The following is a 111,267-nucleotide window of genomic DNA, read 5'->3' as shown; positions in this document are numbered from 1 at the left end:
GGCGCAGCTCCGGGTGCGGCAGCATCGCCGCCGGCAGGAACCAGCCGAGCAGGAAGCCGCAGGCGAAGGGCACGGCGACGCCGGTGACCGAGACGCTGAGCGCGGCGCGCCGGACCTTGCGCACCAGGGCGAGGTCGGTCTCCATGCCGGTCATCAGCAGCAGGAGCAGGATGCCGAGCTGGGCGATGCCGTCGAGCAGCGCCCGCTGGTCGCGGCCCGGCGGGAACAGCCAGGCCTGCGCCTCCGGCCACGCCGCCCCGAGGAAAGAGGGGCCGAGCAGGATGCCGGCGAGGAGCTGGCCCATCACCGCCGGCTGGCCGACCCGCAGCATCGCCTCGCCGAGCAGGCGCCCGACGGTGAGGAGCAGCACGATCTGGACGACGAGCACGACCTCGGACGGTCCGCCGCCGGTGCCGATCCCGGCAGCCTCGGCGGTGCCCGCGGCGACGGCCAGGGCCGCGGCGAGGACGAGGGACCTCACGCGCCGGGTCCGCCGTGCCGGTTCCGGGGCGAGGGCGCGGAGACCGGGATCAACCCGCACGACACTCTCCGGCACGCTGGTTTCTCGCACGCTGATGTCTCGGGTCCTCGCTTCGCGCGGGCGTCAACCGGGGCGGCCTGGGCGGGTTCCTGGGAGTCGGAGCCCTGAGGTCGGATTTCCCAGGGATCAGCGGGCGGATGCGAGCCGCCCCGCCGCGCTGGCGCGGCGACGCAGAAGGCCGGGCGGGCAGGCGGCGACCGCACGCCGGCGCGGCAGGCGCGGCCGCTCGTCGGCGACGGTCTCGGATTCCGGTCCCGCTGCCGGCGCCCGGCGGTCGAGCTGCGCGACCAGGAAGGCCGCGACCGCCGCGCTCGCGATCCCGACCGCCAGGGCCGCGCAGGTCGCGGCCGCGGGACCGTCCTGGATCAGCCAGGCCGCCGCAGCCAGGCTGCCGGCGATCGCCGCCGTTAGAGTGAAGAACATTCGCTGGCTCCCCGCAGTCGGGGGTTAATGCCTTCGAGCTAGGCCGGTTCACGCCGCCGGGCCGCCATGGTGTGCAGATCCTGAACGGCACTGCGGAAAACCGGGCCAGCCTCTCTTAACGGGTCGGCGCCTAGGATCGCCGATGGTCAACCGTTCCCGAGTTCCGGCCGTGTCCCTGCGTACCAACCTCACCCTCGCGGCGATCGCGAGCCTCGGCTTCGCCACGGTCTGCGCCGTCTGCTCGGCGCAGCTCGACCGGGAGCCGGCGCAAGCCCCGCAACTCGTCGCGGCCGCGAAGCCCGCCCCCCTCGACGAGCCGGTCACCACCGGCTCGATCGTGCCGGCGCCGCCCGCCGCCAAGGTCGCGCGGCTGGCGAAGATCGAGCCGAAACCCGAGCCGAAGAAGGAAGCGAAGAAGCCGAAGGCGGAGCCGGCCCTCGATTCCGAGCGCCTGGCCGCGCTCCTCGCCGAGCCGACGGTGATGAAGCCGAAGCGCTGACGGCCGGCGGTCAGCGACCGCGCAGGGCCCGCAGCGCCGCATGGCCCGACAGGGCGGCGAGACCCAGCGCGATCAGGGCGTTGTAGCCGGCGAGCGAGATCCCGAGGAAGCGCCAGGCCGCCGCGGTGCAATCGACCGGGTGGGTGGCCTGAAGGGTCTTCAGGAAGTCGTCGACGCCGGCCGGCGCCGGGCCGGCACCGCCGCCGCAATCGCTCGGGCCGGGCCAGAAGCCCCATTCGGCCCCGGCATGGTAGGCGCCGAGCCCGGCTCCGACGAGGAGGATCACCGCGACCAGCGCCAGCAGCCCGCCCGCGAGGCGGCGCGGCAGCAGCAGGGCGGCGGCGAGCAGGGGCAGGGCGAGGTAGTAGGGCTGGCGCTCGGTCAGGCAGAGCTTGCACGGCACGTAGCCGAGCCCGTGCTGGAACAGCAGCGCGCCGCCCACCGTGGCGGCGGCGCCGAGGAGCACCAGCAGGGCCGCCGGACGGGGCGCGCCGATCCGCTCGGCGAGGGCGTGGGCCGGATGAGCCATGGCGACGCCTTCAGAACAGGTAGCGGAAGCCGACGAAGCCGAGCACGCCGACCGCGACGGTGACCGCCGCCACGGCGTTCAGGTGCCGGTCCAGGGCCGTGCGGATGCCGACCCCGTAACGGCCGACGAGCCCGGCCAGGATGAAGAACCGCAGGCCCCGGGTGATCAGCGACAGGACGATGAACCAGAACAGGTCGTAGCCGGCAAAGCCCGACGTGATGGTCACGAGCTTGTAGGGGATCGGGGTGAGGCCCTTGAGCAGGATCACCCAATGGCCGTAATGCGCGTAGGCCTCCCGGAAGGCGTCGGCGCCCTTGTCGAGCCCGTAGAGGTGGAAGAGCCAGGCCCCGAGCGAATCGTAGAGCAGCGCCCCGATGGCGTAGCCGGCGATCCCGCCCGCGACCGAACTCAGCGTCGCGATCAGCGCGTAGGTCCAGGCCTTCTCGGGCCGGATCACCACCATCGGCACCAGCATCACGTCGGGCGGGATCGGGAAGAACGAGCTCTCGGCGAAGGAGACCGCGCCGAGCGCGTACGGGGCCGAGGGGCGCGCGGCGAGCGCGAGGATCCACTCGTAGAGGCGGCGCAGCATGGGTCTGGGGGAGCCCGTCCAGGATGAGGTCCGGGCTCTTTGAGCACAGGATTGCGGCGCTGGCGAGAGCGCCGGCGGCCACACCGCCCGAGGGCCACACCACCGAAGGGATGAACCGCTCCGAAGATGGAGCACGCATGAAACAAAGACCGCGGTCGATCCGCAGGGTCCGGGACGGGGCGGGCAGTCCGGGTCGGCGGCACGACTCGGCCGAAAGGATTAGGCCCTCGCGCGAAGTCGGGTTTCTGCTTGACGAAACTGCGCGAATCCGTCCGATCCCTGCCACGATCGTCGATCGTCGATCATCGATCGTATCGAGTGTCAGCATCGAGCTTCACCGAGGCCCCGCGTGATGTCGCCCCTGCGCCCCTTCCTCCTCGTCGCGCTCCTCGCCGCGGGCGCCGCGCCCGCCGCGGCCGACGACCCCGTCGCGCGCTGGCAGCGTGCCGACGCCGCCTGCGCGCTGCCGGCCTCGCCGCTCGCCAACCAGGCCTGCGAGGACCGCGACCGCTCCGCCGCGGCGCTGCGTCGCCAGGGCTGGTGCGAGGCGCGCGCGACGGGCCCCTACGACCATTGGGGCTGGCAGCGTTGCACGCCTGCGGCCACGGCACGGGCGATGCCGCGGCGCCGGGCCCGCCCGCACGCCTGATTCGTCCCGCAAACGGAGGATGCGCCGGCCCCCGGGGTGGTCTTAACCTCCGGATCTCTGGACCTCGACTTCGAGCCCCGCCCGGCCCCCGCCGCGGCGGGGCTTTTCACGCCGCGCGCACGAACCCTCCCCCGCGGAGGGGGGAGGGTTTCCGGGCGGGCCCCGGATTCTCTACACCACCCGCAGCAGCACGTGCTTCTTGCGGCCGAAGGACAGCTTCACCACGCCTTCCGGCGTCACGTCGCCGGTGCCGATCACCGCGCGCTCGTCGGTGACGGGCGCGTCGTTGACCCTGAGCCCGCCGCTCTTCACCTGGCGTCGGGCCTCGCTGGTCGAGGGCACGAGGGCCGCGTGCTCCGGCCCGAAGGCGGAGAGCACGCCGAGGCCCGCCTCGATCGCCGCGCGGGAGACCTCGACGGTGGGCAGGCTCTGGGCGAGCGCGCCCTCCTCGAAGGTGCGCCGCGCCGTCTCGGCGGCGCTCTCCGCCGCCTCGCGGCCGTGGAGCAGGGCGGCCGCCTCGGTCGCGAGCACCTTCTTGGCCTCGTTGATCTCCTGGCCGCCGAGCGCCTCGAGCCGGGCGACCTCGTCGAGCGGCATCAGGGTGAACAGGCGCAGGAAGCGGCCGACATCGGCATCCTCGGTGTTGCGCCAGAACTGCCAGTACTCGTAGGGGCTCAGCATGTCCGGGTTGAGCCAGACCGCGCCGGAGGCCGTCTTGCCCATCTTGGCGCCGGACGCCGTCGTCACCAGCGGGCAGGTCAGGGCGTGGAGCTGCGGCGTGCCGAGGCGCCGGCCGAGATCGATGCCGGTGACGATGTTGCCCCACTGGTCCGAGCCGCCCATCTGCAGCGTCACGCCGTAGCGGCGGTTCAGCTCGGCGAAGTCGTAGGCCTGCAGGATCATGTAGTTGAATTCCAGGAAGGACAGCTCCTGGTCGCGCTCCAGCCGCAGCCGCACGCTGTCCATCGACAGCATCCGGTTGACCGAGAAGTGGCGGCCGATGTCGCGCAGCATCTCGATGTAGTTGAGCGTGGTCAGCCACTCGGCGTTGTCGGCCATCAGCGCGGCGTTCGCGCCGGCACCGAAATCGAGGAAGCGCGAGAAGGTCTTGCCGATCTCGGCCTTGTTGGCCTCGATCTGGTCGAGCGTCAGGATCTTGCGGGTCTCGTCGCGGCCCGACGGGTCGCCGACCCGGGTGGTGCCGCCGCCCATCAGCGCCACCGGCTTGCCGCCGGTCGCCTGGAGCCAGTGCAGCATCATGATCGAGAGCAGGTGGCCGATATGCAGCGACGGCGCCGTGCAATCGTAGCCGACATAGGCCGTCAGCCGGCCCTCGCGGGCGGCCTCGTCCACGCCCGCGAAATCGGAGCATTGGTGGACGTAGCCGCGCTCCAGGAGGACGCGGAGGAAGTCGGAACGCGGCGCGAAGTCGGTGGGCGCGGCCATGGAACTCTCGATCAGTCTCGCGGGTGGGCGACAGCGCGACAGAGCGGCGCCGCCATGCTAGCTCCGTCGGATTCGGAACGGGTCGGTCCATAGCAGCGCCGGCCCCGAAAGGCACGGGGGCTAATCGGCATGACGATGCGGCGGGCGATCGGGCTGATGAGCGGCACCTCCCTCGACGGCGTCGACGTCGCGCTCATCGAGACCGACGGCGAGACCATCCGGGTCGAGCGCAGCCACAACGGCTACCTCGAGCCCCTGGGCCCGACGGGCTACCGCGCCTATTCCGACGACGACCGGGCGCTCCTGCGCCAGGCGCTGATCGACGCGGAGGCCGTGACCGAGCGCAGCGAGCGACCGGGCTGCCTCGCCCAGGCCGAGGAGCTGGTGACGCGGCTCCACGCCGAGGCGGTCGAGAACTTCCTCGCCGAGAACGGCCTCTCCCCCGCCGACATCGACGTGGTCGGCTTCCACGGCCAGACCGTGGTGCACCGGCCCGACCAGAAGATGAGCGTGCAGATCGGCGACGGGGGCGCCTTGAGCCGCCGCCTCGGCATCAAGGTGGTGTCGGACCTGCGCCACGCCGACATCGAGGCGGGCGGGCAGGGGGCGCCGCTGGTGCCCGTCTTCCACCGGGCGCTGGCCCAGGCCTCGGGCTTCACCGAGAGCCTCGGCATCCTCAATATCGGGGGCGTCGCCAACGCGACCCTGATCGCCCGCGACGGCCGCATCCTCGCCTTCGATACCGGGCCGGGCAACGCGCTGATCGACGACTGGATGCGCGAGCGCACCGGCCACGCGCTCGACGACAACGGCCGCACCGCCGCCCGCGGCCGGCCGGACGAGCCGCTGCTCGCCTGGCTCCTGATCCACCCGTTCTTCTCGCGCCGGCCGCCGAAGTCGCTCGATCGCAACTGGTTCTCGCACAAGCTCGCCGGCCAGCTCTCGACCGAGGACGGCGCCGCGACGCTCACCGCCTTCACGGCGCGGGCCGTCGCCCGGGCCCTCGACCACGCTTCCGACCCGCCGGTCCGCTGGATCGTCGCCGGCGGCGGGGCGCGCAACGGCGAGTTGCTGCGCCAGCTCAACTACTTCTTGCGCGCCGAGATCACGACCGCCGACGCCATCGGCTGGTCCTCGGCCTTCCTGGAGGCCCAGGCCTTCGCCTACCTGGCGGTCCGCTCGATCGAGGGGCTGCCGATCACCTTCCCGTCGACGACGGGGGTGAGCGAGGCGATCAGCGGCGGGGTGCTGGCGCGGCCGGAGGCGTAGGGCCGGCCGGTGCGGCACCGCAGGACGTTGCGCGAGGCCCGGTCCCACCGCTAAGCGGGCGCGCATGAGCAGCACCTCCACCCTCGGCCTCGCCCCGCACGCGGCACCCGTCACGGCGGCCCCCCGGTCCCGCCGCGCCGTGCGGACCTGGCTCTTCGTCATGGCCGCCCTGGTGGTGGCGATGGTGGCGGTCGGCGGCGCGACGCGGCTGACCGGCTCCGGCCTGTCGATCACCGAGTGGAAGCCGGTCACCGGCGCGATCCCGCCGCTCTCCGGACACGCCTGGGCCGAGGAATTCGCCAAGTACCAGGCGACGCCGCAGTACCGGCTGCTCAACCAGGGCATGACCCTGTCGGAGTTCCAGTTCATCTACGGCTGGGAATGGGGCCACCGGCTGCTCGGCCGGCTGATCGGCTTCGCGTTCTTCCTGCCGCTGCTGTTCTTCTGGTGGCGCGGCCAGCTCGACCGGCGCCTGTCCCTGAGCCTCCTCGGCCTCGGCGTGCTCGGCGGCCTGCAGGGGGCGGTCGGCTGGATCATGGTCGCGTCGGGCCTGCAGCCGGGCATGACCGCGGTCGCGCCGGTCAAGCTCGCCCTGCACCTGACGCTGGCGAGCGCGATCTATGCCGGCCTCGTCTGGCTCGCCTCCGGCCTCGACCGGCGGCGCGACGAGGTCGTGCCGGCCCGGATCTCCGGCAGCGCGCTCGCCCTGATGGCCCTGGTGCTGGTGCAGATCGCGCTCGGCGGCCTCGTCGCCGGCGCAAAGGCGGGGCTGACCTACAACACCTGGCCGCTGATGGACGGCGCCCTCGTCCCGGCCGGCCTGTTCTCCGGCACGCCGTGGATCGAGAACTTCGTCGACAACGTCACCCTGGTGCAGTTCAACCACCGGCTGACCGCCTACGCGCTGCTGATCCTCAGCCTCCTCCACGCCGTCGACGTCCGGCGCACCGCACCGGGCACCGGCGCGGCGCGGCGGGCCACGGCGCTCGGCGGCCTCGTCGCCGCGCAGGCGACGCTCGGCATCGTCACGCTGCTGCTCGTCGTGCCGCTCTGGGCGGGCCTGATGCATCAGGTCGCCGCGATGCTGGTTCTCGGCATGGCGACGGCGCATGCCCGGCTCTGCCGCCCGCCGAGGCCGACCGCCCTGCGCGTCGTCTGAGCGCGGCCGGGAACGTTCGTCCTACGTTCATGCTTCCAGCTTAACTTGGATCGACCGGGAGGACCCTTCCGGCTCCCGAGAGCGGAGGCCCGATGTCCGTGCAGGAGCAATCCCTGACCGCGTCCCCAGCCTTGAATGCACGCTTCGCCCCCGACGGCCGGCCCCTGAGCCTCGCCTGGACCTACACGCCGCGCGAATTGCTGGCCGACGGCGTCGTCCACGTGGTCGGCGTGAGCCTCGGCGTGATCGGCGCCCTGGCGCTGACGATCAGCGCCGCCCTGTCGAACCTCGCCCCCTCCGAGAAGGTGGCGGTCGGCGTCTACGCCGCCGGGCTCGTGGCGATGCTCGGCACCTCGGCGGCCTACAACATGTGTCCCGTCGGCCGGCTGAAATGGCGCCTGCGCCGGGCCGACCACGCCACCATCTTCCTGATGATCGCTGGCACCTACACGCCGCTCGTCACGCTCGTCGGCACCGACACCTTCGCCTTCGGCCTGCTCGCCGGGATCTGGCTGGTGGCGGCGGCGGGCGCCGCCGTGAAGCTGACCCTGCCCGGGCGCTTCGACCGGCTGGCGATCGCCCTGTACCTGGCCCTCGGCTGGAGCGGCATCATGGCCTACGAGTCGGTCATCGCCGCTCTGTCGCCGCCGGCCCTGTGGCTGCTCGGCGCCGGCGGCCTGCTCTACTCGCTGGGCGTGATCTTCCACGTCTGGCGGCGCCTGCCGTTCCAGAACGCCATCTGGCACGGCTTCGTGCTGGCGGCGGCGGCCTGCCATTACGGCGCGGTTTTCCGCAGCGTGCTCGACGTCGGGGCGTGAGCCCGGGGGCGTATCGGTGATCCGCCCACGCGACGCCTACGCCGATCTTGAACGCCGCAGGTTCATCATGGCTGCCAGCATATCCGCGGGTTCCCACGGCTTCGGCATGTAGACCGCGTGATCCGGTAGGGCCGCATCGGAGTCTCGATGGGAGGTCACCAGCACGCATGTGTCCGGCCAGTTCCGCCTCACGATCTGGGCGAGCGCTTCACCGTCCATGCCGCTCGAAAGGTCCATATCGGCGAACAGCAGGGCGACGTTAGAACCATGGAGGCACATTTGCTCCAGGGCATCCTCGGCGTTGCCGCACGCAATCACTTTGAGGCCACTGTCCTCGATGATCGCGGCCGCGAGGCCGCGCGCGTCCTCGTCGTCTTCCACGACCACGGCGATCGAGGTAGGCGTGACGACAGTGCCGGTCAGGGCCGTTTCCGTCACCTCACGGGGAGGGGATGCTGTCTCCGTTCGCGTGTGGCGCTCCCTGCGCCGTTCGGCTCGGATTCCCCTCCCGTGCGAGGCGTCCTGGTGTAGCCAGGTCAGCGCCGGCTGAGCACGCTCCTCGTCGGAGAGGCGGTGCTCGGGCGGCAGCAACTCGTCGGCCGCATCGTGAGCACTTGCGGGCGCGCGCCCCGGAGAAGCCTCATAGACGATGACGGTGTCGGCCTGATCCTGTTTCGTCTTGCGCGGCATGGACTCACTCGTCGAAGCTGCGGGCCAGCCTCTCGCGATGGCGCGGGTTGGTCAGATCCAAGTGACCATACCAGCCCGATCCCGCAAGGAGGCGCTTACCGTGCGGCGTTCCATCGGCGCCGGTCAGGGAGGCCAGATTGTACATGAGGTCTTCGTCACTGCTGGCACAGGCTGCCCTCTGAGCGGCGCCTAACAGCGGTGAGGCCGGCTCGTCCGAGAACGCTGCCGCCAAGGCCGCGCGAACGTGACGCGCGTCGTTCACAACGAATCCAAGTCGCGCCCAGGCGTAGCCTCCGACGGTCAGATTTGCGTGAACGTCGATTCGGACGATGTCGAGGCGATCGTAGACTTCGAGGCTCGCCCGCAGCATTCGCCGGGCGCCACCGCCGCCCTGGTAGCGGCTGGAAATCGCGAAATAGGCATGTTCGACATCCCAAGCGCCATCTCCACGCTGCGAGAAGCGACGCTCGATCTCGACCGCGTCCTGCGTTTCGCGGCAGTTCGTGGCGACGATCACGATGGCGCCGTCATCCGCATCGTGGTTCCAGATAACGCGCAGAGGCTCTTCATCGGGCGCACCTGCGAGGAGCGCGGACGAGACACGTCGCGCGTGCTCCTCATCGGTGAGCAACCCCCGGCCGAAAACCAACGGGTCTATCTGGAGCGAGTCGAGTGACAGGTCGCGTGCCGCGGCTCGCCCCTGCCATGACGTCCGCTCGATCGGCACGAAAACAAACCTCACGTCGGAGTCGGGCAACGCGATCCTGCCCGTGTCTCGCATCTGACGCAACGGTACGCTTGGCATTCCGCCGTCGAGCAGAGTGCCGACCGCAGCTCAGAACGGCGTGTAGTCCCCGCCGTCGGTGATCGTGTCGAGCGCCCGCTCGATCGACGTCACGGCGTCCAGCACCATCTGCACCGTGCGCTCGGTCTCGCCCCGCGGGCGGCCGAGGAAGGCGGCGCGGGCGCCGATGTCGTGCAGCTGCTCGGCGATCGTCACCAGGTCGGAGACGACCGTCGCGGTGGCGCGGGCGGCGGCATCGGGCGCCGGACGCGGGCGCAGCAGGGGAACGACGTTGCTCATCGGCCCGGACTCTCGCGCAAAGCTCCCGACTCCGCCAGCCGGAGAATCGCGGCCCTCCACACATTCCGCCAGGAGCGGCGCGGGGGGCACAGGGGAGGGGTTTGCGGCGGCGGCGGGCGTCGCCGCCTTGACGGCCGGGCGGGAGGCGGGCACCCCGGCTGCTCCGTCGGCGCCGGAAGCCCGGCCCGGCCGCCCGAGAATCAGGACCGATCCATGCGTTTCCTCCAAGCCGCCGCGGCGCTCACCCTCGCCTGCCTCGCGGCCGCCTGCACCAGCGCCGGCGACCCGCGCGGCACCGGCCTCGCCGAGACCTTCGACACCAAGAACTACGTGCGCTCCAACGACACCAACGGGACGCAGCGCCGGCCCGACGTGAACCGCGCCTTCACCCAGCCGTCGATCCCGAGCATCTCGAACCGCGGCTTCTGACGAGGGATCCGGCGGCCTCGGCCGCCGGTTCGCTCAGCGCCCGCGGAACAGCGGGTGCTCGACCTTGTCGCCCGGGTGCAGCCCGAGGCGCGCGGCGGTGCCGGCGTTGAGCTCGAGCACGCCCAGCACCGGCTCGCCGGAGTCGATGGTGCGGGTCGAGAGCGGCTCGGTATCGGCCGCGATGCGCGCCACCGTGCCGTTCGGCCGGATGAACAGCATGTCGAGCGGCAGGTAGGTGTTCTTCATCCACATCGCCACCGGGGCGTTGCGCTCGAAGTCGAACAGCATGCCGCGGTCCGGCGCCATGGCGCGGCGGAACATCAGCCCCTGCGCCCGTCCGGCATCGTCGCGCATCACCTCGACCTGGAAGGTGTGGCGGCCGGAGCGCGAGACGATGGTCAGCGGCTCGAACGGACCGTCGGCGAAGGCCGGCGAGGCCAGGGCCGGGAGGAGCAGGAACAGGAGCGCGGCGAGGAGCCGGCGCGGCGAGGCGGCGAAAGCCGGAGCGGCCCGAGGCCGTGCGAAGCGGAGCGACATGAGGCGTGAGCTAGCGCATGACCCGGCGAAAGGGATGGGGGAGCCGCCGCCGGAAACAGAGGCGAATCGAAAATGTGATCGGTCGGGCGAGGCGGGTCAGTGCGACGACGGCGGTCCGCCCTCGGCCATGCGCACCTCGGCGGCCATCAGGCCCTTCGAGCCGTCGCCGTAGCGCACCATGACGTGCTCGCCGGGCTTCAGCTCGGCGATGCCGTAGCGCCGCAGGGTCTCCATGTGGACGAAGATGTCCGGGGTGCCGTCGCCGCGGCTCAGGAAGCCGAAGCCGCGCAGGCGGTTGAACCACTTCACCACCGCCATCTCGAGCCCGCTGGTCGGCACCACGGTGACGTGGGTGCGCGGCATCGGCAGCTCGGCCGGGTGGGTCGCGGTGGACTGGTCGAGGGAGACCACCCGGAAGGCCTGCCAGCCGCGGGGGCGCTGCACCGCCTCGACCACGATCCGCGCCCCCTCGCTGGCGCCCTGGTGGCCGTCGCGGCGCAGGCAGGTGACGTGGAGCAGCACGTCCGGCGCGCCGCTGTCCGGCACGATGAAGCCGAAGCCCTTGGCGACGTCGAACCACTTGATGCGGCCGCTGACCTCGACGAGTTCGGTCGGGCGATCCGCCGTCGCGTCGAGCCCGGACCGGGTGTCGCGCGCGCCCTCCTCGAAGGCGCCCACCAGCCGTTCCCCGGCCGGGGCTGAACCGAACTCGTCCGACATCGTAAGCAACCCACTCGAATCGCGTCGCGCGCTTCACCGCCAGATTAACAAAGTCATGACTTCGGGGAAGCCCAAATCCGCCGAGTTGAGACACCTTCGTCGGCATGTCCCTCGCCGAATTCGCCTCGCCGGCGCGCATTCTGCAATCCCGGCAGGCAGACGGCGGGGCGCGCCCCCTTGCGGTTGCGGCGCCCTCGCAGGCCCCGCCGCCGCCTCTGCGCGTTTTCGCCGCAGGCGCGGCACGGGCCGCCGGCTCGGCTATGACGGCGACCGTGACGCCGTCCCGGAGAACCGCGATTCAGACCCCCTCGATCCCCGTCCGCCGCCTCGCGATCGTCGACCTCGCCCGCGCCGTCGCGCTCCTGGCGATGGCCCTCTACCACCTGACCTGGGATCTCGGCTTCCTGCGGTTGACCCCCGAGAACGCCGCCCTGTCGCCCATCGGCCGCCTGGCGGCGCACGGCATCGCCGGCAGCTTCCTGGTGCTGGTCGGGATCAGCCTGGTCCTGGCGCGGGGCCGCGGCGGCTGGCGCTCCTATCTCCTGCGGCTCGGGCGCATCGCCGCGGCGGCCGGGGCGATCTCGCTCGCGACGCTGTGGCTGTTTCCCGAGTCGTGGATCTTCTTCGGCATCCTGCACTGCATCGCCCTGTCGAGCGTGCTGGCGCTGCCGGCGCTCGCGGCGCCGCTGCCGCTGGTCTGGGTCGGGGCCGCCCTCGTCCTCGCCGGGCCGGCGCTCGCCGCGGCGGCCGGGGCGCCGGCCATCCTCGACGCGCCGGGCCTGCTCTTTCTCGGCCTCGGCTCCGTGGTGCCGACCACGAACGACTACGTGCCGCTGTGTCCCTGGTTCGGTTGCGTGCTCGCCGGGATCGGGCTCGGCCGGGCGGCCGGCCCGCGTCTCGCGGCCTCGCGCCTCGGGGCGTGGGTGCCGCGCCGGCGGATCGGGCGGCTCGCGGCGGCGGCCGGGCGGCACAGCCTCGCGGTCTATCTCGTGCACCAGCCGGTGCTGCTCGGGCTGCTCTACGGGGTCGCGGCGCTCACCGGGCCGCATCCGCGGGCGGGGGAGGCGCAGTTCCTGCGCGATTACCGGGCGACTTGCGCCGAGGCCGGCGGCGGCGCGGCGGCCTGCCGGGTGGCGGCGCGCTGCGCCCTGGTACGCCTGCGCGAGGAGGGCCTGTGGCGGATGGGCGGCAGCTTCACGGCGGAGGAGCAGGCCCGCGCGATCGCGGCGTCGCGGACCTGCTTCCGGGCGGTGGGCGGGCGCTGATCCCGCCCTCGGGCATCAATCCTTGGCGCGCTCGACGTAGGCGCCGTCCGCCGTCATCACGACGATGCGGGTGCCGGTGCCGATATGCGGCGGCACCAGGGTGCGCACCCCGTTCGAGAGCGTGGCGGGCTTGTAGGACGACGACGCGGTCTGGCCCTTGGTCACCGGCTCGGTGTCGGTCACCTCGAGGGTGACGCGCTGCGGCAGCTCGAGCGCCAGCGGCACGCCGTTATGGGTCGAGAGCATCACCGCCATGCCCTCCTGCAGGTAGGGGGCCATGTCGCCGATCACGTCCTGCGGCACCGCGAGCTGCTCGTAGGATTCCGGGTTCATGAAGTGGAACCCCTCGCCGTCGCTGTACAGGAAGGTGTGCTCCCGGTCCTCGACGTAGGCGCGCTCGACCTGCTCGGTGGTGCGGTAGCGCTCCGAGACCTTCACGCCGTCGGTGATCCGGCGCATGTCGAGCTGGGTGACCGGGGTGCCCTTGCCGGGGTGGATGTTCTCGGCGGAGAGGATCACGTAGAGCCGGCCGTCCTTGTCGACGACGTTGCCTTTGCGGAGAGAGCTGGCGATGACCTTCGGCACGGGGCGAATCCTGGAGTGAAGCGTTGACAGAGAGCGGCGGCGTCCGCCAAGCCGCGGATTGCGAGCGCCGCGCCGGCAGAGGATGCCTTCCGGCCCGCCCTATCGCATCTCAGGCGCGACCGCCAGTCGCCCGCCACCCGATGATCCGGCCATGACCTCCGCCTCGCCCCCCGCCTCGCCCTGGTGGGCTCCCCACGTCCATGCCGACCGCCGGCCGCGGCTGCTGGCCCGCAACCGCATCGCCGCGTCGCTGCGGGCCTGGTTTTCGGAGCGCGACTTCGTCGAGGTCGAGGCCAGCGCCCTCCAGGTCTCGCCCGGCAACGAGACGCATCTCTCCGCCTTCGCCACCACGGCGCTCGGGCCGGACGGGCTGCCGCATCCGTTCTACCTGCACACCTCGCCGGAATTCGCCTGCAAGAAGCTCCTGGCGGCGGGTGAACCCCGGCTGTTCAGCCTCGGCCCGGTCTACCGCAACCGCGAGCGCGGGGCCCTGCACCACCCGGAATTCACCATGCTCGAATGGTACCGGGCGGGGGAGACCTATGACGGCCTGATGCGCGACTGCGCCGACCTCCTCGCCCTCGCGGCCGAGCGGGCGGGCGCCGCGACCTTCGCCTGGCGCGGGATCGAGGCGGACCCGTTCGCGGCTCCGGAGCGCCTCGCCGTGGCCGAGGCCTTCCGGCGCCATGCCGGCATCGACCTCCTGGCGACGGTGGCGCCGGATGCGAGCACCGACCGCGAGGCGCTCGCCGCCGCGCTCGCGGCGGCCGGCATCCGCACCGCCCCCGACGACACCTGGGCCGACCTGTTCAGCCGCGTGATGGTCGAGCGGGTCGAGCCGGCGCTCGGCCGCGGCCGGGCGACGATCCTGTGCGAGTACCCGATTCCGGAAGCGGCGCTCGCCCGGCCGAGCCCCGCCGATCCGCGGGTGGCGGAGCGCTTCGAGCTCTATTGCTGCGGCGTCGAGCTCGCCAACGCCTTCGGGGAATTGACCGACGCCGACGAGCAGCGCCGCCGCTTCGCCGCCGAGATGGACGAGAAGCAGCGCGTCTACGGCGAGCGCTACCCCCTCGACGAGGATTTCCTGGCCGCGCTCGCGCGGATGCCGGAGGCGAGCGGCATCGCGCTCGGCTTCGACCGGCTGGTGATGCTGGCCACCGGCGCGCGCCGGATCGAGGACGTGATCTGGACGCCCGTCGCCCAATACCCCCGCGCCGACTACCCCCGCGCCGAGGATCTCCGGTGAGCGGGCCGATCCGCGGCGCGGGCGGCCTCGTCGATCACGGCCTGGTCCGGGCGGAGCGGCTCCCGGCGCTCGAGCGGGTGGCGGCGCGCTACGCCGTGTCGATCACGCCGGAGATCGCCGACCTGATCGCCGAGGCGGATGACGGAATCGGCCGCCAGTTCGTGCCGCGGGACGAGGAACTCGTCACCGCCCCGGAGGAGCGGGCCGACCCGATCGGCGACGACACCCACTCGCCCCTGCCCGGCATCGTCCACCGCTATCCCGACCGCGTGCTCCTGAAGCCGCTCCACGTCTGCCCGGTCTATTGCCGGTTCTGCTTCCGGCGCGAGGTGGTCGGGCCGGCGGGGCAGGGCAGCCTCACCGACGCCGAGCTCGACGCGGCGCTCGCCTACATCGCCGACCGTCCGGAAATCTGGGAGGTGGTGGTCACCGGCGGCGACCCCCTGGTGCTCTCGCCCCGGCGGCTCGGCCGCATCGCCGCCGCGCTGAGGGACCTCCCGCATGTCCGGGTGCTGCGGCTCCATACCCGCGTGCCGGTCGTCGATCCGGGCCGGATCGACGCCGACCTGATCGCGGCCCTCAAGGAATTCGGGGGCGCGGTGTTCGTCGCGCTCCACGCCAACCATCCGCGGGAATTCACCGCCGGCGCGCGCGGGGCGATCGCCCGGCTGGTCGATGCCGGGATCCCGATGGTGAGCCAGTCGGTGCTGCTCGCCGGGGTCAACGACGACCCCGACACGCTCGCCGCCCTGATGCGGGCCTTCGTCGAGAACCGGATCAAGCCCTACTACCTGCACCACGGCGACCTCGCCCCGGGCACCGGCCACCTGCGCACCACCCTCGATCACGGCCAGGCGCTGATGCGATCCTTGCGCGGCCGGGTCTCGGGCCTGGCGCAGCCGGCCTACATCCTCGACATCCCCGGCGGATACGGCAAGGTGCCGGTGGGACCGGGCTACCTGACCGGCGGTCCCGCGGGCTGGACGGTCACCGATCCGACGGGCCGGGCGCATGCCTACCCGCCGAGACCTGAGGAGGAGACGCCATGCGCAGGCTCTGGGGACGACTGAGCTCGGTCAACGTGCAGAAGGCGGTATGGAGCCTGGAGGAGCTGGGCCTGCCCTACGAGCGGGTCGAGGCCGGCGGCGCCTTCGGGCGGGTCCGCGATCCGGACTACGTCGCGCTCAACCCGAACAGCCTCGTGCCGGTGATGGAGGAGGACGGCTTCGTCCTGTGGGAATCGAACGCGATCCTGCGCTACCTCGCCCGCGGCCACGGTGCGGGAAGCCTGTGGCCGGAGGATCCGCAGGAGGCGGGCCGCGTCGACCAATGGCTCGACTGGCAGGCGACCCGGTTCACGCCCTCGACCCGGGACGCATTCTGGCAGACCGTGCGCACCGCGCCCGAGCAGCGCGACCGGGCCGCCATCGACCGCTCGGTCGCGGCGTCCGAGGACTGCGCGGCGATCCTCGACGCGCACCTGATGGGACGTCCGTTCCTGGTCGGCGACCGCTTCTCCGCGGCCGACATCGCGGTCGGCGCCGCGGCGCATCGCTGGCTCCACCTCGACGTGCCGCGCACCGAGCGGCCGGCGCTGCGCTCATGGTACGAGCGGATCAGGGCGCGGCCGGCGGCCGACGTGGCGCTGCCGCCGTTGAGCTGAGCCGCAGCCGTGGCCATGCGTTGACGGCGTGGCCGTCCGGCCCCGGATCGGCTACGTCTGGTCCCGTTTCCCTCCCCACGCCCCCGAAGGCCCGATGCCGCTCGACAAGACGCTCCTCGACGCCCTGCAGGCCGTCACCACCGCCACCCTCACCACGGTGCTCCTGAAGAAGGGCATCCGCCGCTGCTGGATGCGCGGGCCGATGCCGCGCTTCGCCGCCGGGCAGCGGGTGGTCGGCCCGGCCTTCACCCTGCGCTTCGTCCCCGCCCGCGAGGATCTGGCGACCCCCGAATCCTGGTCGAGCCCGACCTCGACCCGCGCGGCGATCGAGGCGATGCCCGAGGGCTGCATCGCGGTGGTCGACGCGATGGGGGTGCAGGATGCCGGCATCTTCGGCGACATCCTGTGCGCCCGGATGAAGAAGCGCGGCGTCGCGGCGCTCGTCACCGACGGCGTCGTGCGCGACGGCGAGGGCGTGGACGGCACCGGCCTGCCGGTCTGGTGCTCCGGCGTCGCGGCCCCGGCCTCGGTGGCGGGCCTGACCTTCGTCGGCTGGGGCGAGCCGGTCGGCTGCGGCGGCGTCGCGGTCTATCCCGACGACATCGTGGTGGCGGACGGCGACGGCGCGGTGCTGATCCCGGCGGCGCTGGCCGAGGAGGTGGCGCTCGCCGCCGTCGAGCAGGAGCGCCTCGAGCTCTGGATCATGCGCGAGGTCGACAAGGGGCTGCCGCTGCCGGGCCTCTATCCGCCGAACGCCGAGACCCGCGCCCGCTACGAGGCCGAGACGAACAAGGCCTGATTCCCATCCGGGCCGGGATCCTCCCGGTGTTCTTCGTGCTCTCGAAGGTGCTGTGGTTCCTCGCGGCGCCGTCGAACCTGCTCCTGCTCCTGGTTCTCGCAGGGGCAGGGCTCGGCCTGCGCTGGCCGCATCTCGGCTTCGGGACCTGCGCCGCCGCCGGGCTCATGCTCCTCGTCGGCGGCGTCTCGCCGCTGGCCTCCCTGGTCTTCGGCCCGCTCGAGAACCGTTTCCCCGAGTTCCGCGACGACGGCGCCCCGGTCGCCGGCATCGTGGTGCTGGGCGGGGCGGTCGAGACCGGGCTGTCTTCCGCCCGCGACCAGCTCGTCGTCAACGACGCCGGCGAGCGCATGATCGCGCTCGGCGACCTCGCGCGGCGCCATCCGCAGGCGGTCGTGGTCTTCTCCGGCGGCTCCGGCCGGCTCACCGGCGACGGCGCCGTGTCCGAATCGGCGATCGTGCGCCGTCACGCCGCGTCCCTCGGCGTGTCGCCGGAGCGGATCACCTACGAGGACCGTTCCCGCAACACCCGCGAGAACGCCGCCTTCAGCGCCGAGCTGGTCAAGCCGAAGCCCGGCCAGCGCTGGCTCCTCGTCACCTCGGCCTGGCACATGCCGCGGGCGATGGGCTGCTTCCGGAAGGCCGGCTTCGCGGCGACCGCCTATCCGGTCGATTACCGCACCGGCCCCGGCGCCGTCGCGCTCCACTCGACGGCGGGAGACGGGTTGTTCGAACTGGACGTCGCGGTGCGCGAATGGCTCGGCCTCGTGGCGTACCGGGCGTCCGGGTACACGGAGACGGTGTTTCCGGGGCCGTGAGGCGCCGGAGCATCGCCCGATCGCGCTGCGACAGGGTCCGCGGCACGCCTGATCCGGCCGCGTTGCCGGCCCCTTCCACTCGCAAGCTCGTCCGCGTTTGCAACGACGAAGCGGAAACCTCTCCGCCGTAAACAACGACTCGGGATCCGGTCCATCGCCCTAGACGTCCAGCCCCCGCGCCGCAAGTTCCCGGCGGAGCCCGTCGGCCGACATAAAATGATGGGCCTGGAGCCCCGCCGCCCGCGCTCCTGCGACGTTCTCAGACAGATCGTCGACGAACAGTACAGCCGAGGGCTTCACAGCGAGGGCTGCGAGGCAGCGGCGATAGCAGACGATGTTGGGCTTCGCCGCGCGAAACGAGGCCGCTGCGTAGATCCTGTCCCCGAACAGGGGCCGGAGTTCCGGGCAGATGACGTTGATGTTCTCGGTCAGCAATTCCGAGTTGTTTGTCAGGATCGCGACAGCCTTCAAGGTCCGCAGCCGTTCTACCAGCGCGAGGACCTGATCATCGGGCGCGACCGCAGCGCGACGCGCCTCCAGCCACTCCTCCAGGCTGACCGGATAACCGATGCGGTCGCCGAAGGCCTGAAGATAGGCCTGCGGCCCGAGAGCCCCGCTATCCCCCAGATGTTCCAGACCACTGTCCCAGATCGCGGCGTAGATGTCGTCGGCTGGCAGCCCGGTGATCTCCGACAGGCGATCGACGCGCCGACGGCGGTCATAGTGGTAGAGAACGTTGTCGAGGTCGAACAGGATGAGTTCGATGTCGTCGACCATAACTCATCACCTCTGCGCTGAGGCACCCGAGAATTGCGGAAGCCCTGAACTGCCCGCCGATGACATCGGAAACGGCTCCGGACGCTCAGTCAAGCTCGCTGATCCGGGACCCGTCCTCGCGACAAAACCGAAATCGGCTGCGGTGGCACGGCCACGGCGCCGGTTGCGAGCCGCGCCTCGCACGGCCAGACCGATCGGGGTTAGCCTCGGAGCATGGCCCGGTTACGGTGCCATCGGACAAAGCTCTACCGCGGCAGCGACAGCCGGTAGATCCCGCGGAAATCGTCCGGATCGTCCACCACCTTACCCTTGCGCAGGATGGCGATGCGGCCCTCCTTCATCAGCCGTACCGCTTGGCGGCGGACCGGCTGCATCAGCGGGCCCCAGCCGTCCGGATGGGGCCCGCCGAGCGCCCGGGCGACCTCGGACGGGCAGACGGTCTTGTCGGCGCCGCGCTCGGTGACGAGGCGCATCAGGGTGAGCTCGAGCTCGAAATCGTCAGGGATCATCGTGGTCCTGCAGGGCCCGGCGGGCGTCGGAGGCGAACTGGCGCTGCCACATCACGGTCAGCACCATCGCGGTGGTGGCGAACAGCACGGCGGCGCTGACGAACCATCCGAGATACGCCAGGGCGAAGAAGAACGCACGCTGCCCGCGGTTGAAGTGGCCGCCCGCCACCACGTTCATCGCGGCGGCCCGCCGTGCCGCCCGCTCGATCGCCACCGGATCGCCGTCCCGCGGCGGCACCGCGCCGATCAGGATCGCGCCGTAATTGAACAGCCGGTAGGCCCAGGCGAACTTGAAGAAGGCGTAGACGAAGATCAGCGCGAGGCCCGCGACCTTGATCTCCCACACCGCCCGGGTCATCGGCGCGCCGAACGGCAGGGTGGAGAACAGCGTGAGCGCGTCGTCGGTGGAGCGCGACAGGGTGAGCGCGCTGCCGAGGGCGATCAGCGCCGTCGAGGCGAAGAAGGCGGTGCCGTTCTGCAGCGAGGCGTTGATGGTGGTGTCGACGACCCGGTTCTCGCGCACGATCTGCTGGTCGGCCCAGGCGTGGCGGTAGCGGTTCATCATGCCGTTGAGGCTGCGCTTGCCGCCCGACAGGTGCTCGACCGCGTAGGAATAGCCCCACCACGCCGAGAGGAAGCAGAGCAGGGCGGCGAGGTCGAGGAACGAGAAGCTGCTGAGGCCCAGATCCGGGTGCATGCCGGCCCCCGTCAGGCCGTCGGCAGGATCTGCACGCCGCGCGCGCCGGCGGGCGCCGGCACGGCGTCGTCGACCGTCAGATCCTCGACCCGGGCCCCGGGCGGCCCCTGCCGGCAGGCCTCGATCATCGCCGCGACGGCCTCGGCCGACCCGGCGAGACGGGCCTCGACGCTGCCGTCTCGGCGGTTGCGCACGGTGCCGGACAGGCCGCGCGCCTCGGCGACGCCCTTCGTCCAGGCCCGGTAGCCGACGCCCTGGACCCGGCCCCGGACGATGATTGCCACGCTGCGGTGCCCGCTCACGACCGCCCGCTCCCAGAATGAGTTCCGCTGGGGCGGCTCTAGAGCATTTCGCCGCGCGAGGGGAGGGCGTCGGGCGCGTGAGGCGTCAGGCGCTCGCCGCCACGAGCGGGCGGATCGCGGCCGGGCGGGGCGCCGGGGCGCGGGGGCGCACCAGGTCGGCGAGCGGCACGAAGGCGTCCGGCGCGGCGCCGCCGACCCGCGTGCCGAAGCCGAGGGCGAAAGAGAGGGTGAGCTTGCGGTCCGGCGCGATGCCGAAGGCTTCGAGCGCCGCCGAGAACGCCTCGCGGAAGCTGCGCACCCCGCACCAGCTCTTCTCCGAGAGGTGGAGCGGCCATTCCCAGTGGCCGTCCGGCCGCCGCGCGTTCAGGGCGTCGCGATCGATGAAGTAGCCGGTGTCCCGGTGCTCGAGACCGTCCGCGAGGAGGCGCCAGTCCCGGTTCTCGAACAGCGGGGCAGCCTCGGCCGCGACGTCGTCCAGGCGGGTGGTCTCCATGCGGGTCTCCCAGGGTTCCGCCGCGACGCCGCGCCGCCTCCCGGACCGGCCCATCGTGTGGAACATTTCCGGAACACTGGTCTGATTTGCACAGGTCGTCAACAGGTTTCGAAGATCTCTTCCGAAGACCCCCGCCCCGCGGCGGGCGGCGTTGCCAAAGCGGCGGCGCGGTGCCACCTGAGGCGGGACGAGCACGAGGAGCGATATGGAGCGCAGCCGCAAGGGTCAGGAGACGGGGCGGGATACCGGTTCGCGCGAGACCGGCTCCGACGTCGAGGCGCTGAAGCGGCTCGAGGCGTTGCAGCCGGCCTTCGAGCGCCTGCGCGCCGACCGCATCCGGGCCGAGAGCGACGTCGAGCGCCTGACCGCGGAACTCGCCGCCGCCCGGGCCCAGGCCCGCGAGGAGCTGGGCACCGACGACGAGGCCGAGATCCACCGGATGATCGAGGAGGCCCGGGCCGAGAATGCCCGCCGGGTCGAGGATTTCGCCCAGGCCCTGCGGGCGGTCCAGGACCGGCTGGCCGCCCTCGATGCGGGGCGCTGAGACGCCCGTGACCCCGCTCGACATCCAGGACGCGCTCGCCCGCGCCGGCCGCCTGCTCGCGCGGCTCGAGGCGACGCGCGACCGCGACCGCGACGCGCTGGCGGCGCGGACGAAGGCGGTGGCCGCCGCCAAGGGGCGGCTCGCCCAGCGCGACGCGATCGACACCTACCTGCGCGACCTGCAGCAGGACGCCAACCGGCGCAGCGTCGCGACCTTCGAGACCCTGCTCACCGCCCTCGTCCAGGAGGTGCTGCCCGGCGAAAAGCCGGTGCGGCTCGACCTCACCACCGAGCGCGGGCTTCCGGCCCTCGATATCGGGGTCGAGCGCCCGGACGGCGGCCGCGAGGACGTGCTGGAGGACAATGGCGGCGCCATGACCAACGTGGTCGGGATGGCGCTGCGCCTGATCGCCGTGGTCAAGTCCGGCCTCGGCCGCTTCCTCGCCCTCGACGAGGCCGATTGCTGGATCGCGCCCGAGCGGGTGCCGGCCTTCTACCGGGTGCTCGACGACGGCGCCGCGCGGCTCGGCGTGCAGTGCCTGGCGATCTCCCACCACGACGTCGCCGGCTTCGAGGCCGGGCTGACGGTGAGCCGGATCGCCGGGCGGCCCGAGACCGGCGTCGTCATCGACGGGCCGGCCGCGGCCTGCGCCGCCGCGTGGCGGCCCGGGATGCCGGGCTTCCGCTTCGTGCGCCTCGTCGACGTGCAGGGCTTCGCCGACGCGACCCTGCCGCTCTCGCCCGGCGTCAACGCCCTCGTCGGCCCGAACAACCACGGCAAGTCGACGGTGATCCGGGCGCTCCGGGCGGTGTTCTACGGCGAGGTGCGCGACAGCCTGGTGCGGGCCGGCGCGAGCGCCGCCCGGGTCGAGATCGGCGTCGCCGGGGGCCGGGTGCTCCGTTACGTCCGCCAGCCGAAGCGCACCCCGGTCAACCTGTGGTCGCTGCACGAGGCCGACGGGGCGCTGGTCCAGGAGGACGGCACGACCTTCGAGACCGGCGGCCGCGACGTGCCGGCCTGGGTCGAGCGGCTGTTCGGCATCACCCGGGTCGAGGAGCTCGACGTCCACGTCGCGCACCAGAAATTCCCGGTCTTCCTCCTCGGCGAGAAGCCGGCGCGGCGCTCGGCGGTGCTGTCGATCGGCCGCGAGGCCGGGCTGATCCGCGACATGCAGGCGCTCCAGCGCGAGCGCGTCACCGAGGACCAGCGCACGACCCGCGAGGGCGAGCGCGAGATCGCCCGCCTGCGCGAGGCCCTCGCCGGCCTCGACGGGCTCGACGCCCTGGCGGCGGCGCTCCACGACCTGCAGGCCCGCGCCCTCGCCCTCGCGGGGGAGGCTTCGCGCCTGCGCGAGCGCGAGGCCCTGGCCGACCGCCTCGCCCGGGCCGGGCGCCTCGCGACCGGCGCCGCCGCCCGGGCCCGGGCGCTGGCCGACCTGCCGGGGCCGGAGGCCGGCGCGGAGCTTGGGCGCCGCCTCGCCGAGGCGCGCCACCGCCAGATTGTGGGGCGGCGCGTTCTCACGACGGCCGCCGACCTCGCCGGCGCGGCCGGGCGGGCCGCCGCCCTCGCCGGCCTGCCGCCGGAGGCGCCGGCCCCGCGGGACACCGCGCAGGCGACGTCCCACGCCGCACGGTTGCGGCGCCTCGCCCGGGACCTCGCCGACGCGCAGGGCCGGGCCGCGGCGTTGCGCGACCTGCCGGAGGCGCCGCCCCGGCCGGTGCTCCGGCCGGGCGCGGCGGCAACCGCCCGGCGCCTCGCCGAGATCGGGCGCGGGCTCGCCGCGGCGCGGGCCCGGGAGACCGCCTCCCGCGACGGGCTGGCGGCGGCGGAGGCCGAGATGGCGCAGGTGCTGGCCCGGACCGGCGGGCTCTGCCCGGCCTGCGGCACGCCCGTCGCCCCGGCCTCCCTGCTCGCCGGCCACCGCCATGCCCGGCCGGAGGCCGCGGCATGATCCTCGGCCGCGAGCGGCTCGACGCCGCGCCGGTCGCCTGCGCCGGCCTCCTCGTCATCGGCGATCCGCACGTCTCGTCGCTCCGTCCCGGCCGGCGCAAGGACCCCGACTGGCCGGCGCCGGTGCTGGCCAAACTCGAGCACTGCGTCGCGCTGGCCAATGCCCGCGACCTCGCGCCCGTGCTCCTCGGCGACCTGTTCGAGCGGCCGGTCGAGCCGGACGAGAGCCTGAAGTCGCGCCTGATCCGGATCCTCAAGGGGTTCCGCCACCGGCCGCTCGCCAATGTCGGCAACCACGACATCCGCCACACCCGCCTGTCCGACGGCGACAGCCTGGCGATGCTGGCGGTGAGCGACGTCCTCGACGTCGTGCCGGAATCCGGCCCGGCGGCGCAGTACCGCGTGGCGAGCCGCCGCCTCGGCCTTGGCGCGACGCCGTTCGGCCAGGCGATCCCGGCCGATGCGCGCGGGCTCTTCCCGGACGCCGATCACACGGTCTGGCTCACCCATCACGACCTCGCCTTCGGGGCCGGATATCCGGGCGCGGTGCCGCCGGAGGCGATTGCCGGCTGCGCGCTCGCCATCAACGGCCACGTCCACAAGCGCCACGCGCCGTTGCGGGTCGGCGACACGCTGTGGGTCAACCCGGGCAACATCACCCGCGGCTCGGTCGACCTCATCGCCCACGTGCCGGCGGTCTTCGTGCTCGCGGGCGACCTCTCGCTCACCGAGGAGCGCCTTCCCTTCGCCGCCGACGTGTTCGACCTCACCGGCCGCCAGGTCGCCGCCGATCCCTCGCCCGAGGCGGTCGGCCGGGTCGAGAGCGCCTTCGTGTCGCTGCTCCAGGCCGAGACCACCACCGACCTCGCCCGCAGCGACGACGGCGCCCTGCTGCGCGAGGAGATCGAGGCCAAGTTTTTTCGCGATGAGACCCCGGAGCCGGTGCGGGCGGCGATCCGCTCGCTGGTCGAGGCGGCGGTGGCGAAGCGGGGCGGGTAGGACGACGCGGGTCGTTCCGACCGGAACGGTCGGAGCCCGGCCGCGTCGCCCGTCAGAACCCGAATGGGTCCGGATACGGCAGCGCCCGCCGCCGCACCGGCGTCTCCGGCAGGATCGGCCGGCTGATATCCACCGCCACCAGCCCCTCGACCGCCAGCGCCAGCACCGCCGCCACGCCGTCCTGGGCGTTGATCGCCATGGCGGCGCACTCGACGAGGCGACCGGTGCCGCACTCGTCGAGGTGGTGCAGGATCCGCACCCGGTCGCCGGCCGAGACGTGGGTGCGACGGCAGGCCATGATCAGGCGCACGGTCGAGATCCGCGGCTCGGCCCGCAGGGTCGCGGCGCTCTCGATGACGAAGCGGCGGCCGTCCTCGGCCAGCACTGGCTCGCCCGCCACGTAGGCGGTGCGGAACGGGTGGCGGCCGAGATCGGCCTCGGCCACCACGTCGACCAGGAGGCCCGGCTCGTCGGTGCGCCACAGCTCGAAATCGGCGGCGTGCACGACCGTCGCGTCGCCGAGCGTCAGGCGGACCGGAGCGGGCGCCGCGCGCAGGCGTTCCACCGCCGGGTCGAGGGCCGCGACGGCGAGGAGATCCGCCACCAGGGCCGGGCGCGGAACGGCCGCCACCAGCGCCGGGCCGCGGCGAGGCATGCCGCGCACGGCGCCGCGGCGCTGACCCGGGCGCTCGAGCAGGGTCGCCGGATCGAGGAGGGCAGGGGTGCTCATGCGGGCTCCGTGTGGCGCGTGGCGCGGGTTCGACCGACGAGCCACAGTCTTGCATCGAAGGCTCTTTAGGAACATTTAGCGAACATGCCTGCCGGTGGCAACGGATACGAAATTCTCGTTCCGAAAGCACGGCCGTTCCAGGTAGTCCGCCGTCTTCCCAGGTCGTCGCACGAGGCCGATGCCGCGACAAAACATCATCGCGCTGGAACGATTTGTCTGGCCTGGATATCGCGAAAACCCTCGCGCATCCCCATATGGCATGATAGACGGAACAAACGTGGAACCGGTCGTCTCGCCCCGCCCGGAGCCCGCTGTCAGCAGGTGAGATCGATCGACATGAGCGCAACCACGGACAAGCAGATCGCGGACATCCTCGCCACCTACGGCGAGCCGCTGGCCGGCAACGTCTGGCGCGTGCAGGGCACCGCCGTCATCTACCACAAGGCCCTGGAGCGGATCGCCGTGCAGGCCCGCATCCGCTTCGACGCGCCGGTGATCGTGCGGGCGGAGCGGGACGAGGCGGTGATCCTGGTGACCGGCCACATGCCGGGCCCGAACGGCGACCGCACCGAGTGGTCGATCGGCGAGGCGCTGATCGGCGTGAACTACCGCGTGTCGGGCCGGCAGGCGGCCTACGTCTTCGCGATGGCGGAGAAGCGGGCGAAGGACCGGGTGATCCTCAAGCTCGCCGGCCTGCACGGCCTGCTCTACTCCGAGGACGAGGCCGACGAGTTCAAGGCGAGCCGGCCCGACCTCGTGGCGGCGAACCAGTCGCGCCGGCCCGAGCCGGTGCGCGAGCCCGAGGCCGACGAGCCGGATTCCGGCAAGGTGGAGCGGGAGGCCGAGGCGGCGAACGATGCCGACACCCCGCGGGCCGAGGCCGGGTTTGCGTCCGAGACCGAGCTGACCGCGCGCATCGACCAGGCGCAATCGATCAACGCCGTCACCGACCTGATGCTCGCCCCGGAGACGCAAGCCGCCCTCGCCGCGATGCCGCCGGGCCTGCGCGACGAGGTGCGCGAGCACGCCAAGGCCCGGCTGGTGGCGCTCGGCTGGCCCGCCCGCAACCCGGCCAAGGGCCGCAAGGCCGCGGTGGCCTGATCCTCCGCGCCCCCGCCTCGACGAGGCAGGCCGTCCGCTCGCGGACGGCCTTTGTCGTGCGCGCCCCGCGCGTCGTTCGCTCGTCATGGCGCGGACCTGACCGGATCGTGACCGTGGACGGGACATGTTCGCGCTTGCCCCACCGCCTGCGGCACGCATGATCCCGGCCCGGCGCGCGGGAGCGCCGCAGAAGCAGGGGAGGGCCGGCATGGCGACGAGCGACGACGCGCGGGGCAACGGGGCGAACGACCTCGAACAGCTCGACGGCCTGGTGATCCCGCCCTTCTCGCGGCGCGGCTTCGTCATGACGAGCCTGATGACCGGCCTGACGCTCGCCACCACCCGGGTCGAGGCGCAGGCGATCCGCACCGACGAGGCCGGCATCGTCGCCGGCGAGGTGCGCATCCCGGTCGGCGACGGGCCGATGCCGGCCTATCGGGCGATGCCGCAAGGGCCCGGGCCGTTCCCGATCGTGCTGGTCGTGGAGGAGATCTTCGGCGTCCACGACTATATCAAGGACATCTGCCGCCGTCTCGCCAAGGCCGGCTACACCGCGGTGGCGCCGGAGCTGTTCGCCCGCCAGGGCGACGTCTCGACGATGACCGACGTGCAGGAGATCGTCCGGGAAGTGGTCTCGAAGACCCCCGACGCGCAGGTGATGGGCGACCTCGACGCCACCGCCGCCTGGGCCGCCGCCGAGGCCAAGGGCGATCCCGGCAAGCTCGGCATCACCGGCTGGTGCCGCGGCGGGCGCACCGTGTGGCTCTATGCCGCCCACAGCGCCAGCCTGAAGGCCGGCGTCGCCTGGTACGGCAATTTCGGCGGCAACCGCACCGCCATCCAGCCCAAGACCGCCGCCGACGTGATCCCGAACATCCGCGCCCCGATCCTCGGCCTCTACGGCGCCGCCGACACCGGCATCCCGGTCGCCGACGTCGAGAAGGCGCGCGAGGCCGCGAAGGCGGCGGGCAAGGACGTCGAGATCGTGATCTTCCCCGACGCGCCGCACGGCTTCCACGCCGATTACCGGCCGAGCTACCGCAAGGGCCCGGCGGAGGAGGGCTGGACCCGGATGCTGGCGTGGTTCCGCCAGCACGGCGTCGCCTGACCCGATCGGGCCTGATTCGGCCCGGGTGATGCGGCAACCCTTGCATTGCCGCAACACCTCGGGAAGGATGAACACAGGGTCCCGGGAGCTATGCAACCAGTGGGCCGCAAGCTCGTTCCCTGCACATGACCGAGTCCAGCGCCGCCGCGAAGACCCAGCCCGTGATCCTGGTCGTCGAGGACGAACCGGAGGAGCGCTTCCTCGCGGCCACGCTGCTGGAGGAGACCGGCTTCCGCGTCATCGAGGCCGAGACCGCCGAGAAGGCCCTGGCCATCCTGCGCGAGCGCGGCGAGGAGGTGAACGTCGTTTTCTCGGACGTGCGGACCCCGGGCCAGATCGGCGGCTTCGAGCTGGCGCGGATCATCGGCGTCACCTGGCCGCGGGTCCACGTCCTGCTCACCTCCGGCGATGCCGGCGACCAGCCGAGCGACCTGCGCATGTCGGCCACCTTCATCCCCAAGCCCTGGCGCGCCCTCGATATCCTGACGCTGGTCGAGCAGGCGGCGGGGTACCGGGCGGCTGGGGATGCGCATTAGCGGTCTGATGGCTCGCGGCATCCTGTGAGGCCGCGGCGTCGAGGTATTCTCGACGTCCACGCCAGGATTGACACGCTGCTCGTTGTTACAGGGTTCCGCTGCGCATCGCGGGATGGCGCGAAGGATATCGGCGCCGTCGCTGCCGATCAGAACCTGCTAGGGCAGGACGCAATTCAGAGTTCCGAAAATTCATGTGAGACAGTCCACCCCTGCACCTGAGGCGAGGTTGAAGGCAGGGTATGTCATGCCGCTTTGGTTTTATGGCAGACGAACGGTTTCAGAACCCGTTTGGTTGAATCGACAGGATCAGAAGCCTCCCTCGTCATCCTGAAGCCGCGCAATTGAAAACCCGGGATCCGGGACCGCCGATCTTCCAGGATGATTCGAAGCGATGGCCGCCTGATTCTCAAACGCCAGCGGCGATGGATCCTGGGTTCTCGCCTTCGGCGAGCCCCAGGACGACACGGAGTGGTGTCGGCACGTGCGCCAAATCGACCGAATTCTACGATCGAACAGGCTCGCGCACGATCGCGCCCGCGAGACGACCTGCGTGCGCCGTCCCGTCAACGCACCTCGAAGATCCCGTCCACCTCGACGCTCGCATTCGCCGGCAGGCTCGCGACGCCGATCGCCGTGCGGGCGTGGCGCCCGGCCTCGCCGAACAATTCGGCCATCAGGTCGGAGGCGCCGTTCACCGCCTTCGGCACGTCGGGCCAGCCCTGGTTCACCTGCACGAAGCCGCCGAGGCGGTGGCACCGCACCACCCGGTCGAGGTCGCCGTCGAGGGCGAGGCTCAGCGAGGCCAGCAGGTTCAGCGCGGAGATCCGCGCCGCCTCGCGGCCGGTGGCGATGTCGGTCACCGGCCCGGTGAAGCGGACCTCGCCTTCCCACTCGCAGATCTGCCCGGCGAGCCACAGGGTCGGGCCGATGCGCGAGAACGGCAGGAAGGCGCCGCGGGGCTCCGGCACGCGCGGCAGCGTGAGGCCGAGGGCGGACAGGCGGCGGGCGGGCTCGCCGCGCAGGGGAGGGACTTGGGTCATCGAGGCGTCCCGGAGAGCGGCGGATCAGTAGGAGCGGGCGCCGGGGATCGGCGGCGGCACGACGAAGACCCCGCCGGGCGCGGACGGGGGCGCGACGGGAGGCCCGTAGGGACCCGAGCCGTAGGGGCCGAACCCGTAGGATCCCGGGCCGTCGCGGTCGTAACGGGGGACGTCGCGACCGGCCCGGGACCGGTCGTCCCGCCAGCCGTCGCGTCGGTCGCGGTCGCGCCGGCGCGGCATGATCTCGTCCGGATCGTCGCGACCGGCGCTTCGGCGGTCGAGATCCCGCCCGTCGAGATCCGGGCGATCGCGGCCGCGCCGGCCGGAATCCGGGGAGCCGTCGTCGCGGTCGTCGCCGAAAAGCGGGCCGGCATCGCCGCGCCGGCCGAACGGTTCCTCGTGGTCGCGACGGACCGGCGGGCGATCGTCGTCGTCGGCTTGCGCCGCGACGGGGCTGGCGGAGAGGCCGGCGAGCAGGGCCGCGGCCAGCAGGACTTTCATGCGGACGGGACTTTCTCGGGCAGGACTGTGTCGGCAGCGGGATCCTCGCGGCGGAGGACCCGTCGATGGCCGGGCCGGCGATCGGGCGCGATCCGGTCAGGACACCGGGCGTTCGTCCCCGGTGGTGTATTCCCGCCACAGCAGCACCAGGGCCGCCATCACCGCCGGGCCGAGGAACAGGCCGAGCAGCCCGAAGCTCTCGACGCCGCCGAGGATGCCGAGCAGCACCCACAGGAAGGGCAGGCGGGTCGCGCCGCCGATCAGCGCCGGGCGGACGAAATGGTCGGCCACGAAGGTCACGACGAGGCCGGCCGCCGCCACGACGATCGCCGCGGTGACGCCGCCTTGCGCCGCAGCGAGCAGGGCCGCGAGGCCGAAGGCGACGGGGGCCCCGAACGGGATCATGGCGGCGAGCGCCGTGAAGGCGCCGAGCAGCACCGGATGCGGCACGCCGGCGAAGAAATAGACCACGCCGAGCAGGAAGCCCTCGCCGAGCCCGACCAGCACCAGGCCGTCGACGGTGCCGTGCACCGACGCCGCCATCTGGCGCGCCACCCGCTCGCCGCGCGGGCCGAACAGGCGGCGGGCCGCCGACAGCCCCTGCGCCGCCACCGACGGACCGTCGCGGAACAGGAAGAACAGGGTCAGGAGCGTGAAGCTGAACAGCACCGCCCGGTGGACGATCTGGCTGCCGAAGGTGCGCCCGAACCCGACGAGCGACGAGTGGTTGATCGACTGGTCGACGCGCTTGAGGACCTCGGACGAGCCCTGCGGGTGGCTCAGGTTCTCCTGCCACCAGGCCGAGACCTGGGCCGCCCCGAACGGCAGGTGGGAGACGAAGTCCGGCACCGGCCAGCCCTGCTCCTCGATCTGGCGCCAGAACGCCACCGCGTCGTGGGCCTCCCGCGCCGCCTGGATGGCGACGACGACCAGCGGCACCAGGATCACCAGGGCGACCGCGAGGGTGAGGGCGATCGGCCACAGGATGTTGTGCTTGCCCGGCGGCTTGAGCCGCACCAGCCGCTCGCGCAGCGGCCACAGGGCGATCGCCAGGATCACCGCCCAGGCGAGCGCCGGCAGGAACGGATGCAGCACCCAGAGCCCGAGGGCGCCGAGCGCCACGACGAGCGCCGCGCGGGCGAAGGCGGAGGTGCCGCTCGCGGGCGGCGGAGCCGCCGGGGCGAGACCGGGGCCATGACCCGATCCTGGACCGGATCCTGGACCGGTCGGGGGCTTCACGTGTTCCATGCCGGCGTCATCCTCCCCGCGGCGTCGCGGGTCCTCGCATCCGACCTGACCTAGGGCAGGGGGCATCCCGGGGAAGCGTCGCGCGGTTGCCGGCCCGCCCCCCCTCGTGTATGCGGGCCCCTCGACCGGGCCAAGGCCCGGCGGACCCGTTTCGGGTAGGCGGTTTCGTGGCCGGGGCGCGGGCGGTGCCCGGAGGTCGCGCCGTTCGAGCCAGACCTCAGCAGGAAGACGGCTGCACGTCCATGTCCGACACCTTCGACCGCGTCGCCACCATCATCGCCGACGTCGCCGACATCCCGCGCGACAAGATCACGCCGGAGAGCCACGCCATCGACGATCTGGGCATCGACAGCCTGGCCTTCCTCGACATCGCCTTCGAGATCGACAAGACCTTCGGGATCAAGCTGCCGCTCGAGCAATGGACCCAGGAGGTCAACGAGGGCAAGGTGCCGGCCGAGCAGTACTTCGTGCTGAAGAACCTCTGCGAGCGCATCGACGGCCTGGTGGCCGAGAAGGCCGCCAAGGTCTGATCGGGCGGTAAGGCTGTCGCGGGGATGCGCCTCGAATACTTCGACATGATCGACCGGGTCGTCAGCCTCGACCGCGCCAGCGGGCGCATCGAGGCGGTCGCGACGGTGCCGCAGGAGAGCCCGGTCTTCGAGGGGCATTTTCCCGGGCACCCCCTGGTGCCGGGCGTGCTCCTGACCGAGACGATGGCGCAGGCCTCCGGCTACCTGCTGCTCGCCCGTGCGTCGTTCAGCCACATGCCGTTCCTGATGGGCGTCGACAAGGCGCGCTTCCGCACCTTCGTCGGCCCCGGGGCCGAATTGCAGGTCGAGGCGAGCCTGGAGCATGACGGCTCGGGCTATGCCGTGACCAAGGCGGCGATCCGGTCCGAGGGCAAGCCGATCTGCAACGCCGAATTGCGGTTCAGGACCATGCCGTTCCCGGACGGGCTCGGCGCGCTGATGCGCGAGCGCACCGCCCGCATCGGCCTCCCCGACGGAGCGGAATCGTGACAGGGCCGGCCCAAGCGCGAAACGTCGTGGTCACGGGCCTCGGGCTCGTCTCCTGCGCCGGCGAGGGCGTCGCGGCGCATCTCGCGGCCTATCGCTCGGGCGACGGCCCGCGCACCGATGCGGCGACCTTCGCGCCCTATCCCGTCCACCCGGTGGCGCCCCTGACCCTCGACGGGCAGATCCCGAAGAAGTCCGACCAGCGGCAGATGGAGCCGTGGCAGCGGCTCGGCGTCTACGCCGCCGGCCTCGCCCTCGAGGCGGCCGGCGCCAAGGCGGATGCGGCGCTCAAGGCGGCCATGCACCTCGTCGTGGCGGCGGGCGGCGGCGAGCGTGACTACGCGGTCGACGGCCAGATCCTGACCGGGCTGCGCAACGCGGCCGATCCCGGCGCCTACCTCAACGAGCGGCTGCTGAACGACCTGCGGCCGACGCTGTTCCTCGCCCAGCTCTCGAACCTGCTCGCCGGCAACATCGCCATCGTGCACGGGGTGACGGGCGCCTCGCGCACCTTCATGGGCGAGGAATCGAGCGGCGTCGACGCCCTGCGGATCGCGCAGGCGCGGATCGCGGCGGGCCAGCTCGACATCGTCCTCGTCGGCGGCTCGTACAACGCCGAGCGGGCCGACGTGCTGCTGATCCACGAGATGGGCGGCTACCTGAGCAAGCCCGAATACCGGCCGGTCTTCGAGCGCGGCGACGCGCCCGGCTTCATCCTCGGCTCCGGTGCCGCCTTCCTGGTGCTCGAGGCCGAGGGCCACGCCAGGGCGCGCGGCGCCCGGGCGCTCGCCCGCCTCGACGCGGTGGCGAGCGACCGCACGAAGCGGCGGGACGGCAGCGTTGGGGCGAGCCTGGCCGGCCTGTGGGCCAGGACCGGCCTGGCCGAGCCCGACGCCGTGATCTCGGCCGCCACCGGCTGCGCCGGCATCACCGGGGAGGAGCGCGACGCGCTGGCGACCCTGGCGCCGCAGGCGCCGGTCCGGGCGCTCGGCGACCTCACCGGTCACACGCTTGAGGCCGCCGCCCCGTTCGGCGCGGCGCTGGCGGCCGCCCTCGTCGCGGCGGGCGAGGCGCGCGAGGTCGCCGTCACGGCGGTCGGCCATCGCCGGGGCGAGGGCGTGCTGCGCCTCACGACCGCAGGGGAGACCGCATGAGCCGCGACCGCGACGCGATGGGCCGCCCGCTGGTGGCGGTCACCGGCCTCGGCGTGGTGACCTCGCTCGGCCGGGGCGTGTCCGACAACTGGGCCGCGCTCACCGCCGGCCGTTCGGGCATCCACGCCATCACCCGTTTCCCGACCGAGGGCCTGCGCACCCGCATCGCCGGCACGGTCGACTTCATCGCCGCCGATCCGATGGTGGCGCCGAAGCTCTCCGAGCGCTTCGCCGAGGCCGCCGCCGAGGAGGCGATCGGGCAGGCCGGGCTCTCGGGCGATTTTCCGGGCGCGCTGTTCATGGCGGTGCCGCCGGTCGAGATCGAGTGGCCGCAGCGTCAGGCGCTCGCCGAGGCGGCGGCCGCGAACGGCGACGTCACCTACGCCGACCTGTTGCGGGCCGCCGCGAGCCGGCGCTTCGACGACTGGCACGACCTGTTCATCTTCGGCACCGTCGCCGACCGCATCGCCGACCGCTTCGGCACCCGGGGCTCGCCGATCTCGCTCTCGACCGCCTGCTCGTCGGGCGCGACCGCGATCCAGCTCGGCGTCGAGGCGATCCGGCGCGGCGAGGTCGAGGCGGCGCTCTGCATCGGCACCGATGGCTCGGTGAACCCGGAATCGCTGATCCGGTTCTCGCTGCTCTCCGCCCTCTCGACCCAGAACGACCCGCCCGAGGCCGCCTCCAAGCCCTTCGCCAAGAACCGCGACGGGTTCGTGATGGGCGAGGGCGCCGCCGCCCTGGTGCTGGAGGATGCCGCGCGCGCCCGGGCCCGCGGCGCCCGCATCCTCGGCTACGTGCTCGGCTGCGGCGAGAAGGGCGACGGCTTCCACCGCACCCGCTCGAGCCCCGACGGTGCGCCGATCATCGCGGCGATCCGCGCGGCGATCGACGATGCCGGGCTGCATCCCGACCAGATCGACACCGTGAACGCCCACGGCACCGGCACGCCGGAGAACGACAAGATGGAGGCGATGGGCTGCCTCGCGGTGCTCGGCGAGCGGATGCGCTCGGTGCCGATCTCGTCCAACAAGTCGATGATCGGCCACACGCTCACCGCCGCCGGCGCGGTCGAGGCGGCGTTCTCGCTCCTCACCATCGCCCACGGCCGGGTGCCGCCGACCCTCAACTACGCCGTGCCCGATCCGGGCATTCCCCTCGACGTGGTCACGAGTGCCCGCGACGTGCCGGTCGGGACCGTGCTGTCGAACTCGTTCGGCTTCGGCGGCCAGAACACCTGCCTGGTGTTCGGGGCGGAGCCGCGATGAGCGCTCCCGTGCACAACCGGCGCGTCCTCGTCACCGGGGGCGGGCGGGGCCTGGGCGCCGCGATCGTGCGGTCGCTGGCGGCCAGCGGCCACGACGTCGACTTCACCTACCGGGGCTCGCGCGACGCCGCCGAGGCGCTCGCCCTCGAACTCGCCGCGCTCCATCCCGGGCAACGGCTGCGGCCCCACCCGCTCGACCTGTCCGACAAGGCGGCGCTCGACGATTTCTGCGCCGTGATGGAGGGCGAGGCGATCTTCGGCCTCGTGCACAATGCCGGCCAGCCCTGCGACAGCCTCGCGGCGGTGCTCGACCAGGACCGGGCGGAAGCCGCCATGCAGGTCAATTTCTGGTCGCTGACCCGCCTCGCCAAGGCGCTGGTGCGGCCGATGACCCGGGCCAAGGCCGGGCGCATCGTCGCGATCGGCTCGGTGGCGGCGCTCCAGGCCAATCCGGGCAACGCGGCCTATGCGGCGAGCAAGGGCGCGCTGATCGCCTATTGCCGGACGCTCGCGATCGAATCGGCGCGGCGCGGCGTCACCGTCAACGTCGTCGCCCCCGGCTTCATCGACACCGAGATGATGGCGCCCTACGCCGCCTACCGCGCCGGGATGGAGAAGCAGATCCCGACCGGTCGCTTCGCCGCGCCGGCGGAGGTGGCCGATCTGGTCGCATTCCTCGTGGGCCCGGCGGCGGGCTACATCACCGGCGCGGTGCTGCCGGTGGATGGCGGCCTCACCGCCATGATGGGCATCCATCGCACCTGACGAAACGGACCATGCGGCACCCCCTCTCGCGGGCCCTCTTGCGCGCCGCCGCGGCGGCGACCCTCCTCCTCGTTCCGGCATACGCCGAGGCGCAGGATTTCGGCCGGCTCGAGATCTTCCGGGTCGAGGGGCTGCCCCCGGGCGACACGCTCAGCATCCGCGAGGCGCCGGACGCCGACTCCCCGGCCATCGGCCAGGCCCCGTCCCGCGGCCGCCTGCGCGGCTTCGGCTGCACCAACGACACCCCGAGCGGCCTGACCTGGTGCCGGGTGAAGCTCGGGCCGATCGTCGGCTGGGCCAGGCGGCGGTACCTGACGCCGGAGTGAGGGTGCGTTGCCGAAGTGGCACCCTTCCGTTTAAGTCCCGTTCGAGATCGGAGCGCGGGATCCCCTCTCCCGAGTGGGAGAGGGGTAGGGGTGAGGGTGCTACGGTCCTGAGTAAAGCAGTCGCCGTCGTGATGGCAGCGGAACGGTCGACGTTTCACCCGGCACCGTACCACCCTCACCCCTAGCCCCTCTCCCACACGGGAGAGGGGGATCGCGCGAGCCTCGCGACGATCGCGCCCGGTCCCGGGCCGAGGCCGCGAGGCTGCCCGGCGAGACACGATAGGACCCTGATGAAAGCCCTCCAGCTCTTCGGCGACCGCGACCTGCGCCTGACCGAGGTCCCCGACCTGGACGCCCCCGGCCCCGGCGAGGTGCAGATCCGGGTCCGCGCCGTCGGCCTCAACTTCATCGACGTGTGGGGCTTTCGCGGCATGGCCTTCGCCAAGCGCAAGCTGCCGCTCACCGTCGGGGCCGAGGCCGCCGGCGAGGTCGCGGCGCTCGGCGAGGGCGTCGAGGGGTTGAGGGTCGGCGACAAGGTCGCGCCCTACGGCGCGCTCACCTGCGGGAAGTGCCGGGCCTGCCGCGAGGGCCGCGACAACCTGTGCGAGGAGGTCGGCGGCGTGCTCGGCTTCCACGTCGACGGCTTCGCCCGGGACTACGTCAACCTGCCGGCGCGCCTCGTGGTGCGGGTGCCCGACGGCGTCAGCTTCACCGACGCCGCCTGCGCGCCGATCGCCTTCGGCACCGTGCAGCACATGCTGTTCGACAACGCGAAGCTGGAGCCGGGCGAGACCATCCTGGTCCATGCCGGCGGCTCGGGCATCGGCACCACGGCGATCAAGATGGCGAAGGCGATCGGCTGCACGGTGTTCACCACGGTGGGCGACGATGCCAAGGGCGAGAAGGCCAAGGCCTTGGGCGCCGACCACGTCGTCAACTACCGCACCGAGCGTTTCGAGGGCGAGGTACGCAAGGCCACCAAGCGCAAGGGCGTCGACGTGGTGTTCGAGCATGTCGGGCCGGAGACCTGGAACGGCTCGCTGCTGTGCCTCAAGCGCGGCGGGCGGCTCGTCACCTGCGGCTCGACGTCGGGCGTCTCGACCACCATGAACCTGATGCAGCTGTTCCAGCAGCAATACCGCATCACCGGCTCGTTCGGCTGCCGCATCGCCAACATCCGCGATGCGCTCGACAAGATGGCGGACGGCATCACCCCGGTGATCGACACCGTGCTGCCGCTCGCCGATTTCGCGCAGGGGCTGGAGCGGCTCGAATCGCGCAAGGTGTTCGGCAAGATTCTCGTCACGCTCTAAAGGCCACATCCGTCGACGAAGCGCGCGGGGATCACCCCCGCGCCCTTGCGCAAACGCATCCGGCGCGAGAAGAGGCGACGGGCAGGGGGTGACAACCCTGCGCGATCGCGCCTCCCTGCCCGCTCCTCCGCCTGGATTGCTTCGTGAGATCATCGTGCTGCGCCTGAAGCTGAGGCTCTACCGCGCCCTGTCCCGCCTCGCCGGCCTGCCGATGGTCTTCGTGGTCCGCGCCCTGTTCGCGCTCGCCCGCCTGCTCGGACCGGCGCGGGCCGGGGCGGCGGGAGCGGCGATCGCCCGGGGCCTCGGGCCGCGGCTGCCCTCGCACCGCACGGCGCTCGCCAACCTGCGCCGCTCCTTCCCGGAGAAGAGCGAGGCCGAGATCGCCGCCATCGCGCAGGGCTCCTGGGACAATCTCGGCCGCACCGGCGCCGAATACGCGCATCTCGCCGAGATCTTCGACTACGATCCGCAGGCCGCGACGCCGGGGCGGATCGAGGTCGAGGGCATCGAGCATTTCTTCTCGCTGCGCGACGACGGCAAGCCGGGCCTGATCTTCTCGGCCCATCTCGGCAACTGGGAGCTGCCGGCGATCTGCGCCGCCCGCTTCGGCCTGGAGGCGAGCGCGGTGTTCCGCCCGCCGAACAGCCCGGCCGCGGCGCAGCTGGTGCAGGAGGTGCGCCGCGCCACCATGGGCGGCCTGACCGCCGCCGGGCCCGGCGCCGCCTTCAGGATGCAGGGCGTGGTGGAGCGCGGCGGCCATCTCGGCATGCTGGTCGACCAGCACTTCACCCGCGGGGTGGTGGTGGATTTCCTCGGTCAGCCGGCCCTGGTCAACCCGCTGCTGGCCAAGCTCGCCCGGCACTACGATTGCCCGGTCCACGGCGTGCGGGTGATCCGGTTGCCCGGCGGCCGCTTCCGCCTGGAGCTGACCCCCGCCCTCGACCTGCCGCGGGACGCGAGCGGCGCGATCGACGTGCAGGGGGCGATGCAGGCGATGACCGACGTGATCGCGGCCTGGGTGCGGGAGCATCCCGAGCAGTGGCTGTGGATGCACCGGCGCTGGCGCCCGGCGATGCTGCCGGCAGCATTCCGGGCCTCCGCGGTCCGGACCGCCCAGCCTCAAGCCTCAAGCTAACGTGACTTCCGTCCGCTCGCCCGCCGGGTGTTGATGAGGCATGAGACGCGCCGCCCTTCACCGCCTGCTCGCCGGCCTGGCCCCGGCCTGCCTCGGCCTTCCCGCCCCGGCGGGTGCCGGGGACGTCGCGCCGCGGGCGGTGGTCGAGCTGTTCACCAGCCAGGGCTGCTCCGCCTGCCCGCCGGCGGACCGGCTGGTGAACGAGCTCGCCCGCGATCCCGGCGTGATCGCCCTGACCCTGCCGGTCACCTACTGGGACTATCTCGGCTGGAAGGACACGCTTGCCAGCACCTCGTTCACCGCGCGCCAGCGCGCCTATGCCGGCATGCGCGGCGACCGGCAGGTCTTCACCCCGCAGGCGGTGGTGAACGGCGCCGCGACGGTGGTCGGCTCGGACCGGGCGGCGCTCGAGCGCAGCATCCGCGATCCCGGCACCGCCGCGAGCCTGCCGGTGCCGATCCGGGCCGAGGCGGGGCCGGACGGGCTCGCCGTGGAGGTCGGCCCGTCGGCGGAGGCCGGCCGCACCGCCGAATTGTGGCTGCTGCCGGTCGCCCGCCTGCGCGAGGTCGCGATCGGGCGGGGCGAGAACCGGGGCCGCACCGTCACCTACCGCAACGTGGTGCGCGCCATGCACCATGTCGGAAGCTGGCGCGGGGCGCCGGCCCATTACGACGTGCCCCGCTCGGCGCTGGCGGCGGCCGACGCCGATTCCTACGTGCTGGTGCTCCAGGCCGACAATAACGGGCCGGGGCGCATCCTCGGGGCCGCCAAGGGCCCGGGCCTGTAGCACAAGGTCCCGGGGTGCAGCGGCCGGCGCGCGGCCGGACCGCAGGAGGAGACGAGCGTTGACCGGCCCGACCCAGATTCCCGCCTACGGCCTGCCCGACCGCAACCGCCGGGTACTGCTCGCGCGGCGGCCCGCCGGCATCCCGCAACCCGACGACTTCGCGATCGACGCCGTCCCGGTGCCCGAGCCGGGCCCGGGCGAGGTCCTGGTGCGCAACCTCTACCTCTCGGTCGATCCGGCCCAGCGCGGCTGGGCCAGCGCCGAGGCGAACTATTCGCAGCCCGTGCCCCTCGGCTCCCCGATGCGGGCGCTGGCGGTCGGCGTCGCGGTGCGCTCGAACAGCCCCGAGGTCGCCGAGGGCGAGTTCCTGTACGGCTGGTTCGGCTGGCAGGATTACGCCGCGGTGCCGGTCTCGGCGATCTTCCGCCGCTGCGCCGAGGCGGTGCCGCTCTCGGCCCATGCCGGGCTCCTCGGCCTCAACGGGCTCACCGCCCATCTCGGGCTCACCGCGCTCGGCCGGCCGCGGCCCGGCGACACCGTGCTGGTCTCGACCGCCGCCGGCGCGGTCGGCAGCCTCGTCGGGCAGATCGCCCGCAATCTCGGCTGCCGCGCGGTCGGGCTTACCGGCGACGACGCCAAGGTCGCCCGCTGCCGGGAGGCCTACGGCTACGCGGCCGCCTGGAACTACCGGACCGACGACTGGGCCGCCTCCCTGGCCCGGGAGGCGCCCGAGGGCGTGAACGTCTACTTCGACAATGTCGGCGGCCCGATCCTCGATGCCGCCCTGCGCCGGATGGCGGTCGGCGGCCGCGTCGTCCAGTGCGGCACCGCCTCGGTGGCGAGCTGGGCCGAGGTGCCGACGGGCCCCCGCGTCGAGCGCGAGATCCTGACCCGGCGCCTCGTCTGGAGCGGCTTCGTGGTGCTCGACCACAAGGACCGGTTCGAGGAGGCGATCGCGGCCCTGGCGGGCTGGTACGGGCAGGGCCGCCTCGTCCTCGACGAGGACGTTTCCGAGGGAATCGAGGCCGCCCCCGGGGCGATCGCGGCGCTCTATCGCGGCGAGAACCGCGGCAAGCGCCTGATCTTCGTCGGGTGACGGTGCGACCCGGCGCGGCGCCCGCCCCTCAGGGCAACGCGCGCACGGCTCAGAGAAGCGCGCGCGCCGCCTGGGCGACCTGACGAACCGAGGTGTCGACGCCGCCGGCCGAATGGGTGATCCGCTCCATGTTCCGGCGCACCGACGCGACGCTGCGGGCGGCGTTCTGCATGTTGACCGACATGTCGCGGGTCACCGCGGCCTGCTCGGTGATGGCGCTCGACACCCCGACCGAGATCTCGCTCACGTAGCGGATCGCCGAGATGATCGCCTCGATCGCCGCCACCGCCTCGCTGGTCGCGCCCTGCACGGCGTCGATCTGGGTGCCGATCTCCTGCGTCGCCCGGGCCGACTGGCCGGCCAGCGCCTTGACCTCGGCGGCGACGACCGCGAACCCCTTGCCGGCGTCTCCCGCCCGCGCCGCCTCGATGGTGGCGTTGAGGGCCAGCAGGTTGGTCTGGTCGGCGATCGAGCGGATCAGCGACACCGCCTCGCCGATCCGGTCCGCGGCGGTCGTCAGGCTCGCCACGATGCCGCCGGCATCCTGGGCCTTGCGCACCGCCTCGCCCGAGGCCGTGCGGGCATCCTCGGCATGGCGGCCGAGCTCGGCGATCGAGGCGGCGAATTCCTCCGTACCGGCGGCCACCGCCTCGACGTTGCCGGAGGTTTGGGCCGCCTCCGCCGTGGTGGCCCGGGCCTGCTCGGAGACCTCCGAGACCGCGACCGTGATCGCCGCGATGTCCGCCTCGATCGCCCGGTGGCCGGCGCCGCGGCGCTCGCGGTCGAGCACCTGCCGGGTGATGTCGGTGGCGAACTTCACCACCGCGCTGGGCTTGCCGTCGAGGTCGAGGACCGGGTTGTAGGCGCCGAAGATCCAGACGTCCCTGCCGTCCTTGCCCACGCGGTGGAACTCGCCGGAATGGTGCCGGCCGGCGGCCAGGGCCTGCCAGAACGCAGCGTAATCCGCGCCTGTGCGCATGGATTCGGGCACGAACAGGCTGTGATGGCGGCCCACCACCTCGTCGCGGGTATAGCCCAGCGCGTCGAGGAAGACCGGGTTGGCCGCGGTGATCGTGCCGTCGAGGGTGAAGTGGATCACCGCCTGCGAGCGGTCGAGGGCGGCGATCTGGCCGGCCAGGTAGGCGTCGTGCTCCTTGCGGGCGGTGATGTCGGAGGCGAGCTTCACGATCCGCACGACCCGGCCGCGGCGGTCGAGGACCGGGTTGTACGAGGCCTGGATCCAGATCGAGCGGCCGTCCTTGGCGATGCGGCGGAACTCGCGGGACTCGAAACGGCCCTCGCGCAGGCCCTGCCAGAATGCCGCGTAGTCCGGGCTCTCCCGCTCGGCGGGCGGCATCAGCATGCCGTGATGCCGGCCTTTCAGCTCGGCGAGGGTGTAGCCGGTCAGCGCCAGGAAGCAGGCATTCGCGTCCAGGATCGTCCCGGACGGGTCGAACTCGATCCGGCCTTGCGACCGGTCGACGGCTGAGAGCAGCGCGGCGTGACGCGATTGGAGGAGGGACACGGCATGGGTCTCTGGTATCGGGTGCCGCGAACGATGCGCCGCAAGCGTTATCGATTCATGAAGAAGCAAGTTGCCGTTGTGAATTGAAGAAGAAAACAGTCCTATCTCCAGGTCGTGCCGATGAGGTAACGAGTGCAGAGATCTCGCCGAAATCCGGCGGCCCGGGACAACCTGCCCTAAAGAAGCGTCGCAGTCGCGCTCGTCGTCCCGGGTCCTTACAGGACGCGGCGAGGCACGAGGAGGCAAGAAGCGGACGGGCAAGTGACGGTCATGTGCTCGCCTGCCATTGTCGGGGCAGCCTCGCATCTGCACCGGGAAGCGCAACTCGACATCGACTTCGCAAATTTCTTGCGCGCAATAGTATTGGAATGAATGCGACCGGGTCCGTATCGCGGCGCCGGAAGCGGGCTTTCGCGGTTCGCGGCGCATCGGCGCCGCGCCGCCGTCCAGGACACGGGGTCGAGGCCCGGCCCCATCTCGCACGATCGTGACCGGGAACGCCGTCAGCTCCGGCGCTGCGCCTTCACGTAGCTGGCGATCGCCGCCTGGCAGTTCGGCGACAGCTTGGCCTTGTTCTGGCGGAAGCAGGCCTGCACCTCGGGACCGTCCGGCGAGAGGTTGCCGCAATAGGTCAGGTAATCGCCGGTGCAGTACTGCTTCAGCACCGTGCGGTCGATCGCGGCGGGCTCGGCGAGGGCCGCGCCCGCGGTCAGGGCGAGGATGAGGGTGGAGCGCAGGAGCACGACGTCTCTCTTTCGGGAGATGGGAAGGGGGAGCGCGGTAAAGGCCATACGATCCTGGCCACAATGGGTTAGCGCGGCCGTTGACGGGCGCCGCTCCCGCGGCGGCGCCGACGCGGCCGGCCTCAGAGGCGGCTGAGGCGCACGCGGGCGAGGCCCGACATGCCGATCGCCCGGGCGGAGGCCTGGGACAGGTCGATCACCCGGCCGCCGACATAGGGGCCGCGGTCGTTGATGCGCACCACGACCGAGCGGCCGTTCGCCGTGTTGGTCACCCGCACCCGGGTGCCGAAGGGGAGGCGGCGATGCGCCGCCGTGAGGGCGTGCGTGTTGAAGCGCTCGCCGTTTGCAGTGCGCCGGCCCTGAAATCCGGGCCCGTACCAGGAGGCACGGCCGGACTGGGCTTCGGCGGGCGTGCTGGCTTGTAGCGTCGCCCCGACGGCACCCGCCGCAGCAAGAGCAATGATCGCCAGCTTTGCCTTCGAAACCATCTCGCATTCCCGTTCTGTTGCTTGGTGCGGCGCAACATAAAACCGAAGAAGGCGACATTATGGAACAGTGAAAATTGCGATCACCTCCCGTATACTGCGGAGCGCTGTTCTCAAGGATTTGCCGGGTTTACATCCGTTAACTGTCTTCGCAGGTGGAGCGGCACCGGACCGGCGGCGACACCTGCGCCACCTTGCGGCCAAGGTTGGCGCGGCGGGCGGGATCACGTGCCGCGCGCCGCCTCCCGCAGGGCGATCCGGATCAGGTCGGCGAGGGTGCGGGCGCCGAGCTTGCGGCGCAGCTGCGTGCAGGCATTGGCGACGGTCTTGTAGCTCAGGCCGAGCTCCTCGGCGATCGCCCCGTGCGCGCGGCCGGCGCCGAGGCGATCGAGGATCTGCCGCTCGCGCGGGGTGAGGGGCGGCGGCGCCGGCGTCTCGCGCCGCAGCCGGTCGACCTCGGCGGCGAGCGAGGGCGCGACGTAGGTCCCGCCGTCGCGCACCCGCTCGAAGGCGAGGTGCAGCTCCGACGAGGCGGTGTCCTTGAGCACGTAGCCGGCCGCCCCGCTCTCGAGGGCCCGCGCGGCGATTTCCGGATCGTCGTGCATGCTGAACACCAGGATCCGGGTCCCCGGCGCCACCGAGCGGATCCGCCGGATCAGCGCGAGGCCGCTCAGCGACGCGCCCTGGAAGGTCAGGTCGGCGACCACGATCTCGGGGCGGAAGCGGCGGAAGCGGCGGTAGCCGGCGGCGATGCCGGTGGCTTCGTGCACGGTCTCGACGCCCGCATCCTCCAGCACCCGGCGGCAGCCCTGCAGCACGATCGGATGGTCGTCGACGACGAGCACGCGCACGGTGGCCTCCGGGGGTCGGGCCCGCGGCCTCGCCGCGGGCCGCAGGGGAAATCAGTTGGTCGGCTGGCCGGCGGAGACCTTGGCGGTCCAGTCGTCGAAGGCGACGATCGTCTGGCGCTGCTCGCCCAGACCCTCGATGCCCAGGGTGACGACCTCGCCGGCCTTCAGGAAGCGGGCCGGCTTCATGCCCATGCCGACGCCCGGGGGCGTGCCGGTGGTGATGACGTCGCCGGGCTCCAGCAGCATGAAATGCGACAGGTAGGACACGATCTGCCGGCAATCGAAGATCATCGTGCGGGTCGAGCCGGTCTGCATCCGCTGCCCGTCGACGTCGAGCCACATCCCGAGATTCTGCACGTCGGGGATCTCGTCCGGCGTGACCAGCCACGGCCCGAGGGGGCCGAAGGTCGGGCAGCCCTTGCCCTTGGTCCAGGTGCCGCCGCGCTCGAGCTGGAACTCGCGCTCGGACACGTCGTGGCAGACGCAGTAGCCGGCGACGTAGTCCAGCGCCTCGTTGGCATGGACGTAGGAGGCGCGCTTGCCGATCACGATGGCGAGCTCGACCTCCCAGTCGGTCTTCGCCGAGCCCTTGGGCAGGATCACGTCGTCGTTCGGGCCGACGATGCAGGACGGCGCCTTGTTGAACAGGATCGGCTCGGCCGGGATCGGCGAGCCGGTCTCGGCGGCGTGGTCGGCGTAGTTGAGCCCGATGGCGATGAAGTTGCGCACGTGGCCGACGCAGGGGCCGAGCCGCGTGCCGGCCGGCACCTCGGGCAGGGTGGCCGGGTCGATCGCGCGCAGGTTCGCGAGGCTGTCGGCGGCGAGGAACGGGCCGGCGATGTCGCGGATCACGCCCGACAGGTCGCGGATCGCGCCGTTCCGGTCGACGAGGCCCGGCTTCTCCGCACCGCTCTCGCCCCAGCGCACAAGCTTCATTGGTTCTCTCCCGAAAGGTCCGGGCCCGGACGGCCGGGGCCGGGATTCCGCGTCGGCCGGGACATTGGCGCCCGCAACGGACCGCCGCAAGCCGGCAGGCGCGCGAGCGGAGACACATCCCAGTTGCAGTTTCGTCACATCTGGGGCGAAAGCGTGTCGGCGCAGCCGGCAAGGGCCGACAGGGACATGTGAACCGGCTGGCGGATATACGCGACAGGGAGAAAAAAGATGATCAACTAAGCTTAGCTTGTCATGTTTTGCGCGGATTGTATACGCCAAAGCGAAATAATATTTTAGACGATGCTTGCGATCGGGCGGGATTGCGAATCGACTGCCTGCTGCCGCATCATTCCGCCCAAGCTGCGGGCGCCCACGGAAGCCGCGCGGCACATGGTTTCGGGTGTCGAGGTAACGTCATGACGGGTTTGAGGAGGGCGGCTCTGCTGGCCGGCGCATCGGTGGCGCTGATGGCCGGCACCCACGGGGCGGCGCACGCGGCGGCGTTCGGCCTGCGCGAGCAGAGCGCGCAGGCGATGGGCCTGGCCTTCGCGGGTGCGGCCTCGGGCTCCGGCGGCCTGTCCTCGATGTTCTGGAACCCGGCCGTCGTCACGATGAAGCCGGGCTGGAACTCGGACTTCAACGCCACCCTGGTGGCGCCCTCGGCCACCATCACGCCGACCACCGGCACCTTCCCGCCGCTGATCGGGCTCGGTAATTCGGGCGATATCGGCCAGGCCGCGGTGCTGCCGGCCACCTACTCGAACTACCAGCTCAACGACCGGCTGTTCATCGGCCTGTCCGGCGCCGCGCCGTTCGGCCTCATCACCAAGCCGGACCCGGTCTGGGCCGGCCAGACCTACAGCCGCTCGTCGAAGATCTTCTCGCTGAACTTCAATCCGGTGATCGGCTACAAGGTGAACGACTGGCTGTCGGTCGCCGCCGGGCCGGTGCTCGAATACTTCAAGCTCACGCTGCGCCAGGCCACCGGCATCACCCCGGGGGCGAACACGGCCTTCGTCAAGGGCGACGACTGGGGCTGGGGCTTCACCGCCGGCGTGGTCGCGCGCCTGTCCGAGGGCACCACGGTCGGCGTCGGCTACCGCTCGTCGATCAACCACCAGCTCGAGGGCTCGGCCTTCGGCATCGGCCGGATCCGCGCCTCGCTCAATACCCCCGAGAAGGTCTCGGTCGGCCTGACCCAGGCGATCACGCAGGACTTCCGGCTGAACTTCGGCTTCGAGTGGGACAACTGGACCCGGCTCGGCTCGCCGGCCATCGTCTCGCTGGCGCTCGGCCGGCCGGTGACGGCGCTGCCGCTGAACTACAAGAACGGGTTCTACTACTCGGTCGGCGCCGAGTACGACTTCACCCCGCAATGGACCGGTCGCCTCGGCTTCGCCTACGAGCAGTCGCCGATCGACATCTCGAACCGCTCGACCCGCCTGCCCGACGGCGACCGCTACTTCGCCTCGGTCGGCGCGAGCTACCGCTACAGCGAGAAGATCCAGTTCGACGTCTCCTACCAGCACCTGTTCTCGGTCGGCGGCCGCAACCGGATCGCGATCGTGCCGGGCGAGCCGCTCTACACCGCGCCGCTCGCCTTCCTGGGCACCACCGACGCCAGCGCCGACATCGTCTCGGTCGGCCTGAAGTACCGCTGGGACAACCCGCCGGCCCCGGCGCCGATCCCGGTGCCGCTGGTGCGCAAGTACTGATGGTGGGCAACTACTGATGGTGGGCAAGTACTGAGACCCGACCAGCCGGTGAATGAGAAAGGCCCCCGGGATCGCCTCCCGGGGGCCTTTCTCTTCGTCGCGTCTTCTCGGTCACGCCTTCTCGAGCACGTAGGTCCCGGGTGCCGGGCCGAGCGAGGGCAGGGCGTCGCCGCCGGGCCGGCGCGCCGGCACCCGCTCGCCGTTCTGCTGCTCGAGCCACGAGAACCAGCGCGGCCACCACGAGCCCGTGTGCTCGGTCGCGGCCGAGATCCAGTCCTGGAGCGTGCCGTGGGCGGGGCCCCCGGTCCAGTACCCGTATTTGGGCTTGGCCGGCGGGTTGACCACGCCGGCGATGTGGCCGGAGCCCGCCAGCACGTAGTCGACCGGGCCGCCGAAGGCGCGGCAGCCCTCGAAGACCGAGAGCGCCGGGGCGATGTGGTCCTCCCGGGTCGCCAGGTTGAAGACCGGGATCGTCACCTTGCCGAGGTCGAGACGCACGTTGCCGAGCATCATCTCTCCGCGCGACAGCTTGTTGTCGAGGTAGCAGTTGCGCAGGTAGAACGAGTGGTTGGCGGCCGGCATCCGGGTCGCGTCGGAGTTCCAGTACAGGAGGTCGAAGGGCAGCGGCGCCTTGCCCTTCAGGTAGTTGTTGACGACGTAGGGCCAGATCAAGTCGTTCGGCCGCAGCATGTTGAAGGCGTTGGCCATCTTGGCGCCTTCGAGATAGCCGCGATCCTTCATGCCGGATTCGATCGAGCGGATCTGCGCCTCGTCGACGAAGACCTTGAGGTCGCCGGCATGGGTGAAGTCGACCTGGGTGGTCAGGAAGGTGCTGCTCGCGATGCGGTCGTCGCCGACCGCCGCCATGTAGGCGAGCGTCACGGCGAGCAGCGTGCCGCCGACGCAGTAGCCCACCGCCGAGACCTCGCGCTCCCCGGTCGCCCGCTCGATCGCCTCCAAGGCCGCGAAGACGCCCTCGCGCATGTAGCTCTCGAAGTCCTTGGTCGCGTGGCGCGCGTCCGGGTTGACCCACGAGATCACGAACACCGTCAGGCCCTGGCTCACCGCCCAGCCGATGTAGCTCTTGTCCTTGTTCAGATCGAGGATGTAGTACTTGTTGATCCAGGGCGGCACGATCAGCAGCGGGCGCTTCAGCACCGTCTCGGTCTGCGGCGCGTACTGGATCAGCTCGATCAGGTCGTTGCGGAACACCACCTCACCGGGGGTGCTCGCCATGTTGACGCCGACCTTGAACTGGCCCTGGTCGGTCTGGCGCACGCGCAGCTCGCCGCCGCCGGCCTCGACGTCCTCGGCGAGCATCTTCATGCCGCGCACGAGGTTGGCGCCGTTCTCCCGGAAGGTCTCGCGGATCAGCTCCGGGTTGGTAGCGAGGAAGTTCGACGGCGACATCGCCCCCGAGATCTGCCGGACGTAGAACTGCGCCTTGGCGCGGGTGTGGTCGTCGAGCCCCTCGGCCTCGTCGACCAGGATCTCGGCCCAGCGGGTGGTGATCAGGTAGCCCTGCTTCAGGAAGTCGAAGACCGGGTTCGACGACCATTCGGGCGCGGCAAAGCGCTTGTCCTTCGGGTCGGGCAGGGCGACCGGCGTCACGGTCTCGCCCTGCATCCGCTGCAGGGTCGAGCCCCACAGGGCCAGGAACTGCCCGCCGATCAGGCTCTGGGCCTCCATCGCCTTCTGGGGGTCGGTGAACCACTTCTCGGCCACGGTGCCGAGCGTGCGCACCACCTCGGTCACCGATTCGGCGAGCGCGGTGTTCGGCTTGCCGTCCTCCAGCGGCTTGGCGTAGGCGGCGAGCGCCCGGCTGAACTGCTCGGTCATCAGGCCCGCATTGCGCGACAGGGCCTCCACATCCGCGACCGGCGCGGTACTCCTCTCAGCGGTCACGCGCGTTCTCCTCCCTGTTGTCCGCTGCTCGCCGTGACGAGCCGCCTTTCCGACAAGATATCGTCCCAGACCGCCGGTTCCGCCAGATGACCGGACCGGGTTTCCTCACCGCCACGGTGCCCTCGCGCAAGGTTTCCCAGACGTCATGCCCGCGTTCCCCGCTCTTTCGCCCAAATCCCTTTCGCCCAACCCCCTCCGCGCCGCAATGCTCCTCGCCCCCCTGGCGGCCTGCCTCCTGACCGGCGGCTGCGTCCTCGACGGCGCCTCGGTGCGCGACGCCGCGAAATCGGCCGGCTTCGGGCCGAAGGAGGTCGCGGCACCCGACTTCGTGGTGCAGTCGCGCCGCGGCAACGGCGACTTCCTGCCGGTCGGCGTCTCGGCCCCGCCCCGCGAGACCCGTGCCAAGTCGGCGGCCGGCGTGCAGCAGCTCGAGGCCGAGCTCGATGCCAGCCGCCAGCGCAACGAGGCCAAGGGCCGGGACGCCGCCAAGGTCGGCGGGGCGGTCAAGCCGCCGGCGCCGCCCAGGGTGCTGCCGGCCGAGTGACGCAAGGCCGGCTGGCGCAAGCCCGGGTGACGCAAGCCCAGGTGACGCAAGCCCTGCGACCCGGGGGCCCCGCAGCGCGAGTCCACCCCCCGGAAGTTCCCGCTCCCGCGAACTTCCTCTTCCCCGAAAACCACTCTAGACAGCGTGTGTGACACGCGCGTCGCAGCGGCGGCGCCGATCCAGGACCCGGCCATGACCGATTTTCACCGCATCAAGCGACTGCCCCCCTACGTCTTCGAGCAGGTCAACCGGATCAAGGCCGCCGCCCGCGCCAACGGCGCCGACATCATCGACCTCGGCATGGGCAACCCGGACCTGGACGCGCCCCGCCACGTGATCGAGAAGCTGGTCGAGACCGCCGGCAAGCCGCGCACCGACCGCTACTCGGCCTCGAAGGGCATCGCGGGCCTGCGCCGCGCCCAGGCACACTATTACCAGCGCCGCTTCGGCGTCTCTCTCAACCCCGACACGCAGGTCGTGGCCACCCTCGGCTCCAAGGAGGGCTTCGCCAACATGGCGCAGGCCATCACGGCGCCGGGCGACGTGGTGCTGGTGCCCAACCCGAGCTACCCGATCCACGCCTTCGGCTTCCTGATGGCCGGCGGCGTGGTCCGGTCCGTCCCGGCCGAGCCGACGCCGGCCTTCTTCCCGGCGGCCGAGCGGGCGATGCAGCACTCGATCCCCAAGCCCGTGGCGATGGTGGTCTGCTATCCCTCGAACCCGACGGCCTACGTCGCCTCGCTCGACTTCTACCGCGACCTCGTCGCCTTCGCGAAGAAGCACGAGCTGATCCTGCTCTCCGACCTCGCCTATGCCGAGGTCTATTTCGACGATCACAACCCGCCGCCCTCCGTCCTGCAGGTGCCGGGGGCGATCGACGTGGCGGTGGAGTTCACCTCCCTGTCCAAGACCTTCTCGATGGCCGGCTGGCGGATGGGCTTCGCGGTCGGCAACGAGCGCCTGCTGGCCGCGCTGACCCGGGTGAAATCCTACCTCGATTACGGCGCCTTCACGCCGATCCAGGTCGCCGCCACCGCGGCGCTCAACGGCCCCGAGGACTGCATCCACGAGATGCGCGCCACCTATCGCCGCCGCCGCGACGCGATGGTCGACGCCTTCCAGAAGACCGGCTGGGACATCCCGGTGCCGTCGGCCTCGATGTTCGCCTGGGTGCCGATCCCGGAGCGCTTCCGCGGCCTCGGCAGCCTCGAATTCTCGAAGCTCCTGGTCGAGAAGGCCGACGTGGCGGTGGCGCCGGGCATCGGATTCGGCGAGCACGGCGACGATTACGTGCGCATCGCGCTGGTCGAGAACGAGCAGCGCATCCGCCAGGCGGCGCGCAACATCCGCCGCTTCTTCGACAATGCCGACCGCACCCTGCACAACATCGTGCCGATGCAGAAGGTCGGCTGACCGCACGACTTGTGGCCGGGGGGCGACAGGGGAGGCGCAATCGCGCTCCCGGCCGCCCTCCGGCCCGGCCCCGGGTTGATCCGGCGCCTGCACGGCGTCAGGGTGCGGCCAAGGTTCCGCTCCACCCTGGGTATCCGATGCGTCGCTCGCTGAAGCTCGTCGTTCTCGCCGCCGCGGCCGCCCTGCCGGCCGCCTGCGCGCCGAACCCGATCATCGCCCGCGACCCCGTCCCGGCCCCCGGCCCCGACGTCGCCTATCGCTGTTCCTCGACGCCCGTGCTGCTCAACGGCTACTGGGCCGATTGCGAGCGGGTGCAGCGCGAGCGCGAGGTCGTGGTCCGCACCAAGGGGTGAGCCCGGGACTCGCGTTTCGGGGCTGACATCGGCTCGGGGCCGTCGCGGTCTCGACCCGGACACCACGCCGCGCCCTGGAACCGGGCGCCGCTCACCATGCGTTGATCCGGCATCCGTCACCGGAGGATGCCCCGCGTGGACCGTCGTCTCATCCTGCCGCTCGCCGCCCTGGTCGGCCTCTCGGGTCCGGCCCTCGCACAGTCGCCCTTGCCCGTGCGCGTGCGCCCACCCGCCGTCGAGCCGGACATCTACAACCGCGCCGCCGCGCCCGGCCCCGTCGTGCTGCAGGTCTCGCCCGGAGTGATCGTCGGACCAATGCCGGTCGGCCCGACCGGGCTGGTGGCCATCCGCGCGGTGCCGGTCGCGGCCGTCACCAATGGCGGCGCCTTCGGGCCGACCGGCTTCGGCTACTACAACGACGCCGTGAGCGAGGGCCCGCTCAACCGCCCGCACCGCATGGCCGACTACGTCCTCGGCAGCCGGGCCTACTGATTTCGCACCCAGGGAGAAGGATACCGTCCATGCGCGCACGCCTCCTCGCGGCCGGCCTGCTCGGCCTCGCCTGCGTCGCCGCCGCCCTGCCGGCCGCGGCTCAGAGCGTCGGCTACGTCACCGGGATTCCGGGTCCGGACCCGGCCGGCGACGACGGAATCGGGTGGGGTCCGGCCTACCGGCCCGAGACCAGCTTCTCGCAGCCCGGCACGCCGCCGACCCCGGGCGACTTCGCCGGCGCGGCCTACCGGGCGCGGACCGGGCACGGCCCCTACGACGCGATCCAGGCCCCGATGCGGCCGGTGCGCGCCTACCAGTACCAGGCGCCGGGGTACGGCTACGCGCCGGCGGGTTATTATGGCGAGCCCGGCTACGCGCCGCGGGTGCGGAGCGCGCGGGCCCGGAATGCGGTCAAGCACCGGTATCACGCCCGTGCGAAGACGCACCGCGCATACCGGCAGGTGATGCGCTGACGGCAGCGGACCGCCTCGATCGTCAGTCATCGACGTCCCCGCCACACAGGCTCATCCCCGGTTCCGCTGCGCGGCCCCGGGATGACGATGCATGGTGTCAGGACCGCCGGGTCGGGGGCGTCCTCCCGAACTTCCTCAGGCAAAGCCCTCCAGCACGATCTTCCCCTTCGCGCGCCCGCTTTCCAGGAGGGCGTGCGCCCGGCGCAGGTTCGCGGCGGTGATCGGCCCGAAATGCTCGGCCAGGGTCGTGCGCAGGCGCCCGGCCTCGACGAGCCGCGCCACCTCGTCGAGCAGCGCGCCTTGCGCGGCGATGTCCGCCGTGCCGAACATCGGCCGGGTGAACATGAACTCCCAGTGCAGCGACAGGCTCTTGCGCTTGAGGATCGACACGTCGAGCGTCGCCGGGTCGTCGATCAGCGCCAGCCGGCCCTGCGGCGCGATCAGCTCGGCGATCGCCGCGAGATGGCTGTCGGTGTGGGTGGTCGAGAAGACCAGGCCCGGGGCGCCGATCCCGAGCGCGGCGACGCCCTGGGCCAGCGACGCGCCGTGATCGACCACGTGGTGGGCGCCGAGCGACCGGCTCCATTCCTGCGTCTCCGGCCGCGAGGCCGTGGTGATCACCGTCAGGTCGGTGAGCTGGCGTGCGAGCTGGGTCGCGATCGAGCCGACGCCGCCGGCGCCGCCGACGATGAGGACGGCATCGGCCGCCCCCGGCACGGCTTTGCGCACGTCGAGGCGGTCGAACAGGGTCTCCCAGGCGGTGATCGCGGTGAGCGGCAGCGCCGCGGCTTCGGCGAAGGAGAGCGAGGCCGGCTTGGTGCCGACGATGCGCTCGTCGACGAGATGGAACTCGGCGTTGGTGCCGGGCCGCTCGAGGGCGCCGGCGTAGAACACCGCATCGCCGGGGCGGAACCGCGTCGCCTCGGGGCCGGCCGCCACCACGATGCCGGCGGCGTCCCAGCCCAGCACCTTCCAGCTTCCGGCCTCCGGGGCGGCGCGGCGGCGCACCTTGGTGTCGACGGGGTTCACCGACACCGCCCGGACCTCGATCAGGAGGTCGCGGCCCGCGGGCTCCGGGCGGGGGAGGGTGATGTCCCGGAGGGCGGCCTCGTCCTCGATCGGCAGGGAGGTCTGGTAACCGACGGCGCGCATGGGCGGGCTCCTTGATGACGACGCCGGAGATGACCGCTACCCTCCCGGTGCGCAAGAACGCACATGCAGCGCCCCTAGTGTCGAAAAGGATACCGTGATGGCCCGCACCCGGCACCGCAGCCTGGATTGCAGCCCGGGCTGCGCCGTCGAGGCGACGCTGCAGCTGATCGACGGCAAGTGGAAGGGCGTGATCCTCTACCACCTGCTCGACGAGGTGCCCGAGCCCGAGGGAGCCTTGCGCTTCAGCGCCCTCCGCCGCCGGATGCCGAACGTGACCCAGCGCATGCTGACCAATCAGCTGCGCGAGCTGGAGGCGGACGGGCTCGTGCACCGCACGGTCTACGCCGAGGTGCCGCCGCGGGTGGAGTACCGCCTGACCGCGCGCGGCCGCAGCCTCGCGCCGGTGATCCGGGCGCTCAAGGCCTGGGGCGACGCCCACGCGACGCCGGAGGCATCGCCCGAGGCGGGGTCGCGCGCAGCCTGACGGTTCTAGCGCGACATGTTGCGGAACACGCAGGTCCGGCCGGTATCCTCGTAGCCGGCCGGGCATTGGGCGACGCAGGCCCCGGCGGCGAACTTGAGCGGCGGCCGGCAATACTCCGCCGCCTGCTGCGCCCGCGAGGCGGGCGGCCGCAGGAGGGCGACCGCGATCGTCGCGGCCGCTGCCGCGAGGATGCCGAAGGCGATGAGGCGCAGCATCGATCCGCGCTCCTCTGTGGGCACTGCACCGCACCATATGGGCGTCGTGCGGGAGGCGGACAGATCCGCTTTCGGAGGGGGCCGGCAAACGGTGGGTTTCCGGGCCTAGGATTTCCGGCAATGGCGCGATGCGGCATGCTGGCACCGCGCACCTGCATGCTTGACCCACCCGGGCAGACGTGAACCCACTGATCCGGATGCCGCGGCCACGCTGACGGCCCCGATTCCAGACAGACCCCGCACCTTGCGCAGGGAAAGGACAGGACCACGCACGATGGCGGAGCTCAGCCGTTCGGATCTCGATTACCGCCTCAAGCAGCAGAAGATCCTGTCCGACTTCGGCGTCGAGGCCCTGCGCGCCGACGATCTCGGCCGGCTCCTGCAGCGGGCGACCGAGCTGTGCGCGGACGGGATGTCGGCGCAGTTCTGCAAGGCGCTCGAGTACAAGCCGGGCCAGGACACGCTGCTCGTCATCGCGGGCGTCGGCTGGGGGCCGAACGTGGTCGGCCACGCGCTCGTCGGGGCCGACCTCGCCTCGCCGGCGGGCTACGCCCTCAAGACCGGCCGACCGGTGATCTCGAACCACCTCGAGAACGAGCGCCGCTTCCGCACCCCGCAGCTGATGGCCGATCACGGCGTGCGCCGGGCGCTCAACGTGCTGATCCGGAACCGCGAGGGCGATTTCGGCGTGCTCGAGGTCGACGACACCCGCGAGGGCCAGTTCGACGAGGCCGACATCGCCTTCATGCAGGGCTTCGCCAACCTGCTCGGCGGCGCCATCGAGCGCCAGCGATCGGAGGCCCGCCTCCAGGCCGCCCTCGACCGGCAGGAGCTTTTGACCCGCGAGATGAGCCACCGGGTCAAGAACAGCCTCGCCACCGTGGCCGGCCTGCTCTCGCTCCAGGCCCGCACCACCGAGAGCCAGCAGGCGCGCGACGCCCTGACCGATGCCCGCTCGCGGGTCGAGGCCGTGGCCCAGGTCCACGACCAGCTCTGGCGCCAGCCCGACCTCGCGGCGGTGGAGCTGTCGGGCTTCCTCGGCGCCCTGTGCGAGAAGCTGCGCGAGAGCGCGCCCGGCCACGCCATCACCTGCGAGGCCCCCGCCATGCCGATCCCGGCCGACCTCGCGATCCCGCTCGGGCTGTTCGTCAACGAGCTCGTCACCAACGCGATCAAGTACGCCTATCCGGGCGCCCACGGTCCGGTGCGGGTCGAGGCCTGGCCGGACGGCGCCGACAAGGTGCGCCTGAGCGTCTCCGACGACGGCGTCGGCCTGCCCGGGGATTTCGACGCGGGGGCCGCCCGCCACAGCCTCGGCATGCGGGTGATCCACGGGCTTGCCCGCCAGCTCGGCGGGGAGTTGCAGGTATCGGGTGCGAAGGGGGCGTGCTTCGCCCTGACGCTCGATCTCGCGGCGGCGTAGCCCGGACCGCGGGGATTATTTCGGGGTCCCCGCGGCGAGCCGCTTCCCACGGCCGCTTCTCTTGCACTACGCTCGCGGCAGCGCTGCCGCTCGGCCCTCGACGTCGAGGGCCGAGCGGCACGACGGGGACCGGAGAACCGGCCCCGCCTCGACGAAGCCCGGGCGGCAGATCCGGGCCATTCTCAAGGGTGGAAACGATGGGCGAGTTCTCCCGCGGCTTTCCGAGCCGCCGCAGCATCCTGGCCTCCGGCGCCGCCGCGGCCGGTCTCGGGCTGATCGGCACACGGCCGGCCTTCGCCGCCGTGGACTGGAAGAAACACGCCGGCACCACCCTCGAGGTCAACCTGATCAAGGGGCCGCGCGGCGACCTGCTCCACCGCAGCGCCGCCGAGTTCACGGCGCTGACCGGGATCAAGGTCTCCTCCGAGGTCATCCCCGAGCAGCAGCAGCGCCAGAAGATCGTCATCGAGCTGACCTCGGGCCGGCCGAGCTTCGACGTGGTGCATCTGAGCTACCACGTGCAGAAGCGCCAGTTCGACAAGGCCGGCTGGCTCGCCGATCTCTCCGGGTTCATGAAGGACCCGAACCTGACCGAGCCCTCCCTTAAGGAGGCCGATTTCAGCAATGCGGGCCTGCAATACGCCAAGACGCTGAACGGCGAGATGCGCTCGCTGCCGCTCTCGGTCGACTACTTCATCCTGTACTGGAACAAGGAGCTGTTCCAGAAGAAGAACGTCGCGTATCCCGAGACCTTCGACGACATGATGCGGGCGGCCGAGACGCTGACCGACCCGAAGGCCGGCACCTACGGCTTCGTCGGCCGGGGGCTGCGCAACGCCAACATGGCTTTGTGGGGCGCGTTCTTCCTCGCCTATGGCGGCCGCTTCCTCGACGACAAGGGCAACCTCCTGATCGACGGCCCGGAGGCCGTGGAGGCGACGAAGTTCTACCAGCGCCTCCTGACCAAGACCGCGCCCCCCGGCGTCGTCGGCTTCAACTGGATGGAGTCGATGGCGGCGTTCACGCAGGGGCGCGCCGCGATGTGGCTCGACGGCGTCGGCTGGGCGCCGCCGCTCGAGGATCCGAACGCCTCGCGGGTCGTCGGCAAGGTCGGCTACGCGGTGGTGCCGAAGGGGCCGAAGGACCATGCCGCGGCCACCTACGGCGACGGCATCGGCGTCGCGGCGGCGAGCCCCAAGAAGGAGGCGGGCTACCTCTACTGCCAGTGGGCGGTCTCGAAGCTGATGGGCGCGCGCCTGCTCCAGGCCGGCGGCGGCGTGCCGTTCCGCGACTCGATCCTCGGCGACCCGGAGGTGCAGCAGGGCGTGAAGATGCCGCGCGAGTGGCTCGATTCGGCGATCGGCTCGGCCAAGATCAGCAAGCTCGGCCTCCCCGTCGTGGTGCCGGTGGCGGAGTTCCGCGACATCGTCGGTTCCGCCGTCACCGCTACCCTGTCGGGGGCCGACCCGGCGGTCGAGCTGAAGAAGGCGGCCGAGCAGTACCGGCCGATCCTCGAGCGCAGCGAGAAGGCGTGATGGCGCGGGCCGGCCTCGCATCGCCAGCGGATGACCTGTCAGCGGCCGAAGAGGCCGCGCCCGCCCGCTGGCGCCCGCCGGGCTACTGGCCCTTCGTGGTGCCGGCCCTCGTCGTCGTCGTCGGGGTGATCGTCTTTCCCTGGGCCTTCACCCTGTGGATGAGCCTGCACGAGTGGAAGGTCGGCGCGGCGCCGGCCTTCGTCGGCCTGTCGAACTATTCGCGGTTGCCGACCGATCCGCGCTTCCTCGACGCGGTGTGGCAGACGCTGGTCTACACCGCGCTCTCGGTGGTGCTGCCGCTGATCTTCGGCACGCTGGCGGCCTGCGTGTTCCACGCCAGGTTCCCCCTGCGCGGCTTCCTGCGCGGCGTGTTCATCCTGCCGATGATGGCGACGCCCGTGGCGATCGCGCTCGTCTGGACCATGATGTTCCATCCCCAGCTCGGGGTGCTGAACTACCTGCTCTCGCTCGTCGGCATCCCGCCCCAGCTCTGGGTCTTCCACCCCGCCACCGTGATCCCGTCGCTGGTGCTGGTCGAGACCTGGCAGTGGACGCCGCTCGTGATGCTGATCGTGCTCGGCGGCCTCGCGGCCCTGCCGACCGAGCCCTACGAGAGCGCGCAGATCGACGGCGCCTCGATCTGGCAGATGTTCCGCCACATCACCCTGCCGCTCGTCGCGCCGTTCCTGTTCGTCGCCGCGATGATCCGGATGATCGACGCGGTGAAGAGCTTCGACATCATCTTCGCGATCACGCAAGGAGGACCGGGCACGGCGTCCGAGACGATCAACATCTACCTCTACAGCGTCGCCTTCGCCTATTACGACGTCGGCTACGGCTCGGCGATCGCCGTGGTGTTCTTCCTTCTCATCATCGCGCTCGCCGCCGCCCTGCTGGTGGTCCGCAAGCGCACGCAAGGCGCCGTCGCATGAATTGGCGCTGGCTCCTCAAGCAGGCCGCCCTGCTCCTCGCCGTCCTGGTCATCGTCTCGCCGGTGATCCTGTTCTTCGTCTGGATGCTGTCGCTCTCGGTCAAGTACGAGATCGACAACGCCGCCTATCCGCCGATCCTGATCCCCGAGCGCTTCGCCTGGAAGAACTACGTCGACGTCCTCGAATCGAACCGGTTCTCGACCTACTTCGTCAACAGCCTGCTGGTCACCGGCACGGCGACGCTGCTGGCGCTCGTCGTCGGGGTGCCGGCGGGCTACGGCATCGCCCGGATGAAGGCCGCCAAGGCCGCGGTGGTGATCCTGGTCGCCCGCATCACGCCGGGCCTGTCCTACCTCATCCCGCTCTTCCTGCTGTTCCAGTGGCTCGGGCTGCTCGGCACGCTGTGGCCGCAGATCATCATCCACCTCGTCGTGACGGTGCCGATCGTGATCTGGATCATGATCGGCTACTTCGAGACCACGCCGCTCGAGCTGGAGGAGGCCGCCGTCATCGACGGCGCCAGCCGCTGGCAGGTCTTCCGCTACGTCGCGCTGCCGATCGCCAAGCCCGGCATCGCGGTGGCGATGATCCTGGCGGTGATCTTCTCCTGGAACAACTTCGTCTTCGGCATCGTGCTCGCCGGGCGCGAGACCCGCACCCTGCCGGTCGCGGTCTACAACATGATCTCGTTCGACCAGCTGAGCTGGGGCCCGCTCGCGGCGGCCGCGCTGATCGTTACTCTGCCGGTGCTGGTGCTGACGGTGTTCGCGCAGCGCCAGATCGTCGCCGGGTTGACGGCGGGGGCGGTGAAGGGCGGCTGACGCCCTGACGACACGGCGCGGCAACCTCGCCGCGCCGTCATTGACACCAAAAAACGAATGAACGATCGTTTCAATCGAAGGACCGCCGAACGGTCCGCGTAAGACTCACGGGTGGACAACGCCGATGCTGCAGCGCGCGGACACCTACGCCGATCTCGTCGAGACATTCCGCTGGCGGATCCCGGCCCGCTACAACATCGGCACCGACGTCTGCGACCGGCACGCTCCCGGCAATCCGCTCGCGTTGATCCACCTCGACCATGACGGCGCCGTGCAGCGTTACGGCTTCGATGATTTGCGGCGCCTGTCGAACCGCTTCGCCAACGTGCTCGCCGCGCACGGGCTCGCCCGCGGCGAGCGGATCGGCGTGCTGCTGCCGCAGGCGCCCGAGACGGCGGTTGCCCACATCACCGGCTTCCGGGCCGGGCTCATCACCATCCCCCTCTTCGTGCTGTTCGGGCCCGACGCGCTCGCCTACCGCCTCGGCAACAGCGGCGCGAGGGCCGTTGTGACCGACCGGGCCGGCGCCGCGCTCATCGCCGGGATCCGCGACGCGGTCCCTGAGCTGGAGCGGGTCTACTGCATCGACGGGCCGGGGGAGGGGACGGAGGATTTCCACGCGCTCTGCGCCCGCGCCTCCGACGCCTTCACGCCGGTCGACACCGCCGCCGACGATCCGGCGGTCATCATCTACACCTCGGGCACCACCGGCGATCCGAAGGGGGCGCTCCACGCCCACCGGGTGCTGCTCGGCCATCTGCCGGGGGTCGAGATGCCCCAGCGCTTCCTGCCGCAACCGGGCGACCGGTTCTGGACCCCGGCGGACTGGGCCTGGATCGGCGGCCTCCTCGACGTGCTGCTGCCGGCCCTGCATCACGGCGTCCCGGTCGTCTCGCATCGCGCGAAAAAATTCGATCCGGAGGCGGCGTTCCGGCTGATGGCCGCGCAGGAGGTGCGCAACGTCTTCCTGCCGCCGACCGCCATGAAGCTGATGCGCCAAACCCGCGCGACGCCCTATCCGGGCCTGACCCTCCGCTCCGTGGGCAGCGGCGGCGAGAGCCTGGGCGCCGAGATGCTGGCCTGGGGCGAGGCGGTGCTCGGCGTCCCGGTCAACGAGTTCTACGGCCAGACCGAGTGCAACCTCGTCGTCTCCTCCTGCGCCGACCTGTTCCCCGCCCGCCCCGGCGCCATGGGCAAGCCGGTGCCGGGCCACGACGTGCGCATCGTCGACGGCGAGGGCCGGGAGGTGCCGGACGGCACGACCGGCCACATCGCGGTGCGCCGGCCCGACCCGGTGATGTTCCTCGGCTACTGGCGCAACCCCGAGGCGACGGCGAGGAAATTCATCGGCGAGTGGCTGATCACCGGCGATCTCGGCAGGCGCGATCCGGACGGCTTCCTATGGTTCGTCGGCCGCGACGACGACGTCATCACCTCGTCCGGCTACCGCATCGGCCCGGGCGAGATCGAGGATTGCCTGCTGCGCCATCCGGCGGTGGCGTTGTGCGGCGTCGTCGGCGTCCCGGACCCGGTCCGGACCGAGGTGGTGAAGGCCTTCATCGTGCTGAAGGGCGGGGTCGAGGGCACGCCGGACCTGGCGCGGGAGATCCAGGACTTCGTGCGCACCCGGCTCGCCGCCCACGAATACCCGCGCCACGTCGCCTTCGTGCAAGAACTGCCGATGACCGCGACGGGGAAGATCATCCGGCGGGCGCTCAGGGAGCGGGGAGCGGCGTGAAGACGATCTCGACCGCAGGTCGGTCGAGCGCACGGTATCGAGCACACCGCGTCATCCCGGGTTCCGCTTCGCGGCCCTGGAACGACGAAGGAGACACATGGAACATCCGGCGATCAACGACCGGATGCCGCCACGCACGGGAGGACATCATGCCGACATCCAAACTCCGCCGAACGTCCCGATGGCTGGCGCTCGCGGCCGCCTCGCTGCTCACCCTCGCCCAGGCCCAGGCCGCCTCGACTCGCGTCACCCTCGGGGTGCTCAACGACCGCGCCGGGCCGTATTCCGACCTCGCCGGCGAGGGCTCGGTGGTGGCGGTCGAGATGGCGGCGGCGGACTTCAAGGCGCAGAACCCCGATGTCGACGTCCGGGTCCTGTCGGCCGACCACCAGAACAAGCCGGATGTCGGTGCCGGCATCGTGCGCCAGTGGATCGACCGCGACGACGTCGACGTCGTGCTCGACGTGCCGTTCTCCTCGGTGGCGCTCGCCGTGCACCAGATCGTGCGCGAGAAGAACCGGCTGATGATCAATTCGGGGGCGGGCGCCTCGGAGATCACCGGGGCGCTGTGCTCGCCCAACACGATCCACTGGACCTACGACACCTGGGCGCTCGCCAACGGCACCGGCGGGGCGATGGTGCGCTCGGGCGGCGACACCTGGTTCTTTATCACCGCCGACTACGCCTTCGGCAAGGCGCTGGAGCGCGACGTCTCGGAGGTGGTCGAGCGCAACGGCGGCAAGGTGCTCGGCTCGGTCCGCCACCCGGTCGCGGCGAACGACTTCTCCTCGTTCCTGATCCAGGCCCAAGGGTCGAAGGCGAAGGTGATCGGGCTGGCCAATGCCGGCAGCGACACCATCAACACCATCAAGCAGGGCGCCGAGTTCGGCGTGGCGGAAGGCGGGCAGCGCCTCGCCGGCCTGCTGGTCTTCCTCAGCGACGTGCATTCGCTCGGCCTCAAGGTCGCGCAGGGACTGGTGCTCACGGAAGCCTTCTACTGGGACCTCAACGACGGCACCCGCACCTGGTCGCGCCGCTTCGCCGAGCGCTACAAGGGCCGGATGCCGACCATGGTCCAGGCCGGCGTCTATTCCGGCATGATGCATTACCTCAAGGCCGTGAAGGCGACCGGCAGCAAGGACCCCGCCACGGTCACGGCCGAGATGCGCAGGGTGCCGGCGGAGGATCCGCTGTTCGGCCGCTCCGAGGTGCGGGCCGACGGGCGGGTGACCCACCCGATGTACCTGTTCGAGGTCAAGAAGCCGTCCGAGTCGAAGGGGCCGTGGGACTATTACCGCCTGGTCTCGACGATTCCCGCCGACCAGGCCTTCCGGCCGCTGAAGTCCGGCAACTGCCCACTGGTGACCCCATGAAGCTGCATCACTGCGTCGGCGCGCGCTCGTTCCGCCCGCTCTGGGCCCTCGAGGCGCTCGGGCTGCCCTACGAGCTGGCGATGCTGCCGTTCCCGCCGCGGGTCCACGCCAAGGACTACTTCGCCCTCAATCCCCTCGGGACGATCCCGCTCTTCGAGGACGGCGCGACGCGGATGACCGAATCGGCGGCGATCTGCGAGTACCTGGCGGCGCGCCACGGCGCCGGGGGCCTCGGGGTGCGGCCCGACGAGCCGGATTACGGCCGCTACCTCAACGCGCTGCATTTCGGCGAGGCGACCCTGACCTTCCCGCAGACCCTGGTGCTGCGCTACGGCCGCTTCGAGCCGCCGGAGCGCCGCAACCCGGGCCTCGTCGAGGATTATGCGCGCTGGTTCCTGTCGCGGCTCAAGGGCTTCGGCACGGTTCTGGGCGATCGCCGCTTCGTCTGCGCGGAGCGCTTCACCGCCGCCGACATCAGCATCGGCTATGCCCTGATGCTGGCCGGGTTCGCCGGGCTCGCCGAGCAGCTGCCGGACTTCGCCAGGGCCTACTGGGAGGGGCTGCAGGCCGAGCCGTCCTACGCGCGGGCGCTCGCGGCCGAGCAGCGGGCCGCCGTGGCCCAGGGCGTGTCGCCGGTGCCGTCGCCGCTCGGCGGCTGAGGGGACCGGGCGCGCCCGGACGGGGCGGGGACGGAGCGATCGTCGGCCCGTCGGGCCGGACGATCGCCTACGCCTCGATCTCGACCACGTCCCGGGTGTCGGTCGCGTCGGCGAGGCCCGGGCGCGGCAGGCGCACCAGCACGATCGTGCCGGTGCCCTCCTCGGAGCGGATGCGCAGGCCGCCGCCATGCAGCTCGGCGAGCGAGCGGGCGATGGCCAGCCCGAGGCCCGAGCCCTTGTAGCTGCGGGCGAAGTTGGTCTCGACCTGCTCGAAGGGATAGCCGAGCTTCGGCAAGGCCGTCTTCGGGATGCCGATGCCGCTGTCCTCGACGAAGATGTGGACCGCGTCGATGGCCCGCCGCGTGCGCACCGCGACCCGGCCGGCCTCGGGGGTGAACTTCACGGCGTTCTGCAGCAGGTTGACCAGGATCTGGTGCAGGGCGCGCTCGTCGGCCATCACCAGGGTGTCGGCGCTCATCTCGACGCTGACGGTCAGCCCCTTGGCCCGGGCCGGCTCGGCGATGAGCTTCAGGGCACGCTCCAGCGCCTCGCTCACCGCCACCGGCTGCTTGGCGAGCTTCACCCGGCGGGCGTCGATCCGCGACATGTCGAGGATGTCGTCGATCACCGAGAGCAGGTAATGGCCGCTGGAGCGGATGTCGCGGCAATATTCGCGGTACTTCTCGGAGCCGAGCGACCCGAACACCTCGCTCTCCATCACCTCGGCGAAGCCCAGGATGGCGTTGAGGGGTGTGCGCAGCTCGTGGCTCATGTTGGCCAGGAACTCGGACTTCGAGCGGTTGGCGCTCTCGGCCTGGGCCTTCTGGTCGAGGTAGCGTTCGGCGAGGTCGGCGAGCTGCTGGGTCTGGATCTCGAGGGTCCGGCGCGAGCGCTTGAGGTCCGCGATGGTGGCGATGAGCTGGCGTTCCGATTCCACGAGCCGCTCCTGGTGCCGTTTCAGGGCCGTGATGTCGGTGCCGACCGAGACGTAGCCGCCGTCCTTGGTGCGGCGCTCGCTGATCTGCAGCCAGCGCCCGTCGGCGAGCTCGGCCTCGAAGGTGCGGGCTCCCGCTTCCGGGAACTCGCCGGCGGGGATCTCGCGCCGCACGGTCGGCAGGGCGGCGCGCCCCATGATGGCGTCGTAGCGCCGGCCGGGCTGGGCCTCGTCGGCGGTCAGCGCGTGCAGGCGGCGGAACTTGGAATTGCACAGGACCAGGCGGTTCTGGGCGTCCCAGAGCACGAAGGCCTCGGACACCGCCTCGACGGCGTCGCGCAGGCGCATGTCGGCGGTGGCGGTCGATTCGGCGAGGCGGCGCTGCTCCGAGATGTCGATGACGATGCCGACGAGGTGGCGGCCATTGTCCTCGAGGTCCTGGACGATCTCGGCCCGGGCCTTGAGCCAGACCCACTCGCCCCCCGCGGCGCGGATGCGGAACTCGTGGTCGACGGTGGCGTCGCGGGCCGCCAGCTGGCGGGCCAGCCCGTAGAGGTCGGTGTCGTCCGGATGGACCAGGGCGTTGACGTCGCCGAAGGAGAGGAATTCCTGCTCCCGGACGTAGCCGAGGAGCTGGTACATCGAATCCGACCAGTAGATCCGGCCGCGCGGGATGTCCCAGTCCCACAGGCCGCAGCGGCCGCGGCCGAGCGCGGTGTCGAGGCGCTGGCGCACCTGCTCGCAGACCCGGTCGACGGCCCGCGCCCGGTCGGCCTGGAGCGCGTAGGCGAGGCCGGTGCAGACCACCACCAGCGTCACCGCGCCGACCAGCACCGCGGCGACGCGCGCCCGCCCGGCCCACAGCGAGGTCACGGAATCGAGGGTCTGGACCACGGCGACCTGCGCGATGCCCGTCCCCGTGACGATCCCGCCGCCGGGCACCGCCCGCACCGTCGCCAGCGCCCGCTCGCCGGTGCCGAGCACCACCGGGAGCACGCCGGCGCGCTCGCCCATGATGCCGAGCACCTGGACCTCGCCGACCAGCTCGCTGAAGCTGCGCGGCAGCCCGGGCTGGTCCGGCACCGCGGCCAGGATCGCGTCGTCGGCGCCGATCAGCAGGATGCTGCGGCCGGCGGGCAGGCTGCCGGGCGGCAGCAGGCGCACCAGGCGCTCGCGCAGCAGGGCGGCCGGCGCGTCGGACGGCACCGTGCCGGAGAGCCGGGCGAGGGAGGCCGGCAGCGTCCCGGCGACCAGGCGGGCCACGAGGTCGATGTCGCGCCGCGCGTCGGAGACCACCTCCTCGCGGTGGCCGGAGAGCTGCAGGGCCGTGACGGTGCCGAGGCAGATCAGGAAGGCCGCCAGCATCGCCGGGACGGCGAAGCGCAGCCAGGATTCCGCGTGGGCGAGGCGCTGGTGCGCGGCCTTCGATACCCGGCTGATCCCGAGGATCGTCGCGGCACGCGCAGAGAAGGGGGCGGGATCCGCCTCCAGCATACCCAAACCCCCAACGGAACAGAAAGACAGATGCCGCGGAGGTTCCCGGCAGGCCCCCGAATCGAGGCTCAATCTGGCATTTCCACAAGCATTTTGTCCAGCGCCTCGCGCCGTCGAAATGAAGTGTTAACCAGTGATCCGAACCGTCGAAAGCACGGGCGAATGCGCGATTCTGCCAGATATCACAAGGGTTTGTGCATTATTTCGCCGGCGCCAGCGAGCGCCCGGCGATGTCGCTGACGTCGGGGGAGAGTCCCGGCGTCCCGGCGACGCGGCGCAGGGCCGATTCGGCCCGCCGGCGGCGCCCGTCCTCGACCATACGCCAAGTATTGAAAGCAGTTAGCAGGCGTGCCGCGACTTGAGGATTTTTTCCGTCGAGGGCCAGCACCACTTCGGCGGCGAGGTCGTAGCCGGCGCCGTCCGGGCGATGGAACTGAGTCGGATTGTTGAGGCTGAAGCTCGCGACCAGCGAGCGGACGCGATTCGGGTTGCCGAGCGAGAAGGCGGGGTGGCGCATCAGCCCCCGTACCCGCTCGAGCGTCCCGGCCTCCGGGATCATCGCCTGGAGGGCGAACCACTTGTCGAGCACCAGGGGCTCGTGCCGGTAGGCCTCGCCGAAGCGCGCGAGGGCCGCCTCCCGGGCTTCGCCGGGCACGAGGCTCACGACGGCGAGCGCCGCGAGGCGGTCGGTCATGGTCGCGGCCGCATCGAGCTGGGCGATCGCCAGCGCGATGCCGGCCTCCGGGTCGGCCGCCGCGACGAGGTCGAGGGCGGCGTTGCGCAAGCTCCGGCGCCCGGCGCTGGCCGCGTCGGGGCTGAAGGGGGCGCCGGGCGGCTCGGCCAGCGCGTCGCGCAAGCCGAGGAGCCGGGATCCGAGGTCGCGGCCGAGCTGCACCCGCAGGGTCTGGCGGGCGCGCCAGATCGCGTCGGGATCGACCTCGGCGCCGATCGCCTGCGCCACCTCCTGCTCGCCGGGCAGCGTCAGGACGAGGGCGGCGAAGGCCGGGTCGGCGAGGGCCTCGGCGTCGAGGAAGGTCGCGAGCGCCGCGGTCAGGCCCGCGCCCTCCGGTCCGGCCTCGGGGCCGAGCGGCGCACCGGCGCGGGCGCGGGCGACCAGCACCTCCATGGCGAGGCTCTGGGCCGCCTGCCAACGGTTGAAGGCGTCGGAATCGTGGGCGAGCAGCGCCAGGCGCTCGTCGCGGGTCAGGGCGTGCTCGACCTTCACCGGGGCCGAGAAGCCGCGGAACACGGACGGCACCGGCGCGGTCGCGACCTCGGTGAAGACGAGGGTGTCCTCCGCCCGGTCGAGCACGAACACGCCGTCCCGCACCCGCTCGGCCCGCGCCGCCACGGCGCCGCCCGCCGGGGCGACGAGGCCGAGGACGACCGGGATCACCAGCGGCTCGGGCGCGGCGGCCGCGCTCGCCTCGGTGGCGATCCGGGGCAGGCTCTGGCGGAAGGTCAGGCTGTAGGTGCGCGCCGCCGGATCGTGGGCGCCGGTCACCGCGACGGTCGGCGTGCCGGCCTGCGCGTACCAGCGCGCGAAGGTCGCGAGGTCGCGCCCGCTCTCGGCCGCGAACGCGGCGAGGAAATCCTCCACCGTCGCGGCGGTGCCGTCGCAGGTGGAGAAGTAGCGGTCCATGCCGCGCCGGAAGGTCTCGGGGCCGAGCAGGGTGCGCAGCATCCGGACGATCTCGGCGCCCTTCTCGTAGACCGTCGCGGTGTAGAAGTTGTTGATCTCGCGATAGGCCTGCGGCCGCACCGGGTGGGCGAGGGGACCGGCATCCTCCGGGAACTGGCGGGCGCGCAGCGTGCGCACCTCGGCGATGCGGTGGACCGGGCGCGAGCGCTCGTCGGAGGAGAATTCCTGGTCGCGGAAGACCGTCAGGCCTTCCTTGAGGCAGAGCTGGAACCAGTCGCGGCAGGTCACCCGGTTGCCGGACCAGTTGTGAAAGTACTCGTGGGCGATGATCGCCTCGATGTTGGCGTAGTCCGCGTCGGTCGCGGTGTCGGGGCTCGCCAGCACGTACTTGTCGTTGAAGATGTTGAGGCCCTTGTTCTCCATCGCGCCCATGTTGAAGTCGGAGACCGCGACGACGTTGAAGACGTCGAGGTCGTAGGCGCGGCCGAAGGTGCGCTCGTCCCAGGCCATCGAGCGGGCGACCGCGTCGAGGGCGAAGTCGGCGCGGCCCTCCTTGCCGGGCTCGACGTAGACGGCGATCTCGACGTCCCGCCCCTCCATGGTGGTGAAGCGCGCGGCCACCCGGCCGAGGCGGCCGCCGACGAGGGCGAACAGGTAGGCGGGCTTCGGATGGGGATCGTGCCAGACCGCGTAGTGGCGCTCCGGCCCGGCCTCGCCACGCTCGACGAGGTTGCCGTTGCCCAGCAGCACCGGCGCCGCCTCCCGGTTGCCCTCGATCCGGGTGGTGTAGACCGCCATCACGTCCGGCCGGTCGAGGAAGTAGGTGATGCGCCGGAAGCCGTCGGCCTCGCACTGGGTGCAGTAGACGCCGTTCGAGCGGTAGAGCCCCATCAGCTTGGTGTTGGCGCTCGGGTTCACCTGCGTCTCGATCTCGAGCACGAAGGGGCGCTGCGGCGGCTGGTGCAGGGTGAGGGCGCGCGGCGTCACGTCGATCGCGCCCGGTCCGGTCGGCTGGCCGTCCAGCGCGATCGCCAGCAGGGTCAGCTCGTCGCCGTCGAGACGAAGGGGCGCGCCGGGCTCGCCGCCGGGGTTGGGCCGCAGCGCCAGCGTCGCGGTCACCCGGGTCTCGGTCGGGTGCAGGCGCACGTCGAGGTCGACGCGGTCGATCAGGTAGTCGCTCGGGCGGTAATCGGCGAGGCGGACGATCGACTGCATGGCGGGATCCTCGGCGGTCGCGCGGGCGGCGGGGTCTTGAGCCTTTGCACCGTCGCCGGCCGCAGCGCAACGCGGGATCGGGGCCTCCCCGCCGGTCGCGCGCCGCCCTAGCTACGACGCCGGATCCGGCGCCGCCGCGGCGTGCGCTCAAGGGAAGGATGGAGTGCCATGGAATACCTGCACACGATGGTCCGCGTCGCCGATCTCGACCGGGCGCTCGACTTCTACTGCAACAAGTTCGGCCTCCAGGAGGTGCGTCGCACCGAGAGCGAGAAGGGCCGCTTCACCCTGGTGTTCCTGGCCGCCCCGGGCGACGCCGCGCGCGCCAAGGACACCAAGTCGCCGCTGCTCGAGCTGACCTACAACTGGGATCCGGAGGAATATACCGGCGGGCGCAACTTCGGTCACCTGGCCTATCAGGTCGACGACATCTACGCGACCTGCCAGAAGCTGCAGGATGCCGGCGTGACCATCAACCGCCCGCCGCGGGACGGCCACATGGCCTTCGTGCGCTCGCCCGACGGCATCTCGATCGAGATCCTGCAGAAGGGCGGCGCGAAGCCGCCGCAGGAGCCGTGGGCCTCGATGCAGAATACCGGCAGCTGGTGACCTGACGGGGGCGGGCCGGGTCCGGCCCGCCCCCTGTCGCGCCGGTCAGGCCCCGGCGGCCGGCGTGATGCCGAGCTCGGCCAGCTTGGCGTGGATCGCCGTGACCGGGCGCTTGAGCTTCAGGCTCATCACGGAGGGCGAGACGCCCTCCTGCGCCATCGCCCGGAGCTGCTGCACGGTCTCCAGGGTCCAGCCCGCCTCGATGTTCTCGCTCATCAGGGTCGCCTCCCGTTCGTCGCGGCCGCGCCTCGCGGCGGCCTTGGACGGCGGCAGGTAGGGAGTATCGGCGGCGCGGCAACCCGTCCGGGCGGCGCTCCCGCCTTGACGCGACGCTCTCGCCGTCGCACATCGGCGCCGTCAGCCGGCCGGGCGGCCGCTCCGTCCTCGTCAGTGGGTCCCCGCTTGGGTCTCCCGCGCAGCGAGCGACGGGGAGGAAAGTCCGGGCTCCATGAAGAGACGGTGCCGGATAACGTCCGGCGGGGGCGACCCCAGGGACAGTGCCACAGAGAGCAGACCACCGGGCGGGTCCTCGCGGACCCGTGCCGGCCAGGGTGAAAGGGTGCGGTAAGAGCGCACCGCGGACGCGGCAACGCGGACGGCACGGCAAACCCCACCGGGAGCAAAACCGAATAGGGGCGGCACGCGCGAGCGATCGCGCAGGGCTTCTTCAGGCCCGTCGCCCGGGTTGGTTGCTCGAGGCGGCCGGCAACGGCCGTCCCAGAGGAATGGCCGCCACGTTCGGGGGATCCCTCGCGGGATCCTCCGGGCCATACAGAACCCGGCTTACAGGCCGGCTGATACCCAATCCCGACGGCCCGTCCTAGCGCGGCGCCAGCTCAGTTCAAGCGGGCGCGAGGCATCTCCGACGTAGAGCCCGCGCCCGCGGCCGAACAGCCGTGCCCGCCTCGACTTTCCGGTTCCGCGCCGCGGCGATCACAAGCCTTCGTTAACCTTGCTGGTCTCTGATGCCATCGAGGCGGGTGCTGCCCGCCGCGTGTGCCCTCGCGTTGACGACCCCAGAGGCCCATGATACCCCGAGCCACCCCGTCCACGGAGATTCCCGCATCGGCGGCCGCAGCCTGCTCGCACAGGCGTGATGGTCGCGCGTCGATGCCGGGCGTGGGCAAAGCGGCGCTCTGGCGCCGATCCCGGCCGGCCTCGGCCCGGCTCGTGCGGATAGCGGAGCACCATGGATCGTCATGCGTCACTGCGCGCCCGCCGCGCGAGCTGTGCCGTCGTTCCGGGAGACCGGTCGTGACCGACCTTCCCCACATTCCGGTTCTTCTCGCCGAGGTGCTGGCCTCGCTCCATCTCGGGGCCGGGCCCGCCGCGGTGATCGACGGCACCTTCGGGGCCGGCGGCTACACCCGCGCGATCCTGGCGGCCGATCCCCGCAACCGCGTGCTCGCGATCGACCGCGACCCGACCGCGATCGCCGCCGGCCAGTCCCTGGTCGCGGAGGCGGGCGGCCGCCTGGTGCTGGTCCAGGGCCGCTTCGGCGACCTCGACGCGATCGCCCGCGACCACGGCTTCGCCGAGGCCGACGGCGTCGTCCTCGATATCGGCGTGTCGTCGATGCAGCTCGACCAGGCCGAGCGCGGCTTCTCGTTCCGGTTCGACGGCCCCCTCGACATGCGGATGGAGCGGGCGGGCGAGAGCGCCGCCGACCTCGTCAACGAGGCCTCGGAAGCCGCGCTCGCCGACGTGATCTACCATTACGGCGAGGAGCGCCGGGCCCGCGCCGTCGCCCGCGCCCTGATCGAGGCGCGCCGGCGCGCCCGGATCGAGACCACGGCGGCCCTGGCGGAGGTCGTCGCCGGCGTCGTCCGGACCGAGCCCGGCAGCGGCATTCACCCGGCGACCCGCACCTTCCAGGCCCTGCGCATCGCGGTGAACGACGAGCTCGGCGAATTGCAGCGGGCGCTGCACGCGGCCGAGCGCACCCTGCGCCCGGGCGGCCGCCTCGCGGTGGTGACCTTCCACTCGCTGGAGGACCGCATCGTGAAGCAGTTCTTCTCGGCCCGCAGCGGCCGGGCGGTGGCGGCCTCGCGCCACCTGCCGATGGCCTCGCAGCCGGCCCCCCGCAGCTTCACGCTCGCCACCAAGGGCCCGGTCACCGCCGGCGAGGCCGAAGCCTACGCCAATCCCCGCGCCCGCTCGGCGAAGCTCCGGGCCGGCGAGCGCACCGACGGGCCCGCGCCGCCGCCGCTGACGGTGCTCGAGACGCTGGCCTCCCTGCCCGAGACCCAGACGCGGGGAGGGCGCCGGTGATCCGCCTCCTGCACCTCGCGGCGATCGCCGGGCTGATCGCCTCGGCCATCTACGCCTACTCGATCAAGTACGACACGCTCTACCAGGCCGAGCAGGTCGCCAAGCTGAAGACCCGCCTGCGCAAGGAGCGCGACGCGATCGCGGTCCTGCGCGCCGAGTGGCAGCTCCTGACCCGGCCCGACCGGCTCCAGGCGGCGGTCGACAAGTACCTGACCCTCGAGCCGATCGGCACCGCGCATCTCGGACGGCTCGCCGACCTGCCGGCCAAGCCCGACCGCGGCGACGAGATCGCCCGCAAGCTCGAGGCGCTCGGCCTCGGCGCCACCGCGACCCCGGCCGCCAAGGAGCGCGCGCCCTCGACGACCGGCGCCACCGCCGGCCGGCCCGAGGAGCCCCGCACCACCGGCTCCACCTCCACCCGCACCCCGACCGCCAAGAGGTAGGCGCCGTGACCCAGGATCAGGACTTCCAGGCTCACGGCTCGCAGGCTCACGACGCCACGCCGCCCGAATACCCGGTGCACGACGGCGCCGCGGCGCCGGCCCACGAGGCTCCCGCACCGCGGCGCAGCCTCGCCGGGATGCTGCGCGGCGGCGTCACGGCGATGTTCCGCCTCTCGGTGGAGCGCAGCGCCGCCCGCGTCGGCCTCGTCAGCCTCGTCTTCGGCGCGGTCTTCCTCACCCTGATGGGCCGCCTCGTCAGCTTCGCGCTGTTCCCGGACGATCCGGTGACCGCCTCGGCGCGGCGCGCCGAGGCCGGCGGCACGACCCAGATCCGGCCCGACATCATCGACCGCAACGGCGAGATCCTGGCCACTGACATCCGCACCGTCTCGGTCTTCGCCGAGCCGAAGAACATCTACGACAAGGACGAGGCGGTCGAACTCCTCACCGCCGTCCTGCCCGAGATCAACGCCCGCGAGCTGCGCGAGAAGCTGTCGTCGAAGAAGGGCTTCGTCTGGGTCAAGCGCGAGATCACCCCGCGCCAGCAGGCCGAGGTGCACCGCCTCGGCATCCCGGGCGTCGGCTTCCTGCCCGACCACAAGCGGGTCTATCCCAACGGCACGGCGGCCGCCCACATCCTCGGCGTGACCAACCTCGACAACGTCGGCATCGCCGGCATCGAGAAGTACATCGACCGCCAGGGCCTGCGCGACCTCAACAGCCTCGGCTTCGTCGAGAAGGCGGCCGACCTCGCGCCGGTGCAGCTCTCGATCGACCTGCGCGCCCAGCACGCGGTGCGCGACGAGCTGGCCTGGGGCCTGGAGCATTACCGTGCCAAGGCGGCGGCCGGCGCGATCCTCGACGTCACCACCGGCGAGGTGATCGCACTCGCCTCCCTGCCCGACTTCGACCCCAACGAGCCGAAGGACGCGCTCGATCCCGACCGGATCAACCGGATGAATGTCGGCGTCTACGAGATGGGCTCGACCTTCAAGGCGATGACCCTCGCCATGGCGCTCGATTCCGGCAAGTTCACCGTCAACTCGACCTTCGACACCCGCGGCGGCGTGCTGCACTGGGGCCGGCAGAAGATCCACGAGTATCACGGCACCAACCGCGTCATCACGATGCCGGAGGTGTTCACGCACTCGTCCAACATCGGCTCGGCCAAGATGGCGCTCGGCATCGGCGTGCCCGGCCACAAGGCCTTCCTGAAGAAGATGGGCCTGCTCGACCGGATGCGCACCGAGCTGCCGGAGAGTGCCGAGCCGATCATCCCGCCGCGCTGGACCGAGATCAACACCATCACGATCGCCTTCGGCCACGGCCTCGCGGTGGCGCCGCTCCAGGCCTCGGCCGCGGTGGCGGCGATCGCCAACGGCGGCTTCCTGATGACGCCGACCTTCCTCAAGCGCAGCGAGGCCGAGGCGCGCGAGAAGGGAACGCAGGTGCTCTCGCCGCAGACCAGCGAGGCGATGCGCTACATCATGCGCCTCAACGCCACCGAGGGCTCGGCCAAGAAGGCGGCGATCCCGTACTACTACGTCGGCGGCAAGACCGGCACCGCCGAGAAGGTGATCCGCGGCCGCTACGTCAAGAACCGGCTGTTCACCACCTTCATGGCGGTGGCGCCGATGGACAAGCCGAAATACCTGTTCGTCACCATCATGGACGAGCCGCAGCCCGTCGCGGCGGAATCCGGCTCCTACGCCACCGCCGCCTACAATTCGGGCGTCGTCACCGGCCGGGTGATCGCCCGGGTCGCGCCGATCCTCGGCCTGCCGCCGCAATTCGAGCCGCCGGTCAAGCCGTTCCCGCTGATGGTCAAGCTCGGCGCCTACCACGTGAACATGCTGGACGGACGATGAGCCTCACCCTCGGCGACCTGTTCCCCGAGGCCGGCCCCGCGGCCGGCCTCGCCGTCACCGGCCTCACCGCCGACAGCCGCAAGGTCGCGCCCGGCTTCGTGTTCCTGGCGGTGCCCGGCACCGCCGCCGACGGCCGGCGCTTCGCCGCCCAGGCGGCGGCGGGCGGCGCGGTCGCGATGGTCGCCGAAGGAGACCGTCCGGCCGACCTGCCCGATGCGGTCGCCTACCTCGCCGTCCCGGATGCGCGGCGCGCCCTGTCGCAGGCCGCCGCACGGCTGCATCCGGGCCAGCCCGGGGCGGTCGTGGCGGTGACCGGGACCAGCGGCAAGAGCTCGGTCGCCGATTTCGTCCGCCAGATCCTCGGCCGCCTCGGCCGGGAGGCGGCGAGCCTCGGCACGCTCGGGGTGATCACGACGTCCGGCGCGGCCTACGGCTCGCTCACCACCCCCGATCCGATCACCCTGCACGCGACCCTCGACCGGCTGGCGCGGGACGGCGTCACCGAGCTCGCGATGGAGGCGTCCTCGCACGGCATCGAGCAGAGCCGCCTCGACGGCGTGCGGCTGACGGCCGCCGGCTTCACCAATCTCGGCCACGACCACCTCGATTATCACGGCACGCCGGAGGCCTACCTCCAGGCGAAGCTCCGTCTGTTCACGACCCTCCTGCCCGACGACGGCACGGCCGTGGTCAATGCCGACGGGCCGCAGAGCTGGGCGGTGATCGCGGCGGTGCGGAACCGCGGCGTGCGGCTCGTCACCACCGGCCGGGCCGGGGAGGGGATCCGCCTCGTCTCCGCCCGCACCGAAGGGTTCGCCCAGCGCCTCGAGATCGCGGCGGCCGGGGCCGTCCACACGGTCGACCTGCCCCTCGTCGGGACGTTCCAGGTCGAGAACGCGCTCCTCGCCGCCGGGCTCGTGCTGGCGACCCCGGCCGGGGCCGGGCGCGAGGCCGAGGTGATCGCGGCTCTGGGGCACCTCGCAGGCGTCCCGGGTCGGCTCGAGCGGGTCGGCACCGTGCGGGGCGCGCTCTGCATCGTCGACTACGCCCACAAGCCCGACGCGCTGGCGAACGTCCTCGAGGCGCTCCGCGCCTTCACCACCGGCCGCCTCGTCTGCGTCGTCGGCTGCGGCGGCGACCGCGACCGCGCCAAGCGCCCGCTGATGGGCCGCATCGCCGGCGACAAGGCCGACCGGGTCATCGTCACCGACGACAATCCGCGCAGCGAGGATCCGGCGACGATCCGCGCCGCGATCCTGGCGGCGGCGCCGGGCGCCGAGGAGATCGGCGACCGGGCGGAAGCGATCCGGGCGGCCGTGCGCGACCTTCGTGCCGGCGACGTGCTGGTGGTTGCCGGCAAAGGTCATGAAACCGGCCAGATCATCGGCGACCGGACGCTCCCCTTCTCCGACCGCGATGCGGTCCTGAGCGCGATCGAGGAGACCCGCGCATGACCGAGCCCCTCTGGACCCTGGACGCCGCCGCCGCCGCCATGGGCGGCCGGGTCGTCGCGGACGAAACCGCAGCGCAGGCCCTGTCCGGCATCTCGATCGATACCCGCACCCTGAAGGTCGGGGACCTGTTCTTCGCGATTCGCGGCGAGGCCCGCGACGGCCACGACTTCGTACGCGACGCGCTCGCCCGCGGCGCCGGCGCCGCCGTGGTGGCCGAGGAGCGCGCCGCCGACCTCGGCGATGCCGGGCCGCTGATCGCCGTGCCGGCGCAGGACGAGGACGCCGTGCTCGCCGCCATGCGCGGCCTCGCCGTCGCGTCCCGGGCCCGCACCGGAGCCCGCGTGCTCGCCGTCACCGGCTCGGTCGGCAAGACCGGCACCAAGGAGGCCCTGCGCCACGTGCTGGCCGCGCAAGGGGCCACCCACGCCTCCGTCGCCTCCTACAACAACCACTGGGGCGTGCCCCTGACGCTCGGCCGGATGCCGGCCTCGAGCGACTTCGGCGTGTTCGAGGTCGGCATGAATCATGCCGGCGAGATCGCCCCGCTGACCCGGCTGGTGCGGCCCGAGATCGCGATCGTCACCACGGTCGAGCCGGTCCATATCGAGCATTTCCGCTCGCTGTCGGGCATCGCCGACGCCAAGGGCGAGATCTTCTACGGCCTGGAGCCCGGCGGCGTCGCGATCATCAACCGCGACAACCCGAATTTCGAGCGGCTGAAGGCCCATGCGCTCGCCTCGGAGGCCGGCCGTGTGGTGAGCTTCGGCGAACACCGCGAGGCCGACGTGCGCGCCGAGCGGATCGTGATGCGCCCCGACCTGTCGATCGTCGACGTGCGGGCGATGGGGCTGCCCGTCACCTACCAGCTCGGGACGCCGGGCCGGCACACGGCCCTGAACTCGCTCGCCGTCATCGCCGCCGTGCAGGCGCTCGGCGCCGACCTCGCGCTCGCCGCGCTCTCGCTCGCGCAGCTGCGCCCGCCGGTCGGGCGCGGCGCGCGCACGATGCTCCAGGTCCGGGGCGGCGAGGCGCTGCTCGTCGACGAGAGCTACAACGCCAACCCGGCCTCGGTGCGGGCCGCGCTCAGCACGCTCGCCGGGGTCGAGACCGCGGGACGGCGCATCGCCGTCCTCGGCGACATGATGGAGCTCGGGGCCGAGGCGCCGCGCCTGCATCGCGAGCTGGCGGAGGCGGTCGCGGAGCACGGCATCGACCTCGTCTTCACCGCCGGCCCCCTGATGCAGGAGCTGTTCGAGGCACTACCGGCCTCGCGGCGCGCCGGCGCCCGGCCGAGCTCGGCCGAACTCGTCGATCCCGTCGTCGAGGCCCTGCGGCCGGGCGACGCCGTGATGGTCAAGGGCTCCAACAGCACCCGCATGGGCCGGATCGTCGAGGCGCTCAAGGCCCGCTACGGCGGCGCCGTGGACCAGGATCTCGCCGTCGGCCGGTCCGGCTGAGCCAATCTTCAGGAATCTGTCGCAGCGTCGTGGGCATAAGCCCGACGTTGCCGCGCGCCCACGATCGGATGCCCCCGGGATGCTCTACCTCCTCTCCGACCTGAGCGGCGTGTTCTCGCCGCTCAACGTCTTCCGCTACATCACCTTCCGGACCGGCGGCGCGCTGTTCACGGCGGGCTTCTTCGTGTTCTGGTTCGGGCCCTGGATCATCTCGCTGCTCCGCCTGCGCCAGGGCAAGGGCCAGCCGATCCGCGAGGACGGCCCGCAATCGCACCTGCTGACGAAGCGCGGCACGCCGACCATGGGCGGGCTGATGATCCTCGCCGGCGTGATGGTGGCGGTGCTGCTCTGGGCCAATCCGCGCAACCACTACGTCTGGATCGTCATGATGGTGACGCTGGGCTTCGGCGCGATCGGCTTCTACGACGACTACCTCAAGGTGACGAAGCAGAGCCACAAGGGCTTCTCGGGCAAGTTCCGCCTCGGCCTCGAGGCGCTGATCGCGGTCGCCGCCTGCGTCGCGGTGGCCGAGTACTCGGCGCCGGGCCTCGCCTACCGGCTCGCCTTCCCGGTGTTCAAGGACGCGATCATCAATCTCGGCCTGTTCTACGTCGCCTTCGCGGGCTTCGTGATCGTGGGTGCGGGCAACGCGGTCAACATCACCGACGGCCTCGACGGGCTCGCCATCGTGCCGGTGATGATCGCCGCGGCGACCTTCGGGATCATCGCCTACCTGGTCGGCAACGTCATCTACGCCTCCTACCTCCAGGTGAACTACGTCCCGGGCACCGGCGAGCTGGCGGTGGTCTGCGGCGCGCTGATCGGGGCGGGCCTCGGCTTCCTGTGGTTCAACGCGCCGCCGGCCCAGATCTTCATGGGCGATACCGGTTCGCTGGCGCTCGGCGGGCTCCTCGGCACCGTCGCGGTGGCGACGAAGCACGAGATCGTGCTGGGCATCGTCGGCGGCCTGTTCGTGCTGGAGATCCTCTCCGTCATCATCCAGGTCGCCTCGTTCAAGCTCACCGGCAAGCGCGTCTTCCGCATGGCGCCGATCCACCACCATTTCGAGCAGAAGGGCTGGAAGGAGCCGCAGGTGGTGATCCGGTTCTGGATCATCGCGGTGGTGCTGGCGCTCCTGGGGCTGGCGACGCTGAAGCTGCGGTAGTCACATATTGCAATCTTCGCCAACGCTTGAAAGGTAAGGCGCTTCCCCTCTCCCGTGTGGGAGAGGGGCCAGGGGTGAGGGTGCTACGGTTCTGAGTCTGGCACGAAGCGTCGAGCTGCCGGCACGAAGGTCGGAGTTCCACGCGGAGGCGCAGCACCCTCGCGCGATCTCCGATCGCCCCTACCCCTCTCCCACTCGGGAGAGGGGTTCCCGCGCCATTGAGAGACCCGGCGGATACCGCATGACACCCTCCACCACCTTCGCCGGCCAAACAGTCGCCCTGTTCGGGCTCGGCGGCTCGGGCCTCGCCACGGCGCTGAGCCTCACGGCCGGCGGTGCCCGGGTGATCGCCTGCGACGACAACCCGGAACGGATGGCGGCGGCGGCTCAAGCGGGCATCGAGACCGGCGACCTGCGCCAGGCGGCGTGGGCGGACTTCGCCGCCCTGGTCCTCGCCCCCGGCGTGCCGCTGACCCACCCGGCGCCGCACTGGACGGTGGACCTCGCCCGGGGCGCCGGCGTGCCGGTGATCGGCGACATCGAGCTGTTCTGCCGCGAGCGGGCCGCGACGAGCCTGGACGCGCCCTTCGTCGCCATCACTGGCACCAACGGCAAGTCGACCACCACGGCGCTGATCGCCCACGTGCTCGCCGAGGCCGGCCGCGACGTGCAGATGGGCGGCAATATCGGCACGGCGATCCTGTCGCTGGAGCCGCCGTCGCCGGACCGGGTCCACGTGATCGAGCTGTCCTCGTTCCAGATCGACCTGACGCCGTCGCTGGCCCCCACCCTCGGCGTGCTCCTGAACCTCACGCCCGACCATCTCGACCGCCACGGCGACATGGCTCGCTACGCCGCCATCAAGGAGCGGCTGGTGACGGGCGCCGCCCACGCGGTCGTCGGGATCGACGACGATTTCTGTCGCGCGATCGCCGGGCGCCGCACGGGCCCGACGACCCGGGTGCATGTCGGCGAGGCGGGGGAGGGGCCGGGCATCCTCGCCCGCAACGGTGTCGTGATCGACGGGCGCCGCGCGCCGGCGGAGCCGGTGGCGGATCTCTCGGGCATCGGGGCCTTGCGCGGCGCCCATAACTGGCAGAACGCGGCCGTCGCCTACGCCGTGGCGAGCGCGCTCGGCGTGACGCCGGACGTCTTCGCGGCGGCGCTGGCGAGCTTCCCCGGCCTGCCGCACCGGATGGAGGAGGTCGGGCGCCGCGGCCCGGTCCTGTTCATCAACGATTCGAAGGCGACCAACGCCGACTCGACCGAGAAGGCACTCTCGGCCTTCCGGCACGTGCACTGGATCCTCGGCGGCAAGCCGAAGGAGGGCGGGATCGCGAGCCTCGCGCCGTACTTCCCGCGCGTCGCCCATGCCTACCTGATCGGCGCCGCGACCGAGGACTTCGCCGCCACCCTCGACGGGCAGGTGCCGTTCAGCCGCTGCGGCACCCTCGCGGCCGCCGTCGCCGAGGCCGCCGCCGCGGCGGAGCGGGACGGCGCGCCCGAGCCGGTGGTGCTGCTCTCGCCGGCCTGCGCCTCCTACGACCAGTTCCGCAGCTTCGAGGATCGCGGCGACCGGTTCAGGTCCCTGGTCCGGGCGCTGCCCGGCCTGCGCCCGCCGGGGGCCTGACGCCCTCTTCCCGGCCGGGGGACATCGGCCTATGTCGCTCCGGCCCGGCGCGTCCCCGCGCCATCGTGCCGGCCCCATCATGCGCTTCCCCAGCGGTGCCATGCAGCCCCCCCAACGCCTCGTGCCCCCCCAGCGTCTCCTGCCGGCCGACGCCCCGGCCGCCGCCCATGCCCCGCACCGGGCGGGCCCGCGCAAGATCATCAGCTGGAACCTGCTGCGGCGGACCGGCGCGACCGTCGACGCCCTCGAGGCGCTGATCGCGCAGGAGAAGCCGGACCTGCTGCTGATGCAGGAGGCGACCGTCGACATCACCGAACTGCAGGCCCGCGCCGGCGGCCACTACGCCTGGGCGCCGCTGCCGCGCCGCATCCACGGCCTGGCGATGTGGAGCCCGACCCCCTGGGCGACCCCGCCGCGGGTGGTGACCCTGCCCTCCGGCGCCCTGATCGACCGGGTGTGCCAGATCCTGGATCTCGGGGCGTTCGGGGTCGCCAACGTCCATCTCTCGCACGGGCAGGTGCTCAACCGGCGCCAGCTGCGCCGCATCGCCCAGCACCTGCCGGTGCGCGCCGCGGTGCTCGGCGACTACAACATCGTCGGGCCGGCTTTGCTGCCGGGCTTCCAGGACGTCGGCCCGCGCCACCCGACCCACGCGATGGTCGATCTCGTGCCCCTGCGCCTCGACCGCTGCCTGGTGCGGGGGCTGACCTGCCGCGGCCAGGCGGTGCTGCCGCGCGGTGCCTCCGACCACCGGCCGATCGTGGTCCATCTCGAGCCGGGCAACCCGCAGGGGCGACGCGAGCCGCTTCGCGACCGCATCGAGGCGTTTCGCGACCGGGCCGACGATCTCCGCAAGCGCGCGCCGCTCAAAGATATGGCAGCAGCAATCGCACGGCGGCGTCGCGCAGGCGCACGGCCATCCCGCGAGAGTTGAGGTCCTCGGCCGTCAGCCGCTGCTCCATCTTGGCCCGCATCAGGCCGTCGAGGTCGGCGGCGAAGTCGGGGTCGTAGACCTCGACGTTGAGCTCGAAATTGAGCCGGAAGCTGCGGCTGTCCCAGTTGGCGCTGCCGACGAAGCACCAGGCCCCGTCGACGACCATCAGCTTCGAATGGTCGAAGGGCGGCCGGTCGAGCCAGATCCGCACGCCGGCCTCGAGCAGCGGCCCGACATGGGCCCGGGTCGCCCAGTCGACCACCCGGTGGTTGCTCGCCTGCGGGATGATGACGTCGACGGTGACGCCCCGCATCGCCGCGAGGCCGAGCGCCGTCAGCAGCATCTCGCTCGGCAGGAAGTAGGGCGTGGCGAACCGTACCGAGTGCCGGGCGGTGGCGACCGCCTCCATCACCACGAACTCGATCTTCTCGATGTCGGCATCCGGCCCCGAGGTGACGACCCGGGCGAGCGAGGCGCCGGCCGGCGGGATCTCCGGGAACCAGGCCGGTCCCTCGAGATCCTCGGCCTTGACGAAGGCCCAGTCGCGCCAGAACGCCTGGGCGAGCTGGCCGACCACCGGGCCGTCGATGCGGAAGTGGCTGTCGCGCACAGGCTCCGGCGGGTCCTTCGCCATGACGTTCTCGTCGGCGATATTGACCCCGCCGACGAAGCCGATCCGCCCGTCGATCAGCAGCAGCTTCTTGTGGGTGCGCAGGTTGAGGAACGGCATCCGCCAGGGGAGCGCCGAGTGCATGAACAGGCCGGCGGGGATCCCGAGAGACCGCAGGCGCCGGTACATCGCCGGGAAGAAGTAGCCGCTGCCGATGCCGTCGATCAGCACGCAGACCGCGACGCCCCGGGCCCGCGCCGCGGCGAGCGCGTCCGCGAAGGCGCGGCCGCTGTCGTCGTCGCGCATGATGTAGCTCGACAGGGCGACGCTCGTCGTCGCCTCGCCGATCGCCGCCAGCATCGCCGGATAGGCCTCGTCGCCGTGGCGGTAGCGCCGGATGCCGTTGCCGGCGACCAGCGGCAGGCCGCTGATCCGCTGCACCGCCTGCTTGAGCGGCTGGAACGCATCCGGCACCTCGGCCACCGGCGGTGGTGGCGCGCCGGGGCGAGGCCCGGGCAGCACCGGCAGGCGGCGGGCGCGCCGGCTCACCCGGTTGATGCCGAACATCACGTAGAGCACGCTGCCGAGCAGCGGCGACAGCCAGGCCAGCCCGATCCAGCCGATCGCCGCGCCGACCTCGCGCTTGTTCATCAGCGCGTGCACCGTGACGATGACCGCGAGCGCGAGGCCCAGCGGCGCCAGCACGTCCGAGCGGATCGAGGTCAGGATTCCGAGCCAGCGGTAGATCTCGTGTTCCACACCGCCTCCTGCCGGCACGCTGCCCTTACGCTCGGGATAAGCAGGGCTGTCCGGAAAATGTCCATGAAAGGTGAAGGCGCGGGATCCCCTCTCCCGTGTGGGAGAGGGGTAGGGGTGAGGGTGCTACGGTTCTGAGTCCAGATCCGACCGTTCCGCTGCCAGCACCACGCTCAGAGGTTCACGCTGAAGCGTGTCACCCTCACCCCCGGCCCCTCTCCCACACGGGAGAGGGGGGACCCGCGCCTCGTCCTGTCCCCGGACGGACCTACGGGATACGGGAGGACAGATCGGGAAGCTACTTGAGAGGGGCCACCGTCCACCGCCACAAAAAAATCCCCCGCCCCGGGAGGGGCGAGGGACGAAACCGTCAGATCGTCAAACGGCCGATCAGGCGCTCAGCGCTTCCTTGGCCCGCTCCGCGCGCTTGCGGTCGTTCGGGTCGAGCACGGCCTTGCGCAGGCGGATCGACTTCGGCGTCACCTCGACCAGCTCGTCGTCCTGGATCCAGGCGAGCGAGCGCTCGAGGGTCATGCGGATCGGCGGGGTCAGGCGGACCGCCTCGTCCTTCGAGGTAGTGCGGATGTTGGTGAGCTTCTTGCCCTTGAGCACGTTCACCTCGAGGTCGTTCTCGCGGTTGTGCTCGCCGATGATCATGCCCTGGTAGACCTTCCAGCCCGGCTCGATCATCATCGGGCCGCGATCTTCCAGGTTCCACAGCGCGTAGGCCACGGCCTCGCCCTGGTCGTTGGACATCAGCACGCCGTTGCGCCGGCCGGCGATCTCGCCCTTGTAGGGCTCGTAGGCCTTGAACAGGCGGTTCATGATCGCGGTGCCGCGGGTGTCGGTCATCAGCTCGCCCTGGTAGCCGATCAGGCCGCGGGTCGGAGCGTGGAACACCAGGCGCAGGCGGTTGCCGCCCGACGGGCGCATCTCGATCATGTCGGCCTTGCGCTCCGACATCTTCTGGACGACGACGCCGGAATACTCCTCGTCGACGTCGATCACGACTTCCTCGATCGGCTCCATGATCTCGCCGGCCTCGTCCTTCTCGAAGACGACGCGGGGACGCGACACGGCGATCTCGAAGCCCTCGCGGCGCATGGTCTCGATCAGGATCGCGAGCTGCAATTCACCGCGGCCGGAGACGTAGAACGAGTCCTTGTCGGCGGCTTCCTCGATCTTGAGCGTGACGTTGCCCTCGGCCTCCTTGAACAGGCGGTCGCGGATCATGCGGCTCGTGACCTTGTCGCCCTCGGTGCCGGCGAGCGGGCTGTCGTTCACGATGAACGACATCGTCACGGTCGGCGGGTCGATCGGCTGGGCCTGGATCGGGGTCTCGACCTGGGGATCGCAGAAGGTGTCGGCGACGGTGCCCTTCACCAGACCGGCGATCGACACGATGTCGCCCGCCTCGCCGACCTCGATCGGCTGGCGCTCCAGGCCGCGGAAGGCCAGGATCTTCGAGACGCGGCCGGTCTCCACGACCTTGCCCTCGCGGTCGAGGACCTTGATCTGCTGGTTCGGCTTGACGGTGCCCGAGGCGATGCGGCCGGTGATGATGCGGCCGAGGAACGGGTTGGCCTCGAGGAGCGTCCCGAGCATCCGGAACGCGCCTTCCTCGGTCTTGGCTTGGGGCACGTGCTCGAGCACGAGGTCGAACAGCGGGGCGAGGCCCTCGGCCTGGTCGCCTTCCGGCGAGGTCGCCATCCAGCCGTTGCGGCCCGACCCGTACAGGATCGGGAAGTCGAGCTGCTCGTCGGTGGCGTCGAGGGCCGCGAACAGGTCGAACACCTCGTTCACCACCTCGGTGATGCGGGCGTCCGGCCGGTCGACCTTGTTGACCGCCACGATCGGGCGCAGGCCGATCTTGAGCGCCTTCGAGACCACGAACTTGGTCTGCGGCATCGGGCCCTCGGCCGCGTCGACGAGCACGATCACGCCGTCGACCATCGAGAGGATGCGCTCGACCTCGCCGCCGAAATCGGCGTGGCCGGGGGTGTCGACGATGTTGATGCGGGTATCCTTCCAGACCACCGAGGTGGCCTTGGCCAGGATGGTGATGCCGCGCTCCTTCTCGAGGTCGTTCGAGTCCATCGCGCGCTCCTCGACCCGCTGGTTCTCGCGGAACGAGCCGGATTGCTGGAGCAGCTTGTCGACCAGGGTCGTCTTGCCGTGGTCGACGTGGGCGATGATGGCGATGTTGCGCAGCTTCATGGGATATCCGAAGCAAACAAAGCCCGGCACGCCGCGGGCCGCCAGGATGGCAGCCGGACGCATCGAGCCGGGGGAAAACTGTTGCGTCGCAATATAAGGTGTCGGGCGTCTCCGCAAGAGGGGCACGGGAAGAGGGGGGAGTCGACGAGAGCAGGACCCGGCCGGTGGACGCCCGTCCCGCGCGCGGCTCACTCCGCCGCGGCGGAGAGCGGGTCCGGCCCGCGCTCGAGGCCGGGCGCGTGCCTCTCGGGGAGGGCCTGCCGCTCCAGCAGGACGGCGCGGCGCTCCGCGATGGCGCGCCGCGCCTGGTCGAGGCCGAGGGTGAACGCGGCCACCCCGGCATTGTCGATGGCGCCGGTGCCGGCCCGGGCGAGCGCCGCGGCCAGGATCTCGTCGGCCTGCCGGTCGAGATCGGCGAGCTCGCCCTCGTCCTCGACGTCGCGGCTCGCCCGCACGATGGCGAGCAACTGGTGCAGGAGCGCCATGTCCCGGGCCCGCGACCGGTTGGCCGCCCGCGACACCAGGGTGGCGGCGGCGGAGCCGAGGATCGAGACGCACATCACGAGGAGGTAGAACCAGTCGCCGTAGCGCTCGAAGAAGCTCTCGACCTCTCCCTCGTAATAGGCCTGCGCGCCGGTATGGACCGGGAGCGACGCGCTCTTCGAGGTGTCGGGCGCCTCGATCTGGTTGGCGAGCGGAACCTCGACGGCGAGGCCGGGCCGGTTGACGAAGAGCAGCCGGGTCAGCTCCGAGACCGTCGAATCGGCCAGGTGCGCCTGGGCCACCAGCCGGTGGCTGACCCCGACCGTGGTGAAGGCCTCGGCCGGGCGCGGCGGCGTGCCGCCGAAGGTGCCGCGGGCGATCTCGAGGCTCTCCAGCGCCGGCCAGCGCCGGGCCAGCACCGCCGCCTCGCCGATCGGAATGAAGGTCGGGGTGCCGCCGGCCTTGGCGATGCTCGACACGACGTCGCCCGCGGTGCGGCCGGTGAGCGGGCTCACCACCATCACGGCGTCGACCCGGTGATCGCGCAGCAGGGCCTCGCCGGCCTCGTGCCCGTCGCCGAGGGGGACGACCGTCACGGCCTCGGCCGGGACGTCGTAATGCTCCAGGATGGTGCCGAGCAGCCGGGCGTTGCCGGCCGGGTTGCGCACGATCCCGATCCGCTTGCCGCGCAGGTCCGGCACGGCGGCGAGCGCCGGATCGGTCGCCAGCAGCAGCACGGCGTTGCGGTGCAGGATCGCGACGGTCTGGGTGTTCGCCGGGATGCCGACGTCGGAGCGCACCACCGCGAGGTCGGCCTTGCCCCGCTCGGCGAGGCCCGCGCTCTCGGCGACGCCGCCGGTCGGGACCGGCCGCAGGCGCACGTCCTCGTGGGTGCGGGCGAGGGATTGCGCGACCGCCGCGACCAGGCGCGCATCCTCGCTCCCGGACGGCCCGACCGCGACGCGCAGGGTCGTCGGCTGCCCGAGCCACTGATAGGCGAGCAGCGCCGTCGCCACGAGGGCGAGGAGAGCCGCGAGGACGATGGGGATGTGGCGCCGCATGGGGGCTCATCGTGGGGCGGCGGGGTGGGGTCGGCAATTCGGCCGATTGGCGCGGGGTGCCGCACCCGGTCCGCTGTCGCGTCGTCGTACAACTTTGCCCGAGAGCCTCGCGGCACGCATGACCATCGCCACGCATTCATGTAGTAACGCTGTGGCGTGCGACGAACGACTTGTGTCGTCGCGGCACGGAAGAAGGTCGACCCCATGGAGCTCTCGCGCAGCGAAACGGCCGAGCTTGTGCGACAGGCGACTCGGCGAATCGTCGGCGACCGCATCCCGGTGCATACATGGCTTCAGGACACCACCACTTTCGACGGAGAAGACGCCATCAAAATCGTCGTTATGTTTCCGGGTGACGAACTCGCCGGGATCGACGGCGGAGCGTTCATCGATATCATGGTCAGTATCAGGCAGGTATTAGCTCAATCCGGCGATACGAGATCGCCGCTCGTCAGCTTCGCGAGGTTGGAAGACGAATCGGAGCTGAACAGTGCTCGATATCGCGCATCTGCTTGAGCAGGCGGAGCGCTTGGCCGAAGCGACCGATGGTATCGACCGGCCTCGCCCGACCGACCTGCGCCGTGCGGTCTCTGCAGCCTACTACGCCGTCTTCCATGCCGGCCTCATCGCCGCTGCCGATGCGTTCTCGGGCAAGGCCGACCGGGAATCGGCCGCTTACGGCCTGGTCTATCGGTCGGTCGATCACGCAAAGATGAAAGCTCTCTGTCAGGAAATCATTAAGCAGAAGCCATCGACCAAATTTCAGAAGTACCGTCCGACCGAGGGATGGGACCCGTTTCTCGTTGGTTACTCGGAGGCATTCATTACCCTGAAGGAGCAGCGCATGCTGGCGGATTACGACCCCGGGTATCGCATCGCACCGGCTGAAGTCGAAGTGTATATCAGCACGGCGCGATCCGCGGTCGATCGGCTCGACTCCGCCAATGGCGCATCCAAACGGGTGTTCCTGATGTTGCTGCTGTTCCCGCCCCGCTGACCCTCCGCGCCCGTCACATCGCCACGTGCAACCCGAGCGCGATGGCCGCGACGATCGCGGCCCCGAGCGCCGGGCCGACAGCCGCGATCACCAGCGCCCCCGGATGGTAGCCCGGAGCCGCGAGGTAGCGCTGATGCGCGTTCTTCTCCTGCCGGAGCAGCGGCGCCCTGGTGCGCGCCGCCGCTCCGGCCGTCCAACCCTGTCGCATGATGCCGTCCTCGCCCGCTTGTGCCGGCCCCGAGGGGCGGCGCGAGACCTGTTGTGTGGGACCCATCAGGCCCGGACGGCGTGAAGAGGTGGTGAATCCGATCGGTCGGATTCTCCCTTGTCGTGAATCGGGAGTTAGCGGGGCCGGTCGGGGCGGATGCCCGGCCGAGTCCGGCAAGGCCGCCGGAGACCGCGATCGGCAACTCGGCCCCCGCACGATTTCCGCCGGTTCCGCGGGATGAGATTTCCCTATCAAACGTGTCGGCGAAGGCGGTAGAGAGGGCACAGTCGAGGGAGCCCGCGTCGGGAGGAATCCAGCATGGCAGGTCCGGTCCACGGTCCGCAGGGGTCGAAGGTCGCCACGGTGTTGCGCGTCACGAGCGGCAACTTCCTGGAGATGTTCGACTTCTTCCTGTTCGGCATCTACGCGAGCCACATCTCGAAGGCGTTCTTCCCGGCCGAGAACGAGTTCGCCTCGCTGATGTTCACCTTCATGGCGTTCGGGGCGGGCTTCCTGATGCGGCCCCTCGGGGCGATCTTCCTCGGCGCCTATGTCGACCGCATCGGCCGGCGCCGCGGCCTGATCGTGACGCTCGGCATCATGGCGGCCGGCACGGTGCTGATCGCCTTCGTGCCGTCCTACCAGAGTATCGGCCTCGCGGCGCCGTTCCTGGTGCTGATCGGCCGGCTGCTGCAGGGCTTCTCGGCCGGCGTCGAGCTCGGCGGCGTATCGGTCTATCTCGCCGAGATGGCGACGCCGGGCCGCAAGGGCTTCTACGTCTCCTGGCAATCCGGCAGCCAGCAGGTCGCCGTGATGGTGGCGGCACTGATCGGCTTCGGCCTGAGCCGCACCCTGATGCCGGCCCAGATGTCGGATTGGGGCTGGCGCATCCCGTTCTTCATCGGCTGCATGATCGTGCCGTTCCTGTTCTACATCCGGCGCTCGCTGGAGGAGACCCAGGAATTCCTGCACCGCAAGCAGCGCCCGTCGCTGCCCGAGGTGTTCAAGTCCCTCGGCCAGAACTGGAAGATTGTGCTGCTCGGCATGCTGCTGGTGGTGATGACCACGGTGTCGTTCTACACCATCACGGTCTACACCCCGACCTTCGGCAAGAACGTGCTGAAGCTGTCCGAGACCGACAGCCTGATCGTCACCTTCTGCACCGCGTTGTCGAACCTGTTCTGGCTGCCGGCGATGGGAGCGCTCTCGGACAGGATCGGCCGCAAGCCGATCCTGCTGGCCTTCTCGGCCCTGACGCTGCTGACCGCCTATCCGGCCCTGGCCTGGCTGACGTCGAACATCTCGTTCACCAACATGCTGCTCACGCTGCTGTGGCTGTCCTTCCTGTACGGCAGCTACAACGGTGCGATGGTGGTGGCGCTGACCGAGATCGTCCCGGCCAACGTTCGCACCACAGGTTTCTCGCTCGCCTACTCGCTCGCCACCGCGATCTTCGGCGGCTTCACCCCGGTCGTCTCGACCTGGCTGATCGAGAGGCTCGACAACAAGGCGGCGCCGGGCCTGTGGATGGCCTTCGCGGGGGCCTGCGGCCTCGTCGCCACCCTGCTGATCTACCGGCGCGGCGCGCCCGCCGCCGCCGGTGTCCCGAACACCGCCCGCCCGGTCGCCGGAGAGTGATCAGGCGAGCAGCCCGTCGAGGGACCGGATCACCCGGACCGGCGCCAAGTCCGGGTACTCGTCGGGCTGATCCGTCCGGTTGACCCAGACCGGGGCGAAGCCGTAGGCCGCCGCCCCGGCGATGTCCCAGCGGTTCGAGGACAGGAACACGATCCGCTCCCGCGACACGCCGAGGGCCTTCGGTGCCAGGTCGTAGGCGGCGGGCGCGGTCTTGAAGGTGCCGGCGGGCTCGACCGACAGCACCGCGTCGAGCCGGCCGCCGAGGTCCGCCGCCGTCACCGCCGCGTCCAGCATCGCGGGATCGCCGTTCGACAGGATCGCGGTCTTCAGGCCGGCCCGGCGCAGGTGCTCCAGGGTGGCGGGCACCTCCGGGTAGGCGTCGAGGGCCCGGTAGGCCGCGATCAGGTCCGCCCGCACCGCGCGGTCCACCCGCGGGTGCCTGGCCAGCGCATGGTCGAGGGCGCGCTCGGTCAGGGTCCAGAACGGCGCGTAGCGGCCGCACAGGGCCAGGACCCAGGAATATTCGAGCTGCTTCTGCCGCCAGGTCTCGGACAGCGCCTGCGCCTCCGGCCCGACCGCGCCGGCATGGCGCTGTACGGCGGAGTGGACGTCGAGCAGGGTGCCGTAGGCATCGAACACCACGGCGTCGGCGCGGTCGAGCAGAGGGGGGAGGGGCATGCGGGGCCTCGTTGCGGCGGGAGCGTCGTCGCGCCAACGCGCGAGGGCCGGTTCCGGTGTCGCCCCGGGCCCCCGCGCGGACCGGCAATCCTCCGGTCAGGCCAGGCTGCGGTAGACCGCCGTCTCGAAGGCGAGGGCGTTGCCCAGGGAGGCCGGGTCGGCGAAGGGGAAGAGCTGCGTGCCCCAGAACCCGCCGATGCCCGCATTCCGGTCGATCCAGAAGTAGAGGTTGGCGAGCCCCGCCCAGGCGAGCGAGCCGGCGGAGCGGCCGGTCGGCGCCGCCTCGTCGTTGATCATGAAGCTCAGGCCCCAGGATTTCGGCATCCCGGGGAAGAACTCGGCATCGTGCGAGAGGTGGCGCTTCACCCCGGGCAGGGCGCGGACCTTGAGAGCGGGGCCGAGCCCGTTCGTCGCCGCCATCGCGACGGTCTCGGGCCGCAGCACCGGCCCGTGCGGCCCGGCGCCGTCGGCGAGCCAGAGCCGGATGAAGCGCAGGTAATCCTCGGCGGTGGAGTAGAGCCCGTGACCGCCCATCTCGATCTCCGGCTCCTGCGGCAGCTCGAAGCCGTCGAGGATCGTCGGCGCGCCGTCCTCGCCGCGCTGGTGCATCCGCGCGAGGCGGCCGCGCATGGCGGCGGTCAGGGCGAAGCCGGTCGAGTCCATGCCGAGGGGCGCGAAGATGCGCTCCCGCATCACGGCGCCGAGGCGCTGCCCCGTCACCGCCTCGACCACCTGACCGGCCCAGTCGATGTTGCTGCCGTATTCCCACGACTCGCCGGGATCGAACAGCAGCGGCGTCATCAGCGAGGCGCGGGTGCCGCTGGTCACGCTCGGCCGTTTGGTCGCGCGCAGCAGGCGGGCATAGGCCTCGTTGAAGATGTCGTAGCCGAAGCCGGCGGTGTGCAGCAGCAGCATCCGGGTGGTGATCGGCCGCGCCGGCGGGCGCAGGCGGGGGCTGCCGTCCTCGGCGAATCCCTCGAGCACCCGGATCTCGTCGAGGGCCGGGACGTAGCCGGCCGCCGGGGCGTCGAGGTCGAGCCGGCCCTCCTCGGCGAGCTGCAGCACCGCGGTGGCGGTGATCGCCTTGGTGGTCGAGAAGATCGCCATCACCGTGTCGGTGGTCATCGGCGCTCCCGCACTCCGCTCCCCGGCGGCACCGGCATAGAGCGTGCGCTCCCGGTCGGTCGCCATGGCGACGACGCCCGGCAGGCGAGGGGCTTCGCCGACCCCGCGTCGCAGGATCGCGTCGGCCGCGTCCCTCAGGTCCTCGCCCATGGTCATCCTCCCGGCGCTCGTGCGGCGCTCTCTCGCGCCAAGCCTAGAACGAGTCCGGCAGCCTGTCAGGACGGGCGAGGCGATCACCCTTTCGCGAGGGCGCGGCGGCGCGCCGCTGACCGAGCGGAACCTGCCGCCGGGCGGGGCATTGTCGGGCGCCGAGGCGGGGTCGTCAGACCTTGCCGCCACAGAGGTCGAGACCGCCCGTGACGCTCATCTCCCGCCGTCATACCCTGGCCGCCGCCGCGGCCGGCCTCGTCGGCACCGCCGCCGGCGTGCAGGCCCAGTCCCCGACGCCCGCCGGACCGGCGCCGGTCCGCGGCAAGGACGGGGCCGACATCCTCGGCCCGACCAACCCGGCCCGCCAGGCCGAGGAGCCGTTCACCACCCGCCCGCCGAAGACCGACCGCGGCACGATGCCGAACCTGAAATGGTCGTTCACCGACAGCCACATGCGGCTGGAGGAAGGCGGCTGGGCGCGCCAGACCACGACCCGCGAATTGCCGGTCTCGACCGCGATGGCCGGCGTCAACATGCGCCTCAAGGCCGGCGTCGCGCGCGAGATGCACTGGCACAAGGAGGCCGAGTGGTCCTACATGCTGAAGGGCCGCGCCCGCATCACCGCCGTCGACCAGGACGGCCGCACCTTCGTCGACGACGTGGGCGAGGGCGACCTGTGGTATTTCCCCTCCGGCATCCCGCACTCGATCCAGGGCTTGGAGAGCGACGTCGACGGCTGCGAGTTCCTGCTCGTCTTCGACGACGGCCACTTCTCCGAGGACTCGACCTTCCTGATCACCGACTGGCTCGCCCACACCCCGCGCGACGTGCTGGCGAAGAATTTCGGCGTGCCGGAATCCGCCGTGGCCGGTCTGCCGTCCACGGAGAAGTACATCTTCCCGGCGCCGATGCCGGGCCCGCTCGCCGGCGACAGGACCGGCGGCGCCGGCCCGATCCCCGAGAGCTTCAGCCACCGGATGCTGGCGCAGGAGCCGATCCGGACGAAGAGCGGCAGCGTCCGCATCACCGATTCCAGGATCTTCCCGGCCTCGAAGACCATCGCGGCGGCCCTCGTCGAGCTGGAGCCCGGGGGGATGCGCGAGCTGCACTGGCATCCGAACGGCGACGAGTGGCAGTACTACCTCTCGGGCCAGGGCCGCATGACGGTGTTCGGCTCGGAATCGAAGGCCCGCACCTTCGACTACCAGGCCGGCGACGTCGGCTACGTGCCCTTCGCCATGGGGCACTACATCGAGAATACCGGCCCTGCGCCGTTGCGCTTCCTCGAGCTGTTCCGCAGCCCGGTCTACGCCGACGTGTCGCTGAACCAGTGGATGAAACTGACCCCGCATGCCCTGGTGCGGGCGCATCTGAACATCGACGAGTCCGTGCTCGCCGGCCTGCCGGCGGGTAAGACGCCGGTGGTGCCGGGGTGAGGCGGCGTCGCGCTAAAAAAGAGGCGCGGGAAATCTCCTCTCCCCGCGGGCGGGGAGAGGCCTGAGCTCCGAAGGGGCTCAGGGAGCAGAGAACCGCAGGTTCGCCGCGAGGGTGAGGGGGAGTTTCCGGAGGAGCCTCATCCGGAGACACCCCCTCACCCTCGCTCCGGCTGCGCCTGCGCTCATCACGGCCCCGACGAGGGGGCCGTGACCCTCTCCCCGCCCGCGGGGAGAGGAGGTTTCCCGCTCTCCTTCTTTCCTCAGGCAGTTCTGTCGAGGGCGTGAAGCCGAGGGAACGCCGAGGGGGTACCGGGTGCGGGGGGCAAACTCCTCACCCCACCGGCACCACCGCCTGCGCCTCCCGCGCCACCGCCTCCTGCCGCCAGGTCGAGGGCTGGTCCGACGAGCCGGTGCCCAGCGGGCACTGCACCATCACGCTGTCGGCCCAGCGGCCGTGGCGGTAGGCCACCGCCGGCAGGTGGCCGACACGGGCGAAGCCGCAGGCCTCGTGCAGGCGCAACGACGCCTCGTTCTCGGCGTCGATGTAGCCGATCATCTGGCGGTAGCCGCCGGCCGCGCAGGCCTCGATCAGGGCCGGCAGCAGGCGCCGGCCGATGCCGGCATGCAGGTGGCCGGCATGGACGTAGATCGAGTGCTTGAGGGTGTAGCGGTAGGCCGGCCGCTTGCGGAACGGCACCGCGTAGGCGTAGCCCGCCACCATCCCGTGGCGCTCGGCCACGAGGTGGGGCAGGCGCTTCGAGCGCATGTTCTTGCGCCGGCGCTTGAGGTCGTCCGGCCGGAGCCGGTCCTCCTCGAAGTCGCCGGTATCGCCGATGCCGTGGCGGATGTGATGCTCGTAGATCTCGATCATCGCCGAGACGTCCGCGTCGGTCGACGGCCGGATCACGATCCCGGGCTGGCCCGCGACCGGGTCCATCAGCGGCCCTCCCGCAGCACGTAGGTGTAGAAGCGGATGCGCCCGTCCGGCTCGACCTGGCGGTAGACGCCCTGGATCTCGGCCTCGAAGCCCGGGAACAGGTTGGCGGCGGCCTCGAACATCTTGAAGTAGTCGAGCATGGGTTTCGCCCGCTCGTCGAGCCGCTCGCCCGGCAGCACCGTGCCGATGCCGGGCGGATAGACCAGCATCAGCGTCGTGGCGATGCGCCCCTCGGCCTCGGCGATCGGCACGAAGTCGACGTTGTTGCGCGTGAGCATCTGGGCCGCGGCCTTCGGCGGCATCACCATCTCGGGCAGGTGCTCGGGCATGAACTGCTTGCGCTGGAGGCCCGAGGTGCCGGCCTGCCGGTGGAAGGTGTGGTAATCGGCGCAGAGGTCGCGCAGGCGCACGCCGCCGTAGCGCTGCGGCCGGCGTCGGACGAACTCGGGCATCGCCTCTTCGAGCAGCACGTTGTCGTCGTGCAGGCGCTTGAAGGCGACGAGCCCCGAGATCAGCGTGCCGGCCTTCGAGGATTCGACGCCCGGCGTCAGGAGGAAGAGCAGCGAGTTGAGGTCGTTCTTCTCCGGGACGATGCGGTTCTCGCGCAGGTACTGGGCGACGATCGGGGCCGGGACCCCGTGCTCGGTGTACTCGCCGGTCTTCCGGTCGAAGCCGGGCGTCAGCACCGTGAGCTTGTTCGGGTCGGTGATGGCGTAGCCCGGCGCGACGTGGGTGAAGCCGTGCCAGCCGGCCCCGGGCTTCAGCTCCCAGTGGCGCGGGTCGGAGGCGAGCTCGTCGGTCGGCAGGCTCTCCCACGGCACCTCGGCGCCGCCCGCACCCGTCGCCATGTCGGGCACGAAGGGATCGAAGAACCAGCGGCGCTTCGGGTCGCGCTCGTTCTCCTCGAACTCCTTGCGGATCGCCCGCACCTTCTTGCGCCACTCGATGCCGAGGCGGATCGTGTCGTCCCACAGGATCATGCCCGAGCGCCCCTTCATCATCTGGGCGCCGACGTCGAGGGAGGCGAAGAGGGGGTAGAACGGCGAGGTCGAGGCGTGGACGAGGAAGCTCTCGTTCAGGCGCCGGTGCTCCACCCGCCGGGTCTGGCCGCGGATATGGCCGTCCTTGGTGTGGATCTGCGAGGCCTGGGAGAAGCTCGCGAGCTGCTTGTGGGTCGATTGCGTGGCGATGATGCCGGGCGAGGTCTCGTCGAGCCCGGTCAGCCCCATGGCGTAGCGGCCCTGGAACAGCGGATGGAACTTCATGAAGCCCGCCCAGGCCTCGTCGAACAGGATGTAGTCGCACAGGTGGCCGATCCTGGCGACGATCTCGCGGGCGTCGTAGATCGTGCCGTCATAGGTGCATTGCTCGATGACCGCGACGCGGAACGGGCGCTCGCGGCGCCAGGCCTCCTTGTCCTTGACGAGCGGGTTGTCGCGGATCTTCTGGCGGATCTTGGCTTCGTCCAGCGCCTCGTGGAAGATCGGGCCGATCAGCCCGTAGGCGTTGCGGTCGGTCTCGAGGAAGATCGGGATGCCGCCGCCGAGGAACAGCGCGCCGTGATGCGCCGCCTTGTGGTTGTTGCGGTCGAACAGCACCAGGTCGTCCTCGGCCACCAGCGAGGACAGCACGATCTTGTTCGAGGCCGAGGTGCCGTTGAGCACGAAGTAGGTTTTTTCGGCCCCGAAGATCTGGGCCGCCTCCTTCTGCGCCTTGAGCGCGGGTCCTTCGTGGGTCAGGAGGTCGCCGAGGTCGAGGACCGAGTTGTCGAGGTCGTCGCGAAAGATCGCCTCGCCGAGATGCTCGACGAAGATGCGGCCGATCGGCGAGCGGTTGTAGAAGATGCCGCCGTTGTGGCCCGGGCAGGTCCAGAGCTGGTTGCCCTTCTCGGCGTAGTCGACGAGGGCCCCGAAGAACGGGGTCTTGAGGGTCTCGGCGTACTGGGTCACGCGGCTGACGAGGCCGCGGGCGATGAATTCGGGGGTTTCCTCGGCGAGGAAGATGTAGCCGTCGATGAAGTCGAGGAGCTCTACGGGGATGTCCTCGAGCCGCTTGCGCCGGACCATGATGACGATCGGCATCTCGAGGCCGCGCTTGCGCATCATGTCGATGAGCGCCGCCGCCTTGCCGTCGAGGCCGCGCTTGCCCCAGTCGACGACGAGGCAGCCGACCGCCGCGTCGGTCTGCACCGCGATCGCCGCGTCCTCGACCCGCCGCGCCCGCACCACCTCGAAGCCGCGATGCTCGACCGCCGCCACGATCTGGTTGACGCGCGCGCCCTCCAGGTCGTCCGGGTCGAAGGCCGGCGTGCACATCAGCACGGTGAAGCGGCGGTGGAAATCCATCGGGCGGGGCTCCTGTCCCTTGCGGAATGGCCTGCGTGTCGGACGCCGTCATGACGATCCGATGACGGTCGCCCGCGGGGGCGACGATTCAGCCGCCCTGCAGGCGAGCCGCGAGGGCGCCGCTCAGGGCGGCATAGCCGTGGGCGTTGAGATGGAGCCGGTCGGCGTCGAGGCCAGGGGTGGGGTCGGGACCGAGCGCCGCATCGCAGTCGAGAAGCCGCAGGTCCCGCGCCCCGGCGAGGGCGGCGAGGGCGGCGAGGGCGGCGTTGAGGGCGAGCCGGTCCGCCTCGCTCCGGCCGGGCGGGGCCCCGCGCCACGGCACCGTGGCGAGCACGACGACCGGCGGCGCCCAGGCGGCGCGCAGTTCCGCCACGAGGGCGGCGAGACCGGCGACGATCGTCTCCGGGCCGTCGCCGTCCGCGAAGCTGTTGGTGCCGACCATCACGAGCGCGAGGCGGGGCCGGGGCGCGAAGGCCGCCATCGCGGCGAGGCGCCAGCGGGTGGTCTGCACCCGGTCGCCGGGCAGGCCGAGATTGAGCGCGGGGAGACCCGTCGCGCGCCCGAGATCCGCCTCGGGCCAGCCGGCGACGAGCGAATCGCCGAGCGCCACCGCCCCCGGCGCCGGGCCGGCGGCGAGGCGGGCCATCAGGGCGCGGTGGCGCCTGAGGCCGGAGGCCTTCGCCGGCGGAGCGGGGGGACGGGCCGGGCTCACCGCGCCTCCCGGCGCAGGCCGAGCCGCGCCAGCACCTGCCGGCCGATCAGCGGCGTGTAGTGCAGGTTGTCGAGCCAGGCGGCGGTCGAGCCCCGGGCGGGATCGAACGGGTAGGGCGCCCCGAGCCCGGTGAGGTCGAGGAGCCGCCGGTTGCGGGCGGCGCAGACCTGCGTCACCGCCGCGCGCCAGCGCTCGAAATCCTCCGTCAGCCCGAGATTGGCGAGGACCCGCCTCTGCGCGTCGCTGACCGGCGAGAGGTAGAGGGTCAGGTCGATCCCCGACAGCCGGTCGAGGGCAAGCGCGAGGCCCGCCAGGGTCTCGGGCCGGAACGGAGCGGTGGTGCGCCGGCGCGTGGCGTCGTTCTCGAGGGTCAGGGCCGCCGGCAGCGGCGGGGTCAGGCGATAGCCCTCCCGGGTCCAGGAACCCGGATCGTCGCCGCCCGCGACCGCGGCGAGCCGGCTGTCGGCGAGGGCGTAGCGGCCGAGCACGCTGCCCATCAGCGCGGCGAGCCGGCCGCCCGGGGTCGCGAGCGCCTCGTCGAGATGGACCGGCACGCGGGGGCGCGAGAACATGTAGTAGTCGAGCCCGAGCACCGCCCGGGCCGGCGCGCGGGAGGCCACCACCGCGGCGATCACCGGCAGTTCCGTGGCGATGATCGCCGAGATGCCGGCGTTGAAGACCCGGCCCGGGGCGACCGCCGTGACGTCGGCGGGGTCGAGGCCGTGATAGACCGTCGAGCTGCCGATCAGGGCGAGGTCGTAGCGGCGCGTCAGCGCCTGCAGCACCTTGGCCCGGCGGGTCTGCCGGTCGAGGAGGCGGCTGTTGCCGCCGGTCTCGGCCCGCCACGGCGGGTCGTCGCGAAAGATCCAGTAGGCGTCGAACCCGATCACCCGGCCCGCGACCCCGGCGACGAGGACGGCGAGGCACGCCGCCGTCACGGCGAGGAAGCGGCGGGCGGCGGCCTCAGAATCGGGCATAGAGGAAGGCCTGGTTGGCGTCGTTGCCGACCTGCAGCAGGATCGCGGCGAGGACCAGGGCGGTGGCGGCCGCCGCCCAGGCGTGCGGCACCGCGCGCGCGACCGCCTCGCGGGCGGTGGGGCCGAGGATCGCGAGCGCGGCGGCGCCGGCGGCGAGCGGCCAGAACGCCGCCGAGGCGCCCGCCGCGTCGGCGCCGAGGCCGAGAAGCCCGCGATAGACCGTGAGCGCGGTGGAGAAATCGGGTGCCCGGAACGGCACCCAGGCGAGGCAGACGAAGGCGAGGGTCGCGGGGAGACCCGCCGCCTCGGGCATCGACAGGCCGGCCCGGCGCCACAGCACGTGCAGGCCGAGCGCCAGCCCGTGCGCCGCCCCCCAGGCGACGAAGGTGAGCCCCGCCCCGTGCCACAGCCCGCCGAGCGTCATGGTGGCGAGGAGCGCCAGGATCTGGCGCGGCAGCCCGTGCCGGTTGCCGCCGAACGGGATGTAGAGGTAGTCGCGCAGGAACCGCGACAGGGTCATGTGCCAGCGCCGCCAGAAATCCTGCAGCGAGGCCGCGCGGTACGGCGCCCGGAAGTTGTCCGGCAGGACGATGCCGAACAGGAGCGCGAGCCCGAGCGCCATGTCGGTGTAGCCCGAGAAGTCGAAGTAGAGCTGGAGGGCGTAGCCGATCGTCGCCTGCCACGCCGCCGCGGCGCCCGGCTGCCCGCCCGCGGCCGCGGCGGCCCAGACGGGATCGACGAAGCCGCCGAGCCCGTCGCCGAGAAAGACCTTCTTGGCGAGGCCCGCGGTCAGCAGCATCACCGCCCGGGCGGAGCGGTCGGCGGAGGCCGGCTCGGGCGCGCGCAACTGGCCGAGGAGTTCGGCCGGCCGCACCAGCGGTCCGGCGATCACCCGGGGAAAGAAGGCGGTGTAGACCGTGTAGTCGAGGAGCCCCATCGGCGCCGCGGTCCCGCGCCGCAGGTCGACCAGGTAGGCGATGTGCTGGAAGGTGAAGAACGAGATCCCGAGCGGCAGCGCCAGCGTCACGAGCGGGATGTCGGCCCCCGTCGCCGCGTCGACGAGCCCGGCGAGGAAGCCGAGATACTTGAACAGCCCGAGCAGCCCGAGATCGAGGACGATCGCGGCCGTGAGCACGCTGCCGCGGCCGCTGCGGCGCCAGGCCTCGCCGGCGAGCCAGTTGAGGGCGACGGACGCCCCGAGCAGCGGCACGAACCGGAGGTCCCACCAGGCGTAGAAGGCGACCGACAGGGCGGCGAGCCAGGCGACGCGCCATCCCGGTCGCCGGGCGATGCAGAGCGCGTGCAGCCCGAGCGCCAGCGGCAGGAACAGCAGCAGGAACGGCAGGGAGTTGAAGGGCATGGCGGCGCTCGCCGGTCGGGCCTCGGCGTTAGTGCAAGTCCGGGGCCGGGGAAAGGGGCCCGCCTCGCATCTCGCGTCGTGCCCGCTGGCCGCGTGAGCGTTTTCCGCTCATTTCCTCGCCCCGATATCGCGATGCGATCTTTCTCCCAGAGTTGGCGGCCGAAGAGCCCCGGGCAGCGCAAGGCTTGGGCGAATCTCCGGATTCCGAATGAAGCCGTTGCGCGACGTGAAGCCTGCCGGAATATCAAAAGCATCTGTGGGAAATTCAGGGGTGACGCGGCGAAGATGGGTTGAAACCGCGGCGCGATGCCCGATATCGACTCCATGCCCGTTCTGCGGGTGCGTAAAATTAGGACGAATATCCGTGTCGCAAGAAGATCTGGTCCAGGAGGTCGATTTCGTCGCCCTCGCCGCCGACGTCGTGTCCGCCTACGTCGCCAACAATTCCGTCCCGGCCGCCGATCTGGCGAGCCTGATCGGCACCGTGCACGGCGCCTTCGTCTCCCTCGGCCAGCCGGCCGCCAAGGAGGCCGAGAAGCCGGTGCCGCTGATGCCGATCAAGAAGACGGTCACGCCCGACTACCTGATCAGCCTCGAGGACGGCCGTCAGTACAAGTCGCTCAAGCGCCACCTGTCGACCCGCGGGCTCACCCCCGAGGAGTACCGCCGCAAGTGGGGCCTGCCGCACGACTACCCGATGGTCGCCGCCAACTACGCCGCCCAGCGCTCGGAGCTCGCCAAGAGCATCGGGCTGGGCCGGGGCCGCAACGTCGCGGCGGCCGCCAAGCGCGCCGCCTCCGACGCGGTGGTGAAGGCGCCGGTCGCCGAGACCAAGGCGGCCGAGACCAAGACCGCCAAGCGCGGCCGTCCGCGCAGCGCCTGAGCCTCGCGCCTCCGCCCCGGCGGTCCCGGGCTCCGGCGGGCCCGCGGGGGCGGGTCCGTCACGCCGCCCTCGATCCGGCGCTCACAGCAGCTCGCCGTGCCAGGCCGTGAAGTCGGCCGGCGGGCCCGCGAGCGTCGGCGGGGACAGGCCCGGCGCCGCACCCGGCCCGGCGCGCAGGCTGCGGCGGTACTCCCCGGGCGGCAGCCCGACCGCGCTGCGGAACAGCCGTCCGGCATGGCTCGGCGAGGTGAAGCCGCACGCGGTCGCGATCTCGTCGATCGAGCGGTCGTCCTCGGCCCGGGACAGGGCGCGGCGCAGGCGCGTCACGCGCTGCTGCTGCACGAAGCGGGCGACACCGCCCGCGGGCTCGAACAGCCGGTAGAGGACGCTGCGCGACACGCCGGCGCCGGCCGCGATCGTCGCGGTGTTCAGGTCGCGATCCCCGAGATGCTGCTCGATGTAGGCGACCGCCCGGGCGCGGGCCCGCCCGGCCGCGACCTGCGGCACGAGGGGCGCCGACCGGTCGTGCAGGGCGGTCAGGGTCGCGCCGAGCATCAGGCCGAGCGACTCGGTCGCCGCCCGGGCCAGGTCGGGCGTCAGCGACGCGGCATGCGCGACGAGGGAGCGCACGAAATCGATCGTCAGCCCCGCCTCGCGCGGCCCGACGACCAGTCCGTGCAGGTCGAGCCGGTCGAGGCTTGCGGCATCGAGGCGGTCGCGGGCCACCGCGGCGGTGACGATGCGGGCGCCGTCGGTCCAGGTCCGCTGCGGACGGGTGAGATCGAACAGCGCGAGGCTGCCCGCCTCGACCCGCCGGACCGCCCCCGGCACCTCCAGCATCAGGCTGCCCTCGAGGACGAGGTGGAGCGTGACGTGGTCGAAACCGTCTCGGGCGACCCGCCGGGGCCCGCGGGCATGCGCCACGCCGGCGAGGCGCCGGTCGAAGACCAGCATCCGCGGCAGCCGGTGCGCGATCACCTCGGTGCGCAGGGGACCGGCAAGGCGCTCGACGTCGGTGCCGCCGCTGTAGAGCGCGCGATAGGCCTCGAACGCCTCCTCGTCGGCGGTGTCGCGGCCCGCGCTCGCCGGGCCGAGGGTGATCGTGTCCATCGCTCCTGCCGCCGCTGCTACGATGTCCGCCTCGGTCAGACGCCGCGCCGGCTCGCGATGCGCGATCCGGACGAGATCGTCCGGACGTCGTCTCACCGGTCCGCCCGTGCCGTCGTGCCGTCCGTGATCCTGTCGTGCATGACGTAGCGGCCCCCGAGCAGAAGGGCAACGAGCCCCGCGGCGTCGGCGAGCAGGCCGGTCGCCAGCAGCGCCCGGCCGAGCCCGGCCTCGCCGAAGACCCGGTCCGCCAGCAACCCGACGAGCGGCGGGCCGAGCCCGAAGCCCGCCAGCGTGATGCAGGCCATGAACGGCGCGGTGACGCGGCCGCGCAGGCGCTGCGGCGTCATGAGCTGCAGTCCCGCCAGCGCGGCGACCGAGCCGAGCCCCAAGCCGAAGACCAGGGCGGCGAGGGCGGCGAGCGCGACGGGGAGGCTGTCGACGAGGCACAGGAGCGCGAGCAGCGGAGGCGTGCCGAGGAGGATCGCGAGCAGCAGCCTGCCGCCGGGCAGGCCGAGGCGCGGTCGCGACGGGAAGCCCCGCGATCCCCGATCGAGCAGGCGCCCGCCGGCGAACTGGCCGAGCGGCGCGGCGAGCACGACGACGAGCCCGAACAGCATGCCGGCCGAAGACAGCGGCAGGCCGAAGCGGCGCACCAGCAGCGTGACCCCCCAGGCATTGGTGGTCTGGACCACCAGGGCCACGGCGGCGCCCGCGACCGCCATCACGGCGTAGCGGCCGGCATGGCGGGCGAGCCACGGCCCGAGGCGCACCCCCGGGAGGGTGCGCCGGCCGCCGCGGCCGGGATCGGGGGTGCGCCAGAGCAGGAGGGCGACCGCGAGGTTCGGCAGGACGCTGAGCAGGAAGAGCAGCCGCCAGGCCGCGATCGTGCCGCCGCCGAGCGGGACCGCCGCCGGCAGCAGCGCCAGGAGCCCGCCGCCGAGGACCAGCGCCGTGCCGCGCCCCAGCACGGCGCCGGCGGTGTAGAGCGAGACCCCGCGCCCGACACGGTCCCGCGGCTGGCGCGCCGCGATGAGCGCGAGGGCGGCCGGGGTGAGGACGGCCTGGCCGAGCCCGAGGGCGGCACGGCCGAGGAGCAGCTCCGCGAGGTCGGTCGCCAGGCCGCAGGCCAGGGTGGCGAGGCTCCAGGCCAGGATCCCGGCGGCGATCAGGCGCGGGCGGTGGACCCGGTCGACCAGGGGGCCGGCGAGCAGCGAGGCGCCGGCGTAGGCGATCACGAAGGCGGTGCCCTGCACCAGCCCGAGCTCGACGTCGCTCAGGTGCAGGTCGGCCTTGATCGCCGGGGCGACCAGGGCGGCGAGGAACCGGTCCGCGAAGGCGAGCAGATGGGTGCCGGCCAGGAGCCAGACGCCCGGCCAGGTCGGCGCCAACGGAAACCGCTTCACGGGACACCGCCTCGGGGACGCGCGCATCCGGGTCTCGCGCCGTCGGATCCGGCTTCATGGACCGGCACGGCCGGCCGGGACAACGGGCTTGCCAGCATGACCGGCCTGCGCTCTTGTCGCGGCCGGGCGGCGCGGGCCGAGGGCACGCCGGGCGCGCCGGGGCCCCGTGCCGGGGCCGACCCCCCGAGTGTCGCGCCCGCCGGCCTGCACGGCGCCGTCGCGGGCCCCATTCCCGGACATCCCCCATGGATCAGGCCAAGCTCGCGGCCCTTCGCGCCCGCTACCTCGACGCCACCGGCGGCGACATCGACGATCCGGACTTCGCGAAGGCCGCCGCGCAGCAATTCAGCGAGAGCGACCGGCGCAAGTGGCCCTTCTCGGACGTCGCCACCTTCCTCGACCTGCCGTACCGCCCGGACGCCGCGACCCTGCCCGATTTTGGCGGCCTCGACGTGGCGCTGATCGGCGTGCCGATGGATCTCGGCGTGACCAACCGGGCCGGCGCCCGCCACGGCCCCCGGGCGGTGCGGGCGGTGGAGCGGATCGGCCCCTACGACCACGTGCTGCGGATGACGCCGGCGGCGGAGCTGAAGGCGGCCGATATCGGCGACGTGCCGTTCCGCAGCCGCTTCTCCCTCGAGAGCTGCCACGAGGACATCGAGGCGTTCTTCGCCACCGTGGTGAAGGCGGGCGTGGTGCCGCTCGCGGTCGGGGGCGACCACTCGATCAGCCGCGCCACCCTGCGGGCGGTCGGCGCGTCGCGCCCGGTCGGGATGATCCACATCGACGCCCATTGCGACACCGGCGGCGTCTACGAGGGCTCGAAGTTCCACCACGGCGGTCCGTTCCGCCAGGCGGTGCTCGACGGCGTCCTCGACCCGGCGCGCACGATCCAGATCGGCATCCGCGGCGGCGCCGAGTACCTGTGGGAGTTCTCCTACGTCTCCGGCATGACGGTGATCCACGCCGAGGAGGTGCCGCATCTCGGGCTCGCGGCGGTGATCGCCCGGGCCCGCGAGGTCGTGGGCGACGGCCCGACCTACGTCTCCTTCGACGTCGACAGCCTCGATCCCGGCTTCGCCCCGGGCACCGGCACGCCGGAGATGGGCGGCCTCACCCCCCGCGAGGTGCTGGAGCTGCTGCGCGGCCTCGCCGGCGTCAACGTGGTCGGCGGCGACGTGGTCGAGGTCGCCCCGCAATACGACCAGACCAGCAACACGGCGCAATGCGCCGCGCAGGTGCTGTTCGAGCTCTTCTGCCTCGTCGCGGCAGGGCGCAAGCGCGGCGTTTGACGCACCGTCACGAGCGCCGGGGGCGGGTCAGCCCCCGGCCACGCCCTGCGCCTCGACGTAGAGCGCGTAGAGCGACTGGCTCGCCGCCATGAACAGCCGGTTGCGGTGGCGGCCGCCGAAGCAGAGGTTGGCGCAGCGCTCCGGCAGGCGGATGCGGCCGATCAGCTGGCCCTCCGGGTTGTAGACCATCACGCCGTCGAGGGCGTCGTCGCCCATTCCCCAGCCGCACCAGAGGTTGCCGTCGGTGTCGCAGCGGAAGCCGTCCGGGGTGCCGGGGCCGGCATCGATGTGGACGCGCCGGTTGCTCAGGCGCCCGCCCGCGACGTCGAAGGCCAGGATGCGGCGGTTCGGCTGCGCCCGCGACTCGACGAGGTAGAGGATCGATTCGTCGGGCGAGAAGCACAGGCCGTTCGGCCCGGCGAGGTCGGTCGCCGCGGCCTCGAGCACCCCGGTGACCGGGTCGAGGCGGTAGACGTTCTGCGGCAGTTCCGGCGCGGCCCGCACGCCCTCGTAATTGCCCAGGATGCCGAAGGGCGGGTCGGTGAACCAGACCGCGCCGTCGGAGGCCACCACGACGTCGTTGGGCGAGTTGAGGCGCTTGCCCTCGTGGGAATCGGCCAGCACCGTGACGGCTCCGTCATACTCGGTGCGCGTCACCCGCCGCCCGCCGTGCTCGCAGGTGACGAGGCGGCCCTGGCGGTCGCGGGTGTTGCCGTTGGCGAAGTTCGACGGCTGGCGGAAGGCCGAGACCGCGCCGGTCTCCTCGTCGTAGCGCAGGATGCGGTTGTTCGGGATGTCGCTCCACAGGAGGTAGCGTCCGTCGCCGAACCAGACCGGGCCCTCGCTCCAGCGGCAGCCGGTGGCGAGGCGCTCGACGCCGGCGCTGAACACCCGGTAGCGGGCGAAGGAGGGGTCGATGACCTCGACGGCGGGGTCGGGATACCGGGGCGTCGGCGTCCACACGGGCGTTGTCCTCCTGATGGGTTCTTCTGGCGCGGCGGACCTTCGCGGGACGCGCCGCCCGATGCAAGCCGGTCCCGTGCCGGAACCTGTCCATCCCGGCGCGACGATCCTCGACGCCGGGTCGCCGCTCCGCGATGATGCGGCACGCGGCGCGCCCTCGGGCGCCCGCCGACGATGCGTGATGCGGGAGGATGCATGAGCGAGGCAGCGGGAATCCGGGTCGCCCTGTCGGGGGCGGGCGGCCAGATCGGGGCGGTGCTGCGGCCCCGGCTCCTCGCCGCCGGCCACGTCCTGCGCTCCGGCGGCGGCCCGACGGCGCTGACGCCGCTCTCCGACGCCGAGACGGTCACCACCGGCGACCTGCGCGACCCGGACGCCGTCGACCGCCTGCTCGACGGCACCGACGTGCTGGTCCACATGGCCGGCACCAGCGTCGAGAAGCCGCTGCCGGAGGTGATCGAGAACAACCTCATCGCTCTGCAGGCGGTCTACGAGGGCGCACGCCGCCACGGCGTGCGCCGGGTGGTCTTCGCCAGTTCGAACCACGCCTTCGGCATGCATTCGGTGGGCGAGCGGCTCGCCATCGATGCGCCGTTCCGGCCCGACGGCGCCTACGGGCTGAGCAAGGCGTGGGGCGAGCTGATGGGCCGGATGTACTGGGACCGGCACGGCATCGAGGGGGTGGCCCTGCGCATCGGCAGCGCGCTGCCGCGCCCGACGGAGTTCCGCCACCTCTCGACCTGGCTCGGGCACGACGATCTCGGCCAGCTCGTGCTGCGCAGCATCGCGGCGCCGATCCCCGGCTACGTCGCGGTCTGGGGCGCGTCCGACAACCCGCGCAGCTACTGGGACAACGGTGCGGCCGCCGCCACGATCGGCTACCGCCCGACCCAGTCGGCGGAGGACTGGGCCGAGGAGATCCTGGCGCAGGAGAACCCGCTCGACCCGATCGCCCGCACCCTCCAGGGCGGCAGCTTCACGACGATCGACTACACGCCGGAGGCCGAGCGCCCGCGGCGCGGTGGCTGAGGCGGGGCGGCCCGGACCGCCCTTAACCGCCGCGAAAGCCCGGGTCCGCTAACGAGGATCCTCGCGCGGCGCGATCGGAGCGGCGGGATGGCGGCCGGGGCTTCTCTCGGCGAGGCGGAGGCGGGCGCGGCCGGCACCGCCCTCGCGGTGTTCGGCGTGCGGATCGCCGCGGCGGCCTGCGCCTTCGTCGCCCAGGTGCTGATGGCGCGCCTGATGGGCGGGGACGAGTACGGAATCTTCGCCACGGTCTGGGTTTGGACCGCGCTTGCCGGCCACGCCTCGACCTGGGGTCTGTCGCAGGCCGCCTGCCGCTTCCTGCCGACCTACCGGGCGCAGGGCGCCGCCGGCCCGGCGCGGGGGTTCCTGGCCTTCGGGGCGGCGTTCTCGCTGGCCGCCGCCGCCGCCCTGGCCGGCCTCGGCGCGGCGCTCGTCTGGCTGTGTCCCGGCCTGGTCGCCGCGCCTTACGCCTCGCCCGTGCTGGTGGCGGCCCTGGTGCTGCCGTTCTTCGCGCTCCAGGATTTCTGCGAGGGCGTGGCGCGGGGCCGCGACTGGACTCTTCTGGCCGTCGCGCCGCCCTACCTCCTGCGCCAGGGCCTGGTCATGGGGCTGATGCTCGCGGCGGTCGGCCTCGGTGCGCCGGCCGAGGCGGCGACCGCCGCCGCCTGCACGCTCGCCGCCACCGCGCTCTCGCTCGCCCTCCAGGCCGGCATCCTGCTGCGGCGCCTCGCGGCCGAGCGGCGCCCCGACCGGGCGCTGTATCCCTGGCGTGACTGGCTGCGGGCGTCCCTGCCGATGGCGCTGATCGACCTCGCCGGCTCGGGCTTCAACTTCGTCGACGTGCTGGTGCTCGGCTTCCTCTTGCCGCCGGCGGAGGTCGGGGCTTATTTCGCCGCGACGCGGCTGCTGCAATTCGTCGTCTTCGTCCAGTACGCCGCCTCCGCGGTGACGGCCCAGCGCTTCGCCGCGGCGCAGGCGCGGGGCGACCGGGAGGGCTTGTGCGCCCTGGTCCGGCGCTGGTCGCGCCTGACGCTCGCCGCCACGCTCGCCACCGGCCTCGCCGTGGTGGCGGCGGGGCCGCTGCTGCTCGGGCTGTTCGGGCCGGATTTCCAGGCCGCCCTGCCGCTCCTCGCCATCCTGGTCGCCGGCCACGGCCTCGCCGCCGCCTTCGGGCCGGCGGAGGACCTGCTGACGATGCTGGGGGCCGAGCGCGCCTGCGCCGCGGTGACGCTCGTGCTGCTCGGGACGGCGGTCGCGCTCGCCCTGGTGCTGGTGCCGCTCCTCGGCCTCGCCGGGGCGGCGCTCGCCGCCGGCCTCGTCACCGCCGGGCGGGGCGCGGCCCTGGCGCTCTTCGCGCATCGCCGCCTCGGCCTCGTCACCCCGGCCTTCGCCCGATGAGCGTGCCCGACATCGACGCGACCTGCGCGGTGACCGACCTCGCGCGGCTGAGCCTGGAGCCCGCCGCGTGGGACGCCCTCGTCGCCCGCGCCGACCGGCCGAGCCCGGACTATTCCCGGCGGGTGCTCGAGGCGCATCGCGACCACGGCCTCGCGCCGGCGGACCTGCCCTGCCTCACCGTGCGCCGCGGCCCGGACCTTCTCGCCGTGCTGCCGTTCCGCATCGCGCGCGGGCCGCTCGGGATCGGACGGGTCGCCCGGCCCTTCGCCTCGCCCTACCTCACGGTCACCGCGCCCCTGGTGGCGGGCGGGCCCGAGACGGGACCGGCCCTCGCCGCCCTCGCCGCCGGCCTGCGGACCCTCGGGCGCCCGTGGTGGTGGCCGCTCCTGCCGGTGGACGACCCGGCCGGCTCCGCCTTCCCGGCGGCGCTCGCCCGCGACGGCTGGAGCCTGGCCGAGGTCGCGGGCTTCGCGCGCCCGGTCCTCGACCGCCGGCCGAGCCACGACGCCTTCCTGGGGCAGCACCCGCACAAGGGCCGGATCAAGGACCTGCGCCGCCGCCGCCGGCGCCTCGACGAGGCCGGACGGGTCGCGATCGAGGCGGTCGGGCCGGACGGCGATCTGGCGCGCGCCGTCGAGGACTTCCTCGCCCTGGAGCGGCGCGGCTGGAAGGGGAGGGCCGGCACCGCGCTCGCCTGCCGGCCCGGCACCGCGGCCCTCGCCCGCGCCCTGTTCCACCCCGGCGACGGACCGGTGACCGCGCGGGCCGACCTCCTGCGCCTCGACGGGCGGGTGGTCGCGGCAAGCCTCGCGCTGGTCTGCGGCGGGACCGCGACGCTGCTCAAGACCGCCTACGACGAGGAACTGCGCGCGCTCGCCCCCGGCGTGCTGCTCGAGGCCGAGATCGTCCGGGCCCTGCACGAGACGCGCTTCGCCGACAGGCTCGACTCTGCGACCCTGGCGAGCGCCGTGCTCGACGACCTCTACCCCGAGCGCACCCGCATCGCCGAGATCATGGTCTCGCCGCCGGGGGGGCCTCCGGCCGATCGCCTCGCCGGGCGGGCCCGGCGCCAGCACGCCGGCAAGGACTGGCTCAAGGCGCGTCTCGCCCGCCTGCGCCGTCGCTGATCCCGGTCGCGCCGGAGGCATCGGCCTCGCTGGCGGCGTCGGCCTCACGCCAGCCGACGCGGGCCTGGGGCTTGGCATCGGTCGAAGCGAAGTAGGGCTTGATGTCGAGGAGCGGGGTGCCGTCGAGGCAGTCGAGCCCGCGCACGCTCAAGGCGGCGCCGTCGATGCCGAGAAGCTCGACCACCGAGACCGCGATCGGGTTCGGCCGCGCCGGCGAGCGCAGGGCGAAGGTGCCGCGGGCCCGCGGCGCGTGGCGGGGCTGCTGCGCCACCAGGTTCCGGGGCGCCCGGTCCATCCAGTAGAGCACGATCAGGTGGCTGGTGCCGGCGAGGTTCGCGAGGGCCGGCGCGAACCGGGGATCGACCTCGAGGGTGCAGACCGCGTCCGATTGCGCCGAGTTGCGCGGGCATTCCGCCCGGACGGTCCAGGGCGTGCGCACCCGGCCGACGAAGTAGAGCCCGGCATCGTAGCCCTCCGGCAGGTCGATGCTCGTCTCGCCCGGCCGGGGGCCGAACGCCTCCGTCTCGCGATCCGCCTCGCTCATGCGTCATCCTTCCGAAACCCGCGGGATCCGGGTCGCCCCGCCGCGCCGCCCGGTATAGGCTGCCGGGAGGGCATCAGGGAGACCGATCGACCGTGTTCGCCGACGAGCTGAGACCGATGGAGACGGTGGCCGACCCCGAGACGGCGGTCGACCGCCTGGAGGCCCTGCACGCCGCCGCCACCGGGAGCCTGCGGGAGGCGCTGTCGCGCTTCCTCAGCCACGGGGTCGCCCCCGACGCCGCCGAGCGGCTGACCTTCCGCTATCCCGAGCTGCGCCTGACCTATCGCCCGACCGGGCCGATGCCGCGCATCACCCGCGCCACAGCGAAGTTCCAGGGCCCGGGCGTCTACGCCACCACCCTGACCCAGCCGGGGCATTTCCGCGCCTACCTGCTGGAGCAGCTGCGCCCGCTGGTCCAGGATTACGGCGCGACGATCGAGGTGGGCCTGAGCGCCCAGGAGATCCCGTACCCCTACGTCGTCGAGCCCGGGGCGGAGCTCGCCCGCGGCGTCACCTCGAGCGACCTCGCGCGCCATTTCCCGACCCCGATGCTGTCGAGCGTCGGCGACGAGATCGCCGACGGGCTGTGGCTCGAATCCGGCGACGAGGTCCGGCCGCTCGCGCTGTTCGACGGCCCGCGGGTCGACTACTCGCTGCGCCGGCTCGTCCACTACACCGGGGCCGACTGGCGCCAGATCCAGCCCTGGATCCTGCTCACCAACTACCACCGCTACGTCGACCAGTTCGTGCGGGTCGGCCTCAAGGCCCTGGCCGCCGAGCCGGAGCGCTACGCCCGCCTGGTCCTGCCGGGCGGCGTCTCGGTCGAGGCCGGGGAAGCGGCGGGCGCCGACGCGGATGCGCTCATCGCCGCCTCGCCCTGGCACCGGTTCCAGATGCCGGCCTACCACCTCGTCGCCCGCGACCGCGAGGGGCAGCCCGGGCAGGGCACCAGCCTCGTCAATATCGGCGTCGGTCCCTCGAACGCCAAGACGATCACCGACCACCTGGCGGTCCTGCGCCCGCATTGCTGGCTGATGGTCGGCCATTGCGGCGGCCTGCGCCAGTCGCAGACCATCGGCGACTACGTGCTCGCCCACGCCTACCTGCGCCGCGACCGGATCCTCGACGAGCTGGTGCCGCCGGACGTGCCGATCCCGGCCTTGGCCGAGGTCCAGGTAGCCCTGCAGGAGGCCGCCGCCAGCGTCACCGGCGAGCGGGCGGACGCTCTCAAGCAGCGCCTGCGCACCGGGACCGTCGTCACCTACGACGACCGCAACTGGGAACTCCGCTGGTCGCAGGAGCGCCGGCGCATCAACCTGTCCCGGGCGATCGGCGTCGATATGGAGAGCGGCACGATCGCGGCGCAGGGCTACCGCCTGCGGGTGCCCTACGGCACGCTGCTCTGCGTCTCCGACAAGCCGCTGCACGGCGAGATCAAGCTGCCGGGGGCCGCCAACGCCTTCTACGAGCGGGCGGTGGGCGAGCACCTCCTGATCGGTCTCGCCACCCTCGACGCCCTGCGGCGCAACCGGCACGGCCTGCACTCGCGCAAGCTGCGCAGCTTCGACGAGCCGCCGTTCCGGTAGCGAACCCGTGCCGCTGCCGATCTCGAACAGCCGCCAGGTCGCGGTCTGGGACGGCGCCGCCGAGCGCGTCGTCGCGATCGCCGACCTCGCCGCCTCCCTCGGCGCCGACGCGCTGATCCGCCTGCACGAGGCGGATTTCTCGGAGCTGGCGGGGGTCGGGCGCGACCTCGTCCACTTCAACCTCGAGCGCACGATCAACCGGGTCGGCCTGCGCTACGCCCTGTTGCCGATCCGGCGGCCGGGCCGGCGCCGGCCGGGCGGGCCCGAGGAACTGCCGGTCCTCGACCCGGGCCGGTTCCGCACCGGCCTGTGCGTCGCCGTGCGGCAGGGCGTGCCGGTGACCGCGGTGACGCCGGACCTGTTCGCGGCCTCGCTGCCGACGATCCGCGACGCCGATTCCCTCGCGGCCGCCCTGGTGCGCCGCTACGGCGGCCTCTTTCCCGACCTCGCCCCGGCCGAGATCGTGGCCCGGGGCTGCGCGGTCACGCGGCTGCGCCTCGACGAGGCCTGACGGGCATCTGCCGCTGCTGCGTCCGGCCTCTCCTCTGCGTCAGGCATGGTCGGTCGCGACGCCGGGAAAAGTCACCGCCATGCTGGTCGGCGCGTACCCTTGCGGCCAGGACGAGGGCGGACGATCAGTCTAACAGCGGCAATTCTTTGCCGATCGTGGCGCAAGCGCCGATTCTGCGAATTGATTTTACCGGTTCGCAACCGGCGCCCGGCCAAGGTGCCGCCAATCGGGGCCGGACGCGAATGGTCATGCTGCAGACAGCCGAAATCCTGGTCGCCCTGCATGACGGGCGCCTCATCGGCCTGTCGCTCCTGATCGGCGTCCTGGCCTCGATCACCGCCATCGACCTGCTCCAGCACGCCCGCGCCACCTCCGGCACGAGCCGGGGAATCTGGCTCTCGGCCGCCGCGATCGCCGGCGGGTTCGGGCTGTGGGCGAGCCAGGTGATCGCCCAGGCCTCGATCCGGCCCGCCGAGGCGCTGCTGCGCCACGGCGATCTCCTGCTGCTCGGCCTCGTCGCGATGGTGATCCTCGCGGGCACCGGCCTGCGGAGCGTCGTCTCGGCCCCGCGCCGCATCGCGCCCTGGCTCGGCGGCGGGCTGATCGGGCTCGGCCTCTCGGCGGTCGGCGCCGCGGTGTCGGCCAGCCTGCCGGGGGCGGGCGGGGCGGCCTGGCTCGCCGGCCTCGTCCTGTGCGCCGCCGCCGGGGGGGCGCTCGCCGGCCTCGCCCTGTCGCTCAGCCTGCGGGAGCGCCCGGCGAGACGCGCCGCCGGCGCCCTGCTGATGTCGCTCGCCGCGATATTGCCGCACGGCGTCGGGCTGCTGGCGGCCGGCGCCGCGCTGTCGCCGGTCGCGCTCGACGGCCAGTTCGCCGCCTCGCTCGGATTCGCCAGCCTGACGCTGCTCGTCCTCGCCTTCACGGGCGTGACCCTCGACGGCCGCGCCCGGCGCCGGCGCGAGGCGCAGGAACTGATGCACAGCCTCGCCGACGCGGCGGTCGAGGGCATCGCCGTCTGCGAGGGGCGGCGGATCGTCACCGTCAACACCAGCCTCGCCGAGCTGATCGGCCGCGCCCCGGCGACGCTGATCGGCCGGCCGATCGTCGAGATCCTGCCCGAGGCAGTGGTGCTGGGCCTCGAATCGAGCCCGGGCGGCCGGGTCGTCGAGGCCGAGCTGGCCGGCGCCGACGGCGAGGTGCTGCCGGTCGACGTGATCCGGCGGCCCCTCGGCAACCGGCCCTGCCACGCCTTCGCGTTCCGCGACCTGCGGGCGCGTCGCCAGGCCGAGCGGCACATCCAGTTCCTCGCCCACCACGACACGCTGACCGGCCTGCCGAACCGGGCGACGTTCCGCGCCCGCCTCGACGAGGAGATCGCCCTGGCGCGGGCCGGCGGCGGCCTCGTGGCGGTGCTCTGCCTCGACCTCGACCGCTTCAAGGACGTCAACGACCTCTACGGCCACGCGATGGGCGACGGGCTGCTGCAGGCGCTGGCGCGCTGGGTCGCGCCGGTGCTCGGCCCGCGCCAGATGATGGCGCGCCTGGGAGGCGACGAGTTCGCCGTCCTGGTGCCGGACATCGCGGGGCCCGACGAGGCGGGCCTGCTCGCCGAGGCGATCCTGGCGGTCATCCGCGAGGGCAACGCCCGGGCCGGGAGCGGCCCGATCCTGGCGACCAGCATCGGCATCGCGGTCTGCCCGACCGATGCCGAGGACGGCCAGACCCTGCTCAACCAGGCCGACGCGGCGCTCTACTGCGCCAAGAACCACGGCCGCGGCATCCATCGGTTCTTCGAGCCGATCCTCGCGGCGCAGATCCGCGACCGGCGCGCCCTCGAGCACGACCTGCGCCACGCCGTCGAGCGCGACGAGCTGCGGGTCGTCTATCAGCCGCAGATGGCGGTCGATTGCGGCACCGTCGTCGGGTTCGAGGCGCTGCTGCGCTGGCAGCACCCGGAGCGGGGCAACGTGCCGCCGGACCTGTTCATCCCGATCTCGGAGGAGACCGGCAGCATCCTGGGGATCGGCGAGTGGGTGCTGCGCGAGACCTGTCGCGAGGCGGCCTCGTGGGAGAAGCCCCTGCGCATCGCCGTCAACGTCTCGGCGATCCAGCTCCACGCCCCGGGCTTCGCCGAGCTGGTGCACGAGGTCCTGGTCGTCACCGGCCTGACGCCGGCCCGCCTCGAGCTCGAGATCACCGAGACGGCGCTCGTGCGCGATCCCGTCCGGGCGCTCGCCGCCCTGCGGCGGATCAAGGCGATGGGGGTGCGGATCGCGATGGACGATTTCGGCACCGGCTACTCGTCGCTGTCGAACCTGCGCGCCTTCCCGTTCGACAAGATCAAGATCGACCGTTCGTTCATCCGCGCCGTCGACGTCAACCGCGAGACCGCCGCGATCATGCGGGCGGTGCTGGGCCTCGGCCGGGGCCTCGGCCTGCCGGTCCTGGCCGAGGGCGTCGAGACCTCGGCCGAGCTCGCCTTCCTGGGCGCCGAGAACTGCCACGAGGCGCAAGGCTACCTCCTCGGCCGCCCCGGCCCGATCGCGCATTTCGCCGAGCACACCCATCAGGACCGCGATGCGGCGGACGCGGCGTGATCGGGATCCTGGACTGCCGATGGCGAGGAACGCCGTGCGACACCATCCGCGTTGGGCGGTCCCCGCGAATCCGCAGCGCGGGTTCAGCCCTGGCGTCCCGGGACGAGCGGGTGCATGCCGGCCCGGCCCGCGCGCCGATGTCCCCTAGATGCCGGCGTTCGCTCGCCACCGGACGAACAATTGGCACAATGTAATTTTTGTCGATCGACCGTCACTTTATATGCGCGACTGTCTGCATTAGGCGGTGTGGACTCTTGGGGTTCCCTTGGCGGGAGAGGAGTGATTCAAGGCTGCTTTTTGGAGCGCCGCCTTGGGAGTTCTGGACCGTCTCGTTCTCAGCGATGCCCAGTGGGAGCGCATGGCCCCCCTGATCATTGGCCGGCCGGATCAGCGCGGCTCGACCGGTCGCGACAATCGCATGTTCGTGGAAGGTGTGCTCTGGATCGTGCGCACCGGCGCGCCGTGGCGCGACCTGCCCGAAGCGTTCGGCGACTGGAACAGCGTGTTTCGCCGCTTCAGCCGCTGGAGTCGGAAGGGCGTGTGGTGGCGCCTCTTCGAGGCCATGGCCGACGATCCTGACTTCGAGTACCTGATCGTCGACTCCACCATCGTGCGCGCTCACCAACATGCGGCGGGCGCGAAAAAAGGGGGTCTGATGATCCGGCCCCGTCCGATCAGGCCCTTGGCCGGTCCCGCGGCGGCCTGAGCACCAAGATCCACTTGGTCGTGCGCGGTCTTGGCTGTCCGGTCCGGTTTGCCCTCACGGCTGGTCAGAAGGGCGATGCGCCCCAGGCCGAGACGCTGCTGGCAGATCTTCCCGCCGCGGTGGTCCTGGCCGATGCGGCCTACGACAGCAACCGGCTGCGCGAGGCGATTGCCGGCAAGGGCGCCACGGCCGTAATCCCGAACAACCCCTCACGCGCCAGGAAGTATGAGCTCGACACGGCACTCTATACAGAGCGCCACTTGATCGAGTGCTGTTTTGCCAAGCTTAAGCAGTTCCGCCGCGTTGCGACCCGCTACGAGAAGACAGCCCGCAACTACGCCGCCGTCGTCACCATCGCCGCCATCGTCCTCTGGCTTCGGTAACTGTCCACACCGCCTA

110 protein-coding genes and 1 other RNA gene (1 of these 111 only partly in view) are annotated in these 111,267 nt (G+C 72.1%); 65 read left to right on the top strand and 46 right to left on the bottom strand.

The annotated features are described in order from the left end of the window. On the bottom strand, positions 1-481 hold the beginning of the coding sequence (locus A5481_RS17010; RefSeq protein ID WP_048436599.1) for a cation:proton antiporter domain-containing protein. Its footprint begins 1,691 nt before the window's first position; the window shows 481 of its 2,172 coding nt (coding positions 1-481); its start codon is at positions 479-481; the stop codon falls past the left edge of the window. A gap of 186 nt (positions 482-667) precedes the next feature. Continuing rightward, the gene (locus A5481_RS17005; protein WP_048436600.1) at positions 668-964 is read right to left on the bottom strand and encodes a hypothetical protein; all 297 of its coding nucleotides are present in this window, start codon (positions 962-964) and stop codon (positions 668-670) included. Positions 965-1,133: 169 nt separating this feature from the next. On the opposite strand from A5481_RS17005, the gene A5481_RS17000 reads away from it, so the two are divergent. After that, complete coding sequence (locus tag A5481_RS17000; RefSeq protein WP_053082565.1) at positions 1,134-1,463, top strand: hypothetical protein; 330 nt, start codon at positions 1,134-1,136, stop codon at positions 1,461-1,463. Positions 1,464-1,473: 10 nt separating this feature from the next. Here A5481_RS17000 and A5481_RS16995 read toward each other — a convergent pair whose 3' ends face one another. Further along, positions 1,474-1,992 carry a disulfide bond formation protein B gene (locus A5481_RS16995; protein WP_048436602.1) on the bottom strand — a complete coding sequence of 173 codons (519 nt, stop codon included), beginning with the start codon at positions 1,990-1,992 and terminating at the stop codon, positions 1,474-1,476. 10 nt (positions 1,993-2,002) lie between these two features. After that, on the bottom strand, positions 2,003-2,584 hold the full coding sequence (locus A5481_RS16990; protein ID WP_048436603.1) for a YqaA family protein: 582 nt from the start codon (positions 2,582-2,584) through the stop codon (positions 2,003-2,005). Positions 2,585-2,936: 352 nt separating this feature from the next. Between A5481_RS16990 and A5481_RS16985 the strand changes: the two genes are divergently transcribed. Further along, positions 2,937-3,233 (top strand): hypothetical protein, encoded by a 297-nt coding sequence (locus A5481_RS16985; protein WP_048436604.1) that lies wholly within the window; start codon positions 2,937-2,939, stop codon positions 3,231-3,233. A gap of 171 nt (positions 3,234-3,404) precedes the next feature. Here A5481_RS16985 and tyrS read toward each other — a convergent pair whose 3' ends face one another. After that, positions 3,405-4,679: a tyrosine--tRNA ligase gene (gene tyrS, locus A5481_RS16980; RefSeq protein ID WP_048436605.1), complete on the bottom strand. Its 1,275-nt coding sequence runs from the start codon at positions 4,677-4,679 to the stop codon at positions 3,405-3,407. A gap of 129 nt (positions 4,680-4,808) precedes the next feature. On the opposite strand from tyrS, the gene A5481_RS16975 reads away from it, so the two are divergent. The 3 genes from A5481_RS16975 to trhA all read left to right on the top strand — a co-directional run bounded on the left by A5481_RS16975 (position 4,809) and on the right by trhA (position 7,925). Beyond that, complete coding sequence (locus A5481_RS16975) at positions 4,809-5,948, top strand: anhydro-N-acetylmuramic acid kinase (protein ID WP_197514201.1); 1,140 nt, start codon at positions 4,809-4,811, stop codon at positions 5,946-5,948. A 64-nt stretch (positions 5,949-6,012) separates the two neighbouring features. After that, positions 6,013-7,107, top strand: a complete 1,095-nt coding sequence (locus A5481_RS16970; RefSeq protein WP_048436606.1) for a COX15/CtaA family protein — start codon at positions 6,013-6,015, stop codon at positions 7,105-7,107. A gap of 92 nt (positions 7,108-7,199) precedes the next feature. Further along, the gene (gene trhA, locus A5481_RS16965) at positions 7,200-7,925 is read left to right on the top strand and encodes a PAQR family membrane homeostasis protein TrhA (protein ID WP_048436607.1); all 726 of its coding nucleotides are present in this window, start codon (positions 7,200-7,202) and stop codon (positions 7,923-7,925) included. A 36-nt stretch (positions 7,926-7,961) separates the two neighbouring features. On the opposite strand, the gene A5481_RS32580 is transcribed toward trhA, so the two are convergent. The 3 genes from A5481_RS32580 to A5481_RS16950 form a co-directional block, all read right to left on the bottom strand. Continuing rightward, complete coding sequence (locus A5481_RS32580; protein WP_082173480.1) at positions 7,962-8,615, bottom strand: response regulator; 654 nt, start codon at positions 8,613-8,615, stop codon at positions 7,962-7,964. Positions 8,616-8,619: 4 nt separating this feature from the next. Continuing rightward, on the bottom strand, positions 8,620-9,372 hold the full coding sequence (locus A5481_RS16955; protein WP_156312084.1) for a hypothetical protein: 753 nt from the start codon (positions 9,370-9,372) through the stop codon (positions 8,620-8,622). Positions 9,373-9,450: 78 nt separating this feature from the next. Further along, the gene (locus A5481_RS16950) at positions 9,451-9,699 is read right to left on the bottom strand and encodes a hypothetical protein (protein ID WP_048436609.1); all 249 of its coding nucleotides are present in this window, start codon (positions 9,697-9,699) and stop codon (positions 9,451-9,453) included. A gap of 213 nt (positions 9,700-9,912) precedes the next feature. On the opposite strand from A5481_RS16950, the gene A5481_RS16945 reads away from it, so the two are divergent. Next, positions 9,913-10,128 carry a hypothetical protein gene (locus tag A5481_RS16945; RefSeq protein ID WP_064504068.1) on the top strand — a complete coding sequence of 72 codons (216 nt, stop codon included), beginning with the start codon at positions 9,913-9,915 and terminating at the stop codon, positions 10,126-10,128. A 33-nt stretch (positions 10,129-10,161) separates the two neighbouring features. Here the strand turns inward: A5481_RS16945 and A5481_RS16940 are convergent, their stop codons facing one another. After that, entirely contained in the window at positions 10,162-10,665 is a 504-nt protein-coding gene (locus A5481_RS16940; protein WP_064504066.1) for a DUF192 domain-containing protein, read from the bottom strand. A 96-nt stretch (positions 10,666-10,761) separates the two neighbouring features. Continuing rightward, positions 10,762-11,385, bottom strand: a complete 624-nt coding sequence (locus tag A5481_RS16935; protein WP_048432490.1) for a cold-shock protein — start codon at positions 11,383-11,385, stop codon at positions 10,762-10,764. 260 nt (positions 11,386-11,645) lie between these two features. On the opposite strand from A5481_RS16935, the gene A5481_RS16930 reads away from it, so the two are divergent. Next, positions 11,646-12,650: an acetyltransferase domain-containing protein gene (locus A5481_RS16930; protein ID WP_048432547.1), complete on the top strand. Its 1,005-nt coding sequence runs from the start codon at positions 11,646-11,648 to the stop codon at positions 12,648-12,650. Between the two features lie 15 nt (positions 12,651-12,665). Here the strand turns inward: A5481_RS16930 and efp are convergent, their stop codons facing one another. Further along, the gene (gene efp, locus A5481_RS16925) at positions 12,666-13,235 is read right to left on the bottom strand and encodes an elongation factor P (protein ID WP_048432491.1); all 570 of its coding nucleotides are present in this window, start codon (positions 13,233-13,235) and stop codon (positions 12,666-12,668) included. A gap of 151 nt (positions 13,236-13,386) precedes the next feature. On the opposite strand from efp, the gene epmA reads away from it, so the two are divergent. The 5 genes from epmA to A5481_RS16900 all read left to right on the top strand — a co-directional run bounded on the left by epmA (position 13,387) and on the right by A5481_RS16900 (position 17,758). Next, entirely contained in the window at positions 13,387-14,481 is a 1,095-nt protein-coding gene (gene epmA / locus A5481_RS16920; RefSeq protein ID WP_048432492.1) for an EF-P lysine aminoacylase EpmA, read from the top strand. After that, positions 14,478-15,551, top strand: coding sequence for a lysine-2,3-aminomutase-like protein (locus tag A5481_RS16915; RefSeq protein ID WP_048432493.1), 1,074 nt, complete (start codon positions 14,478-14,480; stop codon positions 15,549-15,551). Before epmA ends, A5481_RS16915 begins: the two co-directional genes overlap by 4 nt. After that, positions 15,527-16,144, top strand: coding sequence for a glutathione S-transferase family protein (locus A5481_RS16910; RefSeq protein WP_048432494.1), 618 nt, complete (start codon positions 15,527-15,529; stop codon positions 16,142-16,144). The genes A5481_RS16915 and A5481_RS16910 overlap by 25 nt, the downstream gene beginning before the upstream one ends. Before the next feature lie 94 nt (positions 16,145-16,238). Continuing rightward, positions 16,239-16,943 (top strand): ribonuclease activity regulator RraA, encoded by a 705-nt coding sequence (locus tag A5481_RS16905; RefSeq protein ID WP_048432495.1) that lies wholly within the window; start codon positions 16,239-16,241, stop codon positions 16,941-16,943. Positions 16,944-16,969: 26 nt separating this feature from the next. Beyond that, positions 16,970-17,758, top strand: coding sequence for a YdcF family protein (locus A5481_RS16900; protein ID WP_048432496.1), 789 nt, complete (start codon positions 16,970-16,972; stop codon positions 17,756-17,758). Positions 17,759-17,917: 159 nt separating this feature from the next. On the opposite strand, the gene A5481_RS16895 is transcribed toward A5481_RS16900, so the two are convergent. The 5 genes from A5481_RS16895 to A5481_RS16875 form a co-directional block, all read right to left on the bottom strand. Continuing rightward, a complete protein-coding gene (locus tag A5481_RS16895) occupies positions 17,918-18,535 on the bottom strand; it encodes an HAD family hydrolase (protein ID WP_048432497.1) in 618 nt (205 codons plus the stop codon). A gap of 245 nt (positions 18,536-18,780) precedes the next feature. After that, positions 18,781-19,044 (bottom strand): DUF3253 domain-containing protein, encoded by a 264-nt coding sequence (locus A5481_RS16890; RefSeq protein ID WP_048432498.1) that lies wholly within the window; start codon positions 19,042-19,044, stop codon positions 18,781-18,783. Beyond that, positions 19,034-19,741 (bottom strand): DUF599 domain-containing protein, encoded by a 708-nt coding sequence (locus A5481_RS16885; protein WP_048432499.1) that lies wholly within the window; start codon positions 19,739-19,741, stop codon positions 19,034-19,036. Before A5481_RS16885 ends, A5481_RS16890 begins: the two co-directional genes overlap by 11 nt. An 11-nt stretch (positions 19,742-19,752) precedes the next feature. After that, a complete protein-coding gene (locus A5481_RS16880) occupies positions 19,753-20,043 on the bottom strand; it encodes an acylphosphatase (protein ID WP_048432500.1) in 291 nt (96 codons plus the stop codon). Positions 20,044-20,128: 85 nt separating this feature from the next. After that, the gene (locus tag A5481_RS16875) at positions 20,129-20,536 is read right to left on the bottom strand and encodes a hypothetical protein (RefSeq protein WP_048432501.1); all 408 of its coding nucleotides are present in this window, start codon (positions 20,534-20,536) and stop codon (positions 20,129-20,131) included. Between the two features lie 205 nt (positions 20,537-20,741). On the opposite strand from A5481_RS16875, the gene A5481_RS16870 reads away from it, so the two are divergent. The 3 genes from A5481_RS16870 to A5481_RS16860 are packed head-to-tail and all read left to right on the top strand — an operon-like array spanning position 20,742 to position 24,029. Beyond that, a complete protein-coding gene (locus tag A5481_RS16870; protein WP_048432502.1) occupies positions 20,742-21,080 on the top strand; it encodes a hypothetical protein in 339 nt (112 codons plus the stop codon). A 7-nt stretch (positions 21,081-21,087) separates the two neighbouring features. After that, the gene (locus A5481_RS16865) at positions 21,088-23,031 is read left to right on the top strand and encodes an AAA family ATPase (protein ID WP_048432548.1); all 1,944 of its coding nucleotides are present in this window, start codon (positions 21,088-21,090) and stop codon (positions 23,029-23,031) included. Further along, the gene (locus tag A5481_RS16860; RefSeq protein ID WP_048432503.1) at positions 23,028-24,029 is read left to right on the top strand and encodes a hypothetical protein; all 1,002 of its coding nucleotides are present in this window, start codon (positions 23,028-23,030) and stop codon (positions 24,027-24,029) included. Before A5481_RS16865 ends, A5481_RS16860 begins: the two co-directional genes overlap by 4 nt. Positions 24,030-24,081: 52 nt before the next feature. Here the strand turns inward: A5481_RS16860 and A5481_RS16855 are convergent, their stop codons facing one another. Then, positions 24,082-24,759, bottom strand: a complete 678-nt coding sequence (locus A5481_RS16855) for a hypothetical protein (protein ID WP_048432504.1) — start codon at positions 24,757-24,759, stop codon at positions 24,082-24,084. 336 nt (positions 24,760-25,095) lie between these two features. On the opposite strand from A5481_RS16855, the gene A5481_RS16850 reads away from it, so the two are divergent. The 3 genes from A5481_RS16850 to A5481_RS16840 all read left to right on the top strand — a co-directional run bounded on the left by A5481_RS16850 (position 25,096) and on the right by A5481_RS16840 (position 27,504). After that, a complete protein-coding gene (locus tag A5481_RS16850) occupies positions 25,096-25,860 on the top strand; it encodes a hypothetical protein (RefSeq protein WP_048432505.1) in 765 nt (254 codons plus the stop codon). Positions 25,861-26,068: 208 nt separating this feature from the next. Further along, positions 26,069-26,968: a dienelactone hydrolase family protein gene (locus tag A5481_RS16845; RefSeq protein WP_048432506.1), complete on the top strand. Its 900-nt coding sequence runs from the start codon at positions 26,069-26,071 to the stop codon at positions 26,966-26,968. A 125-nt stretch (positions 26,969-27,093) separates the two neighbouring features. Further along, on the top strand, positions 27,094-27,504 hold the full coding sequence (locus tag A5481_RS16840; protein WP_048432507.1) for a response regulator: 411 nt from the start codon (positions 27,094-27,096) through the stop codon (positions 27,502-27,504). Between the two features lie 563 nt (positions 27,505-28,067). Here the strand turns inward: A5481_RS16840 and A5481_RS16835 are convergent. From A5481_RS16835 to A5481_RS16825, 3 genes are all read right to left on the bottom strand, one after another. Further along, a complete protein-coding gene (locus A5481_RS16835; protein ID WP_048432508.1) occupies positions 28,068-28,544 on the bottom strand; it encodes a RidA family protein in 477 nt (158 codons plus the stop codon). Between the two features lie 24 nt (positions 28,545-28,568). Beyond that, a complete protein-coding gene (locus A5481_RS16830; RefSeq protein ID WP_048432509.1) occupies positions 28,569-29,045 on the bottom strand; it encodes a hypothetical protein in 477 nt (158 codons plus the stop codon). Positions 29,046-29,141: 96 nt separating this feature from the next. Continuing rightward, entirely contained in the window at positions 29,142-30,284 is a 1,143-nt protein-coding gene (locus tag A5481_RS16825; RefSeq protein ID WP_048432549.1) for an AI-2E family transporter, read from the bottom strand. Between the two features lie 251 nt (positions 30,285-30,535). Between A5481_RS16825 and A5481_RS16820 the strand changes: the two genes are divergently transcribed. The 10 genes from A5481_RS16820 (at position 30,536) to A5481_RS16775 (ending at position 39,152) form a co-directional block, all read left to right on the top strand. Further along, on the top strand, positions 30,536-30,823 hold the full coding sequence (locus A5481_RS16820; protein WP_048432510.1) for an acyl carrier protein: 288 nt from the start codon (positions 30,536-30,538) through the stop codon (positions 30,821-30,823). A gap of 24 nt (positions 30,824-30,847) precedes the next feature. Further along, on the top strand, positions 30,848-31,312 hold the full coding sequence (locus tag A5481_RS16815; RefSeq protein ID WP_048432511.1) for a 3-hydroxyacyl-ACP dehydratase FabZ family protein: 465 nt from the start codon (positions 30,848-30,850) through the stop codon (positions 31,310-31,312). Continuing rightward, positions 31,309-32,463: a beta-ketoacyl-ACP synthase gene (locus A5481_RS16810; protein WP_048432512.1), complete on the top strand. Its 1,155-nt coding sequence runs from the start codon at positions 31,309-31,311 to the stop codon at positions 32,461-32,463. The genes A5481_RS16815 and A5481_RS16810 overlap by 4 nt, the downstream gene beginning before the upstream one ends. Next, on the top strand, positions 32,460-33,731 hold the full coding sequence (locus A5481_RS16805) for a beta-ketoacyl-ACP synthase (protein WP_048432513.1): 1,272 nt from the start codon (positions 32,460-32,462) through the stop codon (positions 33,729-33,731). The genes A5481_RS16810 and A5481_RS16805 overlap by 4 nt, the downstream gene beginning before the upstream one ends. After that, positions 33,728-34,495, top strand: a complete 768-nt coding sequence (locus tag A5481_RS16800; protein ID WP_048432514.1) for an SDR family oxidoreductase — start codon at positions 33,728-33,730, stop codon at positions 34,493-34,495. Before A5481_RS16805 ends, A5481_RS16800 begins: the two co-directional genes overlap by 4 nt. Before the next feature lie 11 nt (positions 34,496-34,506). Further along, positions 34,507-34,821 (top strand): SH3 domain-containing protein, encoded by a 315-nt coding sequence (locus A5481_RS16795; protein WP_048432515.1) that lies wholly within the window; start codon positions 34,507-34,509, stop codon positions 34,819-34,821. A 290-nt stretch (positions 34,822-35,111) separates the two neighbouring features. After that, complete coding sequence (locus A5481_RS16790; RefSeq protein ID WP_048432516.1) at positions 35,112-36,134, top strand: zinc-binding dehydrogenase; 1,023 nt, start codon at positions 35,112-35,114, stop codon at positions 36,132-36,134. Between the two features lie 154 nt (positions 36,135-36,288). Beyond that, positions 36,289-37,269, top strand: coding sequence for a lipid A biosynthesis lauroyl acyltransferase (locus A5481_RS16785; protein WP_048432550.1), 981 nt, complete (start codon positions 36,289-36,291; stop codon positions 37,267-37,269). 40 nt (positions 37,270-37,309) lie between these two features. Continuing rightward, positions 37,310-38,056, top strand: coding sequence for a DUF1223 domain-containing protein (locus A5481_RS16780; protein ID WP_048432517.1), 747 nt, complete (start codon positions 37,310-37,312; stop codon positions 38,054-38,056). A gap of 58 nt (positions 38,057-38,114) precedes the next feature. Then, positions 38,115-39,152: an NADP-dependent oxidoreductase gene (locus A5481_RS16775; protein WP_197514200.1), complete on the top strand. Its 1,038-nt coding sequence runs from the start codon at positions 38,115-38,117 to the stop codon at positions 39,150-39,152. A 49-nt stretch (positions 39,153-39,201) separates the two neighbouring features. Here A5481_RS16775 and A5481_RS16770 read toward each other — a convergent pair whose 3' ends face one another. The 5 genes from A5481_RS16770 to A5481_RS16750 form a co-directional block, all read right to left on the bottom strand. Continuing rightward, complete coding sequence (locus tag A5481_RS16770) at positions 39,202-40,677, bottom strand: methyl-accepting chemotaxis protein (RefSeq protein ID WP_048432518.1); 1,476 nt, start codon at positions 40,675-40,677, stop codon at positions 39,202-39,204. 503 nt (positions 40,678-41,180) lie between these two features. Beyond that, the gene (locus A5481_RS16765) at positions 41,181-41,420 is read right to left on the bottom strand and encodes a hypothetical protein (RefSeq protein ID WP_048432519.1); all 240 of its coding nucleotides are present in this window, start codon (positions 41,418-41,420) and stop codon (positions 41,181-41,183) included. A 122-nt stretch (positions 41,421-41,542) separates the two neighbouring features. Continuing rightward, on the bottom strand, positions 41,543-41,908 hold the full coding sequence (locus A5481_RS16760) for a septal ring lytic transglycosylase RlpA family protein (RefSeq protein WP_048432520.1): 366 nt from the start codon (positions 41,906-41,908) through the stop codon (positions 41,543-41,545). Positions 41,909-42,129: 221 nt separating this feature from the next. Further along, positions 42,130-42,756 carry a response regulator gene (locus A5481_RS16755; RefSeq protein WP_048432521.1) on the bottom strand — a complete coding sequence of 209 codons (627 nt, stop codon included), beginning with the start codon at positions 42,754-42,756 and terminating at the stop codon, positions 42,130-42,132. Between the two features lie 51 nt (positions 42,757-42,807). Further along, the gene (locus A5481_RS16750; RefSeq protein WP_048432522.1) at positions 42,808-43,692 is read right to left on the bottom strand and encodes a fumarylacetoacetate hydrolase family protein; all 885 of its coding nucleotides are present in this window, start codon (positions 43,690-43,692) and stop codon (positions 42,808-42,810) included. A 416-nt stretch (positions 43,693-44,108) separates the two neighbouring features. Here A5481_RS16750 and A5481_RS16745 point away from each other — a divergent pair, with 416 nt between their 5' ends. Continuing rightward, positions 44,109-45,407 (top strand): OmpP1/FadL family transporter, encoded by a 1,299-nt coding sequence (locus A5481_RS16745; protein ID WP_048432523.1) that lies wholly within the window; start codon positions 44,109-44,111, stop codon positions 45,405-45,407. Positions 45,408-45,518: 111 nt separating this feature from the next. On the opposite strand, the gene phaC is transcribed toward A5481_RS16745, so the two are convergent. Beyond that, positions 45,519-47,312 (bottom strand): class I poly(R)-hydroxyalkanoic acid synthase, encoded by a 1,794-nt coding sequence (gene phaC / locus A5481_RS16740; protein WP_048432524.1) that lies wholly within the window; start codon positions 47,310-47,312, stop codon positions 45,519-45,521. Positions 47,313-47,517: 205 nt separating this feature from the next. Here phaC and A5481_RS16735 point away from each other — a divergent pair, with 205 nt between their 5' ends. The 5 genes from A5481_RS16735 to A5481_RS16715 all read left to right on the top strand — a co-directional run bounded on the left by A5481_RS16735 (position 47,518) and on the right by A5481_RS16715 (position 50,587). Beyond that, positions 47,518-47,856, top strand: a complete 339-nt coding sequence (locus A5481_RS16735; RefSeq protein WP_048432525.1) for a hypothetical protein — start codon at positions 47,518-47,520, stop codon at positions 47,854-47,856. 192 nt (positions 47,857-48,048) lie between these two features. Further along, positions 48,049-49,269, top strand: coding sequence for an LL-diaminopimelate aminotransferase (locus A5481_RS16730; RefSeq protein WP_048432526.1), 1,221 nt, complete (start codon positions 48,049-48,051; stop codon positions 49,267-49,269). Positions 49,270-49,406: 137 nt separating this feature from the next. Continuing rightward, positions 49,407-49,622 (top strand): hypothetical protein, encoded by a 216-nt coding sequence (locus A5481_RS16725; protein ID WP_048432527.1) that lies wholly within the window; start codon positions 49,407-49,409, stop codon positions 49,620-49,622. 135 nt (positions 49,623-49,757) lie between these two features. Continuing rightward, a complete protein-coding gene (locus A5481_RS16720) occupies positions 49,758-50,114 on the top strand; it encodes a hypothetical protein (protein ID WP_048432528.1) in 357 nt (118 codons plus the stop codon). A gap of 29 nt (positions 50,115-50,143) precedes the next feature. Beyond that, positions 50,144-50,587: a hypothetical protein gene (locus tag A5481_RS16715; RefSeq protein ID WP_048432529.1), complete on the top strand. Its 444-nt coding sequence runs from the start codon at positions 50,144-50,146 to the stop codon at positions 50,585-50,587. 135 nt (positions 50,588-50,722) lie between these two features. Here the strand turns inward: A5481_RS16715 and A5481_RS16710 are convergent, their stop codons facing one another. Beyond that, positions 50,723-51,739 carry a zinc-binding alcohol dehydrogenase family protein gene (locus A5481_RS16710; RefSeq protein ID WP_048432530.1) on the bottom strand — a complete coding sequence of 339 codons (1,017 nt, stop codon included), beginning with the start codon at positions 51,737-51,739 and terminating at the stop codon, positions 50,723-50,725. A gap of 97 nt (positions 51,740-51,836) precedes the next feature. On the opposite strand from A5481_RS16710, the gene A5481_RS16705 reads away from it, so the two are divergent. Continuing rightward, positions 51,837-52,223, top strand: coding sequence for a winged helix-turn-helix transcriptional regulator (locus tag A5481_RS16705; protein ID WP_197514199.1), 387 nt, complete (start codon positions 51,837-51,839; stop codon positions 52,221-52,223). A gap of 5 nt (positions 52,224-52,228) precedes the next feature. Here the strand turns inward: A5481_RS16705 and A5481_RS16700 are convergent, their stop codons facing one another. Beyond that, positions 52,229-52,438, bottom strand: coding sequence for a hypothetical protein (locus A5481_RS16700; RefSeq protein WP_053082261.1), 210 nt, complete (start codon positions 52,436-52,438; stop codon positions 52,229-52,231). A 274-nt stretch (positions 52,439-52,712) separates the two neighbouring features. Here A5481_RS16700 and A5481_RS16695 point away from each other — a divergent pair, with 274 nt between their 5' ends. From A5481_RS16695 to A5481_RS16665, 7 genes are all read left to right on the top strand, one after another. After that, entirely contained in the window at positions 52,713-53,861 is a 1,149-nt protein-coding gene (locus A5481_RS16695) for a sensor histidine kinase (RefSeq protein WP_048432532.1), read from the top strand. A gap of 197 nt (positions 53,862-54,058) precedes the next feature. Beyond that, a complete protein-coding gene (locus A5481_RS16690) occupies positions 54,059-55,396 on the top strand; it encodes an ABC transporter substrate-binding protein (protein WP_048432533.1) in 1,338 nt (445 codons plus the stop codon). Then, positions 55,396-56,328, top strand: coding sequence for a carbohydrate ABC transporter permease (locus A5481_RS16685; RefSeq protein WP_048432534.1), 933 nt, complete (start codon positions 55,396-55,398; stop codon positions 56,326-56,328). Before A5481_RS16690 ends, A5481_RS16685 begins: the two co-directional genes overlap by 1 nt. Next, positions 56,325-57,149 carry a carbohydrate ABC transporter permease gene (locus A5481_RS16680; protein ID WP_048432535.1) on the top strand — a complete coding sequence of 275 codons (825 nt, stop codon included), beginning with the start codon at positions 56,325-56,327 and terminating at the stop codon, positions 57,147-57,149. The genes A5481_RS16685 and A5481_RS16680 overlap by 4 nt, the downstream gene beginning before the upstream one ends. 124 nt (positions 57,150-57,273) lie before the next feature. Further along, entirely contained in the window at positions 57,274-58,887 is a 1,614-nt protein-coding gene (locus A5481_RS16675) for an acyl-CoA synthetase (protein WP_048432536.1), read from the top strand. A 149-nt stretch (positions 58,888-59,036) separates the two neighbouring features. Then, positions 59,037-60,260 (top strand): ABC transporter substrate-binding protein, encoded by a 1,224-nt coding sequence (locus tag A5481_RS16670; RefSeq protein WP_048432537.1) that lies wholly within the window; start codon positions 59,037-59,039, stop codon positions 60,258-60,260. Then, complete coding sequence (locus A5481_RS16665) at positions 60,257-60,919, top strand: glutathione S-transferase family protein (RefSeq protein WP_048432538.1); 663 nt, start codon at positions 60,257-60,259, stop codon at positions 60,917-60,919. Before A5481_RS16670 ends, A5481_RS16665 begins: the two co-directional genes overlap by 4 nt. Positions 60,920-60,986: 67 nt before the next feature. On the opposite strand, the gene A5481_RS16660 is transcribed toward A5481_RS16665, so the two are convergent. Beyond that, entirely contained in the window at positions 60,987-63,347 is a 2,361-nt protein-coding gene (locus A5481_RS16660) for a PAS domain-containing sensor histidine kinase (protein ID WP_048432539.1), read from the bottom strand. A gap of 199 nt (positions 63,348-63,546) precedes the next feature. Then, positions 63,547-66,204: an aminopeptidase N gene (gene pepN / locus A5481_RS16655; protein WP_048432540.1), complete on the bottom strand. Its 2,658-nt coding sequence runs from the start codon at positions 66,202-66,204 to the stop codon at positions 63,547-63,549. 168 nt (positions 66,205-66,372) lie between these two features. Here pepN and gloA point away from each other — a divergent pair, with 168 nt between their 5' ends. Then, positions 66,373-66,813 (top strand): lactoylglutathione lyase, encoded by a 441-nt coding sequence (gene gloA / locus A5481_RS16650; RefSeq protein WP_048428292.1) that lies wholly within the window; start codon positions 66,373-66,375, stop codon positions 66,811-66,813. A gap of 45 nt (positions 66,814-66,858) precedes the next feature. On the opposite strand, the gene A5481_RS34665 is transcribed toward gloA, so the two are convergent. Beyond that, positions 66,859-67,029, bottom strand: coding sequence for a hypothetical protein (locus A5481_RS34665; protein ID WP_167350033.1), 171 nt, complete (start codon positions 67,027-67,029; stop codon positions 66,859-66,861). A 141-nt stretch (positions 67,030-67,170) separates the two neighbouring features. Between A5481_RS34665 and rnpB the strand changes: the two genes are divergently transcribed. From rnpB to A5481_RS16605, 9 genes are all read left to right on the top strand, one after another. Then, positions 67,171-67,615: RNase P RNA component class A (rnpB, locus tag A5481_RS16645), an RNA gene on the top strand. Positions 67,616-68,067: 452 nt separating this feature from the next. Further along, positions 68,068-69,084 (top strand): 16S rRNA (cytosine(1402)-N(4))-methyltransferase RsmH, encoded by a 1,017-nt coding sequence (rsmH, locus tag A5481_RS16640; protein WP_048432541.1) that lies wholly within the window; start codon positions 68,068-68,070, stop codon positions 69,082-69,084. Further along, positions 69,081-69,527 (top strand): cell division protein FtsL, encoded by a 447-nt coding sequence (gene ftsL / locus A5481_RS16635; RefSeq protein ID WP_048432542.1) that lies wholly within the window; start codon positions 69,081-69,083, stop codon positions 69,525-69,527. Before rsmH ends, ftsL begins: the two co-directional genes overlap by 4 nt. Before the next feature lie 74 nt (positions 69,528-69,601). Beyond that, positions 69,602-71,395, top strand: a complete 1,794-nt coding sequence (locus A5481_RS16630) for a peptidoglycan D,D-transpeptidase FtsI family protein (protein ID WP_048432553.1) — start codon at positions 69,602-69,604, stop codon at positions 71,393-71,395. Beyond that, entirely contained in the window at positions 71,392-72,849 is a 1,458-nt protein-coding gene (locus tag A5481_RS16625) for a UDP-N-acetylmuramoyl-L-alanyl-D-glutamate--2,6-diaminopimelate ligase (RefSeq protein ID WP_048432543.1), read from the top strand. The genes A5481_RS16630 and A5481_RS16625 overlap by 4 nt, the downstream gene beginning before the upstream one ends. Beyond that, positions 72,846-74,306, top strand: coding sequence for a UDP-N-acetylmuramoylalanyl-D-glutamyl-2,6-diaminopimelate--D-alanyl-D-alanine ligase (locus A5481_RS16620; protein WP_048432544.1), 1,461 nt, complete (start codon positions 72,846-72,848; stop codon positions 74,304-74,306). Before A5481_RS16625 ends, A5481_RS16620 begins: the two co-directional genes overlap by 4 nt. 79 nt (positions 74,307-74,385) lie before the next feature. Next, positions 74,386-75,471, top strand: coding sequence for a phospho-N-acetylmuramoyl-pentapeptide-transferase (gene mraY, locus A5481_RS16615; protein ID WP_048432545.1), 1,086 nt, complete (start codon positions 74,386-74,388; stop codon positions 75,469-75,471). Positions 75,472-75,712: 241 nt separating this feature from the next. Continuing rightward, complete coding sequence (murD, locus tag A5481_RS16610) at positions 75,713-77,101, top strand: UDP-N-acetylmuramoyl-L-alanine--D-glutamate ligase (RefSeq protein ID WP_064504063.1); 1,389 nt, start codon at positions 75,713-75,715, stop codon at positions 77,099-77,101. Between the two features lie 100 nt (positions 77,102-77,201). Continuing rightward, positions 77,202-78,035 carry an endonuclease/exonuclease/phosphatase family protein gene (locus A5481_RS16605; RefSeq protein WP_082984929.1) on the top strand — a complete coding sequence of 278 codons (834 nt, stop codon included), beginning with the start codon at positions 77,202-77,204 and terminating at the stop codon, positions 78,033-78,035. Here A5481_RS16605 and A5481_RS16600 read toward each other — a convergent pair. The 3 genes from A5481_RS16600 to A5481_RS16590 form a co-directional block, all read right to left on the bottom strand. Then, the gene (locus A5481_RS16600; protein ID WP_048435042.1) at positions 77,968-79,404 is read right to left on the bottom strand and encodes a phospholipase D-like domain-containing protein; all 1,437 of its coding nucleotides are present in this window, start codon (positions 79,402-79,404) and stop codon (positions 77,968-77,970) included. The two genes, A5481_RS16605 and A5481_RS16600, sit on opposite strands and share 68 nt — an antisense overlap. 387 nt (positions 79,405-79,791) lie before the next feature. Continuing rightward, complete coding sequence (gene typA / locus A5481_RS16595; RefSeq protein ID WP_048435043.1) at positions 79,792-81,618, bottom strand: translational GTPase TypA; 1,827 nt, start codon at positions 81,616-81,618, stop codon at positions 79,792-79,794. A gap of 188 nt (positions 81,619-81,806) precedes the next feature. Further along, on the bottom strand, positions 81,807-83,162 hold the full coding sequence (locus A5481_RS16590) for a TAXI family TRAP transporter solute-binding subunit (RefSeq protein WP_082173218.1): 1,356 nt from the start codon (positions 83,160-83,162) through the stop codon (positions 81,807-81,809). Positions 83,163-83,366: 204 nt separating this feature from the next. Between A5481_RS16590 and A5481_RS16585 the strand changes: the two genes are divergently transcribed. Both A5481_RS16585 and A5481_RS16580 read left to right on the top strand, forming a co-directional pair. Next, on the top strand, positions 83,367-83,678 hold the full coding sequence (locus A5481_RS16585; protein WP_048435044.1) for a hypothetical protein: 312 nt from the start codon (positions 83,367-83,369) through the stop codon (positions 83,676-83,678). Then, complete coding sequence (locus A5481_RS16580) at positions 83,653-84,159, top strand: hypothetical protein (protein WP_053082431.1); 507 nt, start codon at positions 83,653-83,655, stop codon at positions 84,157-84,159. The genes A5481_RS16585 and A5481_RS16580 overlap by 26 nt, the downstream gene beginning before the upstream one ends. 13 nt (positions 84,160-84,172) lie before the next feature. Here the strand turns inward: A5481_RS16580 and A5481_RS16575 are convergent, their stop codons facing one another. Next, positions 84,173-84,367 (bottom strand): hypothetical protein, encoded by a 195-nt coding sequence (locus tag A5481_RS16575; protein ID WP_048435045.1) that lies wholly within the window; start codon positions 84,365-84,367, stop codon positions 84,173-84,175. A 318-nt stretch (positions 84,368-84,685) separates the two neighbouring features. Between A5481_RS16575 and tcuC the strand changes: the two genes are divergently transcribed. After that, entirely contained in the window at positions 84,686-86,005 is a 1,320-nt protein-coding gene (gene tcuC, locus A5481_RS16570) for an MFS transporter (protein WP_048435046.1), read from the top strand. On the opposite strand, the gene A5481_RS16565 is transcribed toward tcuC, so the two are convergent. Both A5481_RS16565 and acmB read right to left on the bottom strand, forming a co-directional pair. Next, positions 86,006-86,683, bottom strand: coding sequence for a haloacid dehalogenase type II (locus A5481_RS16565; protein ID WP_048435047.1), 678 nt, complete (start codon positions 86,681-86,683; stop codon positions 86,006-86,008). It abuts the gene before it with no gap. A gap of 96 nt (positions 86,684-86,779) precedes the next feature. Next, a complete protein-coding gene (acmB, locus tag A5481_RS16560) occupies positions 86,780-87,958 on the bottom strand; it encodes a methyl acetate hydrolase AcmB (protein ID WP_156311919.1) in 1,179 nt (392 codons plus the stop codon). A gap of 206 nt (positions 87,959-88,164) precedes the next feature. Between acmB and A5481_RS16555 the strand changes: the two genes are divergently transcribed. Beyond that, positions 88,165-89,394 carry an oxalate decarboxylase family bicupin gene (locus A5481_RS16555; protein ID WP_048435049.1) on the top strand — a complete coding sequence of 410 codons (1,230 nt, stop codon included), beginning with the start codon at positions 88,165-88,167 and terminating at the stop codon, positions 89,392-89,394. A gap of 331 nt (positions 89,395-89,725) precedes the next feature. Here A5481_RS16555 and A5481_RS16550 read toward each other — a convergent pair whose 3' ends face one another. The 5 genes from A5481_RS16550 to A5481_RS16530 all read right to left on the bottom strand — a co-directional run bounded on the left by A5481_RS16550 (position 89,726) and on the right by A5481_RS16530 (position 95,725). Further along, on the bottom strand, positions 89,726-90,331 hold the full coding sequence (locus A5481_RS16550) for a GNAT family N-acetyltransferase (RefSeq protein ID WP_048435050.1): 606 nt from the start codon (positions 90,329-90,331) through the stop codon (positions 89,726-89,728). Further along, a complete protein-coding gene (locus A5481_RS16545; RefSeq protein ID WP_048435051.1) occupies positions 90,331-92,676 on the bottom strand; it encodes an Orn/Lys/Arg family decarboxylase in 2,346 nt (781 codons plus the stop codon). Before A5481_RS16545 ends, A5481_RS16550 begins: the two co-directional genes overlap by 1 nt. Positions 92,677-92,764: 88 nt before the next feature. Beyond that, on the bottom strand, positions 92,765-93,388 hold the full coding sequence (locus tag A5481_RS16540) for an SGNH/GDSL hydrolase family protein (RefSeq protein ID WP_245238946.1): 624 nt from the start codon (positions 93,386-93,388) through the stop codon (positions 92,765-92,767). Next, positions 93,385-94,365, bottom strand: coding sequence for a hypothetical protein (locus tag A5481_RS16535; protein WP_048435053.1), 981 nt, complete (start codon positions 94,363-94,365; stop codon positions 93,385-93,387). Before A5481_RS16535 ends, A5481_RS16540 begins: the two co-directional genes overlap by 4 nt. After that, positions 94,352-95,725, bottom strand: a complete 1,374-nt coding sequence (locus A5481_RS16530; protein ID WP_064504061.1) for an MBOAT family O-acyltransferase — start codon at positions 95,723-95,725, stop codon at positions 94,352-94,354. The genes A5481_RS16535 and A5481_RS16530 overlap by 14 nt, the downstream gene beginning before the upstream one ends. 364 nt (positions 95,726-96,089) lie before the next feature. Here A5481_RS16530 and A5481_RS16525 point away from each other — a divergent pair, with 364 nt between their 5' ends. Then, complete coding sequence (locus A5481_RS16525; protein ID WP_064504059.1) at positions 96,090-96,608, top strand: Ros/MucR family transcriptional regulator; 519 nt, start codon at positions 96,090-96,092, stop codon at positions 96,606-96,608. A gap of 81 nt (positions 96,609-96,689) precedes the next feature. Here A5481_RS16525 and A5481_RS16520 read toward each other — a convergent pair whose 3' ends face one another. Continuing rightward, positions 96,690-97,718, bottom strand: a complete 1,029-nt coding sequence (locus tag A5481_RS16520; RefSeq protein WP_053082193.1) for a helix-turn-helix domain-containing protein — start codon at positions 97,716-97,718, stop codon at positions 96,690-96,692. Between the two features lie 92 nt (positions 97,719-97,810). Further along, positions 97,811-99,121: an MFS transporter gene (locus tag A5481_RS16515; protein ID WP_053082192.1), complete on the bottom strand. Its 1,311-nt coding sequence runs from the start codon at positions 99,119-99,121 to the stop codon at positions 97,811-97,813. Between the two features lie 245 nt (positions 99,122-99,366). Here A5481_RS16515 and speB point away from each other — a divergent pair, with 245 nt between their 5' ends. Continuing rightward, positions 99,367-100,413, top strand: coding sequence for an agmatinase (speB, locus tag A5481_RS16510; RefSeq protein ID WP_048431667.1), 1,047 nt, complete (start codon positions 99,367-99,369; stop codon positions 100,411-100,413). A gap of 27 nt (positions 100,414-100,440) precedes the next feature. On the opposite strand, the gene A5481_RS16505 is transcribed toward speB, so the two are convergent. Continuing rightward, positions 100,441-101,376 carry an SMP-30/gluconolactonase/LRE family protein gene (locus tag A5481_RS16505; protein WP_048431666.1) on the bottom strand — a complete coding sequence of 312 codons (936 nt, stop codon included), beginning with the start codon at positions 101,374-101,376 and terminating at the stop codon, positions 100,441-100,443. Positions 101,377-101,571: 195 nt separating this feature from the next. Between A5481_RS16505 and A5481_RS16500 the strand changes: the two genes are divergently transcribed. The 3 genes from A5481_RS16500 (at position 101,572) to A5481_RS16490 (ending at position 104,927) form a co-directional block, all read left to right on the top strand. Continuing rightward, positions 101,572-102,405: an NAD-dependent epimerase/dehydratase family protein gene (locus A5481_RS16500; RefSeq protein WP_048431665.1), complete on the top strand. Its 834-nt coding sequence runs from the start codon at positions 101,572-101,574 to the stop codon at positions 102,403-102,405. Between the two features lie 87 nt (positions 102,406-102,492). Continuing rightward, positions 102,493-103,800: a lipopolysaccharide biosynthesis protein gene (locus A5481_RS16495; RefSeq protein ID WP_048431664.1), complete on the top strand. Its 1,308-nt coding sequence runs from the start codon at positions 102,493-102,495 to the stop codon at positions 103,798-103,800. After that, positions 103,797-104,927, top strand: coding sequence for a GNAT family N-acetyltransferase (locus A5481_RS16490; RefSeq protein WP_048431663.1), 1,131 nt, complete (start codon positions 103,797-103,799; stop codon positions 104,925-104,927). The genes A5481_RS16495 and A5481_RS16490 overlap by 4 nt, the downstream gene beginning before the upstream one ends. Here the strand turns inward: A5481_RS16490 and tsaA are convergent. After that, a complete protein-coding gene (gene tsaA, locus A5481_RS16485; RefSeq protein ID WP_048431662.1) occupies positions 104,893-105,471 on the bottom strand; it encodes a tRNA (N6-threonylcarbamoyladenosine(37)-N6)-methyltransferase TrmO in 579 nt (192 codons plus the stop codon). The two genes, A5481_RS16490 and tsaA, sit on opposite strands and share 35 nt — an antisense overlap. Positions 105,472-105,563: 92 nt before the next feature. Between tsaA and A5481_RS16480 the strand changes: the two genes are divergently transcribed. From A5481_RS16480 to A5481_RS32575, 4 genes are all read left to right on the top strand, one after another. After that, complete coding sequence (locus tag A5481_RS16480) at positions 105,564-107,057, top strand: AMP nucleosidase (protein ID WP_082172893.1); 1,494 nt, start codon at positions 105,564-105,566, stop codon at positions 107,055-107,057. 7 nt (positions 107,058-107,064) lie between these two features. Continuing rightward, entirely contained in the window at positions 107,065-107,568 is a 504-nt protein-coding gene (locus A5481_RS16475; RefSeq protein WP_048431661.1) for a hypothetical protein, read from the top strand. A 248-nt stretch (positions 107,569-107,816) separates the two neighbouring features. After that, positions 107,817-110,162 (top strand): putative bifunctional diguanylate cyclase/phosphodiesterase, encoded by a 2,346-nt coding sequence (locus A5481_RS16470; protein ID WP_048431668.1) that lies wholly within the window; start codon positions 107,817-107,819, stop codon positions 110,160-110,162. A 310-nt stretch (positions 110,163-110,472) separates the two neighbouring features. Then, positions 110,473-111,251, top strand: a protein-coding gene (locus A5481_RS32575; protein ID WP_425350174.1) for an IS5 family transposase whose coding sequence is annotated in 2 segments (ribosomal slippage) — positions 110,473-110,802 and positions 110,805-111,251 — 777 coding nt in all. Because the reading frame shifts where the segments join, the coding sequence is not laid out codon by codon here. Positions 111,252-111,267 lie beyond the last annotated feature (16 nt).

It is taken from the genome of Methylobacterium platani (genome assembly GCF_001653715.1).
Lineage (GTDB): Bacteria > Pseudomonadota > Alphaproteobacteria > Rhizobiales > Beijerinckiaceae > Methylobacterium > Methylobacterium platani.
The sequence above is the reverse complement of the archived record's forward strand: the minus strand, read 5'-3'. Positions and strand labels throughout refer to the sequence as shown.

What these genes read in the sequence shown, in the direction of transcription:
- A5481_RS17005 (WP_048436600.1), bottom strand. Translation starts at nt 964, where the DNA reads ATGTTCTTCACTCTAACGGCGGCGATCGCCGGCAGCCTGGCTGCGGCG.
- A5481_RS16550 (WP_048435050.1), bottom strand. Translation starts at nt 90,331, where the DNA reads ATGGACCCGGTCGCGGGCCAGCCCGGGATCGTGATCCGGCCGTCGACC.
- A5481_RS16710 (WP_048432530.1), bottom strand. Translation starts at nt 51,739, where the DNA reads ATGCGCGCCGTCGGTTACCAGACCTCCCTGCCGATCGAGGACGAGGCC.
- A5481_RS16500 (WP_048431665.1), top strand. Translation starts at nt 101,572, where the DNA reads ATGAGCGAGGCAGCGGGAATCCGGGTCGCCCTGTCGGGGGCGGGCGGC.
- A5481_RS16935 (WP_048432490.1), bottom strand. Translation starts at nt 11,385, where the DNA reads ATGTCGGACGAGTTCGGTTCAGCCCCGGCCGGGGAACGGCTGGTGGGC.
- A5481_RS16620 (WP_048432544.1), top strand. Translation starts at nt 72,846, where the DNA reads ATGACCGAGCCCCTCTGGACCCTGGACGCCGCCGCCGCCGCCATGGGC.
- A5481_RS16855 (WP_048432504.1), bottom strand. Translation starts at nt 24,759, where the DNA reads ATGAGCACCCCTGCCCTCCTCGATCCGGCGACCCTGCTCGAGCGCCCG.
- A5481_RS16870 (WP_048432502.1), top strand. Translation starts at nt 20,742, where the DNA reads ATGGAGCGCAGCCGCAAGGGTCAGGAGACGGGGCGGGATACCGGTTCG.
- A5481_RS16490 (WP_048431663.1), top strand. Translation starts at nt 103,797, where the DNA reads ATGAGCGTGCCCGACATCGACGCGACCTGCGCGGTGACCGACCTCGCG.
- A5481_RS16520 (WP_053082193.1), bottom strand. Translation starts at nt 97,718, where the DNA reads ATGGACACGATCACCCTCGGCCCGGCGAGCGCGGGCCGCGACACCGCC.
- A5481_RS16890 (WP_048432498.1), bottom strand. Translation starts at nt 19,044, where the DNA reads ATGATCCCTGACGATTTCGAGCTCGAGCTCACCCTGATGCGCCTCGTC.
- A5481_RS16725 (WP_048432527.1), top strand. Translation starts at nt 49,407, where the DNA reads ATGCGTCGCTCGCTGAAGCTCGTCGTTCTCGCCGCCGCGGCCGCCCTG.
- A5481_RS16735 (WP_048432525.1), top strand. Translation starts at nt 47,518, where the DNA reads ATGCTCCTCGCCCCCCTGGCGGCCTGCCTCCTGACCGGCGGCTGCGTC.
- A5481_RS16885 (WP_048432499.1), bottom strand. Translation starts at nt 19,741, where the DNA reads ATGCACCCGGATCTGGGCCTCAGCAGCTTCTCGTTCCTCGACCTCGCC.
- A5481_RS16790 (WP_048432516.1), top strand. Translation starts at nt 35,112, where the DNA reads ATGAAAGCCCTCCAGCTCTTCGGCGACCGCGACCTGCGCCTGACCGAG.
- A5481_RS16700 (WP_053082261.1), bottom strand. Translation starts at nt 52,438, where the DNA reads ATGCTGCGCCTCATCGCCTTCGGCATCCTCGCGGCAGCGGCCGCGACG.
- A5481_RS16850 (WP_048432505.1), top strand. Translation starts at nt 25,096, where the DNA reads ATGAGCGCAACCACGGACAAGCAGATCGCGGACATCCTCGCCACCTAC.
- A5481_RS16830 (WP_048432509.1), bottom strand. Translation starts at nt 29,045, where the DNA reads ATGAAAGTCCTGCTGGCCGCGGCCCTGCTCGCCGGCCTCTCCGCCAGC.
- murD (WP_064504063.1), top strand. Translation starts at nt 75,713, where the DNA reads ATGACACCCTCCACCACCTTCGCCGGCCAAACAGTCGCCCTGTTCGGG.
- tsaA (WP_048431662.1), bottom strand. Translation starts at nt 105,471, where the DNA reads ATGAGCGAGGCGGATCGCGAGACGGAGGCGTTCGGCCCCCGGCCGGGC.
- A5481_RS16875 (WP_048432501.1), bottom strand. Translation starts at nt 20,536, where the DNA reads ATGGAGACCACCCGCCTGGACGACGTCGCGGCCGAGGCTGCCCCGCTG.
- A5481_RS16495 (WP_048431664.1), top strand. Translation starts at nt 102,493, where the DNA reads ATGGCGGCCGGGGCTTCTCTCGGCGAGGCGGAGGCGGGCGCGGCCGGC.
- A5481_RS16665 (WP_048432538.1), top strand. Translation starts at nt 60,257, where the DNA reads ATGAAGCTGCATCACTGCGTCGGCGCGCGCTCGTTCCGCCCGCTCTGG.
- tcuC (WP_048435046.1), top strand. Translation starts at nt 84,686, where the DNA reads ATGGCAGGTCCGGTCCACGGTCCGCAGGGGTCGAAGGTCGCCACGGTG.
- A5481_RS16670 (WP_048432537.1), top strand. Translation starts at nt 59,037, where the DNA reads ATGCCGACATCCAAACTCCGCCGAACGTCCCGATGGCTGGCGCTCGCG.
- A5481_RS16975 (WP_197514201.1), top strand. Translation starts at nt 4,809, where the DNA reads ATGACGATGCGGCGGGCGATCGGGCTGATGAGCGGCACCTCCCTCGAC.
- gloA (WP_048428292.1), top strand. Translation starts at nt 66,373, where the DNA reads ATGGAATACCTGCACACGATGGTCCGCGTCGCCGATCTCGACCGGGCG.
- A5481_RS16805 (WP_048432513.1), top strand. Translation starts at nt 32,460, where the DNA reads ATGAGCCGCGACCGCGACGCGATGGGCCGCCCGCTGGTGGCGGTCACC.
- A5481_RS34665 (WP_167350033.1), bottom strand. Translation starts at nt 67,029, where the DNA reads ATGAGCGAGAACATCGAGGCGGGCTGGACCCTGGAGACCGTGCAGCAG.
- A5481_RS16695 (WP_048432532.1), top strand. Translation starts at nt 52,713, where the DNA reads ATGGCGGAGCTCAGCCGTTCGGATCTCGATTACCGCCTCAAGCAGCAG.
- A5481_RS16760 (WP_048432520.1), bottom strand. Translation starts at nt 41,908, where the DNA reads ATGGTTTCGAAGGCAAAGCTGGCGATCATTGCTCTTGCTGCGGCGGGT.
- A5481_RS16835 (WP_048432508.1), bottom strand. Translation starts at nt 28,544, where the DNA reads ATGACCCAAGTCCCTCCCCTGCGCGGCGAGCCCGCCCGCCGCCTGTCC.
- A5481_RS16565 (WP_048435047.1), bottom strand. Translation starts at nt 86,683, where the DNA reads ATGCCCCTCCCCCCTCTGCTCGACCGCGCCGACGCCGTGGTGTTCGAT.
- A5481_RS16815 (WP_048432511.1), top strand. Translation starts at nt 30,848, where the DNA reads ATGCGCCTCGAATACTTCGACATGATCGACCGGGTCGTCAGCCTCGAC.
- A5481_RS16940 (WP_064504066.1), bottom strand. Translation starts at nt 10,665, where the DNA reads ATGTCGCTCCGCTTCGCACGGCCTCGGGCCGCTCCGGCTTTCGCCGCC.
- A5481_RS16605 (WP_082984929.1), top strand. Translation starts at nt 77,202, where the DNA reads ATGCAGCCCCCCCAACGCCTCGTGCCCCCCCAGCGTCTCCTGCCGGCC.
- A5481_RS16745 (WP_048432523.1), top strand. Translation starts at nt 44,109, where the DNA reads ATGACGGGTTTGAGGAGGGCGGCTCTGCTGGCCGGCGCATCGGTGGCG.
- A5481_RS16840 (WP_048432507.1), top strand. Translation starts at nt 27,094, where the DNA reads ATGACCGAGTCCAGCGCCGCCGCGAAGACCCAGCCCGTGATCCTGGTC.
- A5481_RS16820 (WP_048432510.1), top strand. Translation starts at nt 30,536, where the DNA reads ATGTCCGACACCTTCGACCGCGTCGCCACCATCATCGCCGACGTCGCC.
- A5481_RS16930 (WP_048432547.1), top strand. Translation starts at nt 11,646, where the DNA reads ATGACGGCGACCGTGACGCCGTCCCGGAGAACCGCGATTCAGACCCCC.
- A5481_RS16845 (WP_048432506.1), top strand. Translation starts at nt 26,069, where the DNA reads ATGGCGACGAGCGACGACGCGCGGGGCAACGGGGCGAACGACCTCGAA.
- A5481_RS16780 (WP_048432517.1), top strand. Translation starts at nt 37,310, where the DNA reads ATGAGACGCGCCGCCCTTCACCGCCTGCTCGCCGGCCTGGCCCCGGCC.
- trhA (WP_048436607.1), top strand. Translation starts at nt 7,200, where the DNA reads ATGTCCGTGCAGGAGCAATCCCTGACCGCGTCCCCAGCCTTGAATGCA.
- A5481_RS16685 (WP_048432534.1), top strand. Translation starts at nt 55,396, where the DNA reads ATGGCGCGGGCCGGCCTCGCATCGCCAGCGGATGACCTGTCAGCGGCC.
- A5481_RS16730 (WP_048432526.1), top strand. Translation starts at nt 48,049, where the DNA reads ATGACCGATTTTCACCGCATCAAGCGACTGCCCCCCTACGTCTTCGAG.
- A5481_RS16705 (WP_197514199.1), top strand. Translation starts at nt 51,837, where the DNA reads ATGGCCCGCACCCGGCACCGCAGCCTGGATTGCAGCCCGGGCTGCGCC.
- A5481_RS16715 (WP_048432529.1), top strand. Translation starts at nt 50,144, where the DNA reads ATGCGCGCACGCCTCCTCGCGGCCGGCCTGCTCGGCCTCGCCTGCGTC.
- A5481_RS16585 (WP_048435044.1), top strand. Translation starts at nt 83,367, where the DNA reads ATGGAGCTCTCGCGCAGCGAAACGGCCGAGCTTGTGCGACAGGCGACT.
- A5481_RS16905 (WP_048432495.1), top strand. Translation starts at nt 16,239, where the DNA reads ATGCCGCTCGACAAGACGCTCCTCGACGCCCTGCAGGCCGTCACCACC.
- A5481_RS16860 (WP_048432503.1), top strand. Translation starts at nt 23,028, where the DNA reads ATGATCCTCGGCCGCGAGCGGCTCGACGCCGCGCCGGTCGCCTGCGCC.
- speB (WP_048431667.1), top strand. Translation starts at nt 99,367, where the DNA reads ATGGATCAGGCCAAGCTCGCGGCCCTTCGCGCCCGCTACCTCGACGCC.
- A5481_RS16625 (WP_048432543.1), top strand. Translation starts at nt 71,392, where the DNA reads ATGAGCCTCACCCTCGGCGACCTGTTCCCCGAGGCCGGCCCCGCGGCC.
- A5481_RS16800 (WP_048432514.1), top strand. Translation starts at nt 33,728, where the DNA reads ATGAGCGCTCCCGTGCACAACCGGCGCGTCCTCGTCACCGGGGGCGGG.
- A5481_RS16590 (WP_082173218.1), bottom strand. Translation starts at nt 83,162, where the DNA reads ATGCGGCGCCACATCCCCATCGTCCTCGCGGCTCTCCTCGCCCTCGTG.
- acmB (WP_156311919.1), bottom strand. Translation starts at nt 87,958, where the DNA reads ATGGGCGAGGACCTGAGGGACGCGGCCGACGCGATCCTGCGACGCGGG.
- A5481_RS16575 (WP_048435045.1), bottom strand. Translation starts at nt 84,367, where the DNA reads ATGCGACAGGGTTGGACGGCCGGAGCGGCGGCGCGCACCAGGGCGCCG.
- A5481_RS16675 (WP_048432536.1), top strand. Translation starts at nt 57,274, where the DNA reads ATGCTGCAGCGCGCGGACACCTACGCCGATCTCGTCGAGACATTCCGC.
- A5481_RS16945 (WP_064504068.1), top strand. Translation starts at nt 9,913, where the DNA reads ATGCGTTTCCTCCAAGCCGCCGCGGCGCTCACCCTCGCCTGCCTCGCG.
- pepN (WP_048432540.1), bottom strand. Translation starts at nt 66,204, where the DNA reads ATGCAGTCGATCGTCCGCCTCGCCGATTACCGCCCGAGCGACTACCTG.
- typA (WP_048435043.1), bottom strand. Translation starts at nt 81,618, where the DNA reads ATGAAGCTGCGCAACATCGCCATCATCGCCCACGTCGACCACGGCAAG.
- epmA (WP_048432492.1), top strand. Translation starts at nt 13,387, where the DNA reads ATGACCTCCGCCTCGCCCCCCGCCTCGCCCTGGTGGGCTCCCCACGTC.
- A5481_RS16470 (WP_048431668.1), top strand. Translation starts at nt 107,817, where the DNA reads ATGCTGCAGACAGCCGAAATCCTGGTCGCCCTGCATGACGGGCGCCTC.
- A5481_RS16535 (WP_048435053.1), bottom strand. Translation starts at nt 94,365, where the DNA reads ATGCCCGATTCTGAGGCCGCCGCCCGCCGCTTCCTCGCCGTGACGGCG.
- A5481_RS16545 (WP_048435051.1), bottom strand. Translation starts at nt 92,676, where the DNA reads ATGGATTTCCACCGCCGCTTCACCGTGCTGATGTGCACGCCGGCCTTC.
- A5481_RS16690 (WP_048432533.1), top strand. Translation starts at nt 54,059, where the DNA reads ATGGGCGAGTTCTCCCGCGGCTTTCCGAGCCGCCGCAGCATCCTGGCC.
- A5481_RS16750 (WP_048432522.1), bottom strand. Translation starts at nt 43,692, where the DNA reads ATGAAGCTTGTGCGCTGGGGCGAGAGCGGTGCGGAGAAGCCGGGCCTC.
- A5481_RS16950 (WP_048436609.1), bottom strand. Translation starts at nt 9,699, where the DNA reads ATGAGCAACGTCGTTCCCCTGCTGCGCCCGCGTCCGGCGCCCGATGCC.
- A5481_RS32580 (WP_082173480.1), bottom strand. Translation starts at nt 8,615, where the DNA reads ATGCCGCGCAAGACGAAACAGGATCAGGCCGACACCGTCATCGTCTAT.
- A5481_RS16990 (WP_048436603.1), bottom strand. Translation starts at nt 2,584, where the DNA reads ATGCTGCGCCGCCTCTACGAGTGGATCCTCGCGCTCGCCGCGCGCCCC.
- A5481_RS16985 (WP_048436604.1), top strand. Translation starts at nt 2,937, where the DNA reads ATGTCGCCCCTGCGCCCCTTCCTCCTCGTCGCGCTCCTCGCCGCGGGC.
- A5481_RS16660 (WP_048432539.1), bottom strand. Translation starts at nt 63,347, where the DNA reads ATGCTGGAGGCGGATCCCGCCCCCTTCTCTGCGCGTGCCGCGACGATC.
- A5481_RS16530 (WP_064504061.1), bottom strand. Translation starts at nt 95,725, where the DNA reads ATGCCCTTCAACTCCCTGCCGTTCCTGCTGCTGTTCCTGCCGCTGGCG.
- mraY (WP_048432545.1), top strand. Translation starts at nt 74,386, where the DNA reads ATGCTCTACCTCCTCTCCGACCTGAGCGGCGTGTTCTCGCCGCTCAAC.
- A5481_RS16910 (WP_048432494.1), top strand. Translation starts at nt 15,527, where the DNA reads ATGCGCAGGCTCTGGGGACGACTGAGCTCGGTCAACGTGCAGAAGGCG.
- A5481_RS16895 (WP_048432497.1), bottom strand. Translation starts at nt 18,535, where the DNA reads ATGGTCGACGACATCGAACTCATCCTGTTCGACCTCGACAACGTTCTC.
- A5481_RS16795 (WP_048432515.1), top strand. Translation starts at nt 34,507, where the DNA reads ATGCGGCACCCCCTCTCGCGGGCCCTCTTGCGCGCCGCCGCGGCGGCG.
- tyrS (WP_048436605.1), bottom strand. Translation starts at nt 4,679, where the DNA reads ATGGCCGCGCCCACCGACTTCGCGCCGCGTTCCGACTTCCTCCGCGTC.
- A5481_RS16995 (WP_048436602.1), bottom strand. Translation starts at nt 1,992, where the DNA reads ATGGCTCATCCGGCCCACGCCCTCGCCGAGCGGATCGGCGCGCCCCGT.
- A5481_RS16680 (WP_048432535.1), top strand. Translation starts at nt 56,325, where the DNA reads ATGAATTGGCGCTGGCTCCTCAAGCAGGCCGCCCTGCTCCTCGCCGTC.
- A5481_RS16970 (WP_048436606.1), top strand. Translation starts at nt 6,013, where the DNA reads ATGAGCAGCACCTCCACCCTCGGCCTCGCCCCGCACGCGGCACCCGTC.